General features: G+C 68.3%; 104 protein-coding genes, 3 tRNA genes and 5 pseudogenes (1 of these 112 running past the window's edge). 61 read left to right on the top strand and 51 right to left on the bottom strand.

All coding sequences use genetic code 11. The features are described from left to right. The 3 genes from X946_RS05170 to ompR form a co-directional block, all read right to left on the bottom strand. Window positions 1-6, bottom strand: partial view of a peroxiredoxin gene (locus X946_RS05170; RefSeq protein ID WP_038744667.1) — the start only. Its footprint begins 543 nt before the window's first position; the window shows 6 of its 549 coding nt (coding positions 1-6); it begins with the start codon at window positions 4-6; its stop codon lies off the left edge, out of view. Between the two features lie 198 nt (window positions 7-204). Next, the gene (locus tag X946_RS05165; RefSeq protein ID WP_038744665.1) at window positions 205-1,563 is read right to left on the bottom strand and encodes an ATP-binding protein; all 1,359 of its coding nucleotides are present in this window, start codon (window positions 1,561-1,563) and stop codon (window positions 205-207) included. A 67-nt stretch (window positions 1,564-1,630) separates the two neighbouring features. Beyond that, window positions 1,631-2,365, bottom strand: coding sequence for an osmolarity response regulator transcription factor OmpR (ompR, locus tag X946_RS05160; RefSeq protein ID WP_004192636.1), 735 nt, complete (start codon window positions 2,363-2,365; stop codon window positions 1,631-1,633). Window positions 2,366-2,443: 78 nt separating this feature from the next. On the opposite strand from ompR, the gene X946_RS30225 reads away from it, so the two are divergent. From X946_RS30225 to X946_RS05145, 4 genes are all read left to right on the top strand, one after another. Further along, the gene (locus tag X946_RS30225; protein WP_009904927.1) at window positions 2,444-2,626 is read left to right on the top strand and encodes a hypothetical protein; all 183 of its coding nucleotides are present in this window, start codon (window positions 2,444-2,446) and stop codon (window positions 2,624-2,626) included. Further along, on the top strand, window positions 2,626-2,922 hold the full coding sequence (locus X946_RS05155; RefSeq protein ID WP_038744664.1) for a hypothetical protein: 297 nt from the start codon (window positions 2,626-2,628) through the stop codon (window positions 2,920-2,922). Before X946_RS30225 ends, X946_RS05155 begins: the two co-directional genes overlap by 1 nt. A gap of 208 nt (window positions 2,923-3,130) precedes the next feature. Further along, window positions 3,131-4,543 carry a DUF1800 domain-containing protein gene (locus X946_RS05150; protein ID WP_052145009.1) on the top strand — a complete coding sequence of 471 codons (1,413 nt, stop codon included), beginning with the start codon at window positions 3,131-3,133 and terminating at the stop codon, window positions 4,541-4,543. A gap of 82 nt (window positions 4,544-4,625) precedes the next feature. Beyond that, window positions 4,626-5,870, top strand: a complete 1,245-nt coding sequence (locus tag X946_RS05145) for a DUF1501 domain-containing protein (protein ID WP_038744698.1) — start codon at window positions 4,626-4,628, stop codon at window positions 5,868-5,870. Window positions 5,871-5,886: 16 nt separating this feature from the next. Here the strand turns inward: X946_RS05145 and hpnD are convergent, their stop codons facing one another. After that, the gene (gene hpnD, locus X946_RS05140; protein ID WP_038744661.1) at window positions 5,887-6,723 is read right to left on the bottom strand and encodes a presqualene diphosphate synthase HpnD; all 837 of its coding nucleotides are present in this window, start codon (window positions 6,721-6,723) and stop codon (window positions 5,887-5,889) included. Window positions 6,724-6,949: 226 nt separating this feature from the next. On the opposite strand from hpnD, the gene X946_RS05135 reads away from it, so the two are divergent. Further along, window positions 6,950-7,036, top strand: a tRNA-Leu gene (locus X946_RS05135). Between the two features lie 67 nt (window positions 7,037-7,103). Here X946_RS05135 and X946_RS33205 read toward each other — a convergent pair. Next, window positions 7,104-7,295 (bottom strand): hypothetical protein, encoded by a 192-nt coding sequence (locus X946_RS33205; protein WP_152611629.1) that lies wholly within the window; start codon window positions 7,293-7,295, stop codon window positions 7,104-7,106. A 49-nt stretch (window positions 7,296-7,344) separates the two neighbouring features. Here X946_RS33205 and X946_RS05130 point away from each other — a divergent pair, with 49 nt between their 5' ends. Further along, a complete protein-coding gene (locus X946_RS05130; RefSeq protein WP_226377223.1) occupies window positions 7,345-7,995 on the top strand; it encodes an MEKHLA domain-containing protein in 651 nt (216 codons plus the stop codon). Between the two features lie 281 nt (window positions 7,996-8,276). Here the strand turns inward: X946_RS05130 and X946_RS05125 are convergent, their stop codons facing one another. The 4 genes from X946_RS05125 to X946_RS05110 all read right to left on the bottom strand — a co-directional run bounded on the left by X946_RS05125 (window position 8,277) and on the right by X946_RS05110 (window position 12,520). Next, a complete protein-coding gene (locus X946_RS05125; protein ID WP_038744658.1) occupies window positions 8,277-8,900 on the bottom strand; it encodes a phospholipase D family nuclease in 624 nt (207 codons plus the stop codon). Between the two features lie 190 nt (window positions 8,901-9,090). Continuing rightward, the gene (locus tag X946_RS05120) at window positions 9,091-10,200 is read right to left on the bottom strand and encodes a class II histone deacetylase (RefSeq protein ID WP_038744656.1); all 1,110 of its coding nucleotides are present in this window, start codon (window positions 10,198-10,200) and stop codon (window positions 9,091-9,093) included. Between the two features lie 46 nt (window positions 10,201-10,246). Further along, window positions 10,247-11,434 carry an MFS transporter gene (locus X946_RS05115; protein WP_038744654.1) on the bottom strand — a complete coding sequence of 396 codons (1,188 nt, stop codon included), beginning with the start codon at window positions 11,432-11,434 and terminating at the stop codon, window positions 10,247-10,249. A gap of 30 nt (window positions 11,435-11,464) precedes the next feature. Continuing rightward, window positions 11,465-12,520: a porin gene (locus X946_RS05110; protein WP_038744653.1), complete on the bottom strand. Its 1,056-nt coding sequence runs from the start codon at window positions 12,518-12,520 to the stop codon at window positions 11,465-11,467. Window positions 12,521-12,855: 335 nt separating this feature from the next. On the opposite strand from X946_RS05110, the gene X946_RS05105 reads away from it, so the two are divergent. After that, window positions 12,856-14,001: a helix-turn-helix transcriptional regulator gene (locus X946_RS05105; protein ID WP_038744650.1), complete on the top strand. Its 1,146-nt coding sequence runs from the start codon at window positions 12,856-12,858 to the stop codon at window positions 13,999-14,001. A gap of 94 nt (window positions 14,002-14,095) precedes the next feature. After that, complete coding sequence (locus X946_RS05100; RefSeq protein ID WP_038744648.1) at window positions 14,096-15,085, top strand: 2-dehydropantoate 2-reductase; 990 nt, start codon at window positions 14,096-14,098, stop codon at window positions 15,083-15,085. A gap of 434 nt (window positions 15,086-15,519) precedes the next feature. Here X946_RS05100 and X946_RS05095 read toward each other — a convergent pair whose 3' ends face one another. Together X946_RS05095 and X946_RS05090 are read right to left on the bottom strand one after the other, a co-directional pair. Then, on the bottom strand, window positions 15,520-15,969 hold the full coding sequence (locus X946_RS05095; protein WP_038744647.1) for a MarR family winged helix-turn-helix transcriptional regulator: 450 nt from the start codon (window positions 15,967-15,969) through the stop codon (window positions 15,520-15,522). A gap of 93 nt (window positions 15,970-16,062) precedes the next feature. After that, complete coding sequence (locus X946_RS05090; protein WP_038744645.1) at window positions 16,063-17,232, bottom strand: glycerate kinase; 1,170 nt, start codon at window positions 17,230-17,232, stop codon at window positions 16,063-16,065. 444 nt (window positions 17,233-17,676) lie between these two features. Here X946_RS05090 and tig point away from each other — a divergent pair, with 444 nt between their 5' ends. From tig to X946_RS05065, 5 genes are all read left to right on the top strand, one after another. Further along, window positions 17,677-19,023: a trigger factor gene (gene tig / locus X946_RS05085; RefSeq protein WP_038744644.1), complete on the top strand. Its 1,347-nt coding sequence runs from the start codon at window positions 17,677-17,679 to the stop codon at window positions 19,021-19,023. Window positions 19,024-19,159: 136 nt separating this feature from the next. Further along, window positions 19,160-19,813, top strand: coding sequence for an ATP-dependent Clp endopeptidase proteolytic subunit ClpP (gene clpP, locus X946_RS05080; RefSeq protein ID WP_038744642.1), 654 nt, complete (start codon window positions 19,160-19,162; stop codon window positions 19,811-19,813). Window positions 19,814-19,973: 160 nt separating this feature from the next. Beyond that, window positions 19,974-21,245 carry an ATP-dependent Clp protease ATP-binding subunit ClpX gene (clpX, locus tag X946_RS05075; protein ID WP_038744641.1) on the top strand — a complete coding sequence of 424 codons (1,272 nt, stop codon included), beginning with the start codon at window positions 19,974-19,976 and terminating at the stop codon, window positions 21,243-21,245. Window positions 21,246-21,440: 195 nt separating this feature from the next. Beyond that, on the top strand, window positions 21,441-23,861 hold the full coding sequence (gene lon, locus X946_RS05070) for an endopeptidase La (RefSeq protein WP_038744640.1): 2,421 nt from the start codon (window positions 21,441-21,443) through the stop codon (window positions 23,859-23,861). A 543-nt stretch (window positions 23,862-24,404) separates the two neighbouring features. After that, window positions 24,405-24,480 (top strand) — tRNA-Val (locus X946_RS05065). A 322-nt stretch (window positions 24,481-24,802) separates the two neighbouring features. Here the strand turns inward: X946_RS05065 and X946_RS05060 are convergent. Further along, a complete protein-coding gene (locus X946_RS05060; protein WP_038744639.1) occupies window positions 24,803-25,132 on the bottom strand; it encodes an HPF/RaiA family ribosome-associated protein in 330 nt (109 codons plus the stop codon). A 404-nt stretch (window positions 25,133-25,536) separates the two neighbouring features. Here X946_RS05060 and X946_RS05050 point away from each other — a divergent pair, with 404 nt between their 5' ends. The 4 genes from X946_RS05050 to X946_RS05035 all read left to right on the top strand — a co-directional run bounded on the left by X946_RS05050 (window position 25,537) and on the right by X946_RS05035 (window position 28,862). Then, entirely contained in the window at window positions 25,537-26,031 is a 495-nt protein-coding gene (locus X946_RS05050) for a BCAM0308 family protein (protein ID WP_038744636.1), read from the top strand. A gap of 258 nt (window positions 26,032-26,289) precedes the next feature. Further along, window positions 26,290-26,499 carry a hypothetical protein gene (locus tag X946_RS05045; RefSeq protein ID WP_038744634.1) on the top strand — a complete coding sequence of 70 codons (210 nt, stop codon included), beginning with the start codon at window positions 26,290-26,292 and terminating at the stop codon, window positions 26,497-26,499. Window positions 26,500-26,764: 265 nt separating this feature from the next. Next, window positions 26,765-26,841 (top strand) — tRNA-Asp (locus tag X946_RS05040). An 86-nt stretch (window positions 26,842-26,927) separates the two neighbouring features. After that, window positions 26,928-28,862, top strand: a complete 1,935-nt coding sequence (locus tag X946_RS05035) for a SurA N-terminal domain-containing protein (protein ID WP_038744633.1) — start codon at window positions 26,928-26,930, stop codon at window positions 28,860-28,862. A gap of 229 nt (window positions 28,863-29,091) precedes the next feature. Here X946_RS05035 and X946_RS05030 read toward each other — a convergent pair whose 3' ends face one another. Continuing rightward, window positions 29,092-29,766: an arylesterase gene (locus X946_RS05030; protein WP_038744632.1), complete on the bottom strand. Its 675-nt coding sequence runs from the start codon at window positions 29,764-29,766 to the stop codon at window positions 29,092-29,094. On the opposite strand from X946_RS05030, the gene X946_RS05025 reads away from it, so the two are divergent. Further along, a complete protein-coding gene (locus tag X946_RS05025; RefSeq protein WP_038744630.1) occupies window positions 29,765-30,481 on the top strand; it encodes an ABC transporter ATP-binding protein in 717 nt (238 codons plus the stop codon). The two genes, X946_RS05030 and X946_RS05025, sit on opposite strands and share 2 nt — an antisense overlap. 61 nt (window positions 30,482-30,542) lie before the next feature. Here X946_RS05025 and pgi read toward each other — a convergent pair whose 3' ends face one another. From pgi to X946_RS05010, 3 genes are all read right to left on the bottom strand, one after another. Then, entirely contained in the window at window positions 30,543-32,165 is a 1,623-nt protein-coding gene (gene pgi / locus X946_RS05020) for a glucose-6-phosphate isomerase (protein ID WP_038744629.1), read from the bottom strand. A 100-nt stretch (window positions 32,166-32,265) separates the two neighbouring features. Further along, complete coding sequence (locus X946_RS05015; protein ID WP_038744696.1) at window positions 32,266-33,861, bottom strand: NAD(P)H-hydrate dehydratase; 1,596 nt, start codon at window positions 33,859-33,861, stop codon at window positions 32,266-32,268. A 46-nt stretch (window positions 33,862-33,907) separates the two neighbouring features. Then, window positions 33,908-35,212: an FAD-dependent oxidoreductase gene (locus X946_RS05010; RefSeq protein ID WP_038744695.1), complete on the bottom strand. Its 1,305-nt coding sequence runs from the start codon at window positions 35,210-35,212 to the stop codon at window positions 33,908-33,910. A 254-nt stretch (window positions 35,213-35,466) separates the two neighbouring features. Between X946_RS05010 and purL the strand changes: the two genes are divergently transcribed. After that, window positions 35,467-39,537 carry a phosphoribosylformylglycinamidine synthase gene (gene purL, locus X946_RS05005; protein WP_038744628.1) on the top strand — a complete coding sequence of 1,357 codons (4,071 nt, stop codon included), beginning with the start codon at window positions 35,467-35,469 and terminating at the stop codon, window positions 39,535-39,537. Between the two features lie 39 nt (window positions 39,538-39,576). Further along, window positions 39,577-40,080, top strand: a pseudogene (locus X946_RS05000) (GNAT family N-acetyltransferase); the annotation flags it as partial. A 132-nt stretch (window positions 40,081-40,212) separates the two neighbouring features. Here the strand turns inward: X946_RS05000 and X946_RS04995 are convergent. The 5 genes from X946_RS04995 to X946_RS04975 form a co-directional block, all read right to left on the bottom strand. After that, window positions 40,213-40,992, bottom strand: a complete 780-nt coding sequence (locus tag X946_RS04995) for a peptidylprolyl isomerase (protein WP_038744626.1) — start codon at window positions 40,990-40,992, stop codon at window positions 40,213-40,215. Window positions 40,993-41,016: 24 nt separating this feature from the next. After that, window positions 41,017-41,337, bottom strand: a complete 321-nt coding sequence (locus tag X946_RS04990) for a BolA family protein (RefSeq protein WP_081989352.1) — start codon at window positions 41,335-41,337, stop codon at window positions 41,017-41,019. Next, window positions 41,334-41,864, bottom strand: a complete 531-nt coding sequence (locus X946_RS04985) for a septation protein A (protein ID WP_038744625.1) — start codon at window positions 41,862-41,864, stop codon at window positions 41,334-41,336. The genes X946_RS04990 and X946_RS04985 overlap by 4 nt, the downstream gene beginning before the upstream one ends. Window positions 41,865-41,960: 96 nt before the next feature. Beyond that, window positions 41,961-42,392 (bottom strand): peptide-methionine (R)-S-oxide reductase MsrB, encoded by a 432-nt coding sequence (gene msrB, locus X946_RS04980; RefSeq protein WP_038744624.1) that lies wholly within the window; start codon window positions 42,390-42,392, stop codon window positions 41,961-41,963. An 85-nt stretch (window positions 42,393-42,477) separates the two neighbouring features. Further along, entirely contained in the window at window positions 42,478-44,043 is a 1,566-nt protein-coding gene (locus X946_RS04975) for a protein adenylyltransferase SelO (RefSeq protein ID WP_038744622.1), read from the bottom strand. A 127-nt stretch (window positions 44,044-44,170) separates the two neighbouring features. Here X946_RS04975 and X946_RS04970 point away from each other — a divergent pair, with 127 nt between their 5' ends. The 4 genes from X946_RS04970 (at window position 44,171) to X946_RS04955 (ending at window position 50,027) form a co-directional block, all read left to right on the top strand. Beyond that, a complete protein-coding gene (locus tag X946_RS04970; protein ID WP_038744621.1) occupies window positions 44,171-45,811 on the top strand; it encodes a 3-(methylthio)propionyl-CoA ligase in 1,641 nt (546 codons plus the stop codon). A 217-nt stretch (window positions 45,812-46,028) separates the two neighbouring features. After that, on the top strand, window positions 46,029-48,113 hold the full coding sequence (locus tag X946_RS04965; protein ID WP_038744619.1) for a 3-hydroxyacyl-CoA dehydrogenase NAD-binding domain-containing protein: 2,085 nt from the start codon (window positions 46,029-46,031) through the stop codon (window positions 48,111-48,113). Window positions 48,114-48,148: 35 nt separating this feature from the next. Then, a complete protein-coding gene (gene pncA, locus X946_RS04960; protein WP_038744618.1) occupies window positions 48,149-48,775 on the top strand; it encodes a bifunctional nicotinamidase/pyrazinamidase in 627 nt (208 codons plus the stop codon). A gap of 73 nt (window positions 48,776-48,848) precedes the next feature. Continuing rightward, a complete protein-coding gene (locus X946_RS04955; RefSeq protein WP_038744617.1) occupies window positions 48,849-50,027 on the top strand; it encodes an acetyl-CoA C-acyltransferase in 1,179 nt (392 codons plus the stop codon). Window positions 50,028-50,547: 520 nt separating this feature from the next. Here X946_RS04955 and X946_RS04945 read toward each other — a convergent pair. Next, window positions 50,548-51,012, bottom strand: a complete 465-nt coding sequence (locus X946_RS04945; RefSeq protein ID WP_038744615.1) for a hypothetical protein — start codon at window positions 51,010-51,012, stop codon at window positions 50,548-50,550. A 621-nt stretch (window positions 51,013-51,633) separates the two neighbouring features. On the opposite strand from X946_RS04945, the gene X946_RS04940 reads away from it, so the two are divergent. Both X946_RS04940 and X946_RS04935 read left to right on the top strand, forming a co-directional pair. Then, a complete protein-coding gene (locus tag X946_RS04940) occupies window positions 51,634-51,948 on the top strand; it encodes a Dabb family protein (protein ID WP_038744613.1) in 315 nt (104 codons plus the stop codon). Then, window positions 51,945-52,427, top strand: a complete 483-nt coding sequence (locus X946_RS04935) for a PaaI family thioesterase (protein WP_038744612.1) — start codon at window positions 51,945-51,947, stop codon at window positions 52,425-52,427. Before X946_RS04940 ends, X946_RS04935 begins: the two co-directional genes overlap by 4 nt. Window positions 52,428-52,640: 213 nt before the next feature. On the opposite strand, the gene X946_RS04930 is transcribed toward X946_RS04935, so the two are convergent. From X946_RS04930 to X946_RS04920, 3 genes are read right to left on the bottom strand one after another with little or no spacing between them, the layout of a single operon-like run. After that, on the bottom strand, window positions 52,641-53,786 hold the full coding sequence (locus X946_RS04930; RefSeq protein WP_038744611.1) for an MFS transporter: 1,146 nt from the start codon (window positions 53,784-53,786) through the stop codon (window positions 52,641-52,643). Between the two features lie 10 nt (window positions 53,787-53,796). Further along, window positions 53,797-54,465, bottom strand: a complete 669-nt coding sequence (locus X946_RS04925; RefSeq protein ID WP_038744610.1) for an HAD family hydrolase — start codon at window positions 54,463-54,465, stop codon at window positions 53,797-53,799. Between the two features lie 14 nt (window positions 54,466-54,479). After that, complete coding sequence (locus X946_RS04920; RefSeq protein ID WP_038744608.1) at window positions 54,480-54,710, bottom strand: hypothetical protein; 231 nt, start codon at window positions 54,708-54,710, stop codon at window positions 54,480-54,482. Window positions 54,711-54,815: 105 nt separating this feature from the next. On the opposite strand from X946_RS04920, the pseudogene X946_RS04915 reads away from it, so the two are divergent. The 3 genes and pseudogenes from X946_RS04915 (at window position 54,816) to X946_RS04905 (ending at window position 57,325) form a co-directional block, all read left to right on the top strand. Continuing rightward, window positions 54,816-55,510 (top strand): annotated as a pseudogene (locus X946_RS04915) (zinc-binding dehydrogenase). A gap of 81 nt (window positions 55,511-55,591) precedes the next feature. Next, window positions 55,592-56,551 carry an alpha/beta hydrolase gene (locus X946_RS04910; RefSeq protein WP_038744607.1) on the top strand — a complete coding sequence of 320 codons (960 nt, stop codon included), beginning with the start codon at window positions 55,592-55,594 and terminating at the stop codon, window positions 56,549-56,551. A 333-nt stretch (window positions 56,552-56,884) separates the two neighbouring features. Continuing rightward, the gene (locus tag X946_RS04905; RefSeq protein ID WP_038744606.1) at window positions 56,885-57,325 is read left to right on the top strand and encodes a GNAT family N-acetyltransferase; all 441 of its coding nucleotides are present in this window, start codon (window positions 56,885-56,887) and stop codon (window positions 57,323-57,325) included. A gap of 398 nt (window positions 57,326-57,723) precedes the next feature. Here X946_RS04905 and X946_RS04900 read toward each other — a convergent pair whose 3' ends face one another. Both X946_RS04900 and ygfZ read right to left on the bottom strand, forming a co-directional pair. Next, the gene (locus X946_RS04900; RefSeq protein WP_038744605.1) at window positions 57,724-58,575 is read right to left on the bottom strand and encodes an NRDE family protein; all 852 of its coding nucleotides are present in this window, start codon (window positions 58,573-58,575) and stop codon (window positions 57,724-57,726) included. A gap of 70 nt (window positions 58,576-58,645) precedes the next feature. Next, complete coding sequence (gene ygfZ / locus X946_RS04895; RefSeq protein ID WP_038744604.1) at window positions 58,646-59,692, bottom strand: CAF17-like 4Fe-4S cluster assembly/insertion protein YgfZ; 1,047 nt, start codon at window positions 59,690-59,692, stop codon at window positions 58,646-58,648. Window positions 59,693-59,770: 78 nt separating this feature from the next. Here ygfZ and mltG point away from each other — a divergent pair, with 78 nt between their 5' ends. The 10 genes from mltG to X946_RS04845 all read left to right on the top strand — a co-directional run bounded on the left by mltG (window position 59,771) and on the right by X946_RS04845 (window position 69,093). After that, the gene (gene mltG / locus X946_RS04890) at window positions 59,771-60,790 is read left to right on the top strand and encodes an endolytic transglycosylase MltG (RefSeq protein WP_038744603.1); all 1,020 of its coding nucleotides are present in this window, start codon (window positions 59,771-59,773) and stop codon (window positions 60,788-60,790) included. Beyond that, a complete protein-coding gene (tmk, locus tag X946_RS04885) occupies window positions 60,791-61,411 on the top strand; it encodes a dTMP kinase (RefSeq protein WP_038744601.1) in 621 nt (206 codons plus the stop codon). Window positions 61,412-61,430: 19 nt separating this feature from the next. Beyond that, complete coding sequence (locus X946_RS04880; protein ID WP_038744600.1) at window positions 61,431-62,459, top strand: DNA polymerase III subunit delta'; 1,029 nt, start codon at window positions 61,431-61,433, stop codon at window positions 62,457-62,459. Between the two features lie 34 nt (window positions 62,460-62,493). Then, a complete protein-coding gene (locus tag X946_RS04875; protein WP_038744599.1) occupies window positions 62,494-63,000 on the top strand; it encodes a GNAT family N-acetyltransferase in 507 nt (168 codons plus the stop codon). A 77-nt stretch (window positions 63,001-63,077) separates the two neighbouring features. Beyond that, window positions 63,078-63,887 carry a TatD family hydrolase gene (locus X946_RS04870; protein WP_038744597.1) on the top strand — a complete coding sequence of 270 codons (810 nt, stop codon included), beginning with the start codon at window positions 63,078-63,080 and terminating at the stop codon, window positions 63,885-63,887. A gap of 12 nt (window positions 63,888-63,899) precedes the next feature. Further along, window positions 63,900-64,622, top strand: coding sequence for an ankyrin repeat domain-containing protein (locus X946_RS04865; protein WP_038744596.1), 723 nt, complete (start codon window positions 63,900-63,902; stop codon window positions 64,620-64,622). A gap of 73 nt (window positions 64,623-64,695) precedes the next feature. Beyond that, window positions 64,696-65,049: a Rap1a/Tai family immunity protein gene (locus tag X946_RS04860; RefSeq protein ID WP_038744594.1), complete on the top strand. Its 354-nt coding sequence runs from the start codon at window positions 64,696-64,698 to the stop codon at window positions 65,047-65,049. A 66-nt stretch (window positions 65,050-65,115) separates the two neighbouring features. After that, on the top strand, window positions 65,116-66,303 hold the full coding sequence (locus X946_RS04855) for a mechanosensitive ion channel family protein (RefSeq protein WP_038744592.1): 1,188 nt from the start codon (window positions 65,116-65,118) through the stop codon (window positions 66,301-66,303). Window positions 66,304-66,567: 264 nt separating this feature from the next. Then, a complete protein-coding gene (locus tag X946_RS04850; protein WP_038744690.1) occupies window positions 66,568-67,746 on the top strand; it encodes an AAA family ATPase in 1,179 nt (392 codons plus the stop codon). Window positions 67,747-68,028: 282 nt separating this feature from the next. After that, window positions 68,029-69,093, top strand: a complete 1,065-nt coding sequence (locus tag X946_RS04845) for a glycosyltransferase family 4 protein (protein WP_038744591.1) — start codon at window positions 68,029-68,031, stop codon at window positions 69,091-69,093. Window positions 69,094-69,271: 178 nt separating this feature from the next. On the opposite strand, the gene X946_RS04840 is transcribed toward X946_RS04845, so the two are convergent. From X946_RS04840 to X946_RS04830, 3 genes are all read right to left on the bottom strand, one after another. After that, entirely contained in the window at window positions 69,272-69,859 is a 588-nt protein-coding gene (locus X946_RS04840) for a BPSL1445 family SYLF domain-containing lipoprotein (RefSeq protein WP_038744590.1), read from the bottom strand. A gap of 212 nt (window positions 69,860-70,071) precedes the next feature. Further along, window positions 70,072-70,515 carry a membrane protein gene (locus X946_RS04835; protein ID WP_038744588.1) on the bottom strand — a complete coding sequence of 148 codons (444 nt, stop codon included), beginning with the start codon at window positions 70,513-70,515 and terminating at the stop codon, window positions 70,072-70,074. Window positions 70,516-70,723: 208 nt separating this feature from the next. Continuing rightward, window positions 70,724-71,014 carry a PsiF family protein gene (locus tag X946_RS04830; protein WP_038744586.1) on the bottom strand — a complete coding sequence of 97 codons (291 nt, stop codon included), beginning with the start codon at window positions 71,012-71,014 and terminating at the stop codon, window positions 70,724-70,726. A gap of 497 nt (window positions 71,015-71,511) precedes the next feature. Between X946_RS04830 and X946_RS04820 the strand changes: the two genes are divergently transcribed. Further along, entirely contained in the window at window positions 71,512-72,555 is a 1,044-nt protein-coding gene (locus tag X946_RS04820; protein WP_038744584.1) for an asparaginase, read from the top strand. Between the two features lie 175 nt (window positions 72,556-72,730). On the opposite strand, the gene lysM is transcribed toward X946_RS04820, so the two are convergent. From lysM to gcl, 4 genes are all read right to left on the bottom strand, one after another. Beyond that, window positions 72,731-73,201, bottom strand: coding sequence for a peptidoglycan-binding protein LysM (gene lysM / locus X946_RS04815; RefSeq protein WP_038744583.1), 471 nt, complete (start codon window positions 73,199-73,201; stop codon window positions 72,731-72,733). Window positions 73,202-73,852: 651 nt separating this feature from the next. Next, the gene (locus tag X946_RS04810) at window positions 73,853-74,758 is read right to left on the bottom strand and encodes a 2-hydroxy-3-oxopropionate reductase (RefSeq protein ID WP_038744581.1); all 906 of its coding nucleotides are present in this window, start codon (window positions 74,756-74,758) and stop codon (window positions 73,853-73,855) included. Window positions 74,759-74,849: 91 nt separating this feature from the next. Then, window positions 74,850-75,659, bottom strand: a complete 810-nt coding sequence (gene hyi, locus X946_RS04805; RefSeq protein WP_038744580.1) for a hydroxypyruvate isomerase — start codon at window positions 75,657-75,659, stop codon at window positions 74,850-74,852. A gap of 119 nt (window positions 75,660-75,778) precedes the next feature. Next, a complete protein-coding gene (gene gcl / locus X946_RS04800) occupies window positions 75,779-77,554 on the bottom strand; it encodes a glyoxylate carboligase (RefSeq protein ID WP_038744579.1) in 1,776 nt (591 codons plus the stop codon). A gap of 164 nt (window positions 77,555-77,718) precedes the next feature. Between gcl and X946_RS04795 the strand changes: the two genes are divergently transcribed. Next, window positions 77,719-78,630: a LysR family transcriptional regulator gene (locus tag X946_RS04795; RefSeq protein WP_038744577.1), complete on the top strand. Its 912-nt coding sequence runs from the start codon at window positions 77,719-77,721 to the stop codon at window positions 78,628-78,630. Window positions 78,631-78,759: 129 nt separating this feature from the next. Here the strand turns inward: X946_RS04795 and X946_RS04790 are convergent, their stop codons facing one another. Next, the gene (locus X946_RS04790; RefSeq protein ID WP_038744576.1) at window positions 78,760-79,185 is read right to left on the bottom strand and encodes a cupredoxin domain-containing protein; all 426 of its coding nucleotides are present in this window, start codon (window positions 79,183-79,185) and stop codon (window positions 78,760-78,762) included. 10 nt (window positions 79,186-79,195) lie between these two features. Beyond that, window positions 79,196-80,116 (bottom strand): metallophosphoesterase family protein, encoded by a 921-nt coding sequence (locus tag X946_RS04785; protein WP_038744575.1) that lies wholly within the window; start codon window positions 80,114-80,116, stop codon window positions 79,196-79,198. A gap of 215 nt (window positions 80,117-80,331) precedes the next feature. Here X946_RS04785 and X946_RS04780 point away from each other — a divergent pair, with 215 nt between their 5' ends. From X946_RS04780 to X946_RS04740, 10 genes and pseudogenes are all read left to right on the top strand, one after another. Beyond that, entirely contained in the window at window positions 80,332-81,075 is a 744-nt protein-coding gene (locus tag X946_RS04780) for an RNA polymerase sigma factor (RefSeq protein ID WP_038744574.1), read from the top strand. Further along, the gene (locus tag X946_RS04775; protein ID WP_038744572.1) at window positions 81,065-81,967 is read left to right on the top strand and encodes an anti-sigma factor family protein; all 903 of its coding nucleotides are present in this window, start codon (window positions 81,065-81,067) and stop codon (window positions 81,965-81,967) included. Before X946_RS04780 ends, X946_RS04775 begins: the two co-directional genes overlap by 11 nt. Window positions 81,968-82,213: 246 nt before the next feature. Continuing rightward, a complete protein-coding gene (gene rpsF, locus X946_RS04770; protein WP_006402295.1) occupies window positions 82,214-82,588 on the top strand; it encodes a 30S ribosomal protein S6 in 375 nt (124 codons plus the stop codon). A gap of 37 nt (window positions 82,589-82,625) precedes the next feature. Then, the gene (gene priB, locus X946_RS04765) at window positions 82,626-82,925 is read left to right on the top strand and encodes a primosomal replication protein N (RefSeq protein WP_038744571.1); all 300 of its coding nucleotides are present in this window, start codon (window positions 82,626-82,628) and stop codon (window positions 82,923-82,925) included. A gap of 2 nt (window positions 82,926-82,927) precedes the next feature. Continuing rightward, a complete protein-coding gene (gene rpsR / locus X946_RS04760) occupies window positions 82,928-83,203 on the top strand; it encodes a 30S ribosomal protein S18 (protein ID WP_004193360.1) in 276 nt (91 codons plus the stop codon). 27 nt (window positions 83,204-83,230) lie between these two features. Continuing rightward, the gene (rplI, locus tag X946_RS04755) at window positions 83,231-83,683 is read left to right on the top strand and encodes a 50S ribosomal protein L9 (protein WP_038744570.1); all 453 of its coding nucleotides are present in this window, start codon (window positions 83,231-83,233) and stop codon (window positions 83,681-83,683) included. A gap of 7 nt (window positions 83,684-83,690) precedes the next feature. Next, window positions 83,691-83,833 (top strand): annotated as a pseudogene (locus X946_RS36640) (DNA helicase). A gap of 9 nt (window positions 83,834-83,842) precedes the next feature. After that, window positions 83,843-85,225, top strand: coding sequence for a replicative DNA helicase (locus X946_RS04750; RefSeq protein WP_038744568.1), 1,383 nt, complete (start codon window positions 83,843-83,845; stop codon window positions 85,223-85,225). Window positions 85,226-85,363: 138 nt separating this feature from the next. Then, window positions 85,364-85,990: a DUF47 domain-containing protein gene (locus X946_RS04745; protein WP_038744567.1), complete on the top strand. Its 627-nt coding sequence runs from the start codon at window positions 85,364-85,366 to the stop codon at window positions 85,988-85,990. Window positions 85,991-86,000: 10 nt separating this feature from the next. Next, window positions 86,001-87,011, top strand: coding sequence for an inorganic phosphate transporter (locus tag X946_RS04740; RefSeq protein WP_038744565.1), 1,011 nt, complete (start codon window positions 86,001-86,003; stop codon window positions 87,009-87,011). A 182-nt stretch (window positions 87,012-87,193) separates the two neighbouring features. Here X946_RS04740 and X946_RS30180 read toward each other — a convergent pair. Next, window positions 87,194-87,301: pseudogene (locus X946_RS30180) on the bottom strand (FAD-dependent oxidoreductase); the annotation flags it as partial. Between the two features lie 6 nt (window positions 87,302-87,307). On the opposite strand from X946_RS30180, the pseudogene X946_RS30175 reads away from it, so the two are divergent. Then, window positions 87,308-87,678, top strand: a pseudogene (locus X946_RS30175) (IclR family transcriptional regulator domain-containing protein); the annotation flags it as partial. Here X946_RS30175 and X946_RS04730 read toward each other — a convergent pair. After that, complete coding sequence (locus X946_RS04730) at window positions 87,672-88,919, bottom strand: C40 family peptidase (RefSeq protein ID WP_038744561.1); 1,248 nt, start codon at window positions 88,917-88,919, stop codon at window positions 87,672-87,674. The pseudogene X946_RS30175 and the gene X946_RS04730 overlap by 7 nt on opposite strands. A gap of 241 nt (window positions 88,920-89,160) precedes the next feature. Beyond that, window positions 89,161-90,957 (bottom strand): PhoH family protein, encoded by a 1,797-nt coding sequence (locus X946_RS04725; protein ID WP_038744560.1) that lies wholly within the window; start codon window positions 90,955-90,957, stop codon window positions 89,161-89,163. Here X946_RS04725 and X946_RS30170 point away from each other — a divergent pair. Continuing rightward, a complete protein-coding gene (locus X946_RS30170) occupies window positions 90,841-91,095 on the top strand; it encodes a hypothetical protein (RefSeq protein ID WP_100185270.1) in 255 nt (84 codons plus the stop codon). The genes X946_RS04725 and X946_RS30170 overlap by 117 nt on opposite strands. Before the next feature lie 193 nt (window positions 91,096-91,288). Here the strand turns inward: X946_RS30170 and X946_RS04720 are convergent, their stop codons facing one another. The 9 genes from X946_RS04720 to X946_RS04680 form a co-directional block, all read right to left on the bottom strand. Beyond that, window positions 91,289-91,750 carry a peroxiredoxin gene (locus X946_RS04720; protein WP_038744558.1) on the bottom strand — a complete coding sequence of 154 codons (462 nt, stop codon included), beginning with the start codon at window positions 91,748-91,750 and terminating at the stop codon, window positions 91,289-91,291. Between the two features lie 85 nt (window positions 91,751-91,835). Next, entirely contained in the window at window positions 91,836-92,732 is an 897-nt protein-coding gene (locus X946_RS04715) for a polysaccharide deacetylase family protein (protein ID WP_038744556.1), read from the bottom strand. 16 nt (window positions 92,733-92,748) lie between these two features. After that, entirely contained in the window at window positions 92,749-93,804 is a 1,056-nt protein-coding gene (locus X946_RS04710) for a bifunctional UDP-4-keto-pentose/UDP-xylose synthase (protein WP_052145008.1), read from the bottom strand. Further along, window positions 93,801-94,748, bottom strand: a complete 948-nt coding sequence (locus tag X946_RS04705) for a formyltransferase (RefSeq protein WP_038744554.1) — start codon at window positions 94,746-94,748, stop codon at window positions 93,801-93,803. Before X946_RS04705 ends, X946_RS04710 begins: the two co-directional genes overlap by 4 nt. Then, on the bottom strand, window positions 94,745-95,752 hold the full coding sequence (locus X946_RS04700) for a glycosyltransferase (protein WP_038744553.1): 1,008 nt from the start codon (window positions 95,750-95,752) through the stop codon (window positions 94,745-94,747). The genes X946_RS04705 and X946_RS04700 overlap by 4 nt, the downstream gene beginning before the upstream one ends. Window positions 95,753-95,758: 6 nt before the next feature. Continuing rightward, a complete protein-coding gene (locus X946_RS04695) occupies window positions 95,759-96,910 on the bottom strand; it encodes a DegT/DnrJ/EryC1/StrS family aminotransferase (protein WP_038744552.1) in 1,152 nt (383 codons plus the stop codon). Between the two features lie 139 nt (window positions 96,911-97,049). Further along, window positions 97,050-97,421, bottom strand: a complete 372-nt coding sequence (locus X946_RS04690; protein WP_038744551.1) for an SMR family transporter — start codon at window positions 97,419-97,421, stop codon at window positions 97,050-97,052. An 18-nt stretch (window positions 97,422-97,439) separates the two neighbouring features. Then, window positions 97,440-99,146 (bottom strand): glycosyltransferase family 39 protein, encoded by a 1,707-nt coding sequence (locus X946_RS04685; RefSeq protein ID WP_038744549.1) that lies wholly within the window; start codon window positions 99,144-99,146, stop codon window positions 97,440-97,442. A 141-nt stretch (window positions 99,147-99,287) separates the two neighbouring features. Further along, window positions 99,288-99,662, bottom strand: coding sequence for an Mth938-like domain-containing protein (locus tag X946_RS04680; protein WP_038744548.1), 375 nt, complete (start codon window positions 99,660-99,662; stop codon window positions 99,288-99,290). 339 nt (window positions 99,663-100,001) lie between these two features. Between X946_RS04680 and X946_RS04675 the strand changes: the two genes are divergently transcribed. The 6 genes from X946_RS04675 (at window position 100,002) to moaE (ending at window position 106,888) form a co-directional block, all read left to right on the top strand. Continuing rightward, entirely contained in the window at window positions 100,002-101,240 is a 1,239-nt protein-coding gene (locus X946_RS04675; RefSeq protein ID WP_038744687.1) for a pyridoxal phosphate-dependent aminotransferase, read from the top strand. Between the two features lie 41 nt (window positions 101,241-101,281). Next, window positions 101,282-102,610, top strand: a complete 1,329-nt coding sequence (locus X946_RS04670) for a homoserine dehydrogenase (RefSeq protein ID WP_038744547.1) — start codon at window positions 101,282-101,284, stop codon at window positions 102,608-102,610. Between the two features lie 7 nt (window positions 102,611-102,617). Beyond that, entirely contained in the window at window positions 102,618-104,069 is a 1,452-nt protein-coding gene (gene thrC, locus X946_RS04665; protein ID WP_038744545.1) for a threonine synthase, read from the top strand. Window positions 104,070-104,794: 725 nt separating this feature from the next. Continuing rightward, window positions 104,795-106,117, top strand: a complete 1,323-nt coding sequence (locus tag X946_RS04655; RefSeq protein WP_038744686.1) for a molybdopterin molybdotransferase MoeA — start codon at window positions 104,795-104,797, stop codon at window positions 106,115-106,117. Window positions 106,118-106,137: 20 nt separating this feature from the next. Beyond that, window positions 106,138-106,395 (top strand): molybdopterin converting factor subunit 1, encoded by a 258-nt coding sequence (gene moaD / locus X946_RS04650; RefSeq protein ID WP_038744685.1) that lies wholly within the window; start codon window positions 106,138-106,140, stop codon window positions 106,393-106,395. Between the two features lie 10 nt (window positions 106,396-106,405). Further along, window positions 106,406-106,888 carry a molybdopterin synthase catalytic subunit MoaE gene (gene moaE / locus X946_RS04645; protein ID WP_038744542.1) on the top strand — a complete coding sequence of 161 codons (483 nt, stop codon included), beginning with the start codon at window positions 106,406-106,408 and terminating at the stop codon, window positions 106,886-106,888. A gap of 291 nt (window positions 106,889-107,179) precedes the next feature. Here moaE and X946_RS04640 read toward each other — a convergent pair whose 3' ends face one another. Further along, the gene (locus X946_RS04640; protein ID WP_038744683.1) at window positions 107,180-107,731 is read right to left on the bottom strand and encodes a group III truncated hemoglobin; all 552 of its coding nucleotides are present in this window, start codon (window positions 107,729-107,731) and stop codon (window positions 107,180-107,182) included. Between the two features lie 183 nt (window positions 107,732-107,914). On the opposite strand from X946_RS04640, the gene X946_RS04635 reads away from it, so the two are divergent. Both X946_RS04635 and clpB read left to right on the top strand, forming a co-directional pair. Beyond that, entirely contained in the window at window positions 107,915-108,412 is a 498-nt protein-coding gene (locus X946_RS04635; protein WP_038744541.1) for an Rrf2 family transcriptional regulator, read from the top strand. Window positions 108,413-108,617: 205 nt separating this feature from the next. Further along, the gene (clpB, locus tag X946_RS04630) at window positions 108,618-111,215 is read left to right on the top strand and encodes an ATP-dependent chaperone ClpB (protein WP_038744539.1); all 2,598 of its coding nucleotides are present in this window, start codon (window positions 108,618-108,620) and stop codon (window positions 111,213-111,215) included. A gap of 197 nt (window positions 111,216-111,412) precedes the next feature. Here the strand turns inward: clpB and X946_RS04625 are convergent, their stop codons facing one another. Beyond that, window positions 111,413-111,835 (bottom strand): YidB family protein, encoded by a 423-nt coding sequence (locus tag X946_RS04625; protein WP_038744537.1) that lies wholly within the window; start codon window positions 111,833-111,835, stop codon window positions 111,413-111,415. Between the two features lie 77 nt (window positions 111,836-111,912). Continuing rightward, the gene (locus X946_RS04620) at window positions 111,913-112,521 is read right to left on the bottom strand and encodes a ComEA family DNA-binding protein (protein ID WP_038744536.1); all 609 of its coding nucleotides are present in this window, start codon (window positions 112,519-112,521) and stop codon (window positions 111,913-111,915) included. Window positions 112,522-112,895: the final 374 nt, after the last annotated feature.

The raw sequence follows: 112,895 nt of genomic DNA, 5'->3' as shown, positions 1-112,895 counted from the left end.
CTTCATGCGGATGCTCCTGTATGAGTTGGAAAAAAATGCCACCTGCGGTCAAGCTACCGATGCGCTGCAACGTTTCCGTGACAGCATGGGCAAAACTATAACGCTATTATATTATTCTTTCAATAGATTTTAACTAACGACTCTCATAGAAAAATTCAAAGACGTCGATAGGGTTCGACCACCGAATGGGGGAGTCGTCGTGCGTCACGCGGCCGCACGCGCTTTCGCGCTCGGAAACTCCAGCGTGACTTCGAGGCCGGCGTCGGGCGTGCGGTTGCGCAGCCGCAGCGTGCCGCGGTAGCGGTTGACGAGGCGCAGCACGATCGCCATGCCGAGGCCGGTGCCGTCCGCCTTGCTGCGCGCGGTGTCGACACGATAGAACGGGCGCATCACGAGCGGCAGCTGATCCTCCGGAATGCCCGGGCCCTCGTCGGAGACGACGAGCTCGACGCGCGCGTGCGTCGCGCGCGTTTCGAGCAGGATGCGCGCGATGCCGTCCCGCTTGCTCTGCCCGTACTTGCGCGCGTTCTCGACGAGGTTGCCGATCACGCGGCGCATGTCCGTCTCGTCCGCTTCGATGACGGCCGCGGGCGCGAGGCGGATGTCGAGCTGCACGCCGTCCTCGCTGACGATCCGCGCCGCGACCTCGCGCGCGACGTGCGACAGGTCGACGGGCTCCGGCGTGCGCTGCGCGGGACGCGCGTAGTCGATGAACGCGGTGATGATGCGATCCATCTGCTCGATGTCGTCGACCATCGCGTCCTTCGTCGCCTGGTCGGACGGGCTCATCTCGGTTTCGAGGCGCAGCCGCGCGAGCGGCGTGCGCAGGTCGTGCGAGATCCCCGCGAGCATCAGCGCGCGGTCCGCTTCGAGCTGCTCGAGATCGCGCACCATCTGGTTGAAGCTGCGGTTGGTCTCGGCCGCGACGCCCATGCCGCGCTCGGGCAGCGCCTCGGGCGTCTGGCCCGAGCCGACCTTGCTCGCGGCGAGCGCGAGCCGCGAGAACGGCTGGTTCACGAGGCTCGTGATGAACGCCGAGCCGATCAGCGACAGCGCGAGCGCGAAGAGGCCCCAGCCCGCCCATTGCAGGCCGGTGACGGTGTCGAGCTGATCGCGGTCGAGCGCGACCCAGTAGTCGTCGTCGTCGATCTTGAAGCTGATCCACACGCCGGGGATGTCGTTGACCGATTGGGCGATCACCGTGTCGTCGCCGAGGCGGCTGCGAATGTCGTGCTCGATCAGCCGGTTCAGCGATTCGTCGGGCTGCAGCTTGAACTTGTCAGTCTTTTCGCGCGGATAGACGCGCACGCCTTCGTTGCTCTCGAGATCCTGCAGCAGCGCGCGGCGCAGATCGGGATCGGAATAGAGAAGGGCGGTGCGCGTGAGCTTCACGATCGCGACGAGCTGCAGCGCGACGCGCTGCGCGCGCGGCTCGCGCTCGATTACCCGGAAGCTCTGGAACCACGCGGCGAGACTGACCGCGATCAACAGCGCGATCAGCAGGAAGGTGCGCCAGAAGAGCCCGCCGAAGACGAGCGTCAAAAGGCGCCGGTCGATACGCATAGGACTGGTCGTCTAACTGGCGTCAAAGGCGTGGCGTCGAAACGCGCGTGCCGCGTTGAAACGGGAATCAGGCCGCACCGTCGGGGATGAAGACGTAGCCGAGACCCCACACCGTCTGGATGAAGCGCGGGCTGCCCGGATCGGGCTCGATCAGCTTGCGCAGGCGCGAGATCTGCACGTCGAGGCTGCGATCGAACACTTCGTATTCGCGGCCGCGCGCGAGCTCCATCAGCTTTTCGCGCGACAGCGGCTGGCGCGGATGGCGCGCGAACACCTTCAGCACCGAGAATTCGCCCGTGGTGAGCGGAATCTCCTGGCCGGATTTCGTGAGCGTGCGCGTCGCGAGGTTCAGCGAGAATTCGCCGAACTCGAACACCTCGGTCGTCTCGGAGGGCGCGCCCGGCAGCTCGGCGGGCGCCTGGCGGCGCAGCACCGCGTGAATGCGCGCGACGAGCTCGCGCGGATTGAACGGCTTCGGCAGGTAGTCGTCGGCACCCATCTCGAGGCCGACGATGCGATCGACATCCTCGCCCTTCGCGGTGAGCATGATGATCGGCGTGCGGTCGTTGCTGCCGCGCAGGCGCCGGCAGATCGACAGGCCGTCCTCGCCCGGCAGCATCAGGTCGAGCACGAGCAGATCGAAACGCTCGCGCACCCAGAGCTTGTTCATCGCCGTCGCGTTCTCCGCGACGTACACGTTGAAACCCTGCTCGCCGAGATAGCGGCGAAGCAGATCGCGCAGGCGCGGGTCGTCGTCGACGACGAGAATTTTCGAGGGGTTTTTCGTTTCCATGAGCGGCATCTTATCGCGATTAGGAAAAACCGCGCGGTTGCGGCTTTCGACGGGTTACAGTCAGTTACAAAATTTACCCGCGCTATTGTGCGGAGTAAAGACAGTCACGACAGACTCCTTTACTCGAAGACGACATTCGGTGGATACTCCATCCACTTAACATTTACATGGTTTGCACGCCCGATTCTCGCAGGGTTTGTTCGTGTGCCAAAGGTAGCCGGTTGCCGCGTGACGAAGGGAACAAAACGACGAAAGAGGCGAGGCCAGTGATGCGGCCGACGAAGATGGCATTCGCGCTGGCGCTCGCGTGCGCCGGCTTCCTCGCTTCGGACTTCGCTTGCGCGCAGCGCTCGGATCGCGGCGCCGCACCGTCGCACAAGGTGCCGCGCGGCAACGGCGCAGCGGGGCGTTCCGCGCCGCCCGAGCGCGGCGAGTCCTCCTCCCGCGCGGCCGCGGTTCCGCCCGATCTCGAACAGCGCCGCCGCGACGGCCACATGACGCCCGAAGAGCGTCACCTCTTGCGTCAGCATATCGAAGACGCGGTGCGCGAACTTTACAAGCGTTGAATCGTTAAATCCGGCGCGCCGCCGGGCGCTTCCCGCCCCGAAAGATTCCGTATCAATTCATTCGTCAACTGCGCATCGGCGCGAGCCGTTGAATCGCCATCACCGACGGCGCGCGCGGCGCGCGCCGCCGTGGTTTTCCACTTTCGGAGAGCGGTCGACGATGAGCGATTCGAGCACGGCCGGGCGGCCCCCGGCGAAAGCGGACCGGATGCCGGCCGCGATGCAGACCCTTCTCGATGCGGACGACGCGCGCTTTCTGCTGACGCGCACGGGCTTTTCGCCGCCGCCGCGCGATGTCGAGCGCTTCGTCGGCATGACGCGCGCGCAGGCGCTCGCCGAATTGCTCGACGGCACGCGCACGCAAAGCGTCACGCCGCTGCCCGACTGGGTGCGCGAGCTGCCGCCGTCGCGCGCGGCGCGCGCCGCGTTCTCGCCCGACGAGCGTCGCGCGGAGCAGCAACTGCGCAATCGCCGCTACGACGAGCTGCGCGCGTGGTGGATGCGCGAGATGCTCGCGACGCCGTCGCCGCTCACCGAGCGGATGACGCTCTTCTGGCACAACCACTTCACGTCCGGCCAGGACAAGGTGCCGTTTCCGCAAACGATTGCAGTGCAGAACGTGCTGCTGCGCGCCGACGCGTTCGGCAATTTCGGCGCGATGCTGCACGGCGTCGCGAAGGACCCGGCGATGCTGCAGTACCTCGACGGCGCGAGCAATCGCCGGGGCCGCCCGAACGAGAACTTCGCGCGCGAGGCGATGGAACTTTTCACGCTCGGCGAGGGCCACTATACGCAGCGCGACGTGTCCGAGGCCGCGCGCGCGTACACGGGCTGGAGTCTCGATCCGGATACGCTCGCATACGTGCTGCGGCCGAACGTCCACGACGACGGCGTGAAGACGGTGCTCGGCGAAACCGGCCGCCTCGACGGCGACGCGGTGCTCGACATCCTGCTCGCCCGCCCCGAGACCGCGCGCTTCGTCGCAGCGAAGCTGTGGCGCGAGTTCGTCTCCGATACGCCCGATGCCGACGTCGTCGAGCGCGTCGCCGCGCGATTCAGGCAGAGCGGCTACGACATCAAGGCGGCGCTCGCGGCGCTGCTTTCGTCCGACGCGTTCTGGGACGATCGCAATCGCGGCGTGCTCGTCAAGTCGCCGGCGGAGTTCGTGGCCGGCACCGTGCGGCTTTTCGACGTCGACTACGGCGATGCCGCGCCGCTCGCGAACACGCTGCGCGCGCTCGGCCAGAACCTGTTCTATCCGCCGAACGTGAAGGGCTGGCCGGGCGGCGCGACCTGGATCAACAGCTCGACGCTGCTTGCGCGCAAGCAGTTCGTCGAGCAGATGATGCGTGCGACGGAAGCGCCCGGCATGCGCGCGGCGTCCGTTTCCCGCGACATGGCAGGCAAGCCGGCGCCGGCGCGGCGCGCAATGCGCTTCGATCTCGATGCGTGGCTCGCCGCGTATCGGACGAAGCCGCAGGCGCAGCCGAGTCTGTCGACGCAGTTGCAGCTGCAGCACGCGGTGCTGCCGCTCTCGCCCGTCGCGGCGATCGAGGCGGGCGCGACGAGCAGCGCGTATTTGCAGGCGCTGCTGATGGACCCGGCGTATCAACTGAAGTGAAGGACATGAAAACGATGACGATGAGATTGCGCGCGGCTCGGCGGCGCGCGGGCCGCGTCGAATGCAGAACGAGGAAAGCAAGATGAAACGACGCGATTTTCTGGCCTTGGCGAGTCTCGCCGGTGCGGCGGGCGTATCGCTCGCCGCGCCGCACGCGTTCGCGGCCACGGCGGCGGCCTCGGGCGCGATCGGGGCGGCGGGCGCGCCGCGCGCCGCGCGCTATTCGAACCTGCTGATCCTCGTCGAACTGAAGGGCGGCAACGACGGGCTCAACACGGTGATTCCGTACGCGGACCCGCTGTACCGCGCGCTGCGCCCGACGATCGGCATCAAGCGCGAGCAGGTCGTGCAGCTCGACGAGCGCGCCGCGCTGCATCCCGCGCTCGCGCCGCTCATGCCGATCTGGCGCGACGGGCGGCTCGCGATCGTCGACGGCGTCGGCTATCCGCAGCCGAATCTGTCGCATTTCCGCTCGATCGAGATCTGGGACACAGCGTCGCGCGCGGACGAGTACCTGCGCGAGGGGTGGCTCACGCGCGCGTTCGCGCAGGCGAGCGTGCCGCCCGGCTTCGCCGCGGACGGCGTCGTGCTCGGCAGCGCGGAAATGGGGCCGCTCGCGAACGGCGCGCGCGCGATCGCGCTCGTCAATCCCGCTCAGTTCATTCGCGCGGCGCGGCTCGTGCAGCCCGTGTCGCTGCGCGAGCAGAATCCCGCGCTCGCGCACGTGATCGACGTCGAGAACGACATCGTCAAGGCGGCCGACCGGCTGCGTCCGCACGCGGGCACGCCCGCGCTCGCGACCGCGTTTCCGGGCGGGCCGTTCGGCGCGTCGGTGAAGACCGCGATGCAGGTGCTCGCCGCGTGCGACGCGCCGCAGCGCACGCCGATGCCGGGGCAGGGCGTCGCGGTGCTGCGCCTCACGCTGAACGGTTTCGACACGCATCAGAACCAGCCGGGCCAGCAGGCCGGCTTGCTGAAGCAACTGGCGGAAGGGCTCGTCGCGATGCGCTCGGCGTTGACCGAGCTCGGGCGCTGGAACGACACGCTCGTGATGACGTATGCCGAATTCGGCCGGCGCGCGCGGGAGAACCAGAGCAACGGAACCGATCACGGCACGGCCGCGCCGCATTTCGTGATGGGCGGCCGCGTGCGCGGCGGCCTGTACGGCGCGCCGCCCGCGCTCGCGCGGCTCGACGGCAACGGCAATCTGCCTGTCGCGGTCGACTTCCGCCAGCTCTATGCGACGGTGCTCGGCCCGTGGTGGGGGCTCGACGCGACGAGCGTCCTCGAGCAGCGTTTCGAGCCGCTGCCGCTGTTGCGCGCGTGACGGGCGGCGGCGCGCATCAGCGGCGCCGCGCGGCGCGCCACGCGATCCACAGCTTGCGGATCGGCGTGAGCGCGAGCCGCTGGTGCAGCACCTGGAAGCCGTCGCGCTCGATCTCGTCGAGCACCGCGAGCGCGAGCGCGCCGAGCGCGCGCAGCGTGCGCTGCGCGCGGCGCTCGTCGGCGGGGATGCCGGACAGCGCCGCGTTGAGCGCGTCGCGCGCGCGTGACGCCTGGAAGCGCATCAGCTCGGTGTACGCGGGGCTGTAGCGGCGATTGAGAAGATCGGAGGCCGTCACGCCGTAGCGTTGCAGCTCGTCGATCGGAATGTAGATGCGGCCCTGGCGCGCGTCCTGCCCCAGATCCTGCACGAACTGCGCGAGCGTCAGCGCATGCCCGAGCGGATGCGCCCAGCGCGCGTCGCCTTCGGCCGGCGGAGTCGCGCTCGCGCGCGCGACGAGCGCGGCGAACGTGCCGCCCGTATGGTCGACATAGCGGCGCAGATTCGCGAAGTCGAGATAGCGCGCCTGCTCGAGATCCATGCCGTAGCCGGCGACGAGCGTCTGCAGCGCGCTCGCTTCGCGCGTGATGTCCGGATGGTGCGCTGCGAGCGCCTGCGAGACCGGGTGCGACGGATTGCCCGCCGCGAGCTCGGCGAGTTCCTTTTGCCACCACGCGAGCTTCGTGTGGCCGATGGTCGGATCGCTGACTTCCTTCACGGTCTGTTCGAGCTCGCGGCGCAGCGCGAAGAGCGCGGTGACGAGCGGCTGGCGCGCGAGCGGCGCCTGGCGCAGCGCATAGTAGATGCTGGAGCCGGGCGGCGCGGCTTTCTGCTGGCAATATTCGTCGAAATTCACGGGGGCAGGAACGAGTGGAGCGAGATCGGTTCGGGGGCGCGGGGACGTTCGACGGCAGGGCGTCGCGGCCGCCGTGCGGGGACAACGGCGAATTCTAGCATCGCGGCAAAAGAGAGGCCGGCTGCTAGAGACAAGTGTAGGGAGATCGGTTAGAATCTCGCGCTCGCGCTTTTCGGGCGGTCGCGAAAGCGGCACGCAGCCCCGTTCGGCGCAGCATTTTTCGCGTGCGTGAGTGGCGAAATTGGTAGACGCACCAGGTTTAGGTCCTGACGCCCGCAAGGGCGTGCCGGTTCGAGTCCGGCCTCACGCACCATCCACGCTTTCCGAGCTTCCGTCGAGCCGGTCGAGATCGGTTCCATCGCGCCCGAGTCGCGCGTTTTTCACCGGAAGCGCTTCCGCGAAATTTCTCCAGCCGCCGCTTGTCGACGGCGGTCGTTGTGATCGAGCGCGAATTCTCTCGTTGGCTTCACGCGTTGCGCGCGGGTTTGCGCGGGCATTCGCCCACTCGTCTGTTCATCCGTTCCTCCGCTCGTCTTCCGCGAGGCGACCGAGCGCGTCTTCATCTTCAGCATGCAGGGCTCCAGCCGCGCTTGATGGGCTCACGGTTCGGCGCGTCGAGTCGTGCTGCGCTCGAACACTGCATCCTGGCGAGCGGCCGCCCTCGACTCGGAGATCGGGCGACTTGCCGGCCGCGTCGACGCGGGCTTCGAACCAGGCGCACAATCTGCAGTCGATTCGTTGCGACGCGCGCGCAGCGGCGTCTTCGGCCGTTATCGCGCGACTTCCTCAATCCCTTGCCAGAACGACGCCATGCCCCCTTCACTTGCGCTGGACCCGGACTTCCTCGAACTCCTCGCCGGCAGCCATCTGCGGCTGACCGGCACGCCGCTCGTCGCTCCCGAGTTGCCCCGCGCGGACGCCCCGCGCTGGCTCTACGAGGACGCCCCGTTTTGCGTGCTCGCCCACGACACCGCCGCCGACCCGCGCTATGTCTACGCGAACAGGACTGTGCAGCGCTGCTTCGAATACAGCTGGGACGAGATGACCGCGTTGCATTCGCGGTACTCGGCCGAGGAGCCGAATCGCGACGAGCGCGCGCGGCTGCTCGAAGCGGTGCGAACGCGCGGATTCGCAACCGGCTATCGCGGGCTGCGCATTGCGAAGTCGGGGCGGCGCTTCTGGATCGAAGACGTCACCGTCTGGAACCTGATCGATCGCGACGGCACCTATCGGGGGCAGGCGGCGACCTATCGCCGGTGGACGGATGCGTGAACCGTGGCGAGCGGCCGCCGAGCGTCGCGCGCGGAGCGCGACGGCGAAGCGCCGTGGGCGGCGGCAAGCGGCGGGGCGGCAAGCGGCGGTAGGCAGTAGTAAGCGGATCGCGCGCCGCGAACGCGTCGCCGGGCGATTGCGGCGCGCGCGCGGTTTCGCGCCGCGCTCGCCGCAATCGACATGTACGTCGGCTCGTCGGCGCGCTGCGCGAACGGCTCGCGCGAGCGAACCGGCGAGCGAGCGCGCCCTGACGCCGGCCCGCCGCCGCCCAGGGCCCGCGCTCAATAAGTCGACCGATAGTTGGCCCCTTGATCGAACCGGTTCTGCCAGTGCTTCAGGTACTGCGCGGCGAGCGCCGGATTGTTCCAGACGACGAGCACGTTCTCCGAATTGCGCGCGGCCGCCGCGGCGCTGTAGTTGAACGAGCCCGTCTCGACATGGCGGCCGTCGACGACGATGTACTTGTCGTGGTGGATCGCATAGCGGTCGATCGTGCGCGTCGGCACCTTCGCGTTGACGAGCAGGTTGAGCGCCTGCTTCGACGCCTTCGAGCGATTGCCGTCGTTGTCGACGACGATCGCGACGTCGACGCCGCGGCGATGCGCGTCGAGGAGGGCGCGCACGACCTTCGGCGACGTGAACGAATAGCCCGCCAGACGGATCGACGCGCGTGCCGCGCCGATCACCTTCAGCACGAGCGTCTCGGCGCCGCCGTCAGGCGAGAACGCCGCTTCGACGACTTGTCCCGCGGGCGCTTCCCTCGATGGCGACGGCAGCGCGTCGGCGATCAGCTCGAAGAGGCGGGCGATCAGCGAATCGGAAGCCGTCTTGCTGACGGCGGGCGGCGCGGCGGACAGGAAAACGGCGGCGAGACACGCGGCGGCGAGCCGCTTGGGCAACTGCATGCGATTCTTGGGCGTTCGAAACTGAAGAGGACGAGAGTGTAACGGCATCGGCGCGATTTTCGCCGATTCTTTTCGCCGCTTTTTCCGTCGCCTCGCCGGGACGTTTCTGTCGACGCCCGCCGACGAACGGCGCCGCGCGGCGCCGTTTCATGTCGTTTCGTTTCGCTTTGGATCGCCCGAGCCGCCGCGGTCAATAACCGAAGCTCGTCGCCATCTCGTCGATCAATTGCCGCTGGAACGCGCCGAAGCGCTCGCCCGGCTGCTGCGCGATCGCGAGCTCGAGCATCGGGTCGGCGACGTCGGTGCGAACGCCCGACAGCGCCTCGACGATCGCGTGCCCGCAAAACGGTACGTAGGCCTCCGAATAACCGCCCTCGTGGACCACGACGAGCCGCCCGCCGCAATGCCGTTGCGCGGCCTGCATCAGCGCGTGCGTCATGAACCGGTAGCTTTCGCTGTGCAGCTGCATGCGCGCGAGCGGATCGACCGCGTTCGCGTCGAGCCCGCTCGCGACGACGACGAGCTCTGGCTTGAACGCGTCGAGCGCGGGCAGCACGATGCGCTCGAACGCGTAGCGATACGCGTCGTCGCCCGCGCCCGCGAGAAGCGGAACGTTGAGGTTCGCGCCTGCGCCCGCGCCCGCGCCGCGCTCGTCGGCGCCGCTGTAGCCGGGCGGAAAGCAGCGGTCCTGATGCAGCGAGATCGTCAGCGTGTTCGGATCTTCGTAGTAGATCGCCTGCGTGCCGTTGCCGTGATGCACGTCCCAGTCGATCACGGCGACGCGCTCGATCCGATGCTTCGCGCGGGCGGCCTCGAGCGCGATCGGAATGTTCGCGAGCAGGCAAAAGCCCATCGGTTTGTCGCGCAGGCAATGGTGGCCGGGCGGGCGCGACAGCGAGAACGCGTTCGCCGCGCGCTCGGCGAGCACCGCGTCGACGGCGGCGAGCGCGAGCCCCGCCGACAGCGCCGCGATCTCGTAGCTCCCCTTGCCGAACGGCGCGAGCTCGCCGAGATCGCCGCCGCCCGCGTCGCTCGCGCGCTTGAACGCTTCGAGGTAGTGCGCAGGATGGATGCGCCGCAGATCGGCGCCGGTCGCGGCGGGCGCACTCAGCATGTCGAGATGCGCGGCGAGCCCCGACGCGTGCACGAGCGACAGCAGGCGCCGTTTCGAATCGGGCGATTCCGCGTAGCCCGCGCTCGACGGCGGCTGCACCCATCCGCCGACCGGAAAGAACAGCGCATGCGCGCCGCCCGTGTGCCAGAAAGTGCGTTCGTCGGTGAAGAAAGCGGTTTTTTTCATTGCGATGAGCTGAAACGATGAAGGAGGAGGGGAGCGACATGCGGCGTCAATGCGCGTCGCGTTCGACGCGCAGCAGCGCCGCGAGCGATGCGATCGACACGATCGCCGCGACCGAGAACAGCGCGCGCAGCGTGCCGCCGCCGTCGAGCAGCAGCCCGGCGACGAGCGGCCCGGCAGCGAGCCCCGAGCCGATCACGAGATTGAGCGTCGCGATCAGGCGGCCCGTCGCGTCGATGGCCGCCACGCTCGCGAGAATGAACGGCAGGACGAACGTCCACGCGAACTTGAAGCCGAAGATCGCGATCGTGTAGCCGGTTGCGTTCGGCATCGCCGCGAGCATGACGAGCGACGCGGCGAGGATTCCATACCCCGCGAACAGCATCGCGCGCCGCGCGGCGCGGCCGCCGAGATACGACGCGAGCGCGGCGCCCGCGATTCCCATCAGGCTTGCGATCGCGAGCACGTTGCCGCTTGCCTGCGCGCCGAAGCCGACCGCGGACGCCGCCTTGTTCGCGAACGTCCACACGCCGCCTATCGCGAGATAGAACGTCAGCACGCCGGCGATCGCAAGCGCGGCCGGTGCGCGCGCCATCGGCCGATGCGCGCCGCGCTCGCTCGCGGGCCGCGCGCGCGGCGCGGCCGGAAAGCGGCTCGCGAGCGGCGCCGCGCACACGGCGAGCGCGGCGAGCACGACGTACAGCGCGCGCAAGCCGACCGCGTCGAACAGATGCGGCAGCAGAAAGAGGCCCGCCGCGCCCGCGATCAATTGGCCGACGACCCACAGCCCGTAGACGCGATCGCTGTTGCCGCTCGCCGCGGCGCTCGTCATGCAGAGCACCATCAGCGTGCCGCCGCCGAGCGCCGTCGCCGCGCGCAGCGCGAGCAACGGCACGAAGCCCGGCATCAGCGTGGCGGTCGCGAGATTGCCGGCGCAGAACACGGCGGCCGCGCACCACGCGACGCGCCTCGCGTCGACGCGGCCGAGCCACAGATACGACGGCAGCGTCGCGAGGCTGAACGCGCCGAGCTCGACGAAGAAATACGTGCCGATCTGCGACGCCGACAGCCCGAGCTGCGCGCCGAGCTGGCCGGCGACGGCCGGCGCGACCAGCAGCAGGAGCGGCGTAATCGCTGCGAACGCGACGAGCGCGGCGAGCGTGCCGCTCGTGAAATCGGGCGCATCGGCGGGCGGCGTCGCCCCCGGCGGCGCCGCATCTTGCAGCAGAGTTCTCATGGTCGTGCTCTCCAAGGCTCGAATCGGGATTCAGAAGACGTGATACATGCCGAGCATCGCGCCGAACTGCGACGCGCCGGCGAGCGGCGTCGGGTCGTATTCGTAGACGGTCTGCGAACTCCGGCCGCTGTTCTTCGCGTAGCCGAGGTTCAGGTAAGCGACGGTGCGCTTCGACAGCGAATACGTCGTGCTCGCGATGAAAAGCGTCGGATGGCCGATCTGCGGCGTCGGCGAATCGGTGTGATAGACGCCGCCCGCGAAACCGAAGCGGCCGCTCGTCTGGTAGCGCGCGCCGCCCCAGACGATCGTGCGAGCGGGATCGAGCTCGCCCGTCATCCGCTCGACGCCGGCATAGACGGTGAGCGGCAGCGACGCGAACGCGTAGCGCGCGGCGAGCGTGCCGATGTCGCGCCGCAGCGCGGAGCGATCGGCGCCGCCGTCGATCGTGCCGTGCGACTGGTGCACGACCGCGCTCGCCGACAGCCCGTTGCTCGTGAACTGGCCGCCGAGCTCGAGCACGCGGCCCGCGCGCGAGTGGCCGGCGATGCCGCCGGTGGCGGCGAGCGCCTCGAAGTCGAAGCCGGCGAACGTCGCGGACTGGATCTTGATCGAGTTGTCGATGAAGTTCGCGGACAGCGGCACGAGCACGCCCTGGCCGCTGTACGACGCGTACCAGAGCGGATCGTAGAAGAGGGTCTTGTCGAACAGCGTGCTGAACTGGCGGCCGAGCGTGACGGTGCCGGCCGGCCCGCCGATGCCGACGTACGCGCCGCGAAAGAACGCGTAGCCCGGCACGGTCGCCGTGCCGTCGTTCAGGTTGATGCCTTGCTCGAGCTTGAAGAGCGCGCGCCAGCCGCCGCCGAGGTCCTCTTCGCCCTTCAGGCCGATCTGGGAAGGCAGGATTCCGTAATTTTGCAATCGCCATGCGGCTTTCTGGCCGTCGGCGCGTGACAGATACTGCACGCCCGCATCGGCGACGCCGTAGAGCGTGAGCGTCGACTGCGCGTGCGTCGGATCGGACAGTGCGGCGAGCGTCGCGGTTGCGGCGAGCGCGCGTCGTCTGCGAGTGTTTCTGAACGTCCTCATCGCTTCGTTTCTCCAAACCGTGTAATCGTTGTCGTTCGGGGGGCGTTGGCAGTGTCGGTAGCGGCAAAGCCGCTGCACAGCCGTTCAGATGAACGATGCGGAAAACCCTCAAGGCATCCTGAATGCCGTCGCGCCGCGGCGCGCGCGTGCGGCCGCGGCGCGGCGGCGCCGATGATGCGGTGCGGCAACGCGCCGGCACCGTTCAAATGGATGGGGCATTCGCGGGTTCGCGGCGCGGCGGTTTTCAAAAAAACCGGCGGCTATAATCGATCGCTCATCGGAGCGATCGAAGCGCGCAAGGCCGGCGAGACGAGCGGGCAAGGGAGCGGTCAGTGGTGGCGATCAGAGCGGGTATTCGGCAGGACATCGATGCGCTGCGCGACGTGCCGGCGGCGATCGTGCTCGACGAAGCCGCGTGGCCGCCGCTTGCGCCGCGCCGGCGCGACTTCGACGGCGTCACGCAGACGCCGGGCGCGGCGTCGCGCGAGCTGAGCCTGTTCCTGCTCGACCTGTACGCGGTCGCGAGCCGCGCGTCGATCGGCGAGTTCGAATGCCGGTTCTTTCAGCTGCTGTCGCGTTATCTGCCGTTCGACGCAGGCTGGACGGGCGTCGCGAACCACACGCCGACCGGCCCCGTGATGCACAACAGCTACTTGTACCGGCTGCCGCACGAGTTTTTCATCGACTGGAAGCGCGTGCGCGATTGCGATCCGCTCGCGCACCGCACCTTGCACGGCGCGTACGGGCAGGCGGCGATCCTGTCGGTCGTCGAGCCTGGCCTCGACGGGCGTTTTCGCGACTGGTGCGTGAAGTACGGGCTCGCGCAGTTGATGTGCGTGTGCACGCTCGACCGGCGTTTCGGACTCACGACGTTTCTGTCGATCTACCGGCAGGGCCTGAATCGTCCGTTCACCGACGACGACGCGCGCCGCTACGAAGACGTGATTCCCCACCTCGCGGCCGCGCTGACGATCAATCGCGCCGCGCAATTGACCCGCTTGCGCAGCGAAGCGGCCGCATCGACGGTGCGCGCGATCTGCGACAACTTCGGCGTGCTGCATCACGCGGACGCGGGCTTCGGCGAGGTGCTGCGAACCGAGTGGCCGGACTGGGGCGGCTCGCGGCTGCCGCCCGCGTTCGTCGAGCATCTGCGCCGCCACGCGTCGCAGCCGTATTCGGGCGACGCGCTGTGCATGCGCTGCGTGCCCGTCGCGGGCCTGTACCAGCTCGAGGCGCGGCCGCGCTCGCTGCTCGATCGCCTGAGCCCGCGCGAGCTCGCGGCGATCCGCTATTACGGCGAAGGGCGCTCGCACAAGGAAGTCGCGCAGTGCATGGAGATCGCGCCCGCGACCGTGCGGCACTATCTGCGCTGCGCGTATCGCAAGCTCGGGATGCACGACAAGAGCCAGATCTCCGGCGTGCTCGGCGAGATCGATCGCGCGGCGCAGGGAATCGGCGCGGAGCCCGGCATCGACGAGTGACGCATGATCCGCGCGCGGCGAAGCGCGCGAAATGGTTGTGACCGCAACCATTTGGCTCTATGCTCGTCACTTCATCGAACGAGGAGACACGCATATGGATCGAGCACCGGTGCGCGCGGCGATCGTCGGGATCGGCGCGATCGGCGGGCTGTTCGCGGCGGCGCTCGCGCGTGCGGGCTGGGACGTGAGCGCATTCGCGCGCGGCGCGACGCTCGGCGCGTTGCGCGATCGCGGGCTGCGGATCGTCGGCGAGTCGGGGGAGGAAACGGCGGTTCCGCTGCGCGCGAGCGACGACGCGCATGCGCTCGGCGTGCAGGATTACGTAGTCATCGCGCTGAAGGCGCAGGCGCTGCCGGAACTCGCGACGCGCATCGCGCCGCTCGTCGGGCCGCAAACGACTGTCGTCGCGGCAATGAACGGCCTGCCGTGGTGGTTCTTCGACGGCTTCGGCGGCCCGCTCGACGGCGCCGTGCTCGACGCGATCGATCCGGGCGGCGCGACGGCGGCGGCGCTGCCGCCCGCGCGCGCGATCGGCTGCGTGGTTCATCTGTCGTCGGCGACGCGCGAGCCGGGCGTCGTCGCGCGCGGGCGCGGCAACCGGCTGATCGTCGGCGCGCCGCGGCGCGAGCTGCTCGATCTTGCCGCGCGCTTCGCCGACGCGCTCGAGGCGGGCGGCTTCGACGTCGAGCGCTCGGCCGACATCCGCACCGACATCTGGGCGAAGCTCTGGGGCAACATGAACATGAATCCGCTGAGCGCGCTGACGGGCTCGGCGGCGGACCGCCTGCTCGACGACCCGTACACGCACGCGCTCGCGCTGCGGATGATGGAGGAGGCCGACGCGATCGGCGCGCGGCTCGGATTGTCGGCCGGGATGAGCGGCGCCGAGCGGATCGTGGTGACGCGCAGGCTGGGCGCGTTCAAGACGTCGATGCTGCAGGATCTGGAGGCGGGGCGGCCGCTGGAGATCGGGCCGATTCTGGGCGTGTTCCCGGAACTCGGCCGCAAGCTCGGCGTGCCGACGCCGTATTGCGACGCGGTGCTCGGGCTGCTGCGTCAGCGCGCGTTCAATTCCGGGCTGTGAGGTCCGGCGCGGCGGGCGACGGCCGATCGATGCGGGCGATTCGCCCGGCGCGTGATGCGGCGACGCGGCGCGCGTGTGCGAAAGCGGGGTGGGTGCGGGTTCAGCGTACGTCGTTCGGCGCACGTCGTTCGGGCGGGGGAGACGGGCGAAATGCGGGTGAAATACGGGCGAAACGCGTGCCGGACGTCGCCGATTCGACTACGGTTGCCGATCCACCGATCCACCGATCCACCGATCCACCGATCCACCGATCCACCGATCCACCGGCCGGAGGACTCGTCGATCTGCCGACCCTTCGCCCAACCGAACGAATAGTCGGCGCGAAACCCGACCCAATCATCCCTGCGCCGACCACCCGCCGCTCGGCTCCAACACCCGCGCTTCCGAGTCGAGCACGAGCCGGACACGAGCCTCCCGCATGCCGCCGGCCGAGCTCAATCCGTCCGTTCCCGCGCGCTCGCGATGATCTTGTCGAGCGCACGGCTGAACGTGGCCTTCTCGCTTTCGCTCAGACAGTCGAGCAGCGTCGCGTTCCACTTGCGCGCGATCGGCATGATCTTCCGGTTGAGCGCGACGCCGGCCGGCGTGAGCGCGATCAGCACGACGCGTCCGTCGTCGTCGCTCGGGCCGCGCCTGACGAGCCCGCGCCGGATCAGCGCCTCGGCCGCGCGGCTCGCCTGGCTCTTGTCGAGATTCGCGCGCCGCGCGAGCTCCATGATCGAGAACGGCCCGAACGCGCCGACCGACGCGATGATCCGCGCCTCGGGCAGCGATATGCCGAGCTTCGTCTGATAGAGCTCGCCGATGCCGCGATCGGAGAGCTTGTTCAGCACGTGCATCCGGTAAGTCATGAACTGGTCGAGCCCGACTTTGCTGCCTGCCATGTCGTGTCCTGAATGAGGGGTGCGGGCCCGATTGTTGCCGCATCGCGGCGCGCGGTCAACGGTGCCGTCCGCGCGCCGAACGCGCGACGCACGTCACGCCCGGCCGTAGCGCAGCCGCGTCAGTTGCTCGGCTTCGTTTTCCAGCAGGCGCGCGGCGTCGCGCAGCGCCGCGTCGAGCGTGATCGGCCCGGGCGCGGGCGAAAAGCAGCCGTCGAAATGATCGGACAATTGCGGCAGCGCCGCCGCGTCGATCGCGCCCGACAGCAGCGTCGCCGGCACGCCCGCCGCGCGCGCGTGCCGGCATGCGACGAACGGGGCCTTGCCGTGCAGCGTCTGCGCATCCGAGCGGCCTTCGCCCGTGATCATCCAGGTCGCGCCCGCGAGCGCCTCGTCGAGCCCGACCTGGCGCGCGACGACCTCGGCGCCCGGCTCGAAGCGCGCGCCGAGCACGTGCAGCGCGAAGCCGAGGCCGCCCGCGGCGCCGGCGCCGGGCAGGTCGCGGGCGCGGCCGGCGGAAGTGCCCGCGGGACGGCGGCCGAGCGCCGCCTCGACGAGCGTCGCGAAATGGCCGAGCGCGGCGTCGAGCGGCGCGACCTGCTCGCGCGTCACGCCCTTTTGCGGGCCGAACACGGCGGTTGCGCCGTGCTCGCCCGTGAGCGGATTGTCGACGTCGGACATCGCGACGAACGATGTGCCGGCCAGGCGTGCGTCGAGCTCCGCGACGTCGACGCTCGCGACCTGCGCAAGCCGCTCGGGCGTCGGATCGATCTCCCGGCCGTGCGCATCGAACGCGCGCAAGCCGAGGCCGGCCAGCAAGCCCGCGCCGGCGTCGTTCGTGCTGCTGCCGCCGAGCGCGACGTAGAAGGTACGCACGCCTTCGTCGAGGAGCGCGCGGATCGCGTCGCCGAGGCCCCGCGTGCTGCGCGCGGCGACGGGCACGCGCATGCCGGCCGGATCGGTGATGCCGACGATTTCCGCCGTCTCGACGATCGCCGTGCGCTCGTCGATGAGGCCGACGGCCGCGTCGCGCGGCGCGAGCGACGCGCCCGGCACGCGCAGCGTGCGACGCGCGCCGGCGTGCGCGAGGAGCGCATCGAGCGTGCCTTCGCCGCCGTCGGCCATCGGGCGGCGGCGCAGGACGGCGTCGGGGCGCGCCCGCGCGACGCCGGCGGCGATCGCGTTCGCGACCTGCTCGGCCGACAGCGACCCCTTGAACGAATCGGGCGCAATGACGACGACGGGCGCGGGCGAGTGCAGCGGCATGGTGTCTCCGGAGGCGGTTCGTGACGACGGGCCGATCGCGCGTGGGCAAGTCGGGCGGGCATGGCGAATGCGAGGGCGCACGCGCGCCGTGCGACGGCCGGCGAGGACCGTGAAGCGAGCTTACCGGATGCCCGGCGCGCGCGGGATACCGCGTTGCGCATGTTCGGGATCGCTCGGGGCGCGCCGCGCGCGATGCTGCGTCGCGCCAGGGCTCGAACTCGCGGTGAGGGGAAAATAGTTTGCTAGAATAGTCGATTCTTCCGGCCAAAGCCGTGCATCAAGCCGCCGACGGGACGCGCGCGAGGCTGACTAGGCCGCCAGGCGCGGCCTGCGCCCGATGCGCTCGCGCAAGCGAACGGACGGTGCGCGACAGCGCGTCCGCCGCAAGGCTGGCACGGCAAGGAAAAACCGATTCGCTCGAATAATTTTAGGACGATTGAAGCCATGGCTAACGTTGTTGAAAACCTCGGCAAGCTCGAACGCCGCGTGACGATCTCCCTGCAGAAGGAAGTCGTGCAGAAGGAGATCGACGCCCGCATCCAGAAACTCGCGAAGAACGTGCGCATGCCGGGCTTCCGCCCGGGCAAGGTGCCGCTCAAGATGGTCGCGCAGCAGTACGCGGGCCAGGTCGAGGCGGAGGTGCTGAGCGACAAGATCGGTCAGGAATTCTTCACGATCAGCCGTGCGGAAAACCTGCGCGTCGCGGGCCAGCCGAGCTTCTCGCCGAAGCAGGACATCACCGAAGGCGCGTACGCGTTCGACGCGACGTTCGAGGTGTACCCGGAAGTGCAGATCGGCGATCTGGCGAGCGCTGAAGTCGAGCGCTCGACGACGACGATCGGCGACGCCGAGATTGACCGCACGCTCGACATCCTGCGCAAGCAGCGCGTGCACTTCCACGCGCGCGGCGAAAGCGGCGAGCACGGCGACGGCGGCGCGGACGCGGCCGCGCAGAACGGCGATCGCGTGACGGTCGATTTCGTCGGCAAGATCGACGGCGTCGCGTTCCAGGGTGGCACGGCCGAAGACTTCGTGTTCGTGCTCGGCGAAGGGCGGATGCTGCCCGAATTCGAGACGGCCGCGCTCGGCCTGAAGGCGGGCGAGCCGCGCGAATTCGACCTGAAGTTCCCGGACGATTACCACGGCAAGGACGTGGCGGGCAAGACGGCGCAGTTCACGGTCACGATGAAGAAGGTCGAGTGGCCGCACCTGCCGGCGATCGACGCCGATTTCGCGAAGTCGCTCGGCGTCGAGGACGGCGATCTGACCAAGATGCGCAACGAGATCAAGGAAAACCTCGAGCGCGAGGCGAAGCGCCGCACGCAGTCGATCGTGAAGAACCAGGTGATGGACGCGCTCCTCAAGATCTCCGAGCTCGACGTGCCGAAGGCGCTCGTCGAGCAGGATCAGCAGCGCCTCGTCGAGATGGCCCGCCAGGACCTCGCGCAGCGCGGCGTGCCGAACGCGAAGGACGCGCCGATTCCGGCCGAGATGTTCGCCGAGCAGGCCGAGCGCCGCGTGAAGCTCGGCCTCGTGCTCGCCGAGCTCGTGAAGGCGAACGGCCTCGAGGCGAAGCCGGAGCAGATCCGGGCGGAAGTCGACGAATTCGCGAAGAGCTACGAAGACCCGAAGGAAGTGGTCCGCTGGTATTATTCGAATCAGCAGCGCCTTGCCGAAATGGAAGCGTTCGTCGTTGAGAGCAACGTCGTCGATTTCGTGCTGGGCAAGGCGAAGGTGACGGACAAGGAAGTAAGCTTCGAGGCACTGGCGAGCGCAACGGCGCAAGCTTAAGTGTCGCTCTAGCGGCGTGCCGGCTGTCGGAGCGACGACGGCCCGCACGCCGTTTTTCATTGGGGCGGCGCCGCGTGCGACGTTCTCCGGCTCGTTTCCTGCCGTTCAATACTCATTCTCGGACAAGGCTCATTGAATGATTAATCGCGCTCAATTGCTGGACACGTTGGCTTCGCAAGCCCCGCGGGATTTCGAGGCGCAAGCGCTCGGGCTCGTGCCGATCGTCGTCGAGACGAGCGGCCGCGGCGAGCGTTCGTACGACATCTACTCGCGGCTCCTGAAAGAGCGCATCGTGTTCATGGTCGGCGAAGTCAACGACCAGACGGCGAATCTCGTGGTCGCGCAGTTGCTGTTCCTCGAAAGCGAGAATCCCGACAAGGACATCAGCCTCTACATCAACAGCCCGGGCGGCTCGGTGTCGGCCGGGATGGCGATCTACGACACGATGCAGTTCGTGAAGCCGGACGTGTCGACGCTCTGCATGGGCCTCGCGGCCAGCATGGGCGCGTTCCTGCTCGCGGCGGGCGCGAAGGGCAAGCGCTACGCGCTGCCGAACGCGCGCGTGATGATCCACCAGCCGCTCGGCGGCGCGCGCGGCCAGGCGTCGGACATCGAGATCCAGGCGCGCGAGATCCTCTACCTGAAGGACCGCCTGAATCACCTGCTCGCTCATCACACCGGTCAGGACGTCGAGCGCATCGCGCGTGACACCGACCGTGATAATTTCATGTCCAGCGAAGATGCGAAGGCGTACGGGCTGATCGACCACGTGTCGACGAAGCGTCCGTAAGCTTTAGTGGGGTGCCGCCCCAATAGGGGTGGCGCCCGCCACGCGCCCCGAGCATCTGCGGCAAAAGAACATCGCCGCCGTCTCCCGAGTATTTACCAGGTCATGGTGTCGGGGACAAACGGCGTATCATGTAACTCACGTGTCCGGAGGCTCTACATTCATGGCGGACAAGAAAGGTTCGAACAGCGAGAAGCTGTTGTATTGCTCGTTTTGCGGCAAAAGCCAGCATGAGGTGAAAAAACTCATCGCGGGGCCGTCTGTGTTCATCTGCGATGAATGCATCGACTTGTGCAACGAGATCATTCGTGACGAAGCGGCCGCGGCGGGCGTCGAAGCCAGCCTGTCCAAATCCGACCTGCCGAGCCCGCAGGAAATTCGCGACATCCTCGATCAGTACGTGATCGGGCAGGAGCGCGCGAAGAAGATCCTCGCCGTCGCCGTCTACAATCACTACAAGCGCCTGAAGCATCTCGACAAGAAGGACGATGTCGAGTTGTCGAAGAGCAATATCCTGCTGATCGGCCCGACGGGCTCCGGCAAGACGCTCCTCGCTCAGACCCTCGCGCGCCTCTTGAACGTGCCGTTCGTGATCGCCGACGCGACCACGCTGACGGAAGCCGGCTACGTGGGCGAGGACGTCGAGAACATCATTCAGAAGCTGCTGCAGAACTGCAACTACGAGGTCGAGAAGGCGCAACGCGGAATCGTCTACATCGACGAGATCGACAAGATCAGCCGCAAGTCGGACAACCCGTCGATCACTCGCGACGTATCGGGCGAGGGCGTGCAGCAGGCGCTGCTCAAGCTCGTCGAGGGCACGATGGCGTCGGTGCCGCCGCAGGGCGGCCGCAAGCATCCGAACCAGGATTTCATCCAGGTCGACACGACCAACATCCTGTTCATCTGCGGCGGCGCGTTCGACGGCCTCGAGAAAGTGATCACCGATCGCACCGAGAAGACGGGCATCGGTTTCGGCGCGACCGTGAAGAGCAAGCAGGAGCGGGATGCGGGCGAAGTGCTGCGCGAGGTCGAGCCGGAGGATCTGATCAAATTCGGGTTGATCCCCGAGCTGATCGGCCGTCTGCCTGTCGTCGCGACGCTCGGCAAGCTCGACGAAGCCGCGCTGATGAAGATTCTCGTCGAGCCGAAGAACGCGCTCGTCAAGCAGTATCAGAAGCTTTTCGCGATGGAGCGGGTCGAACTCGAAATCCGGCCGGACGCGCTGCAGGCGGTCGCTCGCAAGGCGATCCGTCGCAAGACGGGCGCGCGCGGGCTGCGTTCGATCATCGAGCAGGCGCTCCTCGACGTGATGTACGAGTTGCCGACCCTCAAAGGGGTCAGCAAGGCGATCATCGACGACAATGTCATCGAAGGAGACGGCAAACCGTTATTGATTTATGAGGACACGCCGAAAGTGGCGGGTTCGAATTGACCGGCTTTGACGTTTGATGTGCAAAAAAGCCGTTCATGGAATCGTGAACGGCTTTTTTTCGTTTATCTTGTGGGTAACTCTGACTCGAACCGAACGGTAACCTTTTTACTGAATATTTCCCACGCGCTGAAGGCTTGCAATCCGTTGTGCCGGCCTTACTTATCGAACAATTGATTCCACTCATGGGGAAATGAAATGTCAGGCACCCAACTTCTCCCGCCGGAACGCACCACGCTCCCGCTGCTGCCGCTGCGGGATGTCGTCGTTTTCCCGCACATGGTGATTCCGCTCTTCGTGGGCCGGCCGAAGTCGATCAAGGCCCTGGAAGTTGCGATGGAAGGCGGCAAGCACATCATGCTCGTCGCCCAGAAGACGGCCGCAAAGGATGAGCCGACCGAAAAGGACATGTATGACGTCGGCTGCATCGCGAACATCCTGCAGATGCTGAAGCTGCCCGACGGCACCGTGAAGGTGCTGGTCGAGGGCTTGCAGCGCGCGCGCGCGCTGTCGATCGAAGAGCAGGAGACGCAGTTCTCGTGCGAAGTGATGCCGCTCGAACCGGATCACGCGGACAGCGCCGAGACGGAAGCGCTGCGCCGCGCGATCGTGTCGCAGTTCGACCAGTACGTGAAGCTGAACAAGAAGATCCCGCCCGAAATCCTGACGTCGCTGTCGGGCATCGACGAGGCGGGCCGGCTCGCCGACACGATCGCCGCGCACCTGCCGCTCAAGCTCGACCAGAAGCAGCACATCCTCGAGATGTTCCCGGTCATCGAGCGTCTCGAGCACCTGCTCGCGCAGCTCGAGGCCGAGATCGACATCCTGCAGGTCGAAAAGCGCATCCGCGGGCGCGTGAAGCGCCAGATGGAGAAGAGCCAGCGCGAGTACTACCTGAACGAGCAGGTCAAGGCGATCCAGAAGGAACTGGGCGAAGGCGAGGAAGGCGCGGATCTCGAGGAGCTCGAGAAGCGCATCAACGCCGCGCGCATGCCGAAGGAAGCGAAGAAGAAGGCCGACGCCGAGCTGAAGAAGCTCAAGCTGATGTCGCCGATGTCGGCGGAAGCGACCGTCGTGCGCAACTACATCGACACGCTGATCGCGCTGCCGTGGCGCAAGAAGAGCAAGGTCAACAACGATCTTGCGAACGCCGAGAAGGTGCTCGACGAGGATCACTACGGCCTCGAGAAGGTCAAGGAGCGGATTCTCGAGTATCTTGCGGTGCAGCAACGCGTCGACAAGGTGAAGGCGCCGATCCTCTGCCTCGTCGGGCCCCCGGGCGTTGGCAAGACCTCGCTCGGCCAGTCGATCGCGCGCGCGACGAACCGCAAGTTCGTCCGGATGGCGTTGGGCGGCGTGCGCGACGAAGCCGAGATCCGCGGCCACCGCCGCACCTACATCGGCTCGATGCCGGGCAAGATCCTGCAGAGCCTGTCGAAGGTCGGCGTGCGCAATCCGCTCTTCCTGCTCGACGAAGTCGACAAGATGGGGATGGATTTCCGCGGCGATCCGTCGTCGGCGCTGCTCGAAGTGCTCGATCCGGAACAGAACCACACGTTCGCCGACCACTACGTCGAGGTCGATTTCGATCTGTCGGACGTGATGTTCGTCGCGACGTCGAACTCGCTGAACATTCCGCCGCCGCTCCTCGACCGGATGGAAGTAATCCGTCTGTCGGGCTACACGGAAGACGAAAAGGTGAGCATCGCGCAGCGCTACCTGCTGCCGAAGCAGAAGAAGAACAACGGCCTGAAGGAAGGCGAGGTCGAGGTCACCGAGCAGGCGATCCGCGACATCATCCGCTACTACACGCGGGAAGCCGGTGTGCGGTCGCTCGAGCGCGAAATCTCGAAGATCTGCCGCAAGGTCGTGAAGATGCTGCTGCTGAAGAAGGCAACGGGCGCGATCAAGGTCGACGGCGAGAACCTCGACACGTTCCTCGGCGTGCGCAAGTACGATTTCGGCCTTGCCGCGAAGGAGAACCAGGTCGGTCAGGTCACGGGGCTCGCGTGGACCGAAGTGGGCGGCGATCTGCTGACGATCGAGGCGGCCGTGATGCCCGGCAAGGGCAACGTGATCCGCACGGGCTCGCTCGGCGACGTGATGAAGGAATCGGTGGAGGCCGCGCGCTCGGTCGTGCGCTCGCGCTCGCGCCGGCTCGGCATCAAGGATGAGGCGTTCGAGAAGCAGGACATCCACATCCACGTGCCCGAAGGCGCGACGCCGAAGGACGGTCCGTCCGCCGGCATCGCGATGACGACGGCGCTCGTGTCGGTGCTGACGGGCATCCCGGTACGCGCCGACGTCGCGATGACGGGCGAGATCACGCTGCGCGGCGAAGTGCTGCCGATCGGCGGGCTGAAGGAGAAGTTGCTCGCGGCGCACCGCGGCGGCATCAAGCTCGTGCTGATTCCGGAAGAGAACGTGAAGGATCTCGCGGACATTCCGGACAACGTGAAGAACGCGATCGAAATCGTGCCGGTTCGCTGGATCGACAAGGTGCTCGAGCTTGCGCTCGAACGTTTGCCGAGCGCGCTGCCGGAAGAAGAGGCGAAAGCGGCGGCGCCCGTTGCGGAACCCGCGAAGGACGCCGGCTCGTCCGAAGTCGTCAAGCACTGAGCGCGCGCAAGCAATTTGCGTTCTGCTGAACAAGCCCACGGTCGCAAGGCCGTGGGCTTTGTTTTTGCGCGGCGTGATGACGGAGCGTGCTTCCCGCGTGCCGGGCCAGGAGGCGAGCGCGTCTCGGCGTTTCGTTGTGGGTTTTCTCTGGTTCGCGGGGCTGCGTGTGCGCGCTTCATGCACGGCGTGAAGCGGCGGCCGACCCCGGAGTGCGGATGAAACGAGCGAGACCGAGTCGATCGACCGTGGCGCAATGCACGTTGATTGGCCGAGGTCATGGGCGGCGCGCGAGCCCGATGCGCTGTCCGGCCGGCGAACCGGCCGTGGCCGCGTCACGATAATGCGCGGCGGGCTTCGGCGCGTTCGGGGGTGGGGCGGCGAGCGCGGCGGCGGCAAGCCGCGCCGGCCGGCGAGGCGATCGACATCCGCGCGCCAGCCGTGTCCGAATTGAGGCTTGGCAAAGCGTTGAAGGTTGCGCTAAAATCACCGGCTAGCTGCTTGAGGGGTGCGATGCCCCGATCGAGAACGGCGTGAATCCGGAGCGGGTGCTTAGCTCAGTTGGTAGAGCGGCGCCCTTACAAGGCGTAGGTCGGGAGTTCGAGCCTCTCAGCACCCACCATTTCCGTTTCGCGGCACGCGTTCGAAGCAGACAGGAGCAGCAACCGAAACCCGCATGGCGATTCGCTTTGCGGGTTTTTTGTTTTGAGGCTTCGCCAACTCGATGCGGGCGCGCGACGCGGGCGCTCCGCGTGGTGGGGCGTCGCGATGTCCGCCGTAAGGCGTCCACGCGGCGCGGAGCCGCATTGCGATTCGCCCGAGCGTCGAGCGCGCGTCGTTCTGGCGGAGCGGCCGGCGAGCGCCGTCGGGAGCGCCCGTCTGGCCGCGTGCGGGGTTTGTCCTGCGCGCGGGATGTGCACGAGATGCGCTGCGCGGTGGCGCCGCTAAGCGGACTGCCTCGTGTGGTCCCGGCGCTTGTTCACCGCATCGTCGAGCATCCGCTCGGCATTGCTGAACGCGTCGCGCAGCGCGACGTACACGTCCTCGTCGGATTCGCGATTCGACACGATCTCGCGCCCCGGAATCGTCACGTCGACATGCACGTCGAACGGCTTGCCCTGGTGCTTGTGTCTGTCGTCGAGGATCACGCTGACCCGGCAGCGGATGATGTCGGCGCAATGGCGTTCGAGCTTGGCGGCGTGGCGGGCGACGGCTTCTTCGAGCGCGTTGGAGCGAGGCATTCCTTGAATCGAGACTTCGAGCGGTAATGTCATTGTTGTACTCGGTGAAAAACGTGGTTGGTCGTGCGTATGCGTCGTCGGCCGCATGCGGCGCGCGCCGTTGGTCGATGCGGTTCGGCTTCTTGCGTGCCGCGACGCCCTTATTGTTCGCCGCGGCGCGAATGCCGGCTTGATGTCGATCAACGCCCGGCGGTTGCGCGGGCGGGCACGGGATGCGCCGGCGGCACGAGCGCCGCGCGATGCGGCGGCGCAACGTGTGCAAACGGGAAGGGGCGTATCGCCTGCGGCGCGGGCATTGCGCGTTGCGTCGCGTCGCGGGTTGCGCGTGCCCGTAAGCGCGGCATGGCTTCGTTGACTCAGGTCAACGTCGAGCCGGGCGCCTGCCCTAGGCTGAGGCTGTCGTTGCATTCGTTCGGCGTCATGCAAGGAGCGTCTCCATGAATCATCGCACGCGGCCTTTCAAGGCAGGCAGTCACGAAGTGGTCTATCCCGGACTCGCGCAAGATCCCTATGCGATGCGTCGCAAGCTGCACGAGCCGACGGTGTGTCCCACATGCGGCGCGGTTTTCAGCGCCGGGCGCTGGCAGTGGCTCGCGCGTCCCGACGACGCGCACGAGCATCAATGCGGCGCCTGTCAACGAACCGCCGAGCGCATGCCGGCCGGCTATCTCCATATCGACGGACCGTTCGCGAGCGAGCATCTGTCGGAACTGCTGCAGTTGTTGCGCCATCACGAGGAGCGGGCGCGCGCGGGACATCCGATGCAGCGGATCATGGCGATCGACACCGACGGCGGCGCGACCGTCGTGACCACCACCGACGTCCATCTGGCGCGCAATCTCGGCTCGGCGCTGAAATCCGCGTATCAGGGCTCGCTCGACCTGAAATACAGTCAGGACGAACAACTCGTTCGCGCGTATTGGCGTCGGTGAGCGGCTCGCGCGGCGGCATTCGTGCTGGCGCGTGCTCTTGCGCGCGAGTGCGTGTCGAGGCGGCGCCGGGCGTCGGCCGCGTGCTTGATTGCATAATCGGCGAGCGCTCGCCGTAAGGGCATCGATAGCGTGCGAATGCGCTGCTGAGCCGTCTGGAGCGCCGGTGATGCGCGCATCGCGTGACGCACCGCGTGCGATCCGAAGGTGGCTGCATGTTCGTGCCGGTTCGATCGCCCCGCTTTTGCACGCGGAGGCAACATGCCCTGGACCGCCGAACGCTACCCGGCGTCGATGCGCAATCTGACGCCCTGGGTGCGCGACAAGGCAATCGAGATCGCCAATGCGCTGCTGAGAGACGGGATGTCGGAAGGCAGCGCGATACGCATCGCGATCGCGCAGGCGAAGCGCTGGGCGAGGGCGAGGCGCCGCGTCGTTGTAGGCGCAACCGGTGACGAATGGTCTCGATGAGCGCGAAAGCGCGGCGGGCGCGTGTCGCGTGACGGGAAAGCGTGTTGCGGTACGTGTCGATCTGTCGGTTGGGCGCCGAAGGCGGGCAAGGCTTATCTCGCAGGCGACAGGCGAATTGCCGTTGCGCTCGGATGACAATATCGGATAATATTTCGGATTGCCACCGCGCTCTCGCGGTAGCTGCCGGGACCGGCCGAGCGTATGCCTTCGATGGGCGTGCGGCATCTCGTCCGATTTCGCGTCCCGGCCACGCAAGCAAGACCAAGGAGCGGTAGTTCAGTCGGTTAGAATACCGGCCTGTCACGCCGGGGGTCGCGGGTTCGAGTCCCGTCCGCTCCGCCATCATCCCGAAAGGCGAACTCCGGTTCGCCTTTTTTCTTGCCCGCTGTTGTAATATCGGGCGTTTTGTCCAGCTCACGCCGCCACGCATGCTCGATTTCTTTCGCAATCACCAGCGCCTGATGATGTTTTTCCTGCTCCTGATCGTGCTGCCGGGGCTTGGGATCGTCGGCATTCAGGGTTTCCGTGGGTTCTTCGACGAAAGCGCGAACGTCGCGGCCGTCAACGGGCGCAAGATCACGCGCGCGGAGTTCGACGGCATGCTGCGCCAGCAGGTCGACCAGGCGCGCCAGATGCTCGGCGCGCAGTTCGACGCGAAAGCGTTCGACACGCCCGAGCGTCGCCAGCAACTGCTCGACGGCCTGATCCAGCAGCGCGCGCTCGCCGACGAGACGCAGCGCCTGCATCTGACCGCATCGGACGGCGCCGTGCGCCAGACGCTGCTGGGCGATCCGGTGATCGCGTCGCTGAAGAAGCCGGACGGCTCGTTCGACGCCGAGCGCTACACGCAGATGCTCGCGATGCAGGGCATGACGGCCGACCAATACCAGGAGCGCGTGCGCTACAACCTCGCGTTGCAGCAGATTCCGGCGAGCATCGTGTCGAGCGCGTTCACGCCGAAGAGCGTCGCGCGCCGTCTGACCGAGCTCGCCGAGCAGCAGCGCGAAGTGCAGCCGATGGTGCTGAAATCGGCCGACTACGCGGCGAAGGTGCAGCCGACCGACGCGCAGATCTCCGCTTACTACGACGCGCACAAGCAGGCGTTCGCGACGCGCGAGACGGCGACGATCCAGTATCTCGTGTACTCGCAGGCGGCGGCCGCCGCCTCGGCGCAGCCGAGCGACGTCGACATCAAGAAGTACTACGACGACAACATCGCGCGCTACCGCACCGACGCGCAGGTGCGCGTGAGCCATATCTTCATCGCCGCGGGGAAGGATGCGAGCGCGGCCGAGAAGGCCGCCGCGAAGGCGAAGGCCGAGCAGCTGCTCGCCGACGTGAAGGCGCGTCCGGACCAGTTCGCGCAGATCGCCGAGAAGAACTCGCAGGACGCGCCGTCGGCGGCGAAGGGCGGTGACCTCGGCTTCATCACGCGCGGCTCGACCGCGGGCGGCGCTGCGTTCGACGACGCAGCGTTCGCATTGAAGAAGGGCGACATGAGCGGCGTCGTGCAGGGCGATTTCGGCTTTCACATCCTGAAGGCGACCGACGTGAAGCCGGCCGTCGTGAAGCCGCTCGCGGAAGTGAAGGAGTCGATCGCGGCCGACCTGAAGCAGCAGTTCGCGGCGAAGGCGTTCGCGGACAACGCGGAAGGCTTCTCGTCGACCGTCTACGAAAAGGCGAAGAGCCTGCAGCCGGCCGCCGACAAGTACAAGCTGACGATCCAGACCGCGACGGTGTCGCCGCAACCGAACCCGGCGCTGCCGCCCGACAGCCCGCTCAACAACGCGAAGTTCCTCGCGGCCGTGTTCGCCGCCGATTCGGTGAAGAACGGCAACAACACGCAGGCGGTCGACATCGGCAACAACACGCTGATCGCCGCGCGCGTGACGAATTATCAGCCGTCGATCGTGCCCGCGCTCGGCGCGATCAAGGATCAGGTGCGCGCGAAGGTGGTGGCCGAAGAGGCGGCGCGCCTTGCGAAGCAGGACGGCGAAGCGAAGCTCGCGGAGCTGCGCAAGTCGAAGTCGACGGCGGGCTTCGCCGCGCCTGACAAGATCTCGCGCACGCAGGCGCATGGGCTGCCGCCCGCGGCCGTCAGCGCGATCTACAAGGTCGATCCGAAGACGCTGCCCGCGTACGTCGGTATCGATCTCGGCGCCGACGGCTATGCGATCTTCCGCGTGAATTCGGTCGTGGCGGCGGCGCCCGTCGACGATCAGCGCCTCGCGGCCGCCCAGCAGCAGCTCGCGCAGGTGTACGCGCAAAGCGAGACGCAAGCGTATCTCGCGTCGCTGCGCGCGCGCTCGAAGGTCAAGGTGTACGGCCAGAGCGCCGATAACGCGCAGCAAGGTTCGAACTGACGGACCGCGACCGGCGGCGCGTACGAACGCGCCCGCTCGATGCAAAACAGCCCCGCCATCGAGCGGGGCTGTTTCGTTTCGGCGTGCGCCCCGGAGCGCGGCTGCGTTTCGGGCGATGCGGGATGGTCTGCGGTGCGGCGTGCGCTTGCGCGCCGCCGAATTGTCGCGATTGTCACGCGGTATCGGCGCTGACGTCGGCCTTCGGCGCGTTACCGTCAGCGTGCCACCGTCAGCGCGACGACGTCCGCAGCAGCGGCTTGAGGGCCGGCCACACGTTGTCGAGCAACTGGCGCTGCGCGGCCTGCGTCGGATGGATCTGGTCGGCCTGGAACATGTCGGGCTTGTTCTCGATGCCGGCGAGCAAGAACGGCACGAGCGGCACGCGCATCTCCTTCGACAGCGTCGCGTACATCCCGTGGAACTTCTGCGTGTAGTCCGGGCCGTAATTCGGCGGCACGTACATGCCGACGAGCAGCACTTGCGCGCGCGCCTGCCGCGCCTGCGCGACGATCTCGCGCAGGTTGCTTTCGGTCGCGGCGAGCGGCACGCCGCGCAGCGCGTCGTTCGCGCCGAGCTCGACGACGACGACGGCGGGCTTCAGCCGCGCGAGCACCGCGGGCAGCCGCGCGCGGCCGCCGCTCGTCGTGTCGCCGGAGATGCTCGCGTTCGCGACGCTATAATCGATTCGCTCGGCCGCGAGACGCGTGCGCATCAGCGCGACCCAGCCCGTGTCGCGCGGCAGGCCGTACTCGGCCGACAGGCTGTCGCCGAGCACCACGATCACGGGCTTGCTGCCGTGTGCGCCGGTCGAGGGCGCGGCGTTCGTCGCCGCGGATGCCGGGCCGGCGAGCGCCGCGATCGCGGCGAGTGTTGCGCCAACCTTCCAGTGAAATGTGCGTTTCATGCTCAAGATTACCGATCCGATCATCGAAGTGCGGAATGTGTGCAAGCGTGTCGCCGACGCCGCCGGCGAACTGACGATCCTCGACCGCATCGATCTGACGGTTCGCGCCGGCAGCAGCGTCGCGATCGTCGGGGCGTCGGGGTCGGGCAAATCGACGCTGCTCGGTCTGCTCGCCGGCTTGGACAGCGCGACCGAGGGCACGGTTCGCCTGTTCGGCCAGGATCTCGGCCAGCTCGACGAGGATGCGCGCGCGGCGCTGCGCAACGGCGCGGTCGGCTTCGTGTTCCAGTCGTTCCAGCTGATGCCGCATCTGAGCGCGCTGGAGAACGTGATGCTGCCGCTCGAGCTGCAAGGCGGCGTCGGCGCGCGCGAGGCCGCGCAGCGCGCGCGCGCGTTGCTCGAAGAGGTCGGGCTCGGCGCGCGCACCGGTCACTATCCGAAGCTCCTGTCGGGCGGCGAGCAGCAGCGCGTCGCGCTGGCGCGCGCGTTCGTCACGCGCCCGGCGCTGCTGTTCGCCGACGAACCCACGGGCAGCCTCGATGCGGCGACGGGCCATGCGGTGATCGACCTCATGTTCGAGCTGAACCGCGCGCACGGCGCGACGCTCGTGCTCGTCACGCACGATCCGGAGCTCGCGCGCCGCTGCGAGACGACGGTCGTGCTCGAGGCGGGGCATTTGCGCGGTGCGGACCGCGAGCGGCAAGAGGCGAGCTGACGCGGCGCGAACGGCGGCGCAGCAGCGGCTCGACCGCCGTCGCTCGCGCGCCGCACGTGCATTACTTGCCGAGCGCCTTGCGCGCGCGCGCGATCAGCGTCGACGTCGACGAATCGTGCTTCGCGGGATCGGGCTGCGCGGCCGTCAGGTCCGCCTCGACGATCTTGCCGAGGATCTTGCCGAGCTCGACGCCCCACTGGTCGAACGGGTTGATGTTCCACACGGCGGCCTGCACGAGCACCTTGTGCTCGTAGAGCGCGATCAGCGCGCCGAGCGCGCGCGGCGTGAGCGCGTCGACGAGGAGCGTCGTCGTCGGCCGGTTGCCGGGGAACGTCAGGTGCGGCGCGAGCTCCGGCTTCTCCGGGCCCGCGATCTTGCGCGCCTCGTCGAGCGTGCGGCCGAGCATCAGCGCCTCGCTTTGCGCGAAGCAGTTCGCGAGCAGCTTCGGGTGGTGGCTCGCGAGCGGATGCTCGGGCGTGAGCACGGCGACGAAATCGATCGGCACGAGCGTCGGGCCCTGGTGCAGCATCTGGAAGAACGCGTGCTGGCCGTTCGTGCCGGGCTCGCCCCACGTGACGGCGGAAGTCGAGTAGTTGACGAACGCACCGTCGATTCGCGCGGACTTGCCGTTGCTCTCCATCTCGAGCTGTTGCAGATACGACGGCAGGTAATGCAGCGCTTCCGAATAAGGCGCGACGAGATAGCTCTGCGCGCCGAAGAAATTGCGATACCAGATGCCGACGAGGCCTTGCAGCACCGGCAGGTTGCGCTCGAGCGGCGCGGTGCGGAAGTGCTCGTCCATGTCGTGCGCGCCGGCGAGCAGTTCGCCGAAGCGCTCCGGCCCGATCGCGATCATGATCGACAGGCCGACCGCCGACCACAGCGAGTAGCGGCCGCCGACCCAGTCCCACATCTCGAACACGTTGGTTTCGGCGATGCCGAACTTGACGACTTCGGCGGGGTTCGCCGACACGCCGACGAAATGCTTCGCGAGCGCGCCCTCCGGGCAGCCCTTCGCGACGAACCAGTCGCGCAGCGAGCGCGCGTTCGTCATCGTCTCGAGCGTCGTGAAGGTCTTCGACACGATGATCGCGAGCGTTTCTTCCGGATCGATCCGCTCGAGCACGCGTGCGAGATCGGCGCCGTCGACGTTCGACACGAAGTGCGTCGCGATGTCGGGCGTCGCGACGTGATGCAGCGCGTGGACGACCATCTTCGGCCCGAGGTCCGACCCGCCGATGCCGATGTTCACGACGTGGCGAATCCGCTTGCCGGTGTAGCCCGTCCATGCGCCGCTGCGCACCGCGTCGGAAAAGCGCGCCATCTTCGCGCGTTCGGCCGCGACCTGCGCGTGGAACGGCGCGTCGGGCGAACTCGCGCGCAGCGCGGTGTGCAGCGCCGCGCGGCCTTCGGTCGGGTTCACGATTTCGCCCGCGAACATCGCGTCGCGGCGCGCCTCGACGCCCGCTTCGCGCGCGAGCTGCACGAGCAGGGCGAGCGTCGCTGCGGTGATGCGGTTCTTCGAGAAATCGGCCGCAAGGCCGCCGCCTTCGAACGTGAAGCGTTCGGCGCGCGTCGGCGCGGGATCGTTGGCGGGGGTGAACCAGTCGCGCAGATGCGCGTCGCGGATCTCTTCGTAGTGCGCTTGCAGCGCGGGCCAAACGGGGAGCGAATTCAGCGTCATGGCAATCAGGAGCGAAACGGCTTGAACCGGGGAGGGCCGCGCCTGCGCGCCGGCGCGCGGCATGCAGGCGGACGAGGAGCCCGCCTGCGCGGCGGGACGATCAGTATAGCGGCGCTTGGCCCGACGTGGCGGGTCGCGTATAAAACAGCCGATTGATCAGCAGGCGCACGGCGGCCGCGAGCTCGCCCGCGGCTGTGCCCGCCGGGCCCGCCCCCGCCGCGCACAGCCGCTCGGCGGCGAGCCCGTGCAGGTAGACGCCCGCGAGCGCCGCTTCGTAGCGCGGCATCCGCTGCGCGAGGAATGCGCCGATCAGGCCGCCCAGCACGTCGCCCGTGCCGCCTGTGGCGAGCGCCGCGTTGCCGGTCGGGTTGATCGCGACGCGGCCGTCGGGCGCCGCGATCACGGTGCCGGACCCCTTCAGCGCGACGATCGCCGAAAAGCGCGCGGCGAGCGCGCGCGCGGCCGCGACGCGATCGCGCTGGACGTCGGCCGCGTCGGTCGACAGCAGGCGCGCTGCTTCGAGCGGGTGCGGCGTGAGCACGGCGGCGTCGCCCGCGCGGCCGCGCGCGGCGAGCGCGTCGGCAAGCTCGGGCGTTTTCGCGATCAGGTTCAGCGCGTCGGCGTCAATGAGCTTCGGCGCGTCGAGCCGCAGCAGCGCCGCGAGCGTGTGCGCGGCGTGCTCGCTCGCGCCGAGCCCGCAGCCGATCGCGAGCGCGGTGAGCGCGGCCGTCGGCAGCGCGTCGGCCGGATGCAGCATCAGTTCCGGATACGGCGGATCGTACGGCGGCGCGCCCGCGCCGACGAAGCCGACGTGGACCTTGCCCGCGCCCGCGAAGAGCGCCGCGCGCGCGGCGAGGATCGGCGCGCCGCACATGCCCGTGTCGCCGCCGACGATCGCGACGCTGCCGTACGTGCCCTTGTGCGACGCGAACGCGCGCTCGGGCAGGCGCGCGTCGAAGAGATCGGGCGCGTTCAGCCGGATCGCGGGCGCGACGGCCTCGTCGAGATCGAGGGGCGCGACGTGAATCTCGCCCGCCAGGTCGCGCCCGTCGCCCGTGTAGAGGCCGGGCTTCGCGGCGATGAACGACAGCGTGTCGGTTGCCGCGACGGCCGGGCCCGCGCCGACGCGCATGCCGGTGTCGCTGTCGAGGCCGCTCGGCACGTCGAGCGCGAGCACGCGGCCCGTGTGCCGCGCGCGCGCCGCGATTCGCTGCGCGATCGCCGCGTACGCGCCGTCGAGCGGCCGCGCGAGGCCGATGCCGAACAGGCCGTCGACGAGCCAGCCGTAGCCGTCGAATGATTCGGGGGCCGCTTCGTCGATCGGCACGTTCGCCGCGCGCGCGCGCTCGAGCGCCCAGCGCGCGTCGTCGGGCTTCGCTTCGATTGGCATCCAGGCGTCGGCCGCGAAGCCGAGCCGGCGCAGCTCGGCCGCGGCGACGAGCGCGTCGCCGCCGTTGTTGCCGGGGCCGACCGCGAACCAGACGGGGCGAGGGTCGCTGACGAGCCGCGCGGCGAGCCATTGCGCGGCGGATTTGCCCGCGCGGTCCATCAGCGTGTGGGGCGGCAGCGTGGCGGTGGCCGCGGTCTCGACGTCGCGCAGCTCGGCGACGGTCAAGAGCGGCTCGCTCGCGTGAATCGGCGGCGCGTCGAACGGCTCGGGAGAAGGGGGCGGGGCGGAATCGGCAGAGAGGATCATGGGCGGCTCGCGATCACGCGCCGCCCCGCGCGCGGCGGCAACGGCGTCAGGTGGCAAAGCGCTCCGCGCGCAGCGCGGCGAGCGTGTCGGCGGGCACGCGGTGCGCGCCGCCGCCGACGTCATCTGCCACCACTTTAGCAGACCCGAACGCAAGGCCCCAGCCCGCCGGGCCGTGGCCGAAATTGACGAAGACCCGCGGGTCGGCGGTCGGCCCGACGACGGGCAGGCCGTCCGGCGACAACAGCTTCGCGCCCTGCCACGCGCGCGCGGCGGAGATTTTCGCGACGCCGGGCAGCCAATCGTGCGTCGCCTGGCCGAGGAGCGCGAGCGCGGTCTCGGAGAGCGGCTCGGGCAGCGGCCGCGCGGTGTCCTTCGCGCTTTGCAGCACGGCGGCGCCGCCAATCCGCAGCCGCTGGCCGAGCCGCGTGATCGCGATCCGCTTGACCGAGTCGACGATGCTCAGATGCGGCGCGTGCTCCTCGTACGCGAGCGGCGCCGTCAGCGTGTGGATGCGCACCGGATGCAGCGGCGCGCGCACGCCGAGCGGCTCGACGAGCGAAAGGCTCTCCGTGCCCGCGGCGACGACGATCGCGTCGGCCGAGATCACGTCGACTTCCTTCGCCTTCGCCGCGCGCGGATCGGCCGGATCGGGCGCGAGCTCGACGGCCGCGCGCTTCGCGTCGGTGCGGATCGCCGCGGCCGCGCGGCCGAGCCGGAACTGCACGTCGTGCTCGTCGAGCACCTGCTTGACGAGCTTCACGAGCAGCGGGCAATTCGCGGTGCGCTCCTGCGCGAACAGCACGCCGCCCGCGAACGCGGGCTCGGCGGGCATCGACGGCTCGAGCGCCGCGCACGCGTCGGGCGTGAGCGTTTCGTAAGGCAGGCCGAGGTCGCGCATCAGGTCGAGCGCGGGTTGCGTGCGTTCCCATTCGGCCGCGTCGCGCACGACGTGCAGCACGCCGCTCTTCTGCTCGAATTCGAGGCCAAAGCGCGTCTCGACGTCGGCGATCGCGTCGCGCGAGAGCTCGACGAGCGGCTTCAGCTTCGCGTACTGCGCGGCGAACGCGGCGGGCTCGCGCAGCGCGTCGAGGCGGCTCGCGAAGCGCCGCAGCGCGCCGTTCAAGCCCGGCTTGTAGACGACGCCGCTCTTTTGCGCGCGTCGCTCGCGCATGAAGGTCGGGCCGAACCACACGTCGAGCGGCGTCGGCAGCAGCGTGCCGCCCTGGCCGTAGGTCGCGCCCTGCGCGACCGTCGCGTGGCGCTCGACGACGCACACGCGATGGCCGGCCGCGCGCAGCTGGTAGGCGGTGGCGATGCCGGCGACGCCGCCGCCGATGACGATTACATCCATGTTCGATTCGATGTCGGGCGCCGCTTCCGGCCCGATGGAGGATCTTGCGTGGCAGGCCGTGCCCGGCCCGGTGAAGCGCGCATGATAGCGCCAAATGACGCGCGCCGGCCGGCGCGATGCGTGCGCCGCGGCGTCGGGCCGGCGCGCGCGGCGCATGCGAGCGGCCGTTCGGCGGTCGACTTCCGGGTATAATTACGGCCTTCCTTACGCCCCACGTCGCCAGCTTGCGCGACTCATCGACGTCAGTCCAGCCCATGGCTCACTTCTCGTGTTTTCCCGGTGCTTCGGCGCTTTCCGATTTCCGTCAAACCCGCCTGCTCGACGCGCTCAAGCAAATCGACGGCGACATCGTCGCGATCCGCGGCCAGTATCTGCATTTCGTCAACGCGCACGAGCCGCTCGCGGCGGACGACAACGCGCGCATCGACGCGCTGATGCACTACGGCGCGCCGTTCGAGCCGGCCGCCGAGAAGGGCGCGACCGAGACCTTCGTCGTGCTGCCGCGCTTCGGCACCGTGTCGCCGTGGGCGAGCAAGGCGACCGACATCGCGCAGCACTGCGGCCTCGCGCGCGTGCGCCGGATCGAGCGCGGGATCGAGTTCACGGTGACCCTGAAGGCGGGCATCCTCGGCGTCGGCGCGAAGAAGGCGCTCGCCGCCGACGCGCGCGCGGCCGTCGCGGCCGCGCTGCATGACCGGATGACGGAAAGCGTCGTCGGCTCGCGCGACGACGCGCGGCACCTGTTCGACGAGCTGCCGGCCAAGCCGCTCGCGACGGTCGACGTGCTCGCGCAGGGCCGCGGCGCGCTCGAGCGCGCGAACGTCGAACTCGGCCTCGCGCTCGCCGACGACGAGATCGACTACCTCGTCGACGCGTTCGGCAAGCTCGAGCGCAACCCGACCGACGTCGAGCTGATGATGTTCGCGCAGGCGAACAGCGAGCACTGCCGCCACAAGATCTTCAACGCGCAGTGGACGATCGACGGGCAAGAACAGGACATGTCGCTCTTCGCGATGATCCGCAACACCGAGAAGCTGAGCCCGCAAGGCACGATCGTCGCGTATTCGGACAATTCGTCGATCATGATGGGCGCGCGGGCGGAGCGCTGGTTCCCGCGCGGCGCGAACGCGGCCGGCGAGCCCGGCGAGCGCTACGGCCGCCACACCGAGCTCACGCACACGCTGATGAAGGTCGAGACGCACAACCACCCGACCGCGATCTCGCCGTTCCCGGGCGCGGCGACTGGCGCGGGCGGCGAGATTCGCGACGAGGGCGCGACGGGCCGCGGCGCGCGTCCGAAGGCGGGCCTCGCGGGCTTCACGGTGTCGAACCTCGACCTGCCGGACGCACGCCAGCCGTGGGAAAACGCACGCGACGCCGCGCAGCCCGTCGGCGAGCGCGACGCGAGCGAGCAGCATGCGCCGTACGGCCGCCCGGACCGCATCGCATCGCCGTTGCAGATCATGATCGACGGCCCGCTCGGCGGCGCCGCGTTCAACAACGAATTCGGCCGCCCGAACCTCGGCGGCTACTTCCGCGTGTACGAGCAGAACGTCGGCGGCCAGGTGCGCGGCTATCACAAGCCGATCATGATCGCGGGCGGCATCGGCAACATCGCCGATCAGCACACGCACAAGCACGACGTGCCGGCCGGCTCCCTGCTGATCCAGATCGGCGGCCCCGGCATGCGCATCGGCATGGGCGGCGGCGCGGCGAGCTCGATGGCCACGGGCGCGAACACGGCCGAGCTCGACTTCGATTCGGTGCAGCGCGGCAACCCGGAAATCGAGCGGCGCGCGCAGGAAGTGATCAACGGCTGCTGGCAGCTCGGCGATCAAAACCCGATCCTCAGCATTCATGACGTCGGCGCGGGCGGCCTGTCGAACGCGTTTCCCGAAATCGTCGACGGCGCGGGCAAGGGCGCGCGCTTCGAGCTGCGCAAGGTCGCGCTCGAGGAGTCGGGCCTGTCGCCGCGCGAGATCTGGTCGAACGAGGCGCAGGAGCGCTACGTGCTGGCGATCGCGCCGGCGGACCTGCCGCGCTTCGAGGCGATCTGCGCGCGCGAGCGCTGCCCGTTCTCGGTGGTCGGCGTCGCGACCGACGAGCGCCAGCTTCAGCTCGTCGACGACGAGGCGGCGGGCGCGGCCGAATATCCGGTCGACATGCCGATGGAAGTGCTGCTCGGCAAGCCGCCGCGCATGCACCGCGACGTGGCGCGCGTCGCCGTCGAGCGCGCGGGCGTCGACGTGACGGGCATGTCGCTTGCCGACGTCGCGCGCGACGTGCTGAAGCACCCGACCGTCGCGAGCAAGTCGTTCCTCATCACGATCGGCGACCGGACCGTCGGCGGCACGTCGGTGCGCGACCAGATGGTCGGCCCGTGGCAGGTGCCCGTCGCCGATTGCGCGATCACCGCGCTCGACTACGCGGGCTTCAGCGGCGAAGCGATGACGATGGCCGAGCGCACGCCGCTCGCCGTGATCGACGCGCCCGCGTCCGGCCGGATGGCGGTCGGCGAGGCGATCACGAACATCGCCGCCGCGCCGATCGCGTCGCTCGACAAGCTGAAGCTGTCCGCGAACTGGATGGCCGCGTGCGGCACCGAAGGCGAGGACGCGAAGCTCTTCGACACCGTGAAGGCGATCGGCATGGAGCTGTGCCCCGCGCTCGGCATCGGCATTCCGGTCGGCAAGGATTCGCTGTCGATGAAGACGAAGTGGGACGAGAGCGGCGTCGCGAAGGAAGTGGTCGCGCCGGTGTCGCTGATCATCTCGGCGTTCGCGCCCGTCGACGACGTGCGCCGCCATCTGACGCCGCAACTGCGCCGCGTCGCGGAAGTCGGCGCGAGCGCGCTGATCGCGATCGATCTCGGCCGCGGCAAGAACCGTCTCGGCGGCAGCATTCTCGCGCAGGTCTCGCAGCAGGTCGGCGACGCGACGCCCGACGTCGACGATCCGCAAGACCTGAAGCGCTTCTTCGCGGCGATCCAGGCGCTGAACGCGCAGGGCCTGCTGCTCGCGTACCACGACCGCTCGGACGGCGGCCTGTGGGCGACCGTCTGCGAAATGGCGTTCGCGGGGCACGCGGGCGTGTCGCTGAACGTCGACATGCTGACGCTCGATGCGCAGCACGAATCCGACTACGGCGACGCGAAGGACTGGGCGAAGCAGACGAGCGGCCGCCGCGAGGACCGCACGATTCGCGCGCTCTTCTCCGAAGAGCTCGGCGCGGTCGTCCAGGTGCGCGCGGCGGACCGCGACGCGGTGCTCGGCGCGCTGCGCGAGCACGGCCTGTCCGCGTGCTCGCACGTGATCGGCGCGGTCAACGAGACCGACGCGATCGAGGTGTACCGCGACGCGAAGAAGATCTACGAAGCGCCGCGCGTCGAGCTGCAGCGCGCGTGGGCCGAAGTGAGCTGGCGGATCGCGCGGCTGCGCGACAATCCGGCCGGCGCGGACGCCGAATACGACGCGATCCTCGACGCCGAAGATCCGGGCCTCGCGCCCGTGCTGACGTTCGATCCGGCGGAGGATGTCGCCGCGCCGTTCATCGCGACGGGCGCGCGTCCGCGCGTCGCGATCCTGCGCGAGCAGGGCGTGAACTCGCATCTCGAAACCGCGTACGCGTTCGATCGCGCGGGTTTCGACGCGCACGACGTTCACATGAGCGATCTGCTCGCGGGCCGCGCGACGCTCGCCGATTTCGCGGGCGCGGTCGCCTGCGGCGGCTTCTCGTACGGCGACGTGCTGGGCGCGGGCGAGGGCTGGGCGAAGACGATCCGCTTCAACGACAAGCTCGCCGACATGTTCGCCGCGTTCTTCGCGCGTCCCGACACGTTTGCGCTCGGCATCTGCAACGGCTGCCAGATGATGTCGAGCCTCGCGTCGATGATCCCGGGCGCACAGGCTTGGCCGAAGTTCACGCGCAACAAGTCCGAGCAGTTCGAGGCGCGCTTCTCGTTCGTCGAAGTGCAAAGCTCGCCGTCGATCTTCTTCGCCGGCATGGAGGGCTCGCGGATTCCGGTTGCGGTCGCGCACGGCGAAGGCTTCGCTGATTTCTCGCAGCAGGGCGATCAAAGCCGCGTCGCGATTGCGATGCGCTACGTCGATCATCGCGGCAACGCGACCGAGCGCTATCCGTTCAACCCGAACGGCTCGCCTGCCGGCATCACGTCGGTGACGACGGCGGACGGCCGCTTCACGGTGCTGATGCCGCACATGGAGCGCGTCCATCGCACGGTGACGATGAGCTGGCATCCGGAAGGCTGGGGCGAAGCGAGCCCGTGGCTGCGCGTGTTCCGCAACGCGCGCCGCTGGCTCGGCTGACGCGATGACGATCGGCCCGCAGCCGGCCGACGCCGCCACGCCGTCACGCCGCGCGACGAGCGCGCGGCCGACGTCGAGGCGATCGCCGGCGTGATCGCCGCCGCATTCGCGGGCGAGCCGCACGGAGGACAGTTCGAGCGGCGCATCGTCGATGCGCTGCGCGCGGACGGTTGCCTGAGCGTATCGCTCGTCGCGCAGCGCGAGCGTCGCATTGTCGGCCACGTCGCGTTTTCGCCGGTGACGATCGGCGCGAAGAGCGTTGGCTGGTACGGGCTCGCGCCGCTTGCGGTGCTGCCCGGCTGCCAGCGGCAGGGCATCGGCGCGAAACTGGTGCGCACCGGCCTCGATGCGCTGCGGCGCATCGGCGCGCGCGGGTGCGTCGTGCTGGGCGATCCCGCCTATTACGCGCGCTTCGGCTTCGGGCCGGCGGGCGACATCGCGTTTCCGCACGCGCCGCCCGAATACCTGACGGCGTTGTCGTTCGACGACGCCATGCCGCGCCCGGCGGGCGAAGTCCGGTATCACGCGTCGTTCTACGCGTAACGGCACGCGAGCGCGCGGGCGCGCCGCACATGCCGCTCGTCGGCCCGGCAATCCGGCAATCCGGCGCTCGCGCGCGGACAAAAAGAAAGCCGCTCCGAGGAGCGGCTTTCTTGTATCCGGCGCGATGCGGCGTTACTGGATCTTCGCCTGCTGACGCAGGCCTTCCTCGAACGCCTGCAGCTTCTGCTGGACCATCTGCTGCGCGATCTGCTGCTTGACCTGCTCGAACGGCGGCGGCGTGATGCTGCGGATGTCGTCGACGCGGATGATGTGCCAGCCGAACTGCGTCTTCACCGGCGTATCCGTCATCTGGCCTTTTTGCAACTGCTGCGCGGCCGCCGCGAATTCCGGCACGTACGCCTTCGGATCGGACCAGTCGAGATCACCGCCGTTCTTCGCCGAGCCCGGGTCCTTCGAGTATTGCTTCGCGAGATCCTCGAACTTCGCGCCGCCCTTGATCTTCGCGATCAGGTCCTTCGCCTGTTGCTCGTTTTCGACGAGAATGTGGTGCAGGTGATATTCGCGGCCGGCCGCGTTTTTCACGAGCTCGTCGTAGCGTGCCTTCAGTTCGGCGTCGCTCGGCTGGTTCTTCTTCAGGAAATCTTCGATCAGCGCGCGCAGCACGGCGGTCTGCTGCGCGACGACGATCTGCGCCTTCACGTCAGGACGATTCGGAATGCCGCGCTTGATCGCCTCCTGCATCAGGATCTCGCGATTGACGAGCTCCTGGCGCACCGCCTGCTCCAACTGCGGCGTGTCCTGCTGACCTTGCTGGACGAGCTGCGCGATCATCGCGTCGGCGCGCGACTTCGGAATCGGCGTGCCGTTCACGACGGCGATGTTCTGGGCGAAAGCCGGAGCGGCCGCGAGAGCGGCTGCCGCGGCCCACAGGCGGGGAAATTTCAGGATCATCGGGAAGTTCCTAATGAGGCGGACTTATTGAGAACGGGAAGGCGCTGGATATTCTTCTGGCGTGTACGCAACGATCGCAAGCGCGTGGATGCCGCGTTGCATCGCATCGGCGAGCGCATCATACACCAGCCGGTGCCGCGCGACGCGGCTCTTGCCGGCGAACGCGGCCGACACGATCGTGACCGTGTAGTGGCCGCCCGAGGCGGCGCCCGCGTGGCCCGCGTGCTGCGCGCTGTCGTCGCGCACGTCGATCGATTCGGGCGCGAGCGCGGCGGATAGACGCGCCTCGATGAGCGCGATGCGCTCGGCAGGTGTCGCGTAGAGGAAGGTCTCGCTCATCGTCATTCGTCCTTCAGGTATTTCGCGAGCCAGAGGCTTTGCAGGATCACGAAGACGACGATCGCGCCCGTCGTGCCGAACAGCTTGAAGTTGACCCACTGTGATTCGGTGAAATTGCGCACGACGTACAGATTCGTCACGCCGAGCGCCGCGAAGAACGCGGCCCAGGCGAGGTTCAGCTTGTCCCAGACCGGTTCGGGCAGCGTCAGCTGCTTGCCCATCATCTTCTCGATCAGGTTCTTGCCGAACACATAGCGCGCGGCGCAGAGGCCGGCGGCGAAGAGCCAGTAGAGGACGGTCGGCTTCCACTGGATGAACTTCTCGTCATGCAGCACGAGCGTCGCGCCGCCGAACACGACGATCACGCCGAGGCTCACCCACAGCATCGTGTCGACTTTCCGGTGGCGGAACGCGACCCAGGCTACCTGCGCGAGGGTCGCGGCGATCGCGACGGCCGTCGCGGTGAAAATGCCCCACAGCTTGAAGGCGGCGAAGAACAGAATGATCGGGAACAGATCGAACAGAAATTTCATGGTGCTCGCGGCTGCGTGGCGGGCATGGGGCCCGCCACCGTTGTAGGGACGCCCGTCGCGGCGTGTGCGCAGGCCGGCTCGTCGGCCTGCGCGGGCTCATGTCCGCTCGGGTTTAGCCTCGAAGTTTAACGCAGCCGAGTTGATGCAGTACCGCAATCCGGTTTTGTCGCGCGGGCCGTCCTCGAACACGTGGCCGAGATGCGCGCCGCACTGGTTGCAGCGCACTTCGACGCGCGTCATTCCGTGCGTGTAGTCCATTTTCTCGTCGATCACCTCGCCGTCGATCGGCTTGAAGTAGCTCGGCCAGCCGCAGCCCGAATGATATTTCGCGCCCGATTCGAAGAGCGCGGTGCCGCAGACGACGCAGTGGTAGATCCCCGCGTCCTCGGTGTCCGTGTATTCGCCCGTGTGCGGCCGCTCGGTCGCCGCATGTTGCGTGACTTCGTATTGCAGCGGCGTGAGGCGGCGGCGTAGCTCGGCGTCATCCTTTTGATACGGATAACGCTTGTCGTCTCGATCTCCTGACATCTTCGATTCTCCTGATGGATTCATGCGCGACGTCCGCGGCGGCCGTGCGGCGTCGCACGGCACGCGGCGTCACGGCTTGGCGGCGTCACGACGAGCAGCTCACTTCGAGCGCGCTCGCCCAGTCGGGCGGCAGCGCCGCGTACGCGTCGTGCTCCGGCTGCTCGTCGAATGGGCGGCGCAGCACGGCCGCAAGGCGCTCGACTTCTGAAAAATCCTTCTCCTTCGCGCGGCGTATCGCCGTTTCCGCGAGATGGTTGCGCAGCACGTATTTCGGATTCGCGAGATTCATCGCGGCCGCGCGATGCGCGTCGTCGCGCGCTTCGTCCGACAGGCGCGCGCGGTAGAGGTTCGCCCAGCGGTCGAACGCGTCGCGATCGATGAAGAGATCGCGCACGGGCGCGTCGCCGCTCGCGTCGTGCTTCGACACGCGCGCGAGGCGGCGGAACGTCAGCGTGAAATCGGCATGGCTCGCATCCATGATCTCGAGCAACTGGTTCGCGAGCGCCGCGTCGCCTTCTTGCTCGCGCTCGAGGCCGAGCTTCGCGCGCATCGCGCGCTCGAGCGCGGGGCCGAACTGGTCGGGAAAGCGGCCGAGCACCGCGTGCGCGTCCTCGACCGCGCGCTCGGCGCGCGCGTCTTCGTTCGGCGCGTCGCGCTCGAGGCCGAAGAGCGGCAAGAGCGCCTGCGCGAGGCAGAAGCAGTTCCAGTGCGCGATGCGCGGCTGCATCCGGTACGCGTAGCGGCCGTGCGTGTCCGAGTGGTTGCAGACGTGCTTCGCGTCGAACGCGTCGATGAAGCCGAACGGACCGTAGTCGATCGTCACGCCGAGGATCGACATGTTGTCGGTGTTCATCACGCCGTGGCAGAAGCCGACCGCCTGCCATTGCGCGACGAGCTCGGCGGTGCGCCGCGTCGCTTCGGCGAGCAGCGCGAGATACGGATCGTCGGCGTCGCGGCACGACGGATAGAAGCGCTCGATCACGTGATCGGCGAGCGCGCGCAGCAGGTCGGGCCGGTCGTTCGCGAAGAAGTGCTCGAAATGGCCGAAGCGCACGAAGCTCTCCGCGACGCGCGTGACGACCGCCGACGTTTCGATTTCCTCGCGGATCACCGGCTGGTCCGAGCCGATCACGGCGAGCGCGCGCGTCGTCGGAATGCCGAGATGGTGCATCGCCTCCGAGCACAGGAATTCGCGAATCGACGAGCGCAGCACCGCGCGGCCGTCGCCCATGCGCGAATACGGCGTGCGGCCCGAGCCCTTCAGTTGCAGCTCGTAGCGGCGGCCGTCGTGCTCGAGCTCGCCGATCGTGAGCGCGCGCCCGTCGCCGAGCTGGCCCGCCCACACGCCGAACTGGTGGCCCGAGTAGACCGATGCGTACGGCAGCGACGCCTGCGCCCAGTCGCGCGTCGGGTTGCCGCAGAACAGCTCGGCGAAGCCGGGCGCGTCGCGCAGCGCGGGATCGAGGCCGAGCGTGCGCGCCGCGTCGTCGGAGAAGCCGACGACGTACGGCGCGGGCAGCGGCGCGGCGGGCAGCCGGGTCAGGAAGGCGCCGCCGAGCTGTGCGAACGCGTCGCGTCGCGGCGCGGCGAGCGTCGCGGCGAGATCGGGGAGAGGGGCGGCCGGTGCGGCTTCGCTTGTGGAAAACGACATATTGCTGATCTGTAAGTTAGCCGATATTGTAAGTCCGCGCCGCGCGGGGCGCTCGGAGCCGCCCGCACGCCGTCGAGCCGTTCGCAGCAGACCGTATCGGAAAAATAATTCAGGGAGAAGGAAAACGATGGGTAAGCCGTTGCTGGGCCAGATGATGGATATGCCGCTTCTCGTGTCGTCGCTGATCGCGCATGCGGCGCGGCATGCGGGCGACGTCGAGATCGTGTCGCGACGCGTCGAGGGCGACATTCACCGCTATACCTATCGCGATTGCGAAGCGCGTTCCAAACGGCTCGCGCAGGCGCTGATCCGCCTGGGCGCTGGTGCGGGCGACCGGATTGGAACGCTCGCGTGGAACGGCTACCGGCACGTCGAGGCGTATTACGGGATCAGCGGGATGGGCGCCGTCTGCCACACGATCAATCCGCGCCTCTTTCCCGAGCAGATCGCGTACATCGTCAATCACGCCGACGACCAGTACGTGCTGTTCGACCTGACCTTCGCGCCGCTCGTCGACCAGCTCGCGCCGCAATGCCCGAACGTGAAGGGCTGGATCGCGATGACGGACGACGCGCACCTGCCGAAGGGCGCGACGCCGTATCTCTGCTACGAAACGCTCGTCGGCGCGCAGAACGGCGATTACGCGTGGCCGCTCCTCGACGAGCGGCAGGCGTCGTCGCTCTGCTACACGTCCGGCACGACGGGCCACCCGAAGGGCGCGCTCTATTCGCATCGCTCGACGGTGCTGCATGCGTACGGCGCGGCGCTGCCCGACGCGATGGGGCTGTCGTCGCTCGACGCGGCGCTGCCCGTCGTGCCGATGTTCCACGTCAACGCGTGGGGGCTGCCGTACACGGCGGCGCTCACGGGCGCGAAGCTCGTGCTGCCGGGCAAGGATCTCGACGGCAAGTCGCTGTACGAGCTGATGGAGGCCGAGCGCGTGACGTTCTCGGCGGGCGTGCCGACGGTGTGGCTCGGCCTGCTCGCGTACATGCGCGAGGCGGGCGTGCGCTTCTCCACGCTCGAGCGCACGGTGATCGGCGGCTCCGCGTGTCCGCCGTCGATGCTGAAGGCGTTCGAGGACGACTACGACGTGCGGGTGATCCACGCTTGGGGGATGACCGAGCTGTCGCCGCTCGGCACGCTGTCCAAGCTCAACTGGGCGCAGTCGCAGCGCGGCGCCGACGAGCAGCGGCGGCTGCTCGAGAAACAGGGCCGGGTGATCTACGGGATCGACATGCGGATTGTCGGCGAGGACGGCCGCGAGCTGCCGTGGGACGGCGTCGCGTTCGGCGATCTTCAGGTGCGCGGGCCGTGGGTGATCGACCGCTATTTCGGGGGCGACGCGTCGCCGCTCGTCGACGGCTGGTTTCCGACGGGCGACGTCGCGACGATCGACGCCGACGGCTTCCTGCAGATCACCGACCGCAGCAAGGACGTGATCAAGTCGGGCGGCGAGTGGATCAGCTCGATCGACGTCGAGAACGTCGCGGTCGCGCATCCGGCCGTCGCCGAGGCCGCGTGCATCGCATGCGCGCATCCGAAGTGGACCGAGCGGCCGCTTCTCGTCGTCGTCAGGCGCGCCGGGATGGACGTGACGCGCGAGGAACTGCTCGCGTTCTACGTCGGCAAGGTCGCGAAATGGTGGATTCCGGACGATGTCGCGTTCGTCGACGCGCTGCCGCACACGGCGACGGGCAAGCTGCAAAAGCTCAAGCTGCGCGAGCAGTTCCGGCACCACGTGCTGCCGACGGCCGTCGACGCGTAAGCGCGCCGGACGACCCGCCCGCCGGCCCGCGCCGGCCGGTCGGGGTGCGGGTCGCCACTAAATTGAACGACCGTTCTTTTTTGAGGTATCCTGCCTCTGTTTCTCGGCACTCAGAAAATGGCGCATCGACCGCGCGGCCTTCCGGCCGTTGGCGGACAATGACCGCATCACAGCTGGCGCCGCCGCACCGGCCGCGCATACGCATGGAGGCAGGCAGATGGCAGTGGACTACACGACTCGCGACGGCGTCGCCGTCATCACGCTCAACAATCCGCCCGTCAACGGCCTCGGCCTGTCGACGCGGCTCGGCGTCATGGCAGGGCTCGAGCGCGCGCAGCGCGACCCGTCCGTTGCGGCGATCGTGCTCACGGGCGCGGGCCGCGCGTTTTCGGGCGGCGCGGACATCACCGAATTCAACACGCCGAAGGCGCTGCAGGAGCCGACGCTGCACACCGTGATCGACGCCGTCGAGGCGAGCGGCAAGCCCGTCGTCGTCGCGATTCACAGCGTCGCGATGGGCGGCGGCCTCGAGCTCGCGCTCGGCGCGCATTACCGCGTCGCGTCGCCCGGCGCGCAGATCGCGCTGCCCGAAGTGAAGCTCGGCATCCTGCCGGGCGCGGGCGGCACGCAGCGCCTGCCGCGCGCGGTCGGTCTCGAGACCGCGCTGAACATGATCGTCTCCGGCGCGCCCGTGCCGTCCGAGCAGCTCGCGAAGAGCGGCCTGTTCGACGCGCTCGTCGAAGGCGATCTGCTCGACGCGGCCGTCGCGTTCGCGCGCAAGGCGGGTGCTGCAGGCGGCCCGCACCCGCGCGTGCGCGACCGCGAGATCGTTCACGAAAACGCGGCGGGCTTCATCCAGTTCGCGCGCAACAGCGTGAAGGCGGTCGCGCAGCATTATCCGGCGCCGCACAAGTGCATCGACGCGATCGAGGCGGGCGTGCTGCAAGGCTTCGACAAGGGGCTCGCGTTCGAGCGCGATTGCTTCATTGCGCTCGTGCAGACGCCCGAGAGCCGCGCGCTGCGCCATGCGTTCTTCGGCGAGCGCGCGGCGAGCAAGATTCCCGACGTGCCGGCCGACACGCCCGTGCGCGAGATCAAATCGGTCGCGGTGATCGGCGCGGGCACGATGGGCGGCGGGATCACGATGAACTTCATCAACGCGGGCCTGCCCGTCACGCTGCTCGAGACGAAGCAGGACGCGCTCGATCGCGGGCTGGCCACGATCCGCAAGAACTACGACGCGCAGGTGAAGAAGGGCAAGCTCACGCAGGAAAAGCTCGACGCGCGGATGGCGCTCGTCAGGCCGACCCTGTCGTACGACGATCTGAAGGACGCCGATCTCGTGATCGAGGCGGTGTTCGAGGAGCTCGGCGTGAAGGAGCAGGTGTTCGCGCGGCTCGACGCAGTCGCGAAGCCGGGCGCGATCCTCGCATCGAACACGTCGACGCTCGACGTGAACAAGATCGCCGCATTCACGAAGCGCCCGCAGGACGTCGTCGGCATGCACTTCTTCAGCCCGGCGAACGTGATGAAGCTGCTCGAAGTCGTGCGCGGCGAGAAGACCGCGAAGGACGTGCTCGCGACCGTGATGCAGCTCGCGAAGAAGATCCGCAAGACGGCGGTCGTGTCCGGCGTGTGCGACGGTTTCATCGGCAACCGGATGATCGAGCAGTACATCCGCCAGGCGCTCTTCATGCTCGAGGAAGGCGCGCTGCCCGCGCAAGTCGATCGCGCGATCGAGAAGTTCGGCTTCGCGATGGGGCCGTTCCGGATGAGCGACCTGGCCGGCAACGACATCGGCTGGGCGATTCGCAAGCGCCGCTACGCCGAGCAGCCGGATCTGCACTACTCGAAGATCGCCGATCGCCTCTGCGAGCAGGGCCGCTTCGGCCAGAAGACGGGCGCGGGCTGGTACGACTACGTGCCGGGCGAGCGCAACGCGAAGCCGTCGAAGCTCGTCGACGAGATGGTCGTCGCGTATTCGAAGGAGCGCGGCGTCGAGCGGCGCAAGATCGGCGACGACGAGATCGTCGAGCGGCTCGTCTACGCGCTCGTCAACGAAGGCGCGAAGATTCTCGAGGAGAAGATCGCGTCGAAGGCGTCCGACATCGACATGGTCTACCTGACGGGCTACGGCTTCCCGCTCTGGCGCGGCGGCCCGATGCTGTACGCGGACACGGTCGGCCTCTACAACGTCGAGCGCGCGATGCGCGGCTACGCGCAGCGCGCGAACGGCGACGCGTGGCAGATCGCGCCGTCGATCGCCGAGCTCGCCGCGAGCGGACGCGGTTTCAACGCGTGACGCGCGGCGGCGTCGCCCATTGACGGAGCACCACGATGCAGCGCACCGACGATGTCCTACTCGTGATCGACGTGCAGAACGACTTCATGCCGGGCGGCGCGCTCGCGGTTGCGCGCGGCGACGAAGTCGTGCCGGCGATCAACCGCCTCGCCGCGCGCTTCGATCAGGTCGTGCTGACGCAGGACTGGCATCCGCGCGATCACGTGTCGTTCGCGGCGAACCATCCGGGCGTCGCGCCGTTCTCGACGATCGCGCTGCCGTACGGCGAGCAGGTGCTCTGGCCCGTGCACTGCGTGCAGGGCACGCAAGGCGCGGCGCTGCATCGCGATCTCGACATCCCGCATGCGCGGCTCGTGATCCGCAAGGGGCGCGACGCGTCCGTCGACAGCTACTCGGCGTTCGTCGAAGCCGATCGCAAGACGCCGACGGGCCTCGCCGGCTATCTGCGCGAGCTCGGCGTGAAGCGCGTGTGGTGCTGCGGACTCGCGACTGATTATTGCGTCGCGTGGTCCGCGCTCGACGCGCGCGCGGCGGGCTTCGACGCGGCGGTGATCGAGGACGCGTGCCGCGCGATCGATCTCGACGGCTCGCTCGCGCGCGCGTGGGCCTCGCTCGCCGCGGCGGGCGTCGCGCGCGTGCAGTCGGCCGACGTCAATCCGTAAGCGCCGCTTCGCGAACGCCGCCTCGACCCATTTCATCGCATCGACACTCAGCATTCAGAATCAGGAGACTCGGATGACCGAAGCCGTAATCGTATCGACCGCCCGCACCGGGCTCGCGAAATCCTGGCGCGGCGCGTTCAACATGACGCACGGCGCGACGCTCGGCGGCCACGTGGTCGCGGCCGCCGTCGAGCGGGCGAAGCTCGATCCCGCGCGCGTCGAGGACGTGCTGATCGGCTGCGCGAACCCCGAAGGCGCGACGGGCGCGAACATCGCGCGGCAGATCGCGCTGCGCGCGGGGCTGCCCGTCGGCGTGCCGGGGATGACCGTCAATCGCTTCTGCTCGTCGGGATTGCAGACGATCGCGCTCGCCGCGCAGCGCGTGATCGCGGGCGAGGGCGACGTGTTCGTCGCGGGCGGCGTCGAGTCGATCTCGTGCGTGCAGAACGAAATGAACCGGCACATGCTGCGCGAAGGCTGGCTCGACGCGCACAAGCCGGAGATCTACTGGACGATGCTGCAGACGGCCGAAAACGTCGCGAAGCGCTACGGCATCTCGAAGGAGCGCCAGGACGAGTACGGCGTGAATTCGCAGCTTCGCGCGGCGGCCGCGCAGGCGGCGGGGCGCTTCGACGCCGAGATCGTGCCGATCACCGTGCGCGCGGGCGTCGCCGACAAGGCGACGGGCCGCCTTTACACGAAGGAAGTGACGCTCGCGGCCGACGAGGGCATCCGGGCCGATACGACGCTCGAGGGCGTCGCGAAGATTCGTCCGGCGCTGCCGGGCGGCGTGATCACCGCAGGCAACGCGAGCCAGTTCTCCGACGGCGCGGCCGCGTGCGTCGTGATGAACGCGACGCTCGCGCAGCGCGAAGGGCTCGCGCCGCTCGGCATCTTCCGCGGCTTCGCGGTTGCCGGCTGCGAGCCCGACGAGATGGGCATCGGGCCCGTCTACGCGGTGCCGAAGCTCTTGAAGCAGGCGGGGCTCAAGGTGTCCGACATCGATCTGTGGGAGCTGAACGAGGCGTTCGCGGTGCAGGTGCTCTATTGCCGCGACACGCTCGGGATTCCCGACGATCGCCTGAACGTGAACGGCGGCGCGATCGCGGTGGGCCATCCGTACGGCGTGTCGGGCGCGCGGCTCACGGGCCATGCGCTGATCGAAGGCAAGCGGCGCGGCGCGAAGTACGTCGTCGTGACGATGTGCATCGGCGGCGGGCAGGGCGCGGCGGGGTTGTTCGAAGTGGTCTGACGGCGGCGCGCGGGCCGAGGGCGATCCGTTCGACGGCATTGCCGGTTCGAACGAGCGCGGCGGGTTTCTGCCGTCGCTCGCGCATTTCGCCGCTGCGTTGAAGAAGCGGCGGGCGCTCGGCATCGAACCGAGCCCGCCGATGCACGGTCCGGCGATCGAAGCGCGCATGCCGGACCGGAGCGCATCGAGCGCTTGATCGCGTATTGCGGCCGAGACGGGCGGGGCGAGGGCGGGCCGAACGCGCGCGCAGCGGCGGATGTCGCGCAGGCGTTGCATCGCGCGATGCGGCGCGGGCATCGCGCATGGCGGCCCCGGTCTCGCCGGCGGGCGTTCGAGCACGCGGGCGCGCGGCGGTTCGTTGCACATCGAGCCGAACGCGCGCCGTGTCATCTTTTTCATCCTGCGACGCATGCGGCGCGCTCGATCGGTTGGCCCGCGTGACGGGGCCGCCGGTTGGCCCGCGCGATGCGCCGTCGCTCGGCCCGGCGCGCCGATCAGTCGGATTTCGGCGGCCTTTCCACTAGTATTTCGGCGGTTTTTTCACGAGGGGCGACTGTATGCCCGCAAGCTTGCGGTCGATCGTTCCGTCTTTAATGCCTTCCACCTGAAGCACGCGCTGCAACGGCGACGCGGGCGTGACGGGCTTCTCCTTGTTGTGCCGGGGCGCGATCCCGACCCTCTTGCCGAGATGGTAGATGCCGGAAAGCGTGCGTGCTTCCCATGCCGGGTACTTGCCGTTCGCGACCCAATCCCGCGTCAGAAAATAGTGCTCGACACAGGCCATGATCTCGTCGTCCTTGTCGACAAGATTGCCGGGCAGATTCGGCGGCGCCTGAACGCCGCCAAAGCCGGCGTTTCGCACCAAGTACAAATCGCGTGCAATCCGTTCGGACCGTTCGGTGGCGGACTTGACGCCCAAAACGGTCGAGTAGTGGCGATCCCAGCGCTCGATGAGCATCCGGATCGTCGATTCCTTGGGGAACACTTTGCGCTCCTTGCATTCAGGTGGAGCATGTGCGGACCAACCGCGGACGTCGCATCGCTCCCGTCTCCGATGTATCCGGGCGTCATTCGAGTGTCGGGCGGCGGCGTCTTCGACAGGATTCGACGTTCCGCGGGAATCGGCATCCGGATGCCCGATCGCGCGGCGATGCGCGCAGTCGGCGTTCGACGCGGCTATCGTCAGGCAAAAAGCAGTATAGGACGAGCGACGCGATTAGCCAGCGTCCTGTCGGCCGCACGTCGGGCGGCAGCCGCCGGCGGCGATCGCGCGGCGGCGCGCCGTGGCGAACCGGACGCGGTTTCGTGCGCCGCACAAGGCGGCGTCATGCCTGCCGGGCGACGGGCGCCGGATCTGTCGCGCGTTTCGCGGCCGCCCGCGCGTCTTCGCTTCGCCGGGCTTCGCGCAAGACCCATCGGAATCGATAAGTTTGGTAGGCTTGCTGTCTGTCTCGGCTCGGCGGATGTCGCCGCACTTCGGGGCGCCGTCGCCGCGAGCGCCGATTGCTCCGGCGGGCGCCGCATGCGAGCGGCTGCACGCATCGGAAGCAGGGCCGCGCGCCGGCGAGGCGGAATTGACGAACGACTGCGAAGAACCACGGACATCATGATCAGACACATCGTAAGCTGGAAACTGAAGGAATCGGCCGAAGGCGCGACTCGCGCGCAGAACGCGCAGAAGCTCAAGGCGAAGCTCGAAGCGTGCCGCGGCATCGTGCCGGGGCTGCTGCATCTCGAAGTCGGGCTCGCGACGCCCGGCCTCGAGGCGACCTGCGACGTCGTGCTCGTGTCCGACTTCGCCGACAAGGCCGCGCTCGACGCGTACCAGGTGCATCCGGTGCACGAGGAAGTGAAGAAGTTCGTCGGCGCGGTGCGCGAGAGCCGCGAGTGCATCGACTACCTCGTCGACGAAGCGCGATGAGCGCCGGCTCCGCCACGACCGGCCGCGAGCCGGCGATCGAAAGCCCGTTCGTCGACGCGCTCGGCGTGCAGCTCGTTTGCGCGAAGGACGGCGCGAGCGAGATCGTACTGCCGCTCGCCGAGCAGCACATGAACACGTGGAACATCGCGCACGGCGGCGTCACGATGACGCTCGCCGACGTCGCGCTCGCGATGGCCGCGCGCAGCCTGACCGACGACGGCGTCGGCGTCGTCACGGTCGAGATGAAGGTGAACTTCATGCAGCCGGGGCGCGGCGAGCTGCGCGCGTACGGCCGCGTGCTGCATCGCTCGACGACGATGGCGTACTGCGAGGGCGAGGTTCGCGACAGCGCGGGCAACTTCGTCGCGAAGGCGCTGGGCACGTTCAAGTACATGAAGCGGCTCGCGGTCGGCCGCGACATCGCGCGGCAGCGCACCCGCACCGATCCGGGCGCGCATCCCGGCCCGAGCGACGCGTGAGCACGGGCGGTCAGTCGCTCGGGGGCGCCCGGCGTCCGTCTGGGGCGCTCGCGCGCCCCGGCCGCGACGCGACAGACGATGCACGGGGCGGCCCCGGCGCGACCGACGCACGATCGTGGCGCCGCTCACGCGGGCCGCGATGCGAAACGGAGGCGAAAGCGTATTCGCTGAAGCCCACACGCTGTGCGCCTCATGACACGCGGCGCAGATCGGTCAATCGAGACGGAACGCCCGCGCGCCGAGAAAGAGCGTCGTGGACAGGAGCGTGACGCAGACGAATGCGCCGGCGAGAGAGAGTGCGTGCGCAAGCCCGCCGATCATGGCCGGGCCGATCAGAATGCCGGAGTAACCCAGTGTGGAGACGGCCGCGACCGCGTGCGAGTCCGGCATCGCGGATTGGTTGCCGGAGGCCGTAAACAACATCGGAGCGATATTGGCGACGCCCAGGCCGATCAACAAGAACGCCGCAGCAAGCATCCACAGGGAACTGCTGGACACCAGCAGGACGAACCCGGACGTCGCGAGCAGCGCACTGCCGATGAACACGCGTTTCGTGCCGAACAGGCCGACGACCTTGTCGCCGAAAAAACGCCCCGTGGTCATCGTGACGGCGAACAGCGTATAACCTAGTCCGGCTCGATTGACGTCGAGATCCCGCTGACTGCTCAGGAGGATGCCGCTCCAATCGAGCATTGATCCTTCCATGACGTAGGCCACGCAACAGAGAAATCCCAAGACGATCACGCTGCCGTGCGGCAGGACAAAAAAAGGGGTATCGCCGCATTCTGCTTCGTTGGACAGACCGTTCCAAGTGGAAAGCGTCAACAGCCCGATGAACAGCAGTTCCAGCACGACGACGAACAATGGCGTCGCACCCAACGCCAGCAGAGCGCTGACGACACCCGCGCCGACGATGCCGCCCAGGCTGAAGAGGGCATGAAAGCCGGACATGATCGGTCTTTGCGCGCGTTTCTCCGTGGCGACTGCATGGATGTTGACGACGACGTCCATCGCCCCAATGCCGGCGCCGAAGAGGAACAGCACTCCCGCGAGCGGCAGTGCGGCATTTAGCGACACCAGCGCCGGCAGCGTCGCCAATACGAGCAGCACCGCGAGCGCGAAAATTCGCCTGCAGCCGTAGCGGGCCGCCAGCATGCCGGATATCGGCATCATCAGAAGCGAACCCAGGCCGAAAGCGAGTAGTACCGCTCCCATCGCGCCGTTCTCGATCTGCAGGCGCTGCTTGGTCAATGGGATCAGCGGGGCCCAGCTCGCGAGGCTGCATCCGGCGATGAAGAAGGCTTTGCGCGTGGCCGATACCGGTTCGCGCGCGGGTGCGGAAATATGCAATTCAGACACGATCGGTACCTTAAAACGCGTTGCCGGAGTGCGAGGAGGGGAGCGAATCGGACAGGCTCAGCGATTGGAAGTCTGCGATGTCGCTCAGTCGATTGATCACCGCGGTGGCTTCGTCGTAACGCTGTTGCGCGGACAGCGCGTGCGGCCATGCGTACACTTTCGCGATGCCGGCAAGCGTGGCCGAGCGGATACCGAGGTCGGTGTCCTCGATCACGATCGCGTCGCCGGCCTGCGCCCCCAGTTGCTCGAGCATCGCCAGATAGGGGTCGGGGTGCGGTTTGGTGCGTGGCACGTCGTCGCCGGAAATCAGCTGGATCGGCGTCGCGAGGCCGAGCAGCGCGATATTGGCGAGGCACACGTCGCGTGGGGCGGTCGAAACGAAACCGAACCGGATGCGTTGCCTTTCCAGTGCCGCCGTCAGCGTCGAGACACCGGGGCGCAGGTAATGCGTACTCAGTTTCGACCGGTAGGTGTCGACGGCTCGACTCAAGATTTCTGTTCGACGGTCGGCGGGCACCTGGATGTGCTCGAGCGTTTTCTCCAGGCTCAGGCCGATGAGCTCCTGCGGGCTGAAGCGTTCCGTTTGCTCCGGCGCGAGCGCGCGCAGCACGTCGAAATGCAGTTGTTCGCTGTCGACGATCACGCCGTCGATGTCAAAGATCACAGTTGATTTGCTCATCGCATGTCCGTCGGTCAATGAATGTCGGCCAGCCGAAGCAGCACCTTGCAATTGGGCGTTTCGAGCGGCGCCATCGTTTGGTGCGCAATGTCGCATCCGACGGTGCGGAAGGCCCGCCGGTAATCGGCGAAGTCGAACACGTGGCTGACCAGACGGGCGGTCGGAATCTCGCCGTCGCGAAATTGGAACGTTTGATAGGTACGCCGCCCGTCTTGATCGATCGGATCGGGCTTGGGGCGTGACATTGAGACACAGACAGGCATCGCGTGGACCGGACGTTGGCCGATGGCCGGGCACCGAGTGCCATCTGTCAGGCTGGATCTCACCGATCATCGACAAGGAGCCGGGCGATGTCGCAGGTCAGGCGGCGGAGCCTGCTTGTGTCTCGTGCCGGGCGCGGCGCGAACGTCGGTATTTTCTCGTCCGTCGAAACGTCACGTGCTTACGGCGAGGTGCGCGTGTGCAACCATTTCGTGTCGATCGGTCCGTGCATGCGCAAGCAGATGAATGCCGGAAAATCGTATTTCGCGATGCGGCCGCTCGCGGGGCAACTCGCCGGCTGCCGCGTGCCCGGCATCGCGGGCGGCGCGGACAAGTGCCGCTACATCGTCGACCCGCTCGGCTTCGACGTGTGCGTCGACTACAAGGCCGGCCGGCTCGCCGACGATTTCTCGGCCGTCGTGCCGGACGGCGTCGACGGCTATTTCCAGAAGGTCGGCGGCGCGGTGCTCGACGCGACGCTCGCGCTGATGAATCCGTTCGGCCGCATCGCGATGTGCGGGATGATCGCGGTGTAGGGCGGCGCGTCGGTGCCGCTCGCGAACGCAGCGCTGATCCTGCGCCAGCGGCTGCTCATGCAGGGTTTCATCGTGTCCGAGCGCTTCGACGTGTGGCCGGAGGCGCTCGCGCAGTTCGCATCGCTCGTCGCGCAGAAGAAGCTGCATTGTCGCGAGACGACCGCGCAGGGATCGAGCGCGCGCCCGGCGCGCCGCTCGGCTTGCTCAAAGGACGCAATGTCGGCAAGCAGCTTGTCGCGCCCGTGTGACGGGCCGTGGCATCATACGGTGCTCGTTCCAAGCCTTTTCGCCGGCGCGCTTGCGCCGCCTGCTCGCCGTTTGCCCTCACGATGCCGCTGAATCCGAAGATCGCGCAGGTGCTCGACATGATCGAGCGCGCGAAACGTCCCGATTATCACGAACAGACGCCCGCGCAGGCGCGCGCGGCGTACGAGAAGAGCGCGCCGATCCTCGACGTCGCGCCCGCGCCGATGTTTTCGGTCGAGGACCTGCGCTTGCCGGCGCGCGACGGCGGCGCGTTCGGCGCGCGGCTCTATCTGCCCGTCGAGCCGAGTCTGGCCGAGCCGCTGCCCGCGCTCGTCTACTACCACGGCGGCGGTTTCACGGTCGGCAGCGTCGACACGCACGACGCGCTGTGCCGGATGTTCGCGCGCGACGCGCGCTGTGCGGTGCTGTCGGTCGATTACAGGCTCGCGCCGGAGCATAAGTTCCCGACGGCGATCGACGACGCGCAGGATGCGCTCGTGTGGCTGCACGCGCACGCGTCGAGCCTCGGGGTCGACCGGGAGCGGCTCGCGGTCGGCGGCGACAGCGCGGGCGGCACGCTCGCCACCGTGTGCGCGGTGCTCGCGCGCGATCGTGGAATTGCGCTTGCGCTGCAACTGCTGATCTATCCGGGGACGACGGGGCACCAGCAGACCGAGTCGCACGCGCGGCTCGCGAAGGGCTATCTGCTGTCGGCCGACACGATCCAGTGGTTTTTCGAGCATTACGTGCGCGACGCGTCGGATCGCGACGACTGGCGCTTCGCGCCGCTCGACGGCACGCGCGGCGCGCCTTCCTTCGAGCGCGTCGCGCCCGCGTGGATCGCGACGGCGGAGTACGATCCGCTGTCCGACGAGGGCGACGCATACGCGGACAAGCTGCGCGCGGCGGGCAACCGGGTGACGCTCGTCGCGTACTCGGGGATGATTCACGAGTTCTTCAAGATGGGCGGTTTCGTGCCCGAAGTGCGGCTCGCGCATGCGGACGCGGCGAGCGCGCTGCGCGCGGCGTTCGAAGGCGACTGAGCGCGAACGCGAAGGCGGGCGCGAACGTGAAGTCGCGCGGGACGGTCGGTTCGGTCGGGCGTAGGATTCGCGAACCGGGGCGCGCGTTGCCGATCGTGCATGCATGACGCGGCGGCGCAGCGCTGCGGCTGCTGACGCTCGTGTCGCCGGCTTCGCTGCGGCGTCGGCTGATCGGGCGATTGCCGCGGGATCATGTTCGTCAGACGATATCGATGCGGGTCCGGCCGCTCTCGGGAGCGGTCCGGGCGACATGAAACGACCGGACAAGCGCGGCGCGCACGCGGCAAGCGGCATGCGGCGTCCGATCCGAATGGGCTAACGAGGATGCGGCACATGGACAGCATCGAGATCGAAACCGGCGACTGGTCGCACCTCGGCTGCGATGCATCACGAATTCGCGACGCGGTGTTCGTGCGCGAGCAGCGCATTCCGGCCGAGCTCGACCTCGACGACGACGATCCGCATGCGCATCACGCGGTTGCGTATCTGGTCGACCGAGCGGCGGGCGCACGACGCGCGGTCGCGACGGGGCGGCTGCTGCCGACGGGCGCGATCGGTCGGGTGTCGGTGCTCGCCGACGCGCGCGGGCGCGGCGTCGGCTCGCGGCTCCTGGATGCGCTCCTCGCCGAAGCGCGGGCGCGCGGCGACGCGCTCGTGCGGCTCTATGCGCAGCAACGTGCGATCGCGTTCTATTTGAGGCTCGGTTTTCGGATCGTCGGCGAGCCGTTCGTCGAGGCGGGCGTGCCGCATGTCGAGATGGCGCGCGAGCCGTGAGCGGCGATGCGGCATCGGGCGAGTGCGCCGGACGGGCGGGTGCATGCGAAGCGTGTAACGAGGGGCGGAGCGCGATTGCGATCGGTCTGAGCGGCTGTATTGGATGAACGGATTGGAGCGCGGGGAGGCGCCGCGACGGGGCGTGGCGCCGTCGCGATCGCCGATTTCGGTTCGGCGGCCTTTGTCGCTCGGCGCAGGCGCTCCCAATTTTCGATGTGGTCGGACGCGCGACTTCGCGAACTATGAGCCGGAAGCTCGGAAGCTCGAAATCCGAAGCCCGAAGTGGAGTCCGGAGCATGAAGCCGGCGCTCGAAAAAAAGAGCACGGTGGAGCTGGCCGCCAGCCCGCCGTCGATGCCGGCTCCGAACCTGGACCCTGTGAACCCGCAGCCGAAACCGTTACCGCGCCGCGGCGCCCCCGCCGTCCGCGTCGAACGTGAACGCGCGCTCGAACGTGCCCGGCCGCACAATCCGGTGCGAGCCGTCGTCGTCGCAGCGCTCCTTGACGTCGAACTTCAGCCGTCCCTCGACATCGCGCCCGACGCGCAGCGCGGTCGTGCCGCGCGATCCGTATTCGGGTGTCTCGATGAACGCGGCGGACAGCGCGCGCTCGCGCTCGATCGGAATGCCGGTGTGCGGCAGCGCGTCGTCGGCCGCTTCGCGCGCGTCGCGCATCATCCCGATCAGCGCGTCGAGCGGCGCCGCCCCGTCCCGGGTCAGCAGTGCGCCGAGCTCGCTGCGCTTGTTGACGAGCTTCGGCCAGGGCGTATCGAGCCGCGCGTTCGACAGCCCGTGCACGCCGGGCGCGACGAGCGCGGGTGCGCCGGGGGCCGGCTGCGCGTCGGCCGGACGATTGCAGTACCACGCGAGCTCGCCGCGCTTGACGTCGCCCGCGAGCAGCGTGAAGCCGTTGTAGAACACGGCCTTCTCGGCGACGTTCGCGAGATAGTCGAGCGGCGCCATGTTCTTGCCCGTCAGGAACTCGGACACGAGCTTGCCGCGCGTCGGCGCGCCGGCGCGGATATCGAACGGCGCGCGGTAATTGGTGAGCGCGGCGAAGCGGCCGTCGCGCGCGACGCCGAGCCATGTGCCGCCGCCCTCGAGATCGCGGCCCGCGAGCACGTGCGGCGCGTCGCTCCACCAGCTGAGCGGCGCGCTCGTGCGGCGGAAGAATTCGTCGCGGTTCGCGGCGAGCGTCAGCACCGGGCCTTGCGCGGCGTCGGGCTGCCAATCGAATACGATCAGGCACATCGGGCGATATCCTCGCTGGGTGAGGCCGGGCGGCGCGCCGCGGCGCATGCCGTCCGGCGGCGCGCGGCCGTCAGGCTTCGGCGGGCAGCGCGTAGGGAAGCGGCAGGAACGCGAGCGTCGGACCGCTCGCGGATGCCAGGTGGACCGAGCCGCTCTCGAGCGCGGCGAGCTTGATCTCGACGAGTGCGTCGACGCCGCCCTCGGGCGCCGCCGCCGCGTTCACGATCATCCCGCACGGCTGGCCGGGGTCGTCCGAATGATAGAGCTCGACGCCCGCATGCGCGGCGTCGGTGCCCACGGCGAGGTGCGCGAGCGCGGTGCGGCGCTTGATCGTGCCGCGATACTGGCTGCGGGCGACGACTTCCTGGCCCGGATAGCAGCCCTTGCGGAAGTTCACGCCGCCGATCACGTCGAAGTTGACCATCTGCGGGACGAACTGCTCGGCGGCGGGCTGCGTGATGCGCGGCTCGCCCGCGCGTACGTCGAGCCAGTCCCAGACGGCGGCCGACACGCGCGGCAGCGCGGCTTCGAGCGTGGGCAGGCGCGCGTCGAGCTCGGCGCGCGCGGCGATCCACAGATAGCGCGCGCGGCCGGCCGCGTCGGGCAGGCGGATCAGCGCGCCGGCGGGCGCGTCGACCTTCGTGTGGACGCCGTCCGGCAGCGCGTCGAAGACGCCCGACAGCGCGGCGCGCACGTCGCCCGCGAAGCCGACCGCGACGAGCGCGCCGCTCGCGTCGGCGAGCTTCGCCTTCGCGCGCAGCACGAACATCGACAGGCGCTTCTGCACGGCGGGCTGCACGTCCTTCGACACGAGAAGGCGCACGTCGTGACCCGCGCGCCATGCGAGGAGCGACGCGAGCAGGCGCCCCTTCGGCGAGCAGTAGCCGGCCAGGCGCGCGCTCGCCGCATCGAGATGCTCGATGTCGTTGGTCAGCTGGCCGTGCAGGAACGTCGCGGCGTCGGCGCCCGTCACATCGACGATGCCGAACTGTTCGAGCACCGTGAACGCGCCGCGCTCGAGCACGGCGGCGAAATCGTCGGGGCGCGGACGGGGCGGCGCCGGCAGCGCGGCGGGGACGGCGGCCTGCGCGGCCGGGGAGGCGATCGGTGTGCTCATGGAATGAGGGAACAGTCAATCCTGACTTTGGCAGAGGCGAGCAAGTATTATATGGGTCTTACCTGATTCACGTTCCGCATGTCCCTACTGAAGAAGTGCGCCGCGTTCGCGGCGCTCGCCGTCGTATTGCTGGGCGCCGCTTGCGCGGGCGGCGCCTATTACTGGGCTACTCGGCCGCTCGCGCTCGCCACGCCGACCCTCGACGTCACGATCAATCCCCGCAGCAGCGTGCGCAGCGTCGCGCAGCAGCTTGCGCACGGCGGCGTGCCCGTCGAGCCGAGGCTCTTCGTCGCGATGACGCGCGCGCTGTTCCTGTCGAGCCGGCTCAAGTCGGGCAACTACGAATTCAAGACGGGCGTGACCCCTTACGAGGTGCTGCAGAAGGTTGCGCGCGGCGACGTCAACGAGTACGTCGTCACGGTGATCGAGGGCTGGACGTTCCGGCGGATGCGCGCGGAGCTCGACGCGAACGCGGCGCTCGCGCACGCGAGCGCCGGGATGAGCGACGCGGAACTGTTGCGCGCGATCGGCGCGTCCGACGAGGCCGTGGCGCGCGGCAGCGGCGAGGGCCTGTTCTTTCCGGACACCTACCTGTTCGACAGGGGCGCGAGCGACCTGAACGTCTATCGCCGCGCGTACAAGCTGATGCAGACGCGCCTGGCCGACGCGTGGACGGCGCGCCGGCCCGGCCTGCCGTTCCAGACGCCTTACGAAGCGCTGACGATTGCGTCGCTCGTCGAGAAGGAGACGGGGCGCGCGGCCGATCGCGCGTTCGTCTCGGGCGTGTTCGCGAACCGCCTGCGGGCGGGGATGCCGCTGCAGACCGATCCGTCGGTGATCTACGGAATGGGCGATGCGTACGCCGGGCGGCTGCGCAAGCGCGATCTGCAGACGGACACTCCGTACAATACCTACACGCGCCGCGGGCTGCCCCCGACGCCGATCGCGCTGCCGGGCGAGGCGGCGCTCTATGCCGCGGTGAACCCGGCGGCGACGTCCGCGCTCTATTTCGTCGCGAAGGGCGACGGCACGAGCGTTTTTTCGGACACGCTAGGGGATCACAACAAGGCCGTGGACAAATACATACGAGGTCAATGAATGGCGCGTGGCAAATTCATCACGTTCGAAGGGATCGACGGCGCGGGCAAGACCACGCATCTGCAGTGGTTCTGCGACCGGCTTCAGGAAAGGCTCGGGCCGGCCGGCCGGCACGTGGTCGTCACGCGCGAGCCGGGCGGCACGCAGCTCGGCGAGACGCTGCGGGAGATTCTCCTGAACCAGCCGATGGATCTCGAGACCGAGGCGCTGCTGATGTTCGCCGGCCGGCGCGAGCATCTCGCGCTCGTGATCGAGCCCGCGCTCGCGCGCGGCGACTGGGTCGTGTCGGACCGCTTCACCGACGCGACGTTCGCGTATCAGGGCGGCGGGCGCGGGCTGCCGCGCGACAAGCTCGAGGCGCTCGAGCGCTGGGTGCAGGGCGGCTTCCAGCCGGATCTGACGGTGCTGTTCGACGTGCCGCCGCAAGTCGCGAGCGCGCGCCGCGGCGCGGTGCGGATGCCGGACAAGTTCGAAAGCGAATCGGACGCGTTCTTCGCGCGCACGCGCGCCGAGTATCTGCGCCGCGCGCAGGAGGCGCCGCATCGCTTCGTGATCGTCGATTCGAGCGAGCCGATCCCGCAGATCCGCAAGAAGCTCGACGGCGTGCTCGCCGCGCTGTGACGAAAGGACGACGCGAACGATGATCTATCCGTGGCAGACCGACGACTGGAACCGCCTGCAGGCGCTGCGCGCGCATTGGCCGCACGCACTTTTGCTGTACGGCCAGGCGGGGATCGGCAAGCTCGCGTTCACGCGGCATCTCGCGAAGGGCTTCCTGTGCGAGGCGCCGCATGAGAACGGCGAGCCGTGCGGCGCGTGCGCCGCGTGTTCGTGGTTCGAGCAGGGCAACCACCCCGATTACCGGATCGTCGTGCCGGAGGCGCTCGCAGCCGAGCTGCCGGGCGCGGCCGACGAGCCGAAGGCCGCCGACGCCGACGAAGGCGGCAAGAAGACCAAGACGCCGAGCAAGGAAATCAAGATCGAGCAGGTGCGCGCGCTCGTCGACTTTTGCGCAATCGCGTCGCATCGCGGCGGCGCGCGCGTCGTCGTGCTGTATCCGGCCGAGGCGCTCAACGTCGCGGCCGCGAACGCGCTGTTGAAGACGCTCGAGGAGCCGCCGCCGGGCGTCGTGTTCCTGCTCGCGTCCGCGCGCATCGACCGGCTTTTGCCGACGATCGTGAGCCGTTGCCGCCAGTGGCCGATGGCGGTGCCCGCGCTCGACTCGGCGGCGGCCTGGCTCGCGGCGCAGGACGTCGCCGACGCGGGCGCGCTGCTCGCCGAAGCGGGCGGCGCGCCGCTCGCCGCGCTCGCGCTCGCGAACGACGAGAACCGGCCGCTGCGCGACTGGACGCTCGCGCAGCTCGCGGCGGGCGCCGCGTGCGATCCGTTCGCGTGCGGCGAGACGCTGCAGAAGCTGCCCGTGCCCGTCGTGCTCGGCTGGCTGCAGCGCTGGCTGTACGACTTGCTCGCCGAGCGCGCGGCGGGCGCGCCGCGCTATTTTCCCGCGCAGCGCGCGGCGCTCGCGCGCTGCGCGGCCGCCGTCGATTCGAACGCGTTCGCGCGCTTCCTGAAGACGGTTACGCGGCAGCGCGCGGTGGAGAACCATCCGCTCAGCGCGCGCCTCGTGTTCGAAGAGCTGTTTCTCGGCTACCGCGAGCTGTTCGCGTAGCCTGCCAACCGTTTCATCTATCGGATTGCCTTCCATGACCGAGCTTGCCTATCGCGACGCCACGCCGGACGACCTGCCCGCGATCGTCGCGATCTACAATTCGACGATCGCGTCGCGCCGGGTGACGGCCGACACCGAGCCCGTGACGATCGAAAGCCGCCGCGCGTGGTTCGACGCGCACAATCCGCACGTGCGGCCGCTGTGGGTCGTCGAGGGCGCGGGGCAGGTGATCGCGTGGCTGAGTTTCTCCGATTTCTACGGGCGTCCGGCATACGGCCATACGGCGGAGATCAGCATCTATCTCGACGAGGCCGCGCGCGGCAACCGGCTCGGCAGCCGGCTGCTCGAGGCGGCGCTCGCGAAGGCGCCGGCGCTCGGCATCCACACGGCGCTCGGCTTCATCTTCGGCCACAACGAGCCGAGCCTGCGGCTCTTCGCGCGCTACGGCTTCGCGACCTGGGGCACGCTGCCGCGCGTCGCGGTGCTCGACGGCGTCGAGCGCGATCTCGTGATCGTCGGCAAGCGGCTCGTCGAAGCGTAAGCGCGCGGCGCAGCCGGCGCGCCCGCTTCGCCGGCGCCGTCGCGCGCTGCGCGTCGCGCAGCAAGGAAGAATTCAACATGTTCGTCGATTCACACTGTCACATCAATTTCGAAGGCCTCGCCGACCGTCTGCCGCAAGTGCTGGACAACATGCGCGAGCACGGCGTCACGCACGCGCTTTGCGTATCGGTCGATCTCGAGACGCTGCCGTCCGTGCTCGCGATCGCGCGCGATCACGACAACGTTTTCGCGTCGGTCGGCGTGCATCCCGACCACGAGGACGCGAAGGAGCCGACGGTGGCCGAGCTCGTCGAGCTCGCCGCGCATCCGAAGGTGGTGGCGATCGGCGAGACGGGCCTCGACTATTACCGCCTCGAAGGCCGCTCGATCGCCGACATGGAGTGGCAGCGCGCGCGCTTTCGCACGCACATCCGCGCGGCGCACGCGACGGGCAAGCCGCTCATCGTCCACACGCGTGCGTCGTCGGAGGATACGCTGCGGGTCATGGCCGAGGAGCGCGCGAGCGTGCCGGGCGGCGTGATGCACTGCTTCACCGAGCCGTGGCCCGTCGCCGAGGCCGCGCTCGCGCAGAACTTCCACATCTCGCTTTCCGGCATCGTCACGTTCAAGAACGCGACCGACGTGCAGGACGTCGCGCGGCGCGTGCCGCTCGACCGGCTGCTGATCGAGACCGATTCGCCGTATCTTGCGCCGGTGCCGTATCGCGGCAAGCCGAATGAACCTGCGTACGTCAGCCATGTCGGACGCTTTATCGCGGCGCAACGCGGGATGACCGACGAGGCGCTCGGCGCCGCGACGTCGCAGAACTTTTTCCGGCTGTTCAAGATCGCCCGCGCGGGCGACGCCAGCCCAGTCAACCAGGGGTAGGAGCTGAAAAAAATGAAGTCGATCAAACACTTGTCGAAACAACGCACGATGAGCGCCGTGCTGCGCACGCTCGCGGTCGCGGGCGGGCTCGGCGTGTTCGCGGCGGCGCCCGCGCACGCGGAGTCGCTCGACGGGATCGTGAAGGCCGTCAAGTTCGACGACATCAAGGACATCTCGAAGCAGCTGAAGAACGGCCTCGACCCGAACACGATCGCGCCGAACGGCGATCCGCTCCTCGTGATCGCCGCGCGCGAGAAGTCCGATCAGGTCGCGGCGGCGCTCGCCGCCGCGCCGAACGTCGAGCTCGACAAGGAAGACAAGGCGGGCGAGAACGCGCTGATGCTCGCCGCGCTGAACGGCGATCTGCCGCTCGTCAAGCTGCTCGTCGACAAGGGCGCCGAAGTGAGCAAGAAGGGCTGGTCGCCGCTGCACTACGCGGCGACGAACGGCAACGACGAAGTCGTCAAGTATCTGCTCGACAAGTCCGCGTACATCGACGCCGCGTCGCCGAACGGCACGACGCCGCTGATGATGGCGGCGCGCGGCAACCACGGCTCGACCGTCACGCTGCTGCTCGACCAGGGCGCCGATCCCGCGCTGAAGAACCAGCTCGGCGTCACCGCGCTCGACTTCGCGAAGCACTACAACGCGCCGGACGCAACCGGGATTCTGTCGAAGCGCACGGTGCGCATCGGCGACGCACCAGCGCCGAATGCGCAAAAGAGTGCAAAATAGTGACTTTCGGCGCGGCGGGCTGCCGCGCCTTTCGAAGTATCGGCGGTTTCGCCTCCTGACATAAGGAAGATTCATGTTGCGGGCTATGTTTTGCGCCGCCGCGTTCGCCGTGCCGCTGACGGCGGCCGCCTTCACGGCCGGCGACCTCGACAAGCTGTGCGCGAAGACCGACGTCAAGTCGCGGGCGTCGTGCGCGGCGTACATCGAGGGCGCGGCGGACGGCGTCTACAACACGATCGACGCGATCGGCGGCACCACGGGGCCGCGCGTCGGCCAGTACTTCTGTCTGCCGCCCGACATCAAGTCGCAGCAGATGACCGACGCGGTGCGCAAGTACATCGCGGAGAACCCCAAGCTCGCCGACTACAACGCGAGCACGGCGGTGTCGCTCGGGCTCGGCAAGGCGTTTCCCTGCCGCGGCTATTGATCCGGGCCGGCCGCCGCCCCGGCGCGGGGACGCGTTCCCCGCGAACCTGACGGAGACACGGCGCGCATGTTGACGATCGACGACCTGTGGCGCATCGCCGATGCGCCGCTTCATAGCTGGCTCGGCACGCTGGCCGTGTCGGCGCTCGTCGTGCTCGCGATCGCGGGCATTCACCGGATCGGCGCGCGCATCGTCGTGCCGATCGCCCGGCCTTATCCGGTCATGAGCGAGATCGTGTCGTATGCCGACCGGCCGTCGCTCGTCCTGCTGTCGTTCCTCGCGCTCGAGTTCCTGTGGCTGCAGGTCGACGAATCGCTGCCGCATGCGGGCGGGCTGCGCACGATCGCGGCGGTCGGCACGATCGTGGCGCTGACCTGGCTGCTGATGCGGCTTGCCGCCGCGGTCGGCGACGCGATCATCCGCGCGCATCCGATCGACACGCCCGACAACCTCGAGGCGCGCCGCATCCACACGCAGACCCGCGTGCTCGCGCGAACCGTGATGGTGCTGATCGTGATCGTCGGCGCGGGCGCCGCGCTGATGACGTTTCCGAACGTGCGGCAGGTCGGCGCGAGTCTTCTCGCGTCGGCGGGCGTCGCGGGCCTCGTCGCCGGCATCGCCGCGCGCCCGGTGCTCGGCAACCTGATCGCCGGGCTGCAGATCGCGCTGTCGCAGCCGATCCGGCTCGACGACGTCGTCATCATTCAGGGCGAGTGGGGGCGCATCGAGGAGATCACGGGCACCTATGTGTCGGTGCGCCTGTGGGATCAGCGGCGGCTCGTCGTGCCGCTGCAGTGGTTCATCGAAAATCCCTTTCAGAACTGGACGCGCAGCAGCGCCGAGCTGATCGGCACGGTGTTCCTGTACGTCGACTATCGGCTGCCGCTCGAGCCGCTGCGCGCGGAGCTCGCGCGGATCGTCGCCGCCGCGCCCGAATGGGACGGCCGCGTGCAGGTGCTGCAGGTGACCGACGCGACCGAGCGCTCGATGCAGTTGCGCGCGCTCGTCAGCGCGCGCGATTCGTCGCTTGCGTGGGATTTGCGCTGCCGCGTGCGCGAGGGGCTCATCGCGTTCATCAACGCGCACTATCCGCACTGCCTGCCGCGCGAGCGCAACGAATGGACGGCGCCCGACGCCGGCGCGCGCGAGCCGCATCCGGGCGGGCGCGTGCAGGAGCCGGCCGCGAGCACGGCGGCGTTCACCGCGGCGGACCCGACGACGGCCGAGACCGGCGTGCCGCGCGCGCCGCATTGAGCGCGCCGGGCGGTGCGGCACGCCGCGTTGCGGGCATGCGCCGCGCGGGAGGCGCGGGCGCACGACGCGGACATCGCGCGAGCGGTCCGCGCGGCGCGCTGGCCGAGTGGGGCCGACGTGGGGCCGACATAAGGCAGACATGAGGCAGACATGAGGCCGACATGAGGCCGACATGAGGCCGCCGCGCGCATCGATCGCCGTTCGCCTCCTCCATCAACGATTCAACGGTTCAACAATTCGCCGATGCGATCCGCCGATTTTTCGATGTCGCCGCTCACCGCCCTCGCCATCGCCAATTACCGGTCGTTGCGCGATCTCATCGTGCCGCTCACGGCGCTCAACGTGATCACCGGGCCGAACGGCAGCGGCAAATCGAGCCTCTATCGCGCGCTGCGCCTGCTCGCGGATACCGCGCAGGGCCGGGTGATTCCGTCGCTCGCGCGCGAGGGCGGGCTGCCGTCGACGCTATGGGCGGGCCCCGAGCGCTTCTCGCGCGGCATGCTCGCGGGCGAGGTGCCGGTGACGGGCACGGTGCGCAGCGAGCCGGTGAGCCTGAAACTCGGCTTCGCGTGCGAAGACTTCGGCTACGCGATCGATCTCGGGCTGCCGCCGCTCAACGGCGAAACCGAGTTCGGGCTCGATCCGGTCATCAAGCGCGAGTGCATTTGGAGCGGGCCGATGCCGCGGCCGTCGACGCTGCTCGTCGATCGGCGCGGCGCGCAGTTGCGCACGCGCGATGAAGCGGGCGATTGGCGGGCCGTTGCGCAGCCCGTCGCGAGTTTCGACAGCATGATGACCGAGTTCGCCGACCCGCGCGGCGCGCCCGAGATGATCGCGATGCGCGAGCGGATTCGCTCGTGGCGCTTCTACGATCATTTCCGCACCGACGCGCTCGCGCCCGCGCGGCTCGCGCAGGTCGGCACGCATACGCCGGTGCTGTCCGACGACGGCGGCGATCTCGCGGCCGCGCTGCAGACGATCTACGAGATCGGCGACGCCGCCGCGCTCGACGCGGCGCTCGACGACGCGTTTCCCGGCGCGCGGCTCGAGATCGACAATCCGGGCAGGCGCGGCCGCTTCGAGGTGCTGATGCGGCAGCCGGGGCTGCTGCGGCCGCTGCGCGCGGCCGAGTTGTCGGACGGCACGCTGCGCTACCTGCTGCTCGTCGCGGCGCTCCTCACGCCGCGCCCGCCCGCGCTGCTCGTGCTGAACGAGCCGGAGACGAGCCTGCATCCCGACCTGCTGCCCGCGCTCGGCCGGCTGATCGCGCAGGCGGCGGGGCGCTCGCAGGTGATCGTCGTGTCGCATGCGGCGCGCCTCGTCGCATCGCTCGAACGCGAGCCGGGCAGCCATTCGATCGTGCTCGAGAAGGCGCTGGGCGCGACGCGGATCGTCGATTCGGACGCGCTCGACTTGCCGGCATGGAAATGGCCGGCGCGATGAAGGCGGCGCGGTGAGGGCGGCAGGCAGCGGCGGCGGGGCGGCGAGCGCCGCGGAACGCCGCCGCGGCGGCACGGCGCATCGGAATCGGACAAAGAGGGCCAGGTTTCTGGGCAACGTCCGCCGCGGCTGCAAAGATGCGGCTGGGCTGAATGTATCTCGCCTGTAACAAGCCCCAAAAAATGCAATCGGTCCGCTGGGATGCGCGCCGATCGCTAATAATGGCGGTCTGCGGGCGTCGCCCGACGCCGGCTCGCGGGCCGGCCGCCACTGGAGATCGTACCCATGAGAATTGCGCAGATCGCTCCGTTGACCGAATCAGTGCCGCCGAAGCTGTACGGCGGAACCGAGCGCGTCGTGTCGTACATCACCGAGGCGCTCGTCGACCTGGGGCATGACGTGACGCTGTTCGCGAGCGGCGATTCGATCACGCGCGCGAAGCTCGACGCGGTGTGGCCGCGCGCGTTGCGGCTCGATTCGTCGATCCGCGACCGGATCGCGCCGCACATGCTGCTGATGGAGACCGTCGCGCGCCGCGCGCGGGATTTCGACGTGCTCCATTTCCACATGGATTACTACTCGTTCTCGGTCTTCAAGCGGCAGGAGACGCCGTTCGTGACGACGCTGCACGGCCGCCTCGATCTGCCGGAGCAGCAGCCGGTGTTCGACACGTTCGACACCGCGCCCGTGATCTCGATCTCGAACGCGCAGCGCCAGCCGATGCCGCAGGCGAAGTGGCTGACGACGGTCCATCACGGGTTGCCCGAGACGCTCTACACGCCGCAGCCCGTCGAGCAGTCGTATCTCGCGTTCCTCGGCCGGATCTCGCCGGAAAAGCGCGTCGACACGGCGATCCGGATCGCGCAGCGCTGCGGGATGCGCATTCGCATCGCGGCGAAGATCGACGCGGCGGACGAAGAGTATTTCGAGCGCGAGATCAAGCCGCTCTTCGCGCTGCCGCACGTCGAGTTCATCGGCGAGATCGCCGATCACGAGAAGGCGGCGTTCCTGTCGGGCGCGCATGCGCTGCTGTTTCCGATCGACTGGCCCGAGCCGTTCGGCCTCGTGATGATCGAGGCGATGGCGTGCGGCACGCCCGTCATCGCGTTCAACCGCGGCGCGGTGCCGGAGGTGATCGACGAGGGCGTGTCGGGCTTCATCGTCGAGGACGAGATCAGCGCCGTCGCGGCCGTGAACCGGCTGTACACGCTGCCGCGCAACCGGGTGCGCGCGCGCTTCGAGGAGCGCTTCACGTCGCGCCGGATGGCGCAGCAATACGTCGACGTCTATCAATCGCTGATTCGCGCGCAGAAGCGCTCGCGCTTCAAGGTGATCGATTCGGCGTCTTGAACGAACGAGGCGAGCGGCGCGGCAGGGTGCGTCTCGGCCCGCCGTCGCCCCGTGTGCCCCGGCGCCGCGCCGCGCGTTGCGGCGACGCATGAAAAAACGGCGATGCGCGGTAAAAGCGCATCGCCGTTTTCGTGTCGGCCGCCGCTTGCCATCGATGCGGCGGCCGCGTGCGCGGGCGTCAGATCTTCAGCTTCGTGACCTTCGTGCCGCTGATCGACACGTCGCCCATCAGCCCGGCGTTCGTCAGCACGATCACTTCGACGGGCGCGGTCGCCGTGGTCGTGTCGATCGCGCCGTTCGCGCCCATCTTCACGAGCGCGACCGACGCGTCGGCGCCGGCCGCCCAGCCGTCGGAGTTGCGGAATTTGTCGAGCGCGTCCTGCGTCATGAACAGGAACACGATCGCCTTCGATTGTGCGCCCGCCTGCAGGCCGACCGACAGCGACGAGGTGTTGTAGTAGCCGACCGTCGCGCCGCCCACGCGCAGCGAGCCGTTGCCCGTTTGGCCGCCGATGATGAGGCCGGCCTGGATCACGTCCGGGAACACGAGCACGCCGCGCGACTTCGCGACGAGCTCACGCGAGCCGGGCACCGTCGAGTACAGACGCGACAGCGTGGCGTCCGTGCTCGCATCGATGGCTTGACGCTTCGACGCGTTGGTCGCTGCGTTGGCGGGCTTGTCCGGCGTCGTCGTGCAACCGGCGAGCGCCAGGCTGCCCACGACGAGCGCGGCGGCGGCTTTCAACACGAGATTGCGTTTCTGCATCGTTTTTCTCCATCAAGTGTAGATCAGCGTGATTCCCGCGAACGGGTTCACGCCGGACTTTATAACACAGCGAAATGCTTTGCCTTACCGCTGTAAGGTGAAAGACCGTCAAATCGACGCGTTTCATTGTGCGGCGGCGCGTGCGTGCGCGGGTTGTCGTGGGCCAAGGTTTGCTTTGGCGGGCGAAGCCGATGCCGCGCGGCGCGCGAACGTCAGTGATGCGAAACGGGCGGCTTGATCGGCGGGCGCCGCAGCGCGCGGCGCACGAGCCCGATCACGACGCCGCATGCAAACAGGAACGCGGCGGGAACGATCCAGTAACCGACGAACGCATGCCACAGATAGCCCGCGAGCGTGCGCTTGCGCACCGCGAATTCGTCGCGCGCCTCCTGCTGACGGCGCGCGTTCGCCGCGAGCACGTTGGCGGGGCAGCCTGCCGCGCGCGCCTCGTCCGGCTCGCCGCGGCAGACCGCCGCCGCGCCCGCCGCGCGTTGCGCGCCGGTGAGCTCCCAGGTCGTGAGCGCCAGCTCGAGGTCGGCGTAGTTGTACGCCATTTCCTCGCGGATCTCGCGCACGGCGACGATCGCGACAGGCACCGCCCAGAACACGATCACGATCAGCCAGCGCCGAAACCAGCGGCTTTGTCTCCATGCCATCCCGTGCCTCCGTTTGATGCGCGGCGCGCATCTGTCATGAGGGCGGCCCGATGGCGCTTCGTTTTGGTGGGGAGGGCCGCGCTGCAGCCATCATAGAAGAAAACGCGGCGAAACGCCGCAGTCGGCCGCGCGCGAATGCGTGCGTCGCAAAAGAAAATGCCGCGCCCGTCGAAACGGTGCGCGGCATCGTGCCGATTCGCCGGAAGCGTCAGGCGGCGGGCTTCGCCGACAGGCAGCCCTTCATGAACGCCTTGCGATCGTCGCCCGTCTTGCCGGCGGCTTGCGTGTTGCAGGCCTTCATCTTTTCCTGCTGCGACATCTTCTTCGCCGGCTTCGCCGACAGACAGTCCTTCATGAACGCCTTGCGCTCGTCGCCCGTCTTGCCGGCGGCCTGCGCATTGCATGCCTTCATCTTGTCCTGCTGGCTGTTTGCGGCGAATGCAGGCGTTGCCAGCACGCCGCCGACGAGCAGCGCGGCCATCAGCGATCGGATCTTCATTGGACACTCCCGGTGGGTGAGTTGCATCTTGTTCGATAAGCGATGAATCGCGCGGCTGCGCGGATCGCGGTTTGCATTATGGCAAATTGGCGCCGAAACGACAAAATACTCGGGGAAAACGAGCGGTGCGTTAATTTTCGCGTGACGGCCGCGCAACGGATCGGGCGCGCAGCGCGCTCGCCGGCCGTGGCCGAAATGCTTTCGCAAGGCTGCAAACGCCGGTGCCGCAAGCGTTTCGGACGGCCTTCGCGTGCGTGCGCCGCGCGCTTTTTCCGGGCGGCGCAGTCGGGCGGCGCCGGCGATTTTGTCTATTTCGAGATAACGCGAGAAGGCGCGGCGCGCGCGATCTCGCGCGTCGGGCGCGCATCGTGCGGGAGTGCGAACGGCGCGCGTCGGGCGGCGCGAGGCCGGCGCGTCCGGTTCGCGCCGCGCGTGCGCGCACTCGGGAAAACTCCGCGCTTGCCGGGCGGAGGCCGGCTGCCGTTACAATCGCGGCCATGAACGCACCGACATCTTCCAGCCCCCCCAACGTTTCGAGCGCGACGCCGCGCACGCTGCCACGCATCGCCGTTCTCGCGACGGGCGGCACGATCGCGGGCGCCGCGCCCGACGCCGCGCAGACGGCCGGCTATCAGGCGGGCGCGCTCGGCGTCGACCGGCTCCTCGCCGCCGTGCCCGCGCTCGCGCAGATCGCGACGATCGCAGCCGAGCAGGTCGCGAGCATCGACAGCAAGGATCTGTCGCCCGCGCTGTGGACGACGCTCGTCGAGCGGATCGACGCGCTCGCCGCGAGCGACGCGATCGACGGCATCGTGATCACGCACGGCACCGACACGCTCGAAGAAACCGCCTACCTGCTGCATCTGACCGTGAAGACCGCGAAGCCCGTCGTGATGACGGCGGCGATGCGGCCCGCGACCGCGCTGTCGTCGGACGGCCCGCTCAACCTGCTGAACGCGGTGGCCGTCGCAGGCAGCGAGGCGGCGCGCGGGCAGGGCGTGCTCGTCGCGTTCAACAACCGGATACACGGCGCGCGCGACGTCGTGAAGACGAGCACCTACGCGGTCGACGCGTTCCATTCGCCGGAACTCGGCGCGCTCGGCTGGGTGCAGGACGGCCGCATCGAATTCGCGCGGCGCGCGACGCGCCCGCATACGCTCGACTCGCGCTTCGCGATCGGCGCCGCGTGGCCGCAGGTCGACGTCGTCGCGAGCTACGCGGGCGCGTCGCGCGCGATGGTCGACGCGTGCGTCGCCGCGGGCGCGCGTGGGCTCGTCGTCGCGGGCACGGGCAACGGCTCGATCCACGCGACGCTGCAGACGGCGCTGGCCGACGCGGCGGCGAAGGGCGTTGCGATCGTGCGCGCGTCGCGCGTCGGCTCGGGGCACGTGATGCGCAACGGCGCGGCGAACGACGACGCGCTCGGCTTCGTGAGCGCGGGCTCGCTCAATCCGTACAAGGCGCGCGTGCTGTTGATGCTCGCGCTCGCGGCGGGCGTCGCCGACGTGCGCGAATTGCAGCGGGTGTTCGATACGTATTGATAGGCGGATAGGCGGATAGGCGGGCCGGCGCGCATCTCGCGTGCGGCGCGGCGCGCGGGCCGCTTCGCGTCCGAATGCATCGCGTCGAATCGAGCCGCAGGCGGCGTCGGCGCATAAAAGAAAAGCGGACCCGTGGGTCCGCTTTTTTCACATGATGCGCCGCTGCGCGCTTCGTTCAGGACTGCGGCGGAATCACGAGCTTCTGGCCCGGATAGATCCTGTCGGGGCTCGAGAGCATCGGGCGGTTCGCCTGGAAGATCGCGTCGTTCTTCGAGCCGTCGCCGTAGTACTTCTCGGCGATCTTCCAGAGATTGTCGCCGGAGACGACGTCGTGGTACTGCACTTGCGGATCGTCCGGTTGCAGGTCGTCGTCGTTCACGCCCGCGACGCCTTGCACGTTGCCCGCCGCCACCTTGACCTTCGCCTTCGTATCGAGGTCCGCGACGCTGCCCGACAGCGTGACGGTGCGCGACGCGCCGTCGAACGCGACCGTCAGGTTCGACGTGTCGAGGCCCTGTGCGGAGATGTAGTTCTTGATCGCATCGCCGGCCGTCTGATTGGCTGCGGCCGGATCGCTCGCGGCTTGCTCGTCGCTCTTGCCGAGCAGCTTTTCACCCGCTTCCTTGATGAACGAAAGAAGACCCATCGCAACACTCCTTCAGGTGATTGAAAAAAGATGCGCCGTGAAGTCGCGAGAAGCGCGAAAGCGGTGCGGCGCTTCTCGAAAGGCGTCGCGAAAGTGTAGGCGTTCGCGTTGCAAATTGCATGAAAAATCGCTTCGGCGAACGTAAAGAAATGTAATACGTGCTGTGACGAATCCGACAGACGGACACCCGACGACGACGTCTGACCGACCAAGGCTTCCCCGTCGGCGCCGGGTGCCGCTGCGGACCCACCTGCCGCTCTCAGCCGAAAGCGGCTTTGTTTGCCTCGCCGCGTGCAACGCGCACGCGGCGAGGCGCCCCATCGACGATGCGCCGCGCGCGCATCGCGTTCGATTGCATCGAGCGTCACGCGGACGACTCGTTGTCGTGTTAAGCGACGCCGTCGCGCAGGACACGGGCGACATCGCGGCGCTGCGTTCGCTCGCGCGAACGGTGTGTTGACCGATGCCCGATTCGAGCGGCGCGCGTGCGAGCCGAACGGCGGGCATCTGCGCTTACGGCGCTCGCGCCGCGGCGCATCGGCGCTGCGCTTTTCCTCTTCGCCGATGCGCCGATGCGCCGCCGATTTGCAGCCGCTTCATCGCCGCTTCATCGCACCGACGCGATTCGCCGCGCCGCGCCGCCGCATTCGTTCACGCGACTTTCTTGTCGCTTTGCGGCTCGCCGATCTCGAAGTTCGACATGATCTCGAGCGCGCGCACGATCGCCGAGTGATCCCATGCGCCGCCGCCGTTGGCCGCGCACACGCTGAAGAGCTGCTGCGCGCTCGCCGTGTGCGGCAGCGCGATGTTCATCCGGCGCGCGCCGTCGAGCGCGAGATTCAGGTCCTTGCGATGCAGGTCGATGCGGAAGCCCGGCTCGAACGTGCGCTTCGTCATCCGCTCGCCGTGCAGCTCGAGAATCCGCGACGACGCGAAACCGCCCATCAGCGCGCGCCGCACGCGCTCCGGATCGGCGCCCGAGCGCGCGGCGAAGAGGAGCGCCTCGGCGACCGCCTCGAGGTTCAGCGCGACGATGATCTGATTCGCGACCTTGCAGGTCTGGCCCGCGCCGTTGTCGCCGATGAGCGAGACGTTCCTGCCCATCAGGTCGAAGAGGGGCTTCGCGCGCTCGAACGCGCGCTGCGGGCCGCCCACCATGATCGTGAGCGTCGCGTCGCGCGCGCCGACTTCTCCGCCCGACACGGGCGCGTCGAGATAGTCGCAGCCGAGCGCGTTGATCTCCTTGGCGAACTCGCGCGTGTCGAGCGGCGAGATCGAGCTCATGTCGATCACGAGCTTGCCGGCCGCGAGCCCCTTCGCGACGCCGTCGTCGGCGAACAGCGCGTTTCGCACGTCGGGCGTGTCGGGCACCATCGAGATCACGATCTCGGACGCTTGCGCGACGGCCGTCGAATTCGCTGCGACCTGCGCGTGCTCGCGCAGATCGGCGGGCACCGGATACGCGCCGTTCACGACGAGGCGGTGGCCGCCCTTGAGCAGGTTGCGCGCCATGTGCGCGCCCATGATGCCGAGGCCGATGAAGCCGATCGTTGCCATTGCGATGTCTCCCGTGAGTCCTGTGAATCGTGGATGCCTAATGTGGATGCCTAATGAGCGGATGAGCGGATGCGTTCGCGTGCGCGCCGGATCACATGCCGGTGCCGGCGCGCTTCGCATCGACGCGCGCGATCTGCTGCAGCCAGCCGAGGCCCTCCGCCGTCGTCGTGCGCGGCTTGTATTCGCAGCCGACGTAGCCGTCGTAGCCGAGCGCGTCGAGCCGATCGAACAGAAACGCATAGTTGATTTCGCCCGTGCCGGGCTCGTGACGGCCCGGGTTGTCCGCGAGCTGGATGTGCGCGATCGATCCGAGATGCTTTTCGATCGTCGCCGCGAGCTCGCCCTCCATCCGCTGCATGTGATAGATGTCGTATTGCAGGAAGAGGTTGTCGGCGCCGGCCGCGCGGATCACGTCGAGCGTTTCGGCGCAGCGGTTGAGCGCGAAGCCCGGGAGGTCGTACGAATTGCAGGGCTCGACGAGCAGGCGCATGCCGGCCTTCTTCAGTTCGGTGGCGGCGAAGCGCAGGTTCTCGACGATCGTCGCGAGCGTCGCGTCGCGCTTTGCGCTCGCCGGCGCGATGCCGACGAGGCAATTGAGCTGCGGCACCTTCAGCGCGCGCGCATAGTCGATCGCGCGGCCGACGCCGTCCTGGAATTCGCCGATGCGATCGGGCAGGCACGCGATTCCGCGCTCGCCCCGATCCCAGTCGCCCGCGGGCAGGTTGTGCAGCACGAGGCGCAGGCGGTTCGCTTCGAGCCGCTCGGCAAGCTCCTCCTTTGCGTACGGATACGGAAACAGGAACTCGACGGCGGAAAAGCCCGCGTCGGCCGCCGCCTCGAAACGGTCGAGAAACGGCACCTCGTTGAACAGCATCGTCAGATTGGCTGCGAATTTCGGCATGTTCGTGGTCTCGCTGGTCGGTCAGTTGAGCAAGTCGAATCGGTCGAGCTGAACTGATCAGCGATGCTGATCAATCCAATCGAGCAAGCAAACAAGTAAAGCGGCGAGCGCGATGCGCATCAGTCGAGCAGCGAGATCGCGGTCGGCGCATGCTCGGCCTTCTCCGCGAGATCCTCGAACTCGTTGATCGCGTCGATCTCGGCGCCCATCGAAATGTTCGTCACGCGCTCGAGCATCACCTCGACGACGACGGGCACGCTGAACTCGGCCGTCAACTGCCGCGCGCGCTCGAGCGCGGGCGCGATCTCCTCGGGCTTGAACACGCGCAGCGCCTTGCAGCCGAGCCCCTCGGCCACGGCGACGTGATCGACGCCATAGCCGTTCACCTCGGGCGCGTTGATGTTGTCGAACGCGAGCTGCACGCAGTAGTCCATGTCGAACGCGCGCTGCGCCTGGCGAATCAGGCCGAGATACGAGTTGTTCACGACGACGTGCACGTACGGCAGCTTGAACTGCGCGCCGACCGCGAGCTCCTCGATCATGAACTGGAAGTCGTAGTCGCCCGACAGCGCGACGATCGGGCGCTGCGGATCGGCCGCGCGCACGCCGAGCGCGGCGGGAATCGTCCAGCCGAGCGGGCCCGCCTGGCCGCAGTTGATCCAGTTGCGCGCCTTGTACACGTGCAGGAACTGCGCGGCCGCGATCTGCGACAGCCCGATCGTGCTCACGTAGCACGTGTCGCGGCCGAACGCCTTGTTCATCTCTTCGTACACGCGCTGCGGCTTCACGGGCACGTCGTCGAAATGCGTCTTGCGCTGCAGCGTGCGCTTGCGTTGCCGGCAGTCGGCGGCCCACGCGCCGCGATCCTTCAGCTTGCCTGCGGCCTTCCATTCGCGCGCCACGTCGACGAACAGCTCGAGCGCCGCCTTCGCATCCGACACGATGCCGAGATCGGGGCCGAACACGCGGCCGATCTGCGTCGGCTCGATGTCGACGTGCACGAACTTGCGGCCCTTCGTGTAGACGTCGATGCTGCCCGTGTGGCGGTTCGCCCAGCGGTTGCCGATGCCGAGCACGAAGTCGGACGCGAGCAGCGTCGCGTTGCCGTAGCGGTGCGAGGTCTGCAGGCCGACCATGCCCGCCATCAGCGGATGGTCGTCGGCGATCGCGCCCCACGACATCAGCGTCGGGATCACCGGCACACCGAGCGTTTCCGCGAATTCGACGAGCAGTTGCTCGGCCGCCGCGTTGATCACGCCGCCGCCCGACACGATGAGCGGGCGCTCGGCTTCGTCGAGCATCGCGAGCGCGGCCTCGATCTGCGCGCGCGTCGCGCGCGGCTTGTAGACGGGCAAGGGCTCGTAGGTGGCGATGTCGAACTCGATCTCGGCGAGTTGCACGTCGATCGGCAGATCGATCAGCACGGGGCCCGGGCGGCCCGAGCGCATCAGATGGAACGCCTGCTGGAACACGCGCGGCACGAGCGCCGGCTCGCGCACCGTGACCGCCCATTTCGTGACGGGCTTCGCGATCGATTCGATGTCGACCGCCTGGAAGTCTTCCTTGTAGAGCCGCGCGCGCGGCGCCTGGCCGGTGATCGCGAGGATCGGGATCGAATCGGCCGATGCGCAATAGAGGCCCGTGATCATGTCGGTGCCGGCGGGGCCCGACGTGCCGATGCACACGCCGATGTTGCCGGGGGCGGCGCGCGTGTAGCCTTCCGCCATGTGCGACGCGCCTTCGACGTGCCGCGCGAGCACGTGCCCGATCGCGCCCGAGCGGCGCAGCGCCGAATACAGCGGGTTGATCGCGGCGCCCGGCACGCCGAACGCGGTCTGCACGCCTTCCTTCTCGAGCACGAGCACGGCGGCGTCGACGGCTCTCATCCTGGCCATGAAATGTCTCCTAGTTCGATGCGAATCGCGGGTATCGCTGGTGTCGAAGACACTTTAGGGACACCGGAAAGGTTTGATAAGATTCGCTCGAGTCGCTTATTTCGAAACTAAAAGTATCGAATGCCGGGCGCGGGCGGCCGCGCGGGGCGGTGAGGAGACGGCGGATGGACCGGTTCAAGCAGATCGAGACCTTCGTGCGGGTCGCCGACGCGGGCAGCCTCGCGGCGGCCGCGCTCGAGGAAGGGGTGTCGCCCGTCGTGCTCGGGCGGCGCATCGACGCGCTCGAGAAGCGCCTCGGCGTGAAGCTGATGTACCGGTCGACGCGGCGGCTCGTCGTCAGCGAGGACGGCGCCGCGTTCCTCGAGCGTTGCCGCGGGCTCCTCACCGAATGGGCGCAGGCGGAAAACGAGATGGCGGCCGGGCGCCGCGCGGTGAGCGGGCACCTGATCGTGTCGGCGCCCGCTGCGTTCGGGCGCAAGCACGTCGCGCCGCTCGCGCCCGGGTTCATCGCGGACAAGCCCGACTTGCAGATGTCGTTCAATCTGACCGATCGCGTCGTCGATCTCGTGCGCGAGGGCTACGACCTGTCGATCCGGATCGGCGGCGCGGTCGATCCGAACTTCGTCGCGGTGAAGCTCGCGTCGAACCGGCGCGTCGTGTGCGGGACGCCCGAGTACCTGCGCCGGCACGGCCGGCCGAAAACGCTCGACGATCTCGCGGGCCACAACTGTCTCGCGTTCAATCTGCAGGGCGGGCAGAACCGCGGCTGGTACTTCCGGCGCAACGGCAAGCTCGTGACGATGCGCGTGTCGGGCGCGCTCGACTGCAACGACGGCGAGCTGCTGCACCGCTGGGTGTCGGAAGGGCTCGGGCTCGGCTGGCGCTCGACGTGGGAGATCGCGCAGCAGCTCGCGCGCGGCGAGCTCGAAACGGTGCTCGACGAATTCGCGCTGCCCGACTACGACATCCTCGCCGTCTATCCGCAGCAACGCTACGTGCCGGCGCGGGTCCGCTATTTCATCGACTATCTGCGCGCCGCGTATGCGCGACCCGGGTACTGGGAAGGCGCCGTCTGAGCGCCGCGGCGCCGCGCGCGTTCTTTCGCGCGCGGCGCCAGTCCGCCAGTCCGCCAGTCCGCCAGTCCGCCAGTCCGCCAGTCCGCCAGTCCGCCAGTCCGCCGGCCGATCAATCGGCCAACCTTCGCGCTACCCGACGACGAGCACGCCGTTCATCGTCTCGTGCCCGGAGCCGCAGAAGATGTCGCACAGGAACTGGACCGTGCCCGGGCCGCCCGCCTGCGCGGCAAGATGCACGACCGCGCCCGGCGGCACGTCCGCACGCACGCCGTATTGCGGAATCGAGAAGCCCATCACGGTGTCCTGCGCGGTCAGCTCGAACACGACCGATTCGTGCGGCGCAAGCGCGATCCGGTCCGGCGTGAACACGAAGCGCCGCGCGTGAACCTTGATCACGCGCGGCTCGGCGGCGCGCAAGCGCGACGCGTCGACGCCCGCGAGCGCGGCAAGCGCCGCGCCGCCCGCGGCGACGAGCCAGCGGCGGCGCGCCGCGACCGGCGCCGTTGCCCGTGCCCGGCCGCGAAGCGCACGCGGATCGAAGAAAAAATGGCGCATCGCAGTCTCCTCAGACGGTCGGTTGCGGTTGTTGCGCGACGACGGGCATTTCGGTCAGCACGGGCGTGTGCGTCGCGTCGCCGACGCGCACTTCGCGCCAGCCGAGCCCGCGATACGGCGCGGCGGCATCCCACGGCACCGGCAGGCGCTTGTCCTGCGAGCCGGCCGCGGGCAGCGGGAACATCAGCGAGCGCGCCGCGTGGTGCGCGATGTGGCCCGTCATCGCGTGATGCTCCTGATGGATGTGCCCGTAGAACACGGTGACGTTCGGATAGGGCATCAGCACGTCGACGACCTTCGCGCCGTCGCGCGTCGCCCAGTCCCATTGCGGCGCGAGCTCGAAGAGCGGCCGGTGCGTGAACACGACGATGCGCGCGTCTTTCGGCTGCCGCGCGAGATCCTGCGCGAGCCATTCGATCTGCGCGTCGCCGACGCGGCCGGCGGGGTCCGACACGTTGTCGACGACGACGAAATGCACGCCCTTGTGATCGAACGCGTAATGCGTGTCGCCGAAGATCTCGCGGTACGCGGCGCCGCCGTCGAGGCTCGCGTCGTGCTCGCCCGGCATCAGGTGGAGCGGTTTCACCTTGAGCTGCGCGACGATCGCTTGGAACTGCCGCATCCGCTCGCGGCGCTCGGCTGGGTCGTCGGTCGTGTGAGTGAGGTCGCCCGTGAACATCACGAAGTCGGGCGCGACGGGCAGCGCGTTGACGGCTTCGATCGCCTTCGGCAGCGTGCCGCGCGCGTCCGGGTTGATCGCGGGGCCGGTGAAGCCCCAGTGCGCATCGGAGAGCTGGACGAAGAAGAAATCGGCGCCGGCGTTCGCGGCGAGGCTCCAGCCGGGCAGCGCGGACGCGAACGCGACGCCGCCTCCGCAGGCGGCGAGGCGCAGGAAATCGCGCCGCTTCAGGGACAGGGTGGGATTCGGCATGGCGGCTCCTTCGCAGATGAGGGTGTGGTGCATGCGATACCGCGGCCGCGCCACGAATATTCCCGGATTATTTTTCGTCTCCGGGCGCGAATCGCGGGAATAAACTGGATCGGTGGGCGGTAACGATGCTAGAGCCGCGTGCGTGCCGTCGTCGTCGGCGGCGTGCGTCGGACGCGAGCGGCCGGCGGGCGGGCCGCGCATCCCGGGGAGGCGACGTGGGTCAATTCGGCCGGATGGTCGACGAGCGCGATGCGAGCGACAAGCGCGACAAGCGCGACGCGGGCGACGCGGACGATGTGGGCGACGCGGCGGCGCGCAGCGAGCGGTTTCGCGCGCTCGCGCTGCCGCATCTGGACGCCGCGTACAACCTCGCGCGCTGGCTGTGCGGCAACGCGAGCGACGCGGAGGACGTCGTGCAGGAGGCGTGCATGCGCGCGTTGCGCTTTCTCGATTCGTGCCGCGGCGACAACGCGCGGCCGTGGCTGCTGACGATCGTGCGCCACGCCTGGTACACCGAATGGCGGCGGCGGGTGAACGCGCACGAAGTCGCCGCGCTCGACGGGCTCGACGCCGCCGATTCGCCGGACGATTGGCATCCCGCGGCCGAAGATCCGCTCGCGCTCCTCGTGCGCAGCGAGGACGCGCACCGCGTGAACGCCGCGCTCGCGAAACTGCCGCCCGAGTATCGCGAGGTGCTCGTGCTGCGCGAAATGGAGGATCTGAGCTATCGCGAGATCGCGGCGATCGCGGACGTGCCGATCGGCACCGTGATGTCGCGGCTCGCGCGGGCGCGGCGGCGGCTGGCGGCGACGCTCGGCGGCGGCGCGCGCGATGCGTCCGCGCCGCGCGCGGCCGGAGCGCAGGCGCGCCCGGGCGATCGCGCGGCGAATGGCGAGGGTAATGGCGCGGGCGGTGCGCCGACGTCCGGAACGGCATCGGAGGCCATCGATGGACTGTAACGAAACGCGTGCGCTGCTCGGCGCGGACGTCGATCGCGAGCTTTGCGCATCCGATGCGTGGCGGCTCGAGCAGCACGTGGGCGGCTGCGGGGCGTGCCGTCTCGAGCGCGATCGGCTCGTCGCGCTTCGCCGGATCGTGCGGCAGGCGCAATATCATCGCGCGTCGGACGCGCTGCGCGAGCGCATCGTCGCGGGATTGCCGATGGCGCAGGCGCCCGTTGCACGCGCGCCGGCAGCGGAGGCGCCCGTCGCGGACCTGCCGACGCCCGGCGGCAGCCCGCGCGGCCCGGGCGCGCATCGCTGGTTCGCGCGACCGGGCCCGCACGGCATGCCCGCCGGCCCGGCGATCGGCCGGCCGCGGCCGCGCGCCGCGACGCTGCCCGGCCTCGGCTGGGGCGTCGCATTGGCGATCGCGCTTGCCGCGGCGGCCGGCCTCGCGCTCGACGCGCGTCGCGCGGCGACGGAGCGCACCGTCGACGAAATCGTCGCGAGCCACGTGCGGGCCGGCCTGTCGTCGCGGGACATCGACGTGATCTCGACTGACCGCCATACGGTCAAGCCGTGGTTCAACGGCCGCCTCGACTACGCGCCGCCCGTCGTCGACCTGAGCGCGAGCGGTTTCGCGCTCGCGGGCGGCCGGCTCGACTATGTCGGGCAGCGCCGCGTCGCGGTGCTCGTCTACCGCTACCGGCAGCACGTGATCGACGTCTACGTGCGGCCGTCGGGCGAGGGCGGGGCGGCGCCGTACGCGACCGAGTCGCAGGGTTACGCGCTCGACCGCTGGAACGCGGCCGGCATGACGTGGTGGGCGGTGAGCGACGCGGAGCCGTCCGCGCTCGCGGCGTTCAGGATGGCGCTGAGCGCGCGCGTCGCCGCGCCGCGAACCGAGTGACGGCGCCTGAGGAGATGCGACCCCATCACCGCGACGGCTGCTCCCGCACCGGCCGTTGCGTCGGCGCATCGACGCTGTGCGCGCGCCGAGCCGCTTGGCCGCTCAAGTCGTTGAAAACACGGCCGAATCGCGCGGCGGCGCATGCATGAACCTTGCATGCGACCCATATCCGGGTTAAACTCTCCGGCTTCTCACTTGCCACACCGGTTCAGACGCCCGGGTGGCTTCTATCCACAAGGAGTGTGTATGCGTCATTACGAAATCGTCTTCATCGTGCACCCCGATCAGAGCGAGCAAGTGCCCGCGATGATCGAGCGTTACAAGACCACGATCACGTCGCACGGCGGTCAGATCCACCGCGTCGAAGACTGGGGCCGCCGCCAACTGGCCTACATGATCGAGAAACTCGCGAAGGCTCACTACGTCTGCATGAACATCGAGTGCGACCAGACGACGCTCGACGAACTCGAACACGCGTTCAAGTTCAACGACGCCGTGCTGCGCCACCTCATCGTCAAGATGAAGAAGGCCGAAACCGGCCCGTCGCCGATGATGAAGGAAGTTCAGCGCGAAGAAGCCAAGAAGGCGGCTGCCGCTCAGCCGACCGAAGCGCAGGCTTAACGCATCAAGCCATCAGGGAAAGGAGCGCGGCGCTTTCGTGAACAGGCTGCAATTGACGGCGAGCGTCGTCGAGCGTGAACCGGTGCGGTACACCCCCGCCGGCGTTCCGATCGCAAGCGCCACGTTGCAGCATCGCGCCGAAGTCGTCGAAGCAGGCATCGCCCGGCAGGTCGAATTGACGATCCCGGCCGTGGCGGCAGGCGAGGCGAGCGGCAAGCTGGAAGGCTGCGAGATGGGCGTCGAGACGCTCTTCACCGGCTTCCTGGCGAAGAAGAGCCGCAACGCGAGAACCCTGGTGTTTCACATCACAGCATTGCAGGACATTGGAAAGGACTGAACATGGCCCGCCCCACTGGTAAGAAATTCGACAAGCGTCGTCAGCAGCAAAACCCGCTCTTCAAGCGTAAGAAGTTCTGCCGCTTCACGGCAGCCGGCGTCGAGCAGATCGACTACAAGGACACGGAAACGCTGAAGGACTTCATCGGCGAGAACGGCAAGATCACGCCGGCGCGCCTGACGGGCACGAAGGCCCACTATCAGCGCCAGCTCGACACGGCGATCAAGCGCGCGCGTTTCCTCGCGCTGCTGCCGTACACCGATCAGCACAAGGCGTAATCAGGCGACGCAATAAGGAGAATTCGAATGCAAATCATTCTGTTGGAAAAAGTCGCCAATCTGGGCAACCTCGGCGATATCGTCAAGGTCAAGGACGGTTACGCTCGCAACTTCCTGATCCCGAACCGCAAGGCGCGCCGCGCGACGAAGGACGCGATCGCTGAATTCGAAGTCCGCCGCGCGGAACTCGAAAAGGTCGCCGCCGAGAAGCTGGCCGCCGCGCAAGCGGTCGGCGAAAAGCTGGGCGGTCAGTCGTTCCAGATCACGCAGAAGTCGGGCGTCGACGGCCGTCTGTTCGGCTCGGTGACGAACGGCGACGTCGCCGAACTGCTGAAGAAGGCAGGCTACGACGTCGAGAAGGCGCAAGTGCGCATGCCGGAAGGCCCGCTGAAGATGATCGGCGAGCACGGCGTGCAAGTCGCGCTGCACACCGACGTCGTCGTCGACGTCACGATCAACGTGATCGGCGACCACGCGTAAGCACGACATGCAGTCTATGCGGGCGGCGCACGTCGCCCGACATGAAGGGCAGGGGCCCGGGCAACCGGTTCCTGCCTTTTTTCGTTTCTCGGCGTCTGTTTCTCGGCGTCTTCGACGCCGGCTGGCGAAGCCGCGCCCATTTCGCGATAATCCGAAGCCATGAATGCGCCGAAAGACCCCCAAATCGAATCGCTGAAAGTCCCGCCTCACTCGATCGAGGCCGAGCAGTCCGTGCTGGGCGGCCTGCTGCTCGACAACGGCGCCTGGGACCGGATCGCCGACTTCCTGTCGCAGGGCGATTTCTACCGGTACGACCACCGCATCATCTTCGAGCACATCGGCCGGCTCATCGCGGCGACGCGCCCGGCCGACGTCGTCACCGTCTACGAGGCGCTCACGACGTCGGGCAAGGCGGAGGACGTGGGCGGGCTCGCGTACCTGAACGCGCTCGCGCAGAACACGCCGAGCGCCGCGAACATCCGCCGCTACGCCGAAATCGTCCGCGATCGCGCGGTGCTGCGCCGGCTCGTGTCGGTCGCCGACGAAATCTCGGCCGACGCGTTCAATCCGCAGGGCAAGGAAGTCCGCCAGCTGCTCGACGAGGCCGAATCGAAGGTGTTCTCGATCGCCGAGGACGGCGCGCGCGGCACGCAGGGCTTCCTCGAGATCGGGCCGCTTCTCACGCAGGTCGTCGAGCGGATCGACACCCTTTATCACACGGCGAATCCGAGCGACGTGACGGGCACGCCGACGGGCTTCGTCGATCTGGACCGGATGACGTCCGGCATGCACGGCGGCGAGCTGATCATCGTCGCCGGCCGCCCGTCGATGGGTAAGACGGCGTTTTCGATGAACATCGGCGAATACGTCGCCGTCGAGTACGGTTTGCCCGTCGCGGTGTTCTCGATGGAAATGCCGGGCACGCAGCTCGTGATGCGGATGCTCGGCTCGGTCGGCCGGCTCGACCAGCACCGGATGCGGACCGGGCGCCTGACCGACGAGGATTGGCCGAAGCTCACGCACGCGGTGCAGAAGATGAGCGAGGCGCAGCTCTTCATCGACGAGTCGGGCGGCCTGAATCCGATGGAGCTGCGCTCGCGCGCGCGGCGTCTCGCGCGCCAGTGCGGCAAGCTCGGGCTCATCATCGTCGACTACCTGCAGCTGATGACGGGCTCGTCGCAGGGCGAGAACCGCGCGACCGAAATCTCGGAAATCTCCCGTTCGCTGAAGAGCCTCGCGAAAGAGCTCGACGTGCCGGTGATCGCGCTGTCGCAGCTCAATCGCGGCCTCGAGCAGCGGCCGAACAAGCGGCCGGTGATGTCGGACTTGCGGGAATCGGGCGCAATCGAGCAGGACGCGGACGTGATCCTGTTCATCTACCGCGACGAAGTGTACAACCCGGACAGCCCCGACAAGGGCACCGCCGAGATCATCATCGGTAAGCAGCGTAACGGCCCGATCGGCCCTGTTCGGCTCACGTTCCTGGGTCAATACACGAAATTCGACAATTTTGCAGGGGCGCAAAACTTCTACGGCGAGTAGCGCCGGATGTAAACCCCTATTTCGCAAAACGTTGTATCTCGTCGCCGCCGTCGCATTCGGGCGCTTGGCTGGCAACTGTTAAACAGTACAATGTCGCCGGTTTTTGTGACCGCCGTTTGACCATTTTTCAGGAATCCCATGTTCGGTCGATTCATGCCCACCGAGGGCAAGTTCTTCGAAATCTTCAACGCGCACGCGAATTACATCGTCTCTGGCGGACGCGAGCTCGAACTTCTGATCGACAATCTCGCGGACGCCGAGATTCACAAGCAGAACGTGCAATCGGCCGAGAAGGCGGCCGACAAGCTGACGCACGAAGCGATCGATCTGCTGCACAAGACGTTCATCACGCCGCTCGACCGCGACGAAATCCACAAGCTGATCACGACGATGGACGACATCCTCGACCTGATGGAGGACGTCGCGACCGCCGTGTCGCTGTACGACGTGCGCTCGGTCACGTCGGAGGCGAGCCAGCTCGCGCACATCGTCACGCAGTCGGCGCAGCACGTGCAGGCGGCCGTCGCGCTGCTGTCGGACATGAAGCAATCGAACCAGATCCTGAAGGCGTGCGAGGAGATCGACCGCTGGGAGTCGGAGGCGGACCGCGTGCTGCGCGCGGCGATGTCGAAGCTCTTCCGCGAGGAGGACGACGTCAAGACGCTCATCAAGCTGAAGGCGATCTACGAGCTGCTCGAGGAGATCACCGACAAGTGCGAGGATGTCGCGAACATCATCGAAGGCATCGTGCTGGAAAACGCCTGAGCGGACCACGATGCATTCGATACAACTCGCCTTGTGGGCCGTCGCGGCGCTCGTGCTCGTCGCACTCGTGTTCGATTTCATGAACGGCTTCCACGACGCCGCGAACTCGATCGCGACCGTCGTGTCGACCGGGGTGCTCAAGCCCCAGCAGGCCGTGGTGTTCGCGGCGGCATTCAACGTCATCGCGTATTTCATCTTCCATCTGAAGGTCGCGCAGACCGTCGGCAAGGGCACGATCGACGCGAGCATCGTCGATCACTACGTCGTGTTCGGCGCGCTCTTCGGCGCGATCGGCTGGAACGTCATTACGTGGTACTACGGGATTCCGTCGAGCTCGTCGCACGCGCTGATCGGCGGGCTCGTCGGCGCCGCGGTGTCGAAGTCGGGCTGGGGATCGCTCAACGTCGACGGGCTGATGAAAACCGTCGCGTTCATCTTCATCTCGCCGCTCTTGGGCTTCCTCCTCGGCTCGCTGTTCATGCTCGGCGTGTCGTGGCTGTACTTCAGGACCGCGCCGAGCAAGGTCGACCGGCGCTTCAGGCGGCTGCAGCTGTTGTCCGCGAGCCTCTACAGCCTCGGCCACGGCGGCAACGACGCGCAGAAGACGATCGGCATCATCTGGATGCTGCTGATCGCGTCCGGCTACGCATCGGTCGCGGCCGATGCGCCGCCCGTGTGGGTGATCGGCGCGTGCTACCTGTCGATGGGCCTCGGCACGCTGTTCGGCGGCTGGCGGATCGTCCGCACGATGGGCCAGAAGATCACGAAGCTCAAGCCGGTCGGCGGCTTCTGCGCGGAGACGGGCGGCGCGGTGACGCTGTTCGTCGCGTCGTGGATGGGCATTCCGGTATCGACCACGCACACGATCACGGGCGCGATCGTCGGCGTCGGCGCGACGCGCAAGCTGTCGGCCGTGCGCTGGGGCGTCGCCGGCAACATCGTATGGGCGTGGGTGCTGACCATTCCCGCGTCGGCGCTGATCGCGGCGGCCGGGTGGTGGATCGGGCACCGCGTGTTCTGACGTCCTGACCCCGCCGGCCGCGCGGATTGTCGACGAAATTGTCGACGAAATTCGCCGAGCTTCGCCGAGCTTCGTCGAGATTTCCCGAGATTCGCCGAGAACGACAATGCGCCGCATGCCGGAAGGCTGCGGCGCATTGTCTTTGGCGCGCGTTTCGCGAGCGGGCCGCGCGATCGACGCCGTTACGACAGCGCATCGAGCAGCGCGTACCGCGCGACGCCCGCGCTGATGTACAGGCGCTGCAGCGCATGCAGCGGAATCGGCCTGACGGGCGTCGCGGCGAACGGCAGCGCGCGCTGAGCGCGTTGCCCGAGGGCGACGCGCATGCGCTGCTCGAGGCGAGCGCGCGCGGTCGCGCACACGCAATACACGATCACCGACGTGGGCGCGATCGAGGCGCTGCTCGGCGACGCGCGGCGCAACGGCTATGCGTCGAATCGCGAGGAGCTGTTCATCGGCGACATGACGATCGCGGCGCCCGTGCTCGACGGCGAGCGGCGGCCGGTCGCGTCGGTGCACGTCGTCGCGCCGCTCGACGCTCGCCGACGCCGAACAGCGGCTCGCGCCCGCGGTGATCGACTGCGCGCGGGGGATTTCGAATTCGATTCGGACGCTCGCACGGGCGGGCGCGGCCGCCCGGTTGGCCAGGAGCGGCTTGTCTCAGTAGCCGCCGTTCGCGAAGCGCGCGATCGGATCGTCGCTCGTGCCGGCCGGCGCGACGCTTGCGGCGCCGGGCGCCGTCGACGCGCGCAGGATCTGCACGTTGCCGGGAGCGGCGAGCTGCGCCTGGCGGGCCGCCGCGCGCGCGGTTGGCGGCGGCGGCTCGAACGCGTCCGCGGCGGCGTCGATCGGATCGGGCGGCGGCGTGCCGGCGACGGTCGCCGCGCCGCCGGCCGCGGGCGGCGCAACCGGCGGCGCGGCGGATACCGGCGCTGCGCCCGCGTCGGCCGAGGCGATCGCGGGCGATGTCGCGCCCGCGGCCTGCGCCTGCCGCTGCGCGGCGGATATCGCGGGCGGCGGCGGCTCGTACGGATCGGCGGATGCGGTTGCGGCAGGCGCTGTGCGCGCCGGCAAGAAGCCCGATGCGGCGGGCGCGGGCGCGGTTGCGGTTGCGGGCGCGGCGTTCTGCGAGGATGCATTCGCCGTCGCCGCATAGACGGGCGCGGCGCCGGAAGAGGCGTTGCGCGCCGAGGGCTGCGCGGCCGCGTTCGCCGCGTAAGCGGGCGACGCGCTCGGCGCCGCTGCCCGCGCGGCCGGTTGCGCGGCCGCGTAGGCCGCATAGGCCGGCTGAGCCTCCGCTGCCGCACGCGGCGCGGCGTCCGGCTGCCGGCTCGCCTGGTAGGTCGGCGCATCGAACGGCGCCGGCTTGGCTTTCGGCGCGGCGACGCGCCGGATGCCGTCGAAGCGTTTCGCCCAATACGGATTCGTCAAGTAATCGAGCCGCACGGTGCCGCCCGTCGACGGCGCGTTCACGAAGCGCAGCTTGCCGACGTAGATGCCGACGTGCGAATGCGGCCGGCCCGACGTGTTGAAGAAGATCAGATCGCCGGGCGCGATGCCGTCCGGCTCGATCGATTCGCCGGCCGAGCTCATGTCGGCCGTCGTGCGGGGCAGGTTGACGCTCGCCGCGCGGTCGACGACGTAGCGCACGAGGCCGCTGCAGTCGAAGCCGCTGTCGGGCGTGTTGCCGCCCCAGCGGTACGGGACGCCGACGAGGCTCATCGCCTGGATCGAGATTTCCTCGCGGCCGACGCTGTGGTCGACGAAATTCGGGAAGCCGCGCGGCGGCGCGTACGCGCGCGGTGTGGTGATCGCCATGCCGGACGACGAGCGCGCCGATTTTTGCGGCGCGCTCGAGCAGGCCGCGAGCAGCGAGATCACGAGAACGGACAGCGAAAGACGCAACATGAGAGGCGGGCGAGCGCGCTGCGCTCGCCAATCGTATGACAACGGTTAATCGCGATAGTAGTGCGTCCGGCGGGGCTTTCGCAAGAATTCTTGAGAAATCACTTGAAGTTGCGCGTGTAAATGTTGTTCGAGACGGACGTTCGCTCGCAGATGATTCGACCCCCGAAATGAAAAAGCGGCGCCTGACGAATCAGGCGCCGCTTCGTGCCGAGCGCCGCTCGGCGCGGTGGTCGGCGTGCGGTTACAGGATGTCGGACGCGTAGTCGGCAAGCCGCGAGCGCTCGCCGCGCGCGAGCGTCACGTGGCCGCTGTGCCCCCAGCCCTTGAAGCGGTCGACGACGTACGTGAGGCCCGAGCTGCCTTCCGTCAGGTACGGCGTGTCGATCTGCGCGATGTTGCCGAGGCAGATGATCTTCGTGCCCGGGCCCGCGCGGGTGACGAGCGTCTTCATCTGCTTCGGCGTCAGGTTCTGCGCCTCGTCGATGATCACGTACTTGTCGACGAACGTGCGGCCGCGCATGAAGTTCATGCTCTTCACCTTCAGGCGCGAACGGATCAGCTCCTGCGTCGCCGCGCGGCCCCATTCGCCGGCCGCGTCGTCGGTCTTCTGCAGCACCTCGAGGTTGTCGTCGAATGCGCCCATCCACGGCTGCATCTTCTCTTCCTCGGTGCCGGGCAGAAAGCCGATGTCCTCGCCGACGGGCACGGTCGCGCGCGTGACGATGATCTCGTTGTAGCGCTTGTCGTCGAGCACCTGCGCCAAGCCCGCCGCGAGCGCGACGAGCGTCTTGCCGGTGCCGGCCTGGCCGAGCAGCGTGACGAAGTCGATCTCGGGGTTCATCAGCAGGTTCAGCGCGAAATTCTGCTCGCGGTTGCGCGCGGTGATGCCCCACACGTTGTTCTTGTGGTGGCTGTAGTCGCGCAGCGTCTGCAAGAGCGCCGTCTTGCCGTTCAGTTCGCGCACGAGCGCGTGAAACGCGGGCTCGCCGTTCTGCGGCTCGAGATAGACGAACTCGTTGACGAGCATCGACGCGACGAGCGGGCCCGTCACGCGGTAATACGTGGTGCCCGTCTTCGTATCCTGCCAGCTCTCCATGCCCTTCGCGTGCTTCGTCCAGAAGTCTTGCGCCAGTTCGCGCACGCCGGTGTAGAGGAGATCCTTGTCTTCGAGGACTTGGTCGTTGAAGTAGTCTTCGGCGGGCAGGCCGAGCGCGTGCGCCTTGATGCGCATGTTGATGTCTTTCGACACCAGCACGACCTGACGATCCGGCCGCTCGCGCTGCAGCGCTCGCACGACGCCGAGGATCTGGTTGTCGGCCTTGCCTTGCGGCAGGCCCTCGACGGGCTCGATGCTCGTGAGCGTCGTCTGGAAGTAGAGGCGCCCGAGCGCCTCGCGGCTGCCGAGGCGCGCGAGCGCAATGCCGGCCGAGATCGGGCCCGCGTCGGCGACGAGCGCGTCGAGCGTGCGGCTCACCTGGCGTGCGTTGCGCGCGACTTCCGACATGCCCTTCTTGTGATTGTCGAGTTCCTCGAGCGTCATCATCGGCAGATAGACGTCGTGCTCCTCGAAGCGGAAGAGGCTGCTCGGATCGTGCATCAGCACGTTCGTGTCGAGCACGAAGAGCTTTTGCATCTCGGTTTCGGCGGCCTTGCGTCCGCGCGCTTTCGCCGTCGCGCTCGGCGCGGCGGCCGCGGTCGCCGCGGGCCTCGCCGCGTCGGCCTTCGGCGAGCGTGCCGCCGGCGCGGCGGGGGCCGCGGGCACCGGCTGCAGCAGCGCGGCCGTCTGCTTCGTCTTGCGCGCGCGCGGCGCGGCGGCGCTCGCGGCTTCGGCCGGCGCGACCGCGCGCAGCGGCGCAGCGGTGTTGGCGGCAACGACCATCGGATCGGCTACGTTCGCCGGGCCGTATTCGGCCGCGACCGCGTGAGCGGGGCCCCCGGAGGCGGATTGCTTCGCGGCTTTCGCAGGCCGCGCTTTCGCCTTGTATTCGTCGGGCGGCAGCAGGCTGCCGAGCTTGCTGGGGGGAGTAGGCAAAGGCATGGTGTCCCTCGGGAGGAATCGTGTCGCAGGCGTGCGCCGCCGTTCGCATCCTGCGACGCTTCGCGCGTGCAGTTTGCGCGCAGTGGCGCACATGGGGTTCGAATCGCCGGTTCGCCTAGATTTCGATCGTCTCCTTGACGCGTTGGACGGCCGGCGCGGATCGGCCGACCCGAAAACCATAAAAAAAGCCGCTCCCCCGAACAGGGGCAAGCGGCTCGGCTCTAACCGTCGTGCTGCGCGTCAGATGCGTGGACGCATCGTTTCGACCACCGGCGCAGCTACGAGAAAAATGGGTCGGACAGGCATTCATTGCGGCCCAATATAGCGCGCCTCAAAGCGCTTGTACAGCACTCAGCACCTCGTCGACGTGGCCCGGCACCTTCACGCCGCGCCATGCGTGACGCAGCACGCCTTCGCCGTCGATGACGAACGTCGAGCGCTCGATTCCACGTACTTCCTTGCCATACATTTTCTTCAATTTCATGACGCCGAACAGCGTGCAGAGCGTTTCGTCGGGGTCCGAAATCAGCGGGAACGGCAGTTCGAGCTTCGCCTTGAAGTTCTCGTGCGAGCGCAGGCTGTCGCGCGACACGCCGACGATTTCCGCACCGGCCTTCTTGAACTTCGGATACAGGTCGCGGAACTGCAGGCCCTCGGTGGTGCAGCCGGGGGTGTTGTCCTTCGGATAGAAGTACAGCACGAGCTTCTTGCCCTTGACGCCCGACAGCGAAAACTCGCCGCCCGTGGCAGGCGCTGTGAAATCGGGAACTTGACGGTCGACTTCGACGGACACGTGTTTCTCCTGTTGTTATGAACGAGCGCGGACGGCGGGCCGCGCGTGATGAGGCGAGACGAGAAGCCGGCGAGCGGCGTCTCGTTCAGTCGGGCTGGACGATCAGTTCGCCGGAGCGGCCGGGAATTTCGCCCCACGCGACAGGGTACGATGGCAGCGCGGCGCGGTCCAGCGTCGCGTAGTAATCGCCCATCGTCGCGAACGTGTGGCCTTGCGCGCGCCAGCCCGCGAGCAGTTGCTCGAACACGGGCGCGAGCTTCTGCCCTTCGAGCTCCGCGTGCAGCGTGAATACCTGGTCGTGCGGATTGCGCTCGGTGTGCTTGAGCAGGTGCGCGGCGACGTTGCCGGTGTCGATGCCGTCGACGCCGAGGATCTCGTCGAGCGTCGGCAGCGTCGTCGGCAGCTGCACGTGCGCGAGCGTCCTGCCTTCGACGACGGGCAGATACGGCGAGTGGCCGCGCCCGTCCGACGCGTAGCGCATGCCCCACGCGTCGATCTGCTCGAACGCCGCGTCGTTCATTTGCCAGCCCGCCGCGCCGTGCGTGACGGGCGGCGCGCCGAAGATCTCGACGAAGCGCTCGCGGCTCTTGTTCATCTCGCGTACGGTCCAGTCGCGCGGACGCTGGCGAACGTTGTCCTGCCAGTACACGTGATCCCACGTGTGGATTCCGCATTCGAAGCCGGCTTCGTGGATCGCGCGCATGTCGGCCGTCGCGCGGCGGCCGATGTCGGGGCCGGGCAGCAGCACGCCGTACAGCAACTGCTTGACGCCGTAATGCTCGACGACCGACGTGCGCGACACCTTCTTCAGAAAGCCCGGCCGCAGCACGCGGCGCATCGCCCAGCCGGTGTGGTCGGGGCCGAGACTGAAGAGGAACGTCGCGCGCGCGGCGAAGCGATCGAAGATGCGCGCGAGATTCGGCACGCCTTCGCGCGTGCCGCGCAGCGTGTCGACGTCGATCTTGAGGACGATGCGAGCCAAGCGGCGGTGCCCCTCTTCAGCCCTGCTGCTCGACGAGCGCGCGCGCGTCGGCGACGTGGCCGCGGTACGCCTCGAAGATGTGGCGCAGCGCGTCGTCGAACGTGAACTGCGGCGCCCAGCCGAGTTCCTGCATCGTGTTCTCGATCTTCGGCACGCGATTCTGCACATCTTGATAACCGTTGCCGTAGTACGCGCCCGACGTCGTCTCGACGAGCTTCACGCGCTTGGCCGAATCCGCGTACTCGGGGAATTCCGCCGCGAGCTCGAGCATCTTGTTCGCCAGTTCGCGCACCGAGAAGTTATTGTTCGGATTCCCGATGTTGTAGATCTTGCCCGTGGCGACGCCGTTCGGATTCTCGATGATCTTCATCAGCGCGCTGATGCCGTCGTCGACATACGTGAACGCGCGCTTCTGCGAGCCGCCGTCGACGAGGCTGATGTTCTCGCCGCGCACGATATGGCCGAGGAACTGCGTGACGACGCGCGAGCTGCCTTCCTTCGGCGTGTAGATCGAGTCGAGGCCCGGGCCGATCCAGTTGAACGGGCGGAACAGCGTGAAGTTCAGGCCTTCCATCCCGTAGCCCCAGATCACGCGGTCCATCAGCTGCTTCGAGCATGCGTAGATCCAGCGCGGCTTGTTGATCGGGCCGTAGGTGAGGGCGGACGCGTCCGGGTCGAACTGCTCGTCCGCGCACATGCCGTACACCTCGGAGGTCGACGGAAACACGAGGTGCTTGCCGTACTTCACGGCCGAACGCACGATCGGCAGGTTCGCCTCGAAGTCGAGCTCGAACACGCGCAGCGGCTGCTTCACGTAGGTGGCGGGCGTCGCGATCGCGACGAGCGGCAGGATCACGTCGCACTTCTTCACGTGATACTCGACCCACTCCTTGTTGATCGTGATGTCGCCTTCGAAGAAATGCATCCGCTCGTGCTTGACGAGATCGCCGAGCCGATCGGTCTGCATGTCCATGCCGAACACTTCCCAATCGGTGGTTTCAAGAATGCGCTTCGACAGGTGATGGCCGATGAAGCCGTTTACACCCAGGATCAGGACTTTTTTAGCTTTCATGAATGACGGGAAGAATGAGTGAACTGCGCGAATTCCGCCGGGGAAACCGCGGTCTCGCCGCCGTCGTGCTGCCGGCGCAGTTCGAGAATGGAGACAGCGCGGCTGTCGCCGCAAACGCCGAACAGCGCATTATCGCTTACGTGCAGGCCCGGCGGCAAATCGACGGCCGCGCGCGCGGCGGCCGAGCCGGGCGCCGAGCGCCGCGCGCGCGCGATCACGAAGCGCGCGCCGTCGAGATCGGTGAACGCGCCCGGATACGGCGGCGCGACCGCGCGGATCAGGTTGTACACGTTCGCGGCCGGCTGCGACCAATCGATGCGGCCGTCCTCGGGCTTGCGTCCGCCGTAGTAGCTGCCTTGCGACAGATCGTTCGGCAGGTGCGGCGCTTCGCCCGCGATCAGCGCGGGCAGCACGCGCCAGAGCGTCTGCTCGGCCGCGACCGTGACCTTGTCGAACACTTGCGCGGCGGTGTCGTCGGGCAGGATCGGCACGGCGGTCTGGCCGACGATCGCGCCCGCGTCGGGTTTCGCGGCCATCTCGTGCAGCGTCGCGCCGGTTTCGGTCTCGCCGTTGAGCACCGCCCAGTTCGTCGGCACGCGGCCGCGGTACTTCGGCAGCAGCGACCCGTGCATGTTGTACGCGCCGCGCGCGGCGAGCGCGAGCAGATCGACGGGCAGCATGTGCCGGTAATAGAACGAGAAGATGAACTCGGGCTTCGCGCTCGCAACCGCCGCGCGCACGTCGGCGCTCGTCGGATCGGCGGGCGTGATGCACGCGATGCCGTGCTCGGCCGCGACCGACGCGACGCTGCCGAACCAGATGTTCTCGGTCGGATTGTCTTCGTGCGTGACGACGAGCGCGACGTCGACGCCGCGCGCGAGCAGCACCTGCAGGCAGCGCACGCCGACGTTGTGATACGCGAAGACGACGGCGCGCGGTTTCATCGCGCGGCCTCGCGGCGCTCGGCGGCGAGCGTGACGCCGGGCTTGCCGTCGCGCGCCTCGAGCACGGTGTGGATCAGGTAGCGCGGCCGCGCGCGGACCTGCTGATAGATTCGTCCGATGTATTCGCCGAGCAGGCCGAGCGCGAAAATGATCACGCCGAGCAGGAAGAACGTAATCGCGAAGAGCGTGAACACGCCTTGCACTTCCGCGCCGACGATGAAGCGCCGCACGACGAGCAGCACGAAGAGCCCGGCCGAGCCGAGCGACAGGATCACGCCGATGAACGACAGCCATTGCAGCGGCACGACGGAGAAGCCCGTTACGAGATCGAAGTTCAGGCGGATGAGGCTGTACAGCGAGTATTTCGATTCGCCCGCGAAGCGCTCTTCATGCGCGACCTCGATCTCGGTCGGGTTCTGCGCGAACGTGTACGCGAGCGCGGGGATGAACGTGTTCACCTCGCCGCAGCGGTTGATCGTGTCGATGATGTGGCGGCCGTATGCGCGCAGCATGCAGCCCTGGTCGGTCATCTTGATGCGCGTGATGCGCTCGCGCAGCCGGTTCATCGCGGCCGACGCCTTGCGGCGGAACAGGCTGTCCTGGCGCTGCAGCCGGATCGAGCCGACGTAGTCGTAGCCCTCGCGCATCTTCGCGATCAGCTTGCCGATTTCCTCGGGCGGGTTCTGCAAGTCGGCGTCGAGCGTGATGACGATGTCGCCGCGCGACTGCTCGAAGCCGGCGAGGATCGCCATGTGCTGGCCGTAGTTGCCGTTCAGGAGCACGACGCGCGTCGTGTCCGGACGCACGCGGAACTGGTCGGCGAGGAGGGCAGCCGAGCGGTCGCGGCTGCCGTCGTTGACGAGGATCACTTCGTACGACGTGCCGAGCGCGTCGAGCGCCGGGTAGAGCCGCGCGAAGAGCGCAGCGAGCCCGGCTTCCTCGTTGTACACGGGGATGACGATCGAAACTTCAGGATTCGTCGCGCGTGTTTCAGGGTGACTCATGTCCGCTTATTTTCCGTATTGTTCGCAAATCTGGTTGACGGCGTCGACGACCCGTTGCACGTCCTCTGCGCTCATCTGCGTGAAGAGCGGCAGCGTGACGGTCGACGCGCCGAAGCGCTCCGCGTGGGGGAACATGCCCTCCGTAAAGCCGCGCGCGCGGTACAGCGTGAAAAGATGAATGGCCGGGTAGTGGACGCCCGAGCCGATGCCGCGCTGCTTCAACTGCTCCATGAACTCGCCGCGCGAGATCGACAGCTTCTCGAGCGGCAGCGTGATCTGGAACATGTGCCAGTTGCCGTTCTCGAAGTCCGCGACGGGCAGCCCGACGCCGAGCGCGAGCGCAGCGCCCCCCGCGAACGCGTCGAAGTAGCGGCGCGCGAGCGTGCGCCGCGTCGCGTTGAAGCGTTCGAGGTGCGCGAGCTGGCCCCAGCCGACGCGCGCGGCGACGTCGGTCAGATTGTACTTGCCGCCGAGCACGTCGCAGTCCATGCCGTCCAGGCCCGTGCGCGTGATCCCCTGCAGCCGGTACTTCTGCGCGAGCGTCGCCTCGGCTTCGTCGTTGAGCACGAGCGCGCCGCCTTCGATCGACGTGATGTTCTTGTTCGGATGGAAGCTGAACGACACGATGTCGCCGATCGCGCCGATGCGCTGGCCGCGCCAGGTCGAGCCGAGCGCCTGCGCGGCGTCCTCGATCACGCGCAGCGCGTGCGCGCGCGCGATCGCGTAGAGGCGGTCCATGTCGACGGGCAGGCCCGCGAGATACACCGGGATGATCGCCTTCGTGCGCGGCGTGATCGCCTTTTCGACGAGGTCGAGATCGAGGTTGCGCGTCGCGGGATCGATGTCGACGAACACGGGCGTCGCGCCCGTCTCGAGGATCACGTTGCTCGTCGCGACCCATGACGCGGGCGTCGTGATCACTTCGTCGCCGGGGCCTACGCCCGCGATCCGCAGGCCGATCTCGAGCGTCGCCGTGCCCGAGTTGAACACGCGCACCGGGCGCCCGCCGCAGAATTCGGACAGCGCGGCCTCGAAGCGCTGGCACTGCGGGCCGGTCGTGATCCAGCCGGAGCGCAGCACGTCGGAAACGCCCTGGATGGTTTCCTCGTCGATCTCGGGTTTGACGAACGGCAGGAAAGGAACGGAAGTCTGGCTCATGTAAGCTTCGCTCGTTGTCGTGTGAAAGGATTCGGGCGCCGCCCGACACGCGCATTTAACACCGGCTGGCGAAACGGGTGCGTCACTTTTTGTCGGTGCGCCCGATGTGCATCATGCGCATCGGCCGCGTGCGGGCGAGTCAGCTGCGCGCGAGCACGAACACGCCGATCAGGATGATGCCGATGCCCACGAGGCGCTGCACCGACAGCACCTCGCCGAACAGATACCACGCGGCGAACGCGTTGACGACGTAGCCGAGCGAGAGCATCGGATACGCGACCGACACGTCGACCCGCGACAGCCCGACGATCCACACCACCACGGAGAGCACGTAGCAGCCGAGGCCGCCGACGATCGGCAATTGGGTCGCGATCTTGAAGCCGATCGGCACAATGTTCGCACGGGTGAATTCGAAGTGTCCAACGGCGCGCACGCCGGCCTTCAGCAGCAGCTGCGCGCAGGCGTTCAGCATCACGCCCGTGACGATGCAAAAGAGGGAAACGGGATTCATCGATTCGCGTCCTCGAGATCAGGGTTGCGGCTTTTCGACGACGACGCGCCGGTTGTCGCGCGCGACGACGCGCATCGGCAGGCCCGCCTCCGACAGTTGCCTGTAGCGCTCGGGCGACATCAGCGCGAGCGCGTAGCGATCGGCGCGCCAACGCTGCTCCCATTCGGCGACGGTCGGCACCCACTTGTTCGGTTCGACCGAGATGCCGAACGCGAGCTCGTCCTTGCGCTCGACCATGATCGTCGTGTGGCCGACGTAGAACGGCAGCGTGTGGTCGAGCGCCTCGACCGAATAGAACGGCGTGTCGGGCGGCAGCTTCGCGAGCTCCGCGCGGATCGCGGGCGCGAGGAGCGCGCCCGAGCTGTAGCGGCCGAACGCGTCGTGGCCCGTGCCGCCGATCGTGCCGAGGAGCAGCCAGCCGGCGCCGAACGCGACGGCCGCCGCGGCGATGCCCGCACGGCTGCGGCGGTTCAGCCACACGGCGACGAGCGTGAGCGCGAACGCGACGCCGAGCGCCGCGTACACCCATTTCTGGAACTCGAGGTATTGCGCGTTCGGCGTGCGCGCGTCGCCGAGACGCGCGAGGAAGAGCGCGCCGAACGCGGCGGCGACGAGGAACACCAGATAGCCGAACAGATGGCGGCGGAACCGCTCGCCCGACACGAGCGGCAGATACGTGCCGATCATCAGCGCGAGCGCGGGCGCCACAGGCAGCACGTACGAGATCAGCTTCGAATGCGACGCGCTGAAGAACAGAAAGATGAACGCGCTCCAGACGCAGAGCACGAGCATCGGCGCGAAGCCGTTCGGCTGGCGCGGGATGCGCAGCGCGTGGCGCACGCTCTGCACGCTGACGGACAGCCACGGCAGGAAGCCGACGATGAGCACCGGCACGAAGTAGTAGAGCGGGCCGGGGCGGTTCTGCTCGGGCGTCAGGTAGCGGCGGAACTGCTGGACGATGAAGAAGAAGTTGAGGAATTCCGGGTTGCGCGACTGCACGAGCACGAACCACGGCGTCGCGACCGCGAAGAAGATGACGAGGCCGCTCACGATGTAGAGGCGCTTCCAGAGCGCCCAGTCGCGCGAGGCGAGCGTATAGAGGACGAGCGCGGCGCCCGGCAGGATCAGGCCGATCAAGCCCTTCGACAGCACGGCGAGCGCCATCGACGCCCAGCAGAGCCACATCCAGCCGCGCTCGGCGCGCTTGCCGATGCCGGGCCGCTGCGCGAGGAGGAGCGAGCACAGCGTGACCGTCATCCACAGCGACAGCCCCATGTCGAGCGCGTTGAAGTGGCCCATCAGGTTCCAGTACGGCGAGCTCGCGAGCACGAGCGCGGCGAACAAGCCCGCGCGCGGGTTGAACACGCGCGCGCCGGTGAAGCCGACGAAAAGCACGCCGGCGAAGCTCGCGAGCGCCGTGTAGAAGCGCGCCTGCCATTCGCCGACGCCGAACCACACGAACGTGAGCGCGTTGAGCCACGTTTGCAGCGGGGGCTTCTCGAAGTACTTGTAGCCGTTGTAGCGCGGCGTGATCCAGTCGCCCGTGGCGAACATCTCGCGGGCCATTTCCGCATAGCGGCCTTCGTCGCTCGGAATCAGATGGCGCAGGCCGAGCGGCGCGAACCAGATCACGGCGAGCGCCGCGACGAGAAGGAGGAGCGCGGCGCGGTTGAGCGTCATGGGCGCGGCGCGATTGAGCGGTAGCCTCGTCGGCATATCGTTCATGGTTTCGTATTGAGTGTGTAAGATTCGATCGGGCGGACTGCGGCTGAGCGTCCGCGGCGGGCGGGGCGCGGCGCGAAACCGGATGCAAGCGGGGGGCCAAGCGCCGCCGGAAGTTTTAGCGCGATGCGGCTTAACGCTCGCTTAACGTTCGATCAGCAGCGCCGCGGCAACCTTCCGGCCTTCGGCCATCAGGATGTTGTACGTGCGGCAGGCGGCCTGGAAATCCATCGTTTCGACCCCGATCCGCTGCGCGGTGAGCTGCGCGGTCAGGCGCGGGTGCGGGAAGCGCAGCTTCGCGCCGCTGCCGAAGATCACGACTTCGGGCTGCGGCTCGAGCAGCACCGCGAACAGCTCCGGCGTGAGCGCGTCGAACGACGCGACGGGCCATTCGATGACGGGCGCGCCCGGCAGCACGATCACGCTCGTTTCGTGGCGCTGCAGATTGATGTCGACGTAATCGGGGCCATAGCCGGTGACGGTGTTGAGCGCGTTGCTCGGGTCCTGGTGTAATTTCAAATCGGTCTTCCGCGGTGTCGAAAAGGGCCGGAACAAACGCTGCGCGGACGCTGCGATCCGGCCCCGAACGGGGCGGGCCGTCTGCCGCGATGCGCGCGGCCGCCGTGGCGGACGTTGTCGCGCGGGGGCCGCGGCCGGGTTGGTGCATTGCGAAAGTCGGCCAAAATCCGCTAAATTATAACTTTTTAGCCGCCGCCGGGCGGCGATTATGTCGCGCGCCGCCACAAGCCGCGCCCGGCAGCCGCATCAAGCCATTCCTAGACAGCGCGCTACCGGCCGCTCTCCAGTTTTGATCCCCGCCCCCCAGGCCCGCAGGCATTACCCAGGAACGTGTCCGCCGTGAAACCGATTCAAAAGTCGAACAAGCTGCTCAACGTCTGCTACGACATCCGCGGCCCCGTCCTCGAGCACGCGAAGCGCCTCGAGGACGAGGGGCATCGCATCATCAAGCTGAACATCGGCAATCTGGCCCCGTTCGGCTTCGACGCGCCGGACGAGATCATCCAGGACATGATCCGCAACCTGCCGACGTCGTCCGGCTATTCGGACTCGAAGGGCGTGTTCGCCGCGCGCAAGGCGGTCATGCACTACACGCAGCAAAAGGGCGTGAAGGGCGTCGGGCTCGACGACATCTACATCGGCAACGGCGCGTCCGAGCTGATCGTGATGGCGACGCAGGCGCTCCTGAACGACGGCGACGAGGTGCTGCTGCCCGCGCCCGATTATCCGCTGTGGACGGCCGCCGTGAGCTTGTCGGGCGGCACGCCCGTGCACTACGTCTGCGACGAGTCGAACCGCTGGATGCCCGATCCCGACGACATTCGCCGCAAGATCACGCCGAACACGAAGGCGCTCGTCGTGATCAACCCGAACAACCCGACGGGCGCGCTCTATTCGGACGAGTTGCTGCTCGAGCTGATCGCGATCGCGCGCGAGCACGGGCTCATCATCTTCGCCGACGAGGTCTACGACAAGATCGTCTACGACGGCAAGTCGCACACGGCGCTCGCGTCGCTCGCCGAGGACGTGATCACGGTCACGTTCAACAGCCTCTCGAAGAGCTACCGGTCGTGCGGCTATCGCGCGGGCTGGATGTCGGTCGCGGGCCTTACGGCCGAGAACCGCCGCCGCGCGAACGACTATCTCGAAGGGCTCGGCATCCTGTCGTCGATGCGCCTGTGCGCGAACGTGCCCGGCCAGTACGCGATCCAGACCGCGCTCGGCGGCTATCAGAGCATCAACGAGCTGATCGTGCCGAGCGGGCGCCTCTACAAGCAGCGCGAGCTCGCGTACGACATGCTGACGTCGATCCCGGGCGTGTCGTGCGTGAAGCCGGAGGCGGCGCTCTACATGTTTCCGCGCCTCGATCCGAAGCTCTATCCGATCGACAACGACCAGCAGTTCATCCTCGAGCTGCTGCTGAAGGAACGCGTGCTGCTCGTGCAGGGCACGGGCTTCAACTGGCCGACGCCGGATCACTTCCGCGTCGTGTTCCTGCCGAACATCGACGATCTGACCGATTCGATCGAGCGGATCGCGCGCTTCCTCGATGGTTATCGGAAGCGCCACTCGGTCTGACCGGGCGCTCTCCCCTTTTCACTCAATAGATCACACGCAGCATGGAACCGATCAAAGTAGGCCTGTTGGGCTTCGGCACGGTGGGCGGCGGCACCTTCAAGGTGCTGCGCCGCAACCAGGAGGAAATCAAGCGGCGCGCCGGGCGCGGCATCGAGATCGCGCGCGTCGCGGTGCGCAATCCCGCGAAGGCGCTCGCTGCGCTCGACGGCGACGCGAACGGCGTGTCGATCGGCGATGATTTCAACGCGGTCGTCGACGATCCGTCGATCGCGATCGTCGCCGAGATGATCGGCGGCACGGGCCTCGCGCGCGAGCTCGTGCTGCGCGCGATCGCGAACGGCAAGCACGTCGTGACGGCCAACAAGGCGCTTCTCGCGGTGCACGGCACCGAAATCTTCGAGGCCGCGCGCGAGAAGGGCGTGATGGTCGCGTTCGAGGCGGCCGTCGCGGGCGGCATCCCGATCATCAAGGCGCTGCGCGAGGGCCTGACCGCGAACCGCATCCAGTACATCGCCGGCATCATCAACGGCACGACGAACTACATCCTGTCGGAGATGCGCGACCGCGGCCTCGATTTCGCGACCGCGCTGAAGGCCGCGCAGGAGCTCGGCTACGCGGAGGCCGATCCGACCTTCGACATCGAAGGCGTCGACGCCGCGCACAAGGCGACGATCATGAGCGCGATCGCGTTCGGCGTGCCGGTGCAGTTCGACCGCGCGTACGTCGAAGGGATCAGCAAGCTCGCCGCGACCGATATCAAGTACGCCGAGGAGCTCGGCTACCGGATCAAGCTGCTCGGCATCACGCGCCGCACCGAGCGCGGCATCGAGCTGCGCGTGCACCCGACGCTGATTCCCGAGAAGCGCCTGCTCGCGAACGTCGAGGGCGCGATGAACGCGGTCGTCGTGCACGGCGACGCGGTCGGCACGACGCTCTACTACGGCAAGGGCGCGGGCGCGGAGCCGACGGCGTCGGCCGTCGTCGCCGATCTCGTCGACGTCACGCGCCTGCACACGGCCGACCCCGAGCATCGCGTGCCGCATCTCGCGTTCCAGCCGGACAGCCTGTCGAACACGCCGATTCTGCCGATCGAGGAAGTGACGAGCGGCTACTACCTGCGCCTGCGCGTCGCCGACCAGATGGGCGTGCTCGCGGACATCACGCGCATCCTCGCCGATTCGGGTATCTCGATCGATGCGCTCTTGCAGAAGGAGTCGGAGCAGGTCGACGACGCGAACGGCGAAACCGACATCATCCTGATCACGCACGAGACGATCGAGAAGAACGTCAACGCGGCGATCGCCCGCATCGAATCGCTCGCGACTGTCGTCTCGAAGGTGACGAAGCTGCGCATGGAAGCGCTCAACTGAGGACGACATGAATTACATCTCCACGCGCGGCGCCGGGATCGGCGAGCGCCACACGTTCTCCGACATCCTGCTCGGCGGCCTCGCGAAGGACGGCGGGCTCTATCTGCCGAGCGAATACCCGCGGGTGAGCGCGGACGAGCTCGCGCGCTGGCGCGCGCTGCCGTATGCGGATCTCGCGTTCGAGATCCTGTCGAAATTCTGCGACGACATCCCCGCCGACGATCTGCGCGCGCTCGCGCGCCGCACGTACACGGCCGACGTCTACCGCCACACGCGCCACGGCGAGAACGCAGCCGACATCACGCCGCTCACGACGCTCGGCACCGAGAACGGCGCGCCGCTCGCGCTGCTCGAGCTGTCGAACGGCCCGACGCTCGCGTTCAAGGACATGGCGATGCAGTTGCTCGGCAACCTGTTCGAGTACACGCTCGCCAGGCACGGCGAGACGCTCAATATCCTCGGCGCGACGTCGGGCGACACGGGCAGCGCGGCCGAATACGCGATGCGCGGCAAAGCGGGCGTGCGCGTGTTCATGCTGTCGCCGCACCGGAAGATGAGCGCGTTCCAGACCGCGCAGATGTACAGCCTGCAGGACCCGAACATCCTCAACCTCGCGGTGAAGGGCGTGTTCGACGACTGCCAGGACATCGTGAAGGCCGTGTCGAACGATCACGCGTTCAAGGCGCGGCACAAGATCGGCACGGTCAATTCGATCAACTGGGCGCGCGTCGTCGCGCAGGTCGTCTACTACTTCAAGGGCTACTTCGCGGCGACGAAGTCCAACGACGAGCGCGTGTCGTTCACGGTGCCGTCCGGCAACTTCGGCAACGTCTGCGCGGGCCATATCGCGCGGATGATGGGGCTGCCGATCGAGAAGCTCGTCGTCGCGACCAACGAGAACGACGTGCTCGACGAGTTCTTCCGCACCGGCGCGTACCGCGTGCGCAGCGCTCAGGACACGTATCACACGAGCAGCCCGAGCATGGACATCTCGAAGGCGTCGAACTTCGAGCGCTTCGTGTTCGACCTGCTCGGCCGCGATCCGGCGCGCGTCGTTCAGCTGTTTCGCGACGTCGAGCAAAAGGGCGGCTTCGATCTTGTCGCGAGCGGCGATTTCGCGCGCGTCGCGGAGTTCGGCTTCGTGTCGGGCCGCAGCACGCACGCGGACCGGATCGCGACGATCCGCGACGTGTTCGAGCGCTACGGCACGACGATCGACACGCACACGGCCGACGGCCTGAAGGTCGCGCGCGAGCACCTGCAGCCGGGCGTGCCGATGGTCGTGCTCGAGACCGCGCAGCCGATCAAGTTCGGCGAGACGATTCGCGAGGCGCTCGGGCAGGAGCCGTCGCGCCCGGCCGCGTTCGACGGGCTCGAGGCGCTGCCGCAGCGCTTCGAGGTCGTCGATGCGAACGCGCAGCAGGTGAAGGACTTCATCGCCGCGCACACGGGCGCGTGACGTTCGGGCAACGTTAGCGGTTGCGGGCACGGCGGCGCGCGGCTCGTGCGATGCCGGCGTCGCTCGCCGGGCGAGGTGCGGTGCCGCACGTCGGCCCGGCCGCGATGCCGCGATGCGGGCGGCGCGCGCGCGGCGAGCCGGATGCGCGTCGCAACGGTTGCGGGCGCGACTCCGTGACGCGCGACGCTGCGCTGCACGGCATTTGCCGGAAGCCGGTCGATCGGCATTGGGCGCATGCAGTCAAGACCGCGACACGCATTCGTCGGATCAACATTCGTCGGATCAATGTCGGATGACATTGCGTCGCGGCTTGGGCGACATGATCAGCCTGACCGAAACAGCCCGACCGGATTACCCCGGTCGGGCTGTTTCCTTTTCGGGCGCTCATCGCTGGCGCGCACCGCACGGCGTGCCGATTAGGCGGAGGGGCGATGGCGACGAGCGACGGACCTCGCCGTTCGCGCCGGCAAAATCGTACGGGCGATCGCACCGGCCATTGCACCGGCCATTGCCCGGTAATCGCGCGACAACCGGATCGCCGCGCTATCCACGCGCCCGCCGTTTCCGAAGATCTGGCCGGCGAGCCGCGCGCGATTCGCTGCGCGCGATCGAATCGCTGCGATCGCGCGCCCACATTCACGCGGAGGCGTCGCTACAATGTCGCCATCCGGTCAATATTTCAATCGACGATGTCCCAGCCCAACACCCAGACGCCGCGCGCGCCGATGCTGTCCACGGCCGACGCGCTCGCGACGCTTCTCGCGGCCGCGCGTCCGCTCGACGGAACCGAGACCGTCGCGACGCTCGATGCGCTCAACCGCGTGCTCGCGGCCGACGTCGTGTCGCCGCTCGACGTGCCGCCGATGAACACGAGCGCAATGGACGGCTACGCGGTGCGCATCGCCGATTTGACGCGCGGCGAGCGGCGGCTCGCCGTGTCGCAGCGCATCCCCGCGGGCCATCCGGCCGAGCCGCTCGCGCCGGGCACGGCGGCGCGCATTTTCACGGGCGCGTCCGTGCCGGCGGGCGCCGACGCGGTCGTGATGCAGGAGCAGACGGAGGCCGCGGGCGATCAGGTCGACATCCTGCACACGCCGACGGCGGGCGAATGGGTCACCGCGCGGGGCGCGGACATCCGCCGCGGCTCGGTGATCCTGCCCGCCGGCGCGCGGATGACGCCGCAGGCGATGGGGCTTGCCGCGTCGGTCGGTTGCGCGTCGCTCGCGGTCACGCGCCGCGTGAAGGTCGCGGTGTTCTTCACGGGCGACGAGCTGACGATGCCGGGCGAGCCGCTCAAGCCGGGCGCGATCTACAACTCGAACCGCTTCACGCTGCGCGGGCTCCTCGAGCGGCTCGGCTGCGACGTGACCGACTACGGCATCGTGCCGGACCGGCTCGACGCGACGCGCGCGGCGCTGCGCGAAGCGGCGCGCGGGCACGACGTGATCGTGACGAGCGGCGGCGTGTCCGTGGGCGACGAGGATCACGTGAAGCCCGCGGTCGAGGCGGAGGGGCGGCTCGCGCTGTGGCAGATCGCGATGAAGCCGGGCAAGCCGCTCGCGTTCGGCGCGATCCGGCGACATCGCGCCGGCGGCGGCGCGGCGGCGAGCGGCACGAACGACGCGAGCGACGCGAACGACGCGAACGACGCGAATGATGCGAACGACGCGAGCGGAGCAATCGATGCAAGCGGCGCGAGCGGCGACGAAGCGTATTTCATCGGCCTGCCTGGCAACCCGGTGTCGAGCTTCGTCACGTTCCTGCTGTTCGTGCGGCCGTTCCTGCTGCGCGTCGCGGGCGCGACGCAGGTCGCGCCGCGCGCGGTGTCGCTGCGCGCCGATTTCACGCAGAACAAGGCCGACCGCCGCAACGAATTCCTGCGCGCGCGCGTGAACGCGGCGGGCGGCCTCGACCTGTTCCCGAACCAGAGCTCGGCCGTGCTGACGTCGACGGTGTGGGGCGACGGCCTGATCGACAATCCGCCGAATCACGCGATCAGCGCGGGCGAGACGGTGCGTTTCATTCCTTTTTCCGAAATGCTCGGCTGAAGCCGGGCGGCGTAGTGACGATGAAGATCGAACTGAAATTTTTTGCGAGCGTGCGCGAAGCGCTCGGCGTTGCGAGCGAGACGGTGACGGTGCCTGACGGCGTCGCGACGGTGGGCGACGTGCGCGCCTGGCTACGCACGCGCGGCGGCGCATGGGCGCAGACGCTCGCCGAGGGCCGCGCGCTGCGCATGGCGTGCAACCACACGATGACGGATGCCGGCACGCGGATCACCGACGGCTGTGAGGTCGCGTTCTTTCCGCCCGTCACGGGCGGCTGAGGAGGCGGCGATGGCGACGGTACGGGTGCAGACGGACGACTTCGACGTCAGCGCGGAAATCGCGGCGCTGCGCGCGCGCAATCCGAAGGTGGGCGCGGTCGCGTGCTTCGTCGGCACGGTGCGCGACCTGAACGACGGCGATCCGGTCGACACGCTCGAGCTCGAGCACTATCCGGGGATGACCGAGAAGGCGCTCGCGGCGATCGCCGACGACGCGATCGCGCGCTGGCCCGGCATCGACGTCGCGATCGTCCACCGGGTCGGCAGGCTTCAACCGCTCGATCAGATCGTGTTCGTCGCGACCGCCTGTGCGCATCGCGGCGACGCGTTCCAGTCGTGCGAGTTCGTGATGGACTACCTGAAGACGCAGGCGCCGTTCTGGAAGAAGGAGACGACGCCCGCGGGCGAGCGCTGGGTCGATGCGCGCAGCGTCGACGATGCGGCGCTCGCGCGCTGGGGCGTCGAATCGGGGAACGCGAAGCGGTCGACGTAGGCGCGGCGTCGTCGGGAGCGACTTCGGCGGCAGCCGCACGCGATGTCGGGCGCGGCGATCCGGAGCGCGCGTTTTCCAGCGCCCGGTTCGGGGCGGCTCGGCGAACGAGAATGGTCGATCGCCAATTTTCATCGGCGAGATGCCGTACGTCACGGGCGTTTAAAACAGATTATTCGCGATTGCGTCGATTTCGATATCCAAACGTCCGCACTCGACGAATTTTCACGGTTGTTGTTCGGCGTGCCGCGCGGCGCTTTCAGGCGCGGCCGGGGCCGTGCTGCCGGCACGCGCTCACGCGTCGTCGCGCGTCGTTCGGCCGATGATCTTCGCCGGAAACGGCTCGCCGCGCGGCCGCTGCGCATGCGCGTCGTCGTTGCCCGGCCGCTTCGGCGCGATCAGGTCGAGAATCGCCTGCTGCTCGGCAGGAATCCGGTAATCCCAGCCGAAGCGGCTCAATTGCAGGCTCTGCGCGATCCGCAGCGCGGGCTCCATGAAGCGCACGGCCGCGGCGGGCTCGTAGCGCGCCTCGACGGTCTTCAGGAAAAGCGCGAGCCAGCGGCTGAAATGAGCGGGTTCGAGGCCGTCGAGCGGCTGGTGCGCGGCTTGCACGTTGCCGCGGTAGCTTTTCGTTCCGATCACGAGGCTCGACCAGAATTCGCCCATTTTCGGCAGGTGCTCGTCCCAGCGGCCGGCGAGCCTGCTCTCGAACACGGGGCCGAGGAGCGCGTCGTCGCGCACGCGCTCGTAGAACGCGTCGACGAGCGCGCGGATGTTTTCCGGGGTCGGTTCGGCGTCGCGAACGGGCGTCGCGGCGGCGGGCGAGGCGGTGGAAGCTTGGGTCATCAAAAAAAGGGCCGGGCAATACGGCAGCACGCGGGTGCGATTTTGTCGCACAATAATAAACGGCCACCCTCTCAATAAAAGTGCTGACGGAACGCATCTTATGACGCGGCCGTCTGATCGGCAATGGCAGACGCGCGATGCCTGCGCGAGCGCCGGTCGCACTGACACAACATCCATTTCGTAATGAGACTAACCGATTACACCGACTACTCTTTGCGCGTCATGTTGTTCCTCGCAGTCCGAGGCGAGGGCTTGTCGACGATCCAAGAGATCTCGGATGCCTACGGCATCTCCAAGAACCATTTGATGAAAGTGGTGCAGCAGCTCGGCGAGCTCGGTTGGATCGAAACGGTACGCGGCCGCAACGGCGGCTTGCGCTTGAACGCCCAGTCCGCCGCGCTCACGGTCGGCGAGGTCGTGCGCAAGACCGAAAACGATTTCGCGCTCGTCGGCTGCTTCGCGGACGAGTCCGAATCGCACCGCAGCTGCGTGATCCAGTCGGCGTGCCGACTGAAGGGCGTGTTCGTGGCCGCCCGCGACGCATTCTTCGCGGAGCTCGACAAGCACACGATCGGCGAGCTGTCGCAGCCGGCGTCGCAGCTCGCGATGCTGCTCGGCCTGACGCCGGTGCGGATCGTGCCCGCGGCCGAGGCTCGCGCGAGCGCGACCGCCGTCGGCTGACGGCGCCCCCGCACGACGCCCCCTGCGGGGGCGCTTTCCCGACGCTTCTTTCGCGTGCGCGGCTGCTCCATTCGCCGCGCCCGTCCTCCAGTGCCGCCACGCGCATGCGTGACGCGAGCCTTTGCTGTGCCTCAATGAAAAGCCGGCTTGAAAGGCGGATAACCATCCTCATCTGGTTGCCATTCGCATATTGGAGGTCTCATTCATGAGAATCGACAAGCTCACCACCAAATTCCAAGAGGCGCTCGCGGACGCGCAAAGTCTTGCCGCCGGGCGTGACAACCAATACATCGAACCCGTTCACGTGCTCGCCGCGCTGATCGCGCAGCAGGACGGCTCCGCACGCTCGCTGCTGTCGCGCGCGGGCGTGCACATCCAGGCGCTGCAAGGCGCGCTCAGCGAAGCGATCTCGCGCCTGCCGCAAGTGACGGGCACGGGCGGCGACATCCAGGTCGGGCGCGAGCTCGCGGGCCTGTTGAACCAGGCGGACAAGGAAGCGCAGAAGCTCAACGACACGTTCATCGCGAGCGAGATGTTCCTGCTCGCCGTCGCCGACGACAAGGGCGACGCGGGCCGTCTCGCTCGCCAGCATGGGCTCACGCGCCGCGCGCTCGAATCCGCGATCGCCGGGGTGCGCGGCGGCTCGCAAGTGCACAGCGCGGACGCGGAAAGCCAGCGCGAGGCGCTGAAGAAATACACGGTCGACCTGACCGAGCGCGCGCGTTCGGGCAAGCTCGATCCCGTGATCGGCCGCGACGACGAGATTCGCCGCTCGATCCAGATCCTGCAGCGCCGCACGAAGAACAACCCGGTGCTGATCGGCGAGCCGGGCGTCGGCAAGACCGCGATCGTCGAGGGGCTCGCGCAGCGCATCGTCAACGGCGAGGTGCCCGAGACGCTGAAGAACAAGCGCGTGCTGTCGCTCGACATGGCGGCGCTGCTCGCCGGCGCGAAGTACCGCGGCGAGTTCGAGGAGCGCCTGAAGGCCGTGCTCAACGACATCGCGAAGGACGAGGGCCGCACGATCGTGTTCATCGACGAGATCCACACGATGGTCGGCGCGGGCAAGGCCGAAGGCGCGATGGACGCGGGCAACATGCTGAAGCCGGCGCTGTCGCGCGGCGAGCTGCACTGCATCGGCGCGACGACGCTCGACGAATATCGCAAGTACATCGAGAAGGACGCCGCGCTCGAGCGCCGCTTCCAGAAGGTGCTCGTCGACGAGCCGAGCGTCGAGGCGACGATCGCGATCCTGCGCGGCCTGCAGGAGAAGTACGAGCTGCACCACGGCGTCGAGATCACCGATCCTGCGATCGTCGCGGCGGCGGAGCTGTCGCATCGCTACATCACCGACCGCTTCTTGCCCGACAAGGCGATCGACCTGATCGACGAGGCCGCGTCGAAGATCAAGATGGAAATCGATTCGAAGCCCGAAGAAATGGACAAGCTCGACCGTCGTCTGATCCAGCTGAAGATCGAGCGCGAAGCGGTGAAGAAGGAGCAGGACGAAGCGTCGCAGAAGCGTTTGCAGCTGATCGAAGAGGAGATCGAGCGGCTCGGGCGCGAGTACGCGGATCTCGAGGAGATCTGGACGGCCGAGAAAGCGGCCGTGCAGGGCAGCGCGCAGTTGAAGGAAGAGATCGACAAGGTGCGCGCCGACATCACTCGGCTGCAGCGCGATGGCAAGCTCGAGAAGGTCGCCGAGCTCCAGTACGGCAAGCTGCCGCAGCTCGAGGCGCGCCTCAAGCAGGTCACGCAGGCGGAGGAAACCGAGCAGCACAATCCGACACGCCCGCGCCTGTTGCGCACGCAGGTCGGCGCGGAGGAAATCGCCGAAGTCGTGTCGCGCGCGACGGGCATTCCCGTGTCGCGGATGATGCAGGGCGAGCGCGAGAAGCTCTTGCACATCGAGGAGAAGCTGCACGAGCGCGTGGTCGGCCAGAACGAGGCGATCGACGCGGTTGCCGACGCGATCCGGCGCTCGCGCGCGGGCCTCGCCGATCCGAACCGTCCGTACGGCTCGTTCCTGTTCCTCGGCCCGACGGGCGTCGGCAAGACCGAGCTGTGCAAGGCGCTCGCCGGCTTCCTGTTCGATACCGAGGAGCATCTGATCCGCATCGACATGAGCGAGTTCATGGAGAAGCACAGCGTCGCTCGGCTGATCGGCGCGCCGCCCGGCTACGTCGGTTACGAGGAAGGCGGCTATCTGACCGAGGCGGTGCGCCGCAAGCCGTACAGCGTGATCCTGCTCGACGAGATCGAGAAGGCGCATCCGGACGTGTTCAACGTGCTGCTGCAGGTGCTCGACGACGGCCGGATGACGGACGGGCAGGGGCGCACCGTCGACTTCAAGAACACGGTGATCGTGATGACGTCGAACCTCGGCTCGCAGCTGATCCAGTCGATGTCGGGCTCGTCGCAGGAAGAGATCAAGGACGCGGTGTGGAGCGAGGTCAAGCAGCATTTCCGCCCCGAGTTCCTGAACCGGATCGACGACGTCGTCGTGTTCCATGCGCTCGACCGCAGCAATATCCAGTCGATCGCGAAGATCCAGCTCGCGCGGCTGCACGACCGGCTCGCGAAGCTCGACATGGCGCTCGACGTGTCGGATGCGGCGCTCGAGCAGATCGGCAAGGTCGGCTACGATCCGCTGTTCGGCGCGCGGCCGCTCAAGCGCGCGATCCAGCAGGAGATCGAGAACCCGGTCGCGAAGCTCATCCTCGCGGGCCGTTTCGGTCCGAAGGACGTGATTCCGGTCGACGTGCACGACGGCAAGTTCGTGTTCGAGCGCGTCGTGCATTGATCGCCGCGTCTTGGCCCGGCGGCCCGGCGTGCCGGCGCTTGGATCGGCTCGCCGCTGTTCGGCTCGCCCAAAAAAACACCCCGCGCAAGCGGGGTGTTTTTTTATCGGCGGCGCGTTCGTGCCGGTTTCCGGCGGCCGCCTCGGCCGAATGCATCGCGCGGGCGGTCCGCCGCGCGCGCGATGCGGTGCGTCGGCGCTTACGCCTGCTTGTTGCCGAACAGGCCCGCGAGCTGCGACAGCGTGCCGAGCACGTTCGACGTGTCGAGCTGGCCGTTCGCCGGCACTTCGCCGTTCGGCGTCGCGCCGTTGACGACGTGCGGCAGCACCTGCGCGAGGATGCCGGACGCTTGCTGCGGATCGATGCCGACCTTCTGCGCGATCGCGCCGACCGCATCCGAGCCGAGCACGTTCTGCAGCGTCTCGGGCGAGATCGGCTGGTTTTCGCCGTTGCCGATCCACGAGCCGATGATGTTGCCCGCGCCGCCCGCGTTGAACTTTTCGATGAGGCCGTTCAGGCCGCCCGGCTGGTTGTTGATGAACTCCAGCGCGGCGCTGACGAGTGCGTTCTGATTGCCGCCTTGGCCGCCGATCAGACCGCCAACGATGTCGAGTAGACCCATGATTCACCTGCTAGGTTGAGGCGGCGCCGCGAACGGCGCCGGTGGAGCGAAGACGCCGCGCGACGCGCGGCGCCGACTTATGCGCCCGATGCCGCGGACGCCGGCGTCGCCGCCTTGTTCTTCTTGCTCTTCTTCGAGCCCTTCGCCTTCGTCGACGACGCGGCGGCCGGCGCGCTCGCGCCCGCCGTCGCATCGCTCGCCGCGGCAGCGGCCTTGTCCTTCTTCTTCGACGCGCGCGTCTTCTTCGCGGCCGGCGCGCTCGCCGCCGTCGACGGCGTGGTCGCGGCGGGGGTGGGCGTCGTCGCGGCCGGCGCGGGCGCGGCGCTCGTCGTCGTGGACGGAGCCGGCGCGGCGCTCGTCGCGGCTGCGGCCGGCTTCGTCGTGCTCGTCTTCGCCTTCGCGCCCGTCGGTGGCGTCGACGAGCCGCCGATCGTCAGGCCCGCCGCCTCGAGGTTGGCGACCGACTTCGCGCCGAGGCCCTTCACGCGGTTCGCGAGATCGTCGGCGCTCTTGAACGGGCCGTTCTTCGCGCGCTCGTCGATGATCGCCTTCGACTTCACCGGGCCGAGGCCCTTCACCGATTCGAGCGCCGCCTGATCGGCGGTGTTGACTTCGACCGCGGCGGCGAACGCGGCGGTCAGCGAAAGCGACAGTGCGACGACCAGCATCAGCAGCTTCTTCAGCATGACGGGGGCTCCCTTTTGATGGAACGGATGAATGGCTGTCGGAACGAACGTCGGCGTGCGGCACGGACCGGGCGTCGCGTTCAAGCATAGGACAAATGCGTGCCCTTTTTAAGACAGCGGCGCAATGTTGCGCATCGCCGGCGACACTGTAAAGGCTGCGGCCGCGCATGCGGGCGGGTTTTGACCATCTTTGACGGAAATCGGGGCGCAAGGCGAGGGGCGGGACGAAGGGGCGATGAGTGACCACGTTTTCGAGCTGCCGAACCGCCGAGCTGCCGAACCGCCGAACCGCCGAACCGCCGAACCGCCGAACCGCCGAACCGCCGAACCGCCGAACCGCCGAACCGCCGAACCGCCGAACCGCCGAACCGCCG

It is taken from the genome of Burkholderia sp. ABCPW 111 (assembly GCF_000773065.1).
GTDB classification, from domain to species: Bacteria; Pseudomonadota; Gammaproteobacteria; order Burkholderiales; family Burkholderiaceae; genus Burkholderia; species Burkholderia savannae.
Note: the sequence above shows the minus strand (reverse complement) of the source record. Positions and strands in the feature narration are given on the sequence as shown.

Bases quoted from the DNA above. Each gene is read 5' to 3' on its own strand.
- X946_RS05165 (WP_038744665.1), bottom strand. From the start codon at position 1,563: ATGCGTATCGACCGGCGCCTTTTGACGCTCGTCTTCGGCGGGCTCTTC.
- ompR (WP_004192636.1), bottom strand. From the start codon at position 2,365: ATGCCGCTCATGGAAACGAAAAACCCCTCGAAAATTCTCGTCGTCGAC.
- X946_RS05155 (WP_038744664.1), top strand. From the start codon at position 2,626: ATGCGGCCGACGAAGATGGCATTCGCGCTGGCGCTCGCGTGCGCCGGC.
- X946_RS05150 (WP_052145009.1), top strand. From the start codon at position 3,131: ATGCCGGCCGCGATGCAGACCCTTCTCGATGCGGACGACGCGCGCTTT.
- X946_RS05145 (WP_038744698.1), top strand. From the start codon at position 4,626: ATGAAACGACGCGATTTTCTGGCCTTGGCGAGTCTCGCCGGTGCGGCG.
- X946_RS33205 (WP_152611629.1), bottom strand. From the start codon at position 7,295: ATGCTGAAGATGAAGACGCGCTCGGTCGCCTCGCGGAAGACGAGCGGA.
- X946_RS05125 (WP_038744658.1), bottom strand. From the start codon at position 8,900: ATGCAGTTGCCCAAGCGGCTCGCCGCCGCGTGTCTCGCCGCCGTTTTC.
- X946_RS05120 (WP_038744656.1), bottom strand. From the start codon at position 10,200: ATGAAAAAAACCGCTTTCTTCACCGACGAACGCACTTTCTGGCACACG.
- X946_RS05115 (WP_038744654.1), bottom strand. From the start codon at position 11,434: ATGAGAACTCTGCTGCAAGATGCGGCGCCGCCGGGGGCGACGCCGCCC.
- X946_RS05110 (WP_038744653.1), bottom strand. From the start codon at position 12,520: ATGAGGACGTTCAGAAACACTCGCAGACGACGCGCGCTCGCCGCAACC.
- X946_RS05100 (WP_038744648.1), top strand. From the start codon at position 14,096: ATGGATCGAGCACCGGTGCGCGCGGCGATCGTCGGGATCGGCGCGATC.
- X946_RS05095 (WP_038744647.1), bottom strand. From the start codon at position 15,969: ATGGCAGGCAGCAAAGTCGGGCTCGACCAGTTCATGACTTACCGGATG.
- X946_RS05090 (WP_038744645.1), bottom strand. From the start codon at position 17,232: ATGCCGCTGCACTCGCCCGCGCCCGTCGTCGTCATTGCGCCCGATTCG.
- tig (WP_038744644.1), top strand. From the start codon at position 17,677: ATGGCTAACGTTGTTGAAAACCTCGGCAAGCTCGAACGCCGCGTGACG.
- clpP (WP_038744642.1), top strand. From the start codon at position 19,160: ATGATTAATCGCGCTCAATTGCTGGACACGTTGGCTTCGCAAGCCCCG.
- clpX (WP_038744641.1), top strand. From the start codon at position 19,974: ATGGCGGACAAGAAAGGTTCGAACAGCGAGAAGCTGTTGTATTGCTCG.
- lon (WP_038744640.1), top strand. From the start codon at position 21,441: ATGTCAGGCACCCAACTTCTCCCGCCGGAACGCACCACGCTCCCGCTG.
- X946_RS05060 (WP_038744639.1), bottom strand. From the start codon at position 25,132: ATGACATTACCGCTCGAAGTCTCGATTCAAGGAATGCCTCGCTCCAAC.
- X946_RS05050 (WP_038744636.1), top strand. From the start codon at position 25,537: ATGAATCATCGCACGCGGCCTTTCAAGGCAGGCAGTCACGAAGTGGTC.
- X946_RS05045 (WP_038744634.1), top strand. From the start codon at position 26,290: ATGCCCTGGACCGCCGAACGCTACCCGGCGTCGATGCGCAATCTGACG.
- X946_RS05035 (WP_038744633.1), top strand. From the start codon at position 26,928: ATGCTCGATTTCTTTCGCAATCACCAGCGCCTGATGATGTTTTTCCTG.
- X946_RS05025 (WP_038744630.1), top strand. From the start codon at position 29,765: ATGCTCAAGATTACCGATCCGATCATCGAAGTGCGGAATGTGTGCAAG.
- X946_RS05030 (WP_038744632.1), bottom strand. From the start codon at position 29,766: ATGAAACGCACATTTCACTGGAAGGTTGGCGCAACACTCGCCGCGATC.
- pgi (WP_038744629.1), bottom strand. From the start codon at position 32,165: ATGACGCTGAATTCGCTCCCCGTTTGGCCCGCGCTGCAAGCGCACTAC.
- X946_RS05015 (WP_038744696.1), bottom strand. From the start codon at position 33,861: ATGATCCTCTCTGCCGATTCCGCCCCGCCCCCTTCTCCCGAGCCGTTC.
- X946_RS05010 (WP_038744695.1), bottom strand. From the start codon at position 35,212: ATGGATGTAATCGTCATCGGCGGCGGCGTCGCCGGCATCGCCACCGCC.
- purL (WP_038744628.1), top strand. From the start codon at position 35,467: ATGGCTCACTTCTCGTGTTTTCCCGGTGCTTCGGCGCTTTCCGATTTC.
- X946_RS04995 (WP_038744626.1), bottom strand. From the start codon at position 40,992: ATGATCCTGAAATTTCCCCGCCTGTGGGCCGCGGCAGCCGCTCTCGCG.
- X946_RS04990 (WP_081989352.1), bottom strand. From the start codon at position 41,337: ATGACGATGAGCGAGACCTTCCTCTACGCGACACCTGCCGAGCGCATC.
- X946_RS04985 (WP_038744625.1), bottom strand. From the start codon at position 41,864: ATGAAATTTCTGTTCGATCTGTTCCCGATCATTCTGTTCTTCGCCGCC.
- msrB (WP_038744624.1), bottom strand. From the start codon at position 42,392: ATGTCAGGAGATCGAGACGACAAGCGTTATCCGTATCAAAAGGATGAC.
- X946_RS04975 (WP_038744622.1), bottom strand. From the start codon at position 44,043: ATGTCGTTTTCCACAAGCGAAGCCGCACCGGCCGCCCCTCTCCCCGAT.
- X946_RS04970 (WP_038744621.1), top strand. From the start codon at position 44,171: ATGGGTAAGCCGTTGCTGGGCCAGATGATGGATATGCCGCTTCTCGTG.
- X946_RS04965 (WP_038744619.1), top strand. From the start codon at position 46,029: ATGGCAGTGGACTACACGACTCGCGACGGCGTCGCCGTCATCACGCTC.
- pncA (WP_038744618.1), top strand. From the start codon at position 48,149: ATGCAGCGCACCGACGATGTCCTACTCGTGATCGACGTGCAGAACGAC.
- X946_RS04955 (WP_038744617.1), top strand. From the start codon at position 48,849: ATGACCGAAGCCGTAATCGTATCGACCGCCCGCACCGGGCTCGCGAAA.
- X946_RS04940 (WP_038744613.1), top strand. From the start codon at position 51,634: ATGATCAGACACATCGTAAGCTGGAAACTGAAGGAATCGGCCGAAGGC.
- X946_RS04935 (WP_038744612.1), top strand. From the start codon at position 51,945: ATGAGCGCCGGCTCCGCCACGACCGGCCGCGAGCCGGCGATCGAAAGC.
- X946_RS04925 (WP_038744610.1), bottom strand. From the start codon at position 54,465: ATGAGCAAATCAACTGTGATCTTTGACATCGACGGCGTGATCGTCGAC.
- X946_RS04920 (WP_038744608.1), bottom strand. From the start codon at position 54,710: ATGTCACGCCCCAAGCCCGATCCGATCGATCAAGACGGGCGGCGTACC.
- X946_RS04910 (WP_038744607.1), top strand. From the start codon at position 55,592: ATGCCGCTGAATCCGAAGATCGCGCAGGTGCTCGACATGATCGAGCGC.
- X946_RS04905 (WP_038744606.1), top strand. From the start codon at position 56,885: ATGGACAGCATCGAGATCGAAACCGGCGACTGGTCGCACCTCGGCTGC.
- X946_RS04900 (WP_038744605.1), bottom strand. From the start codon at position 58,575: ATGTGCCTGATCGTATTCGATTGGCAGCCCGACGCCGCGCAAGGCCCG.
- ygfZ (WP_038744604.1), bottom strand. From the start codon at position 59,692: ATGAGCACACCGATCGCCTCCCCGGCCGCGCAGGCCGCCGTCCCCGCC.
- mltG (WP_038744603.1), top strand. From the start codon at position 59,771: ATGTCCCTACTGAAGAAGTGCGCCGCGTTCGCGGCGCTCGCCGTCGTA.
- tmk (WP_038744601.1), top strand. From the start codon at position 60,791: ATGGCGCGTGGCAAATTCATCACGTTCGAAGGGATCGACGGCGCGGGC.
- X946_RS04880 (WP_038744600.1), top strand. From the start codon at position 61,431: ATGATCTATCCGTGGCAGACCGACGACTGGAACCGCCTGCAGGCGCTG.
- X946_RS04875 (WP_038744599.1), top strand. From the start codon at position 62,494: ATGACCGAGCTTGCCTATCGCGACGCCACGCCGGACGACCTGCCCGCG.
- X946_RS04870 (WP_038744597.1), top strand. From the start codon at position 63,078: ATGTTCGTCGATTCACACTGTCACATCAATTTCGAAGGCCTCGCCGAC.
- X946_RS04865 (WP_038744596.1), top strand. From the start codon at position 63,900: ATGAAGTCGATCAAACACTTGTCGAAACAACGCACGATGAGCGCCGTG.
- X946_RS04860 (WP_038744594.1), top strand. From the start codon at position 64,696: ATGTTGCGGGCTATGTTTTGCGCCGCCGCGTTCGCCGTGCCGCTGACG.
- X946_RS04855 (WP_038744592.1), top strand. From the start codon at position 65,116: ATGTTGACGATCGACGACCTGTGGCGCATCGCCGATGCGCCGCTTCAT.
- X946_RS04850 (WP_038744690.1), top strand. From the start codon at position 66,568: ATGTCGCCGCTCACCGCCCTCGCCATCGCCAATTACCGGTCGTTGCGC.
- X946_RS04845 (WP_038744591.1), top strand. From the start codon at position 68,029: ATGAGAATTGCGCAGATCGCTCCGTTGACCGAATCAGTGCCGCCGAAG.
- X946_RS04840 (WP_038744590.1), bottom strand. From the start codon at position 69,859: ATGCAGAAACGCAATCTCGTGTTGAAAGCCGCCGCCGCGCTCGTCGTG.
- X946_RS04835 (WP_038744588.1), bottom strand. From the start codon at position 70,515: ATGGCATGGAGACAAAGCCGCTGGTTTCGGCGCTGGCTGATCGTGATC.
- X946_RS04830 (WP_038744586.1), bottom strand. From the start codon at position 71,014: ATGAAGATCCGATCGCTGATGGCCGCGCTGCTCGTCGGCGGCGTGCTG.
- X946_RS04820 (WP_038744584.1), top strand. From the start codon at position 71,512: ATGAACGCACCGACATCTTCCAGCCCCCCCAACGTTTCGAGCGCGACG.
- lysM (WP_038744583.1), bottom strand. From the start codon at position 73,201: ATGGGTCTTCTTTCGTTCATCAAGGAAGCGGGTGAAAAGCTGCTCGGC.
- X946_RS04810 (WP_038744581.1), bottom strand. From the start codon at position 74,758: ATGGCAACGATCGGCTTCATCGGCCTCGGCATCATGGGCGCGCACATG.
- hyi (WP_038744580.1), bottom strand. From the start codon at position 75,659: ATGCCGAAATTCGCAGCCAATCTGACGATGCTGTTCAACGAGGTGCCG.
- gcl (WP_038744579.1), bottom strand. From the start codon at position 77,554: ATGGCCAGGATGAGAGCCGTCGACGCCGCCGTGCTCGTGCTCGAGAAG.
- X946_RS04795 (WP_038744577.1), top strand. From the start codon at position 77,719: ATGGACCGGTTCAAGCAGATCGAGACCTTCGTGCGGGTCGCCGACGCG.
- X946_RS04790 (WP_038744576.1), bottom strand. From the start codon at position 79,185: ATGCGCCATTTTTTCTTCGATCCGCGTGCGCTTCGCGGCCGGGCACGG.
- X946_RS04785 (WP_038744575.1), bottom strand. From the start codon at position 80,116: ATGCCGAATCCCACCCTGTCCCTGAAGCGGCGCGATTTCCTGCGCCTC.
- X946_RS04775 (WP_038744572.1), top strand. From the start codon at position 81,065: ATGGACTGTAACGAAACGCGTGCGCTGCTCGGCGCGGACGTCGATCGC.
- rpsF (WP_006402295.1), top strand. From the start codon at position 82,214: ATGCGTCATTACGAAATCGTCTTCATCGTGCACCCCGATCAGAGCGAG.
- rpsR (WP_004193360.1), top strand. From the start codon at position 82,928: ATGGCCCGCCCCACTGGTAAGAAATTCGACAAGCGTCGTCAGCAGCAA.
- rplI (WP_038744570.1), top strand. From the start codon at position 83,231: ATGCAAATCATTCTGTTGGAAAAAGTCGCCAATCTGGGCAACCTCGGC.
- X946_RS04750 (WP_038744568.1), top strand. From the start codon at position 83,843: ATGAATGCGCCGAAAGACCCCCAAATCGAATCGCTGAAAGTCCCGCCT.
- X946_RS04745 (WP_038744567.1), top strand. From the start codon at position 85,364: ATGTTCGGTCGATTCATGCCCACCGAGGGCAAGTTCTTCGAAATCTTC.
- X946_RS04740 (WP_038744565.1), top strand. From the start codon at position 86,001: ATGCATTCGATACAACTCGCCTTGTGGGCCGTCGCGGCGCTCGTGCTC.
- X946_RS04730 (WP_038744561.1), bottom strand. From the start codon at position 88,919: ATGTTGCGTCTTTCGCTGTCCGTTCTCGTGATCTCGCTGCTCGCGGCC.
- X946_RS04725 (WP_038744560.1), bottom strand. From the start codon at position 90,957: ATGCCTTTGCCTACTCCCCCCAGCAAGCTCGGCAGCCTGCTGCCGCCC.
- X946_RS04710 (WP_052145008.1), bottom strand. From the start codon at position 93,804: ATGAAAGCTAAAAAAGTCCTGATCCTGGGTGTAAACGGCTTCATCGGC.
- X946_RS04705 (WP_038744554.1), bottom strand. From the start codon at position 94,748: ATGAAACCGCGCGCCGTCGTCTTCGCGTATCACAACGTCGGCGTGCGC.
- X946_RS04700 (WP_038744553.1), bottom strand. From the start codon at position 95,752: ATGAGTCACCCTGAAACACGCGCGACGAATCCTGAAGTTTCGATCGTC.
- X946_RS04695 (WP_038744552.1), bottom strand. From the start codon at position 96,910: ATGAGCCAGACTTCCGTTCCTTTCCTGCCGTTCGTCAAACCCGAGATC.
- X946_RS04690 (WP_038744551.1), bottom strand. From the start codon at position 97,421: ATGAATCCCGTTTCCCTCTTTTGCATCGTCACGGGCGTGATGCTGAAC.
- X946_RS04685 (WP_038744549.1), bottom strand. From the start codon at position 99,146: ATGAACGATATGCCGACGAGGCTACCGCTCAATCGCGCCGCGCCCATG.
- X946_RS04670 (WP_038744547.1), top strand. From the start codon at position 101,282: ATGGAACCGATCAAAGTAGGCCTGTTGGGCTTCGGCACGGTGGGCGGC.
- thrC (WP_038744545.1), top strand. From the start codon at position 102,618: ATGAATTACATCTCCACGCGCGGCGCCGGGATCGGCGAGCGCCACACG.
- X946_RS04655 (WP_038744686.1), top strand. From the start codon at position 104,795: ATGCTGTCCACGGCCGACGCGCTCGCGACGCTTCTCGCGGCCGCGCGT.
- moaD (WP_038744685.1), top strand. From the start codon at position 106,138: ATGAAGATCGAACTGAAATTTTTTGCGAGCGTGCGCGAAGCGCTCGGC.
- moaE (WP_038744542.1), top strand. From the start codon at position 106,406: ATGGCGACGGTACGGGTGCAGACGGACGACTTCGACGTCAGCGCGGAA.
- X946_RS04640 (WP_038744683.1), bottom strand. From the start codon at position 107,731: ATGACCCAAGCTTCCACCGCCTCGCCCGCCGCCGCGACGCCCGTTCGC.
- X946_RS04635 (WP_038744541.1), top strand. From the start codon at position 107,915: ATGAGACTAACCGATTACACCGACTACTCTTTGCGCGTCATGTTGTTC.
- clpB (WP_038744539.1), top strand. From the start codon at position 108,618: ATGAGAATCGACAAGCTCACCACCAAATTCCAAGAGGCGCTCGCGGAC.
- X946_RS04625 (WP_038744537.1), bottom strand. From the start codon at position 111,835: ATGGGTCTACTCGACATCGTTGGCGGTCTGATCGGCGGCCAAGGCGGC.
- X946_RS04620 (WP_038744536.1), bottom strand. From the start codon at position 112,521: ATGCTGAAGAAGCTGCTGATGCTGGTCGTCGCACTGTCGCTTTCGCTG.